Origin of the sequence: Acinetobacter sp. YH12140, from assembly GCF_013418475.1 — a bacterium.
Taxonomy (GTDB): Bacteria; Pseudomonadota; Gammaproteobacteria; order Pseudomonadales; family Moraxellaceae; genus Acinetobacter; species Acinetobacter amyesii.
On sequence record NZ_VPBZ01000010.1, the window covers coordinates 1 to 115,343 of the forward strand.

106 protein-coding genes and 3 tRNA genes (1 of these 109 running past the window's edge) are annotated in these 115,343 nt (G+C 41.1%); 61 read left to right on the forward strand and 48 right to left on the reverse strand.

Annotated elements, in window-relative coordinates:
- Positions 1–703 precede the first annotated feature (703 nt).
- The 5 genes from FTU75_RS14735 to FTU75_RS14755 all read left to right on the forward strand — a co-directional run bounded on the left by FTU75_RS14735 (position 704) and on the right by FTU75_RS14755 (position 6,494).
- Positions 704–2,077: an MFS transporter gene (locus FTU75_RS14735; RefSeq protein WP_180116217.1), complete on the forward strand. Its 1,374-nt coding sequence runs from the start codon at positions 704–706 to the stop codon at positions 2,075–2,077.
- A gap of 362 nt (positions 2,078–2,439) precedes the next feature.
- On the forward strand, positions 2,440–3,885 hold the full coding sequence (locus FTU75_RS14740; RefSeq protein WP_180116219.1) for an aldehyde dehydrogenase family protein: 1,446 nt from the start codon (positions 2,440–2,442) through the stop codon (positions 3,883–3,885).
- 87 nt (positions 3,886–3,972) lie between these two features.
- Positions 3,973–4,533, forward strand: coding sequence for a DUF1287 domain-containing protein (locus FTU75_RS14745; protein ID WP_180116221.1), 561 nt, complete (start codon positions 3,973–3,975; stop codon positions 4,531–4,533).
- Positions 4,534–4,900: 367 nt separating this feature from the next.
- Entirely contained in the window at positions 4,901–6,385 is a 1,485-nt protein-coding gene (locus tag FTU75_RS14750) for a sodium-dependent transporter (RefSeq protein ID WP_180079292.1), read from the forward strand.
- A 1-nt stretch (position 6,386) separates the two neighbouring features.
- Positions 6,387–6,494 carry a methionine/alanine import family NSS transporter small subunit gene (locus FTU75_RS14755; protein WP_078191653.1) on the forward strand — a complete coding sequence of 36 codons (108 nt, stop codon included), beginning with the start codon at positions 6,387–6,389 and terminating at the stop codon, positions 6,492–6,494.
- Between the two features lie 74 nt (positions 6,495–6,568).
- Here the strand turns inward: FTU75_RS14755 and rsmB are convergent, their stop codons facing one another.
- Together rsmB and fmt are read right to left on the reverse strand one after the other, a co-directional pair.
- Complete coding sequence (gene rsmB, locus FTU75_RS14760) at positions 6,569–7,876, reverse strand: 16S rRNA (cytosine(967)-C(5))-methyltransferase RsmB (RefSeq protein WP_180116223.1); 1,308 nt, start codon at positions 7,874–7,876, stop codon at positions 6,569–6,571.
- Positions 7,876–8,835, reverse strand: a complete 960-nt coding sequence (gene fmt, locus FTU75_RS14765) for a methionyl-tRNA formyltransferase (protein ID WP_111885186.1) — start codon at positions 8,833–8,835, stop codon at positions 7,876–7,878. The genes rsmB and fmt overlap by 1 nt, the downstream gene beginning before the upstream one ends.
- 437 nt (positions 8,836–9,272) lie before the next feature.
- On the opposite strand from fmt, the gene ilvD (FTU75_RS14770) reads away from it, so the two are divergent.
- The 9 genes from ilvD (FTU75_RS14770) to FTU75_RS14815 all read left to right on the forward strand — a co-directional run bounded on the left by ilvD (FTU75_RS14770) (position 9,273) and on the right by FTU75_RS14815 (position 18,528).
- On the forward strand, positions 9,273–11,102 hold the full coding sequence (ilvD, locus tag FTU75_RS14770; protein WP_111885144.1) for a dihydroxy-acid dehydratase: 1,830 nt from the start codon (positions 9,273–9,275) through the stop codon (positions 11,100–11,102).
- A gap of 717 nt (positions 11,103–11,819) precedes the next feature.
- A complete protein-coding gene (gene ilvD / locus FTU75_RS14775) occupies positions 11,820–13,505 on the forward strand; it encodes a dihydroxy-acid dehydratase (protein WP_180116225.1) in 1,686 nt (561 codons plus the stop codon).
- A 151-nt stretch (positions 13,506–13,656) separates the two neighbouring features.
- Positions 13,657–14,979 (forward strand): hypothetical protein, encoded by a 1,323-nt coding sequence (locus FTU75_RS14780; protein WP_180116227.1) that lies wholly within the window; start codon positions 13,657–13,659, stop codon positions 14,977–14,979.
- A complete protein-coding gene (locus tag FTU75_RS14785; RefSeq protein WP_078191648.1) occupies positions 14,960–15,247 on the forward strand; it encodes a chorismate mutase in 288 nt (95 codons plus the stop codon). Before FTU75_RS14780 ends, FTU75_RS14785 begins: the two co-directional genes overlap by 20 nt.
- A 275-nt stretch (positions 15,248–15,522) precedes the next feature.
- Positions 15,523–15,753 carry a PAAR domain-containing protein gene (locus FTU75_RS18525; protein WP_257223800.1) on the forward strand — a complete coding sequence of 77 codons (231 nt, stop codon included), beginning with the start codon at positions 15,523–15,525 and terminating at the stop codon, positions 15,751–15,753.
- Positions 15,754–16,029: 276 nt separating this feature from the next.
- Entirely contained in the window at positions 16,030–16,452 is a 423-nt protein-coding gene (locus tag FTU75_RS14795; protein WP_180116229.1) for a hypothetical protein, read from the forward strand.
- Positions 16,453–16,547: 95 nt separating this feature from the next.
- Positions 16,548–16,904 carry an IS3 family transposase gene (locus FTU75_RS18530; RefSeq protein ID WP_257223811.1) on the forward strand — a complete coding sequence of 119 codons (357 nt, stop codon included), beginning with the start codon at positions 16,548–16,550 and terminating at the stop codon, positions 16,902–16,904.
- A 61-nt stretch (positions 16,905–16,965) separates the two neighbouring features.
- Positions 16,966–17,631 carry a hypothetical protein gene (locus tag FTU75_RS14810; RefSeq protein WP_180116234.1) on the forward strand — a complete coding sequence of 222 codons (666 nt, stop codon included), beginning with the start codon at positions 16,966–16,968 and terminating at the stop codon, positions 17,629–17,631.
- Between the two features lie 159 nt (positions 17,632–17,790).
- Positions 17,791–18,528, forward strand: coding sequence for a sulfite exporter TauE/SafE family protein (locus FTU75_RS14815; RefSeq protein ID WP_180116236.1), 738 nt, complete (start codon positions 17,791–17,793; stop codon positions 18,526–18,528).
- A gap of 3 nt (positions 18,529–18,531) precedes the next feature.
- Here FTU75_RS14815 and FTU75_RS14820 read toward each other — a convergent pair whose 3' ends face one another.
- The 4 genes from FTU75_RS14820 to FTU75_RS14835 all read right to left on the reverse strand — a co-directional run bounded on the left by FTU75_RS14820 (position 18,532) and on the right by FTU75_RS14835 (position 24,617).
- On the reverse strand, positions 18,532–19,440 hold the full coding sequence (locus FTU75_RS14820) for a LysR family transcriptional regulator (RefSeq protein ID WP_180116238.1): 909 nt from the start codon (positions 19,438–19,440) through the stop codon (positions 18,532–18,534).
- Between the two features lie 114 nt (positions 19,441–19,554).
- Positions 19,555–20,859: a solute carrier family 23 protein gene (locus tag FTU75_RS14825; RefSeq protein WP_180116240.1), complete on the reverse strand. Its 1,305-nt coding sequence runs from the start codon at positions 20,857–20,859 to the stop codon at positions 19,555–19,557.
- A 297-nt stretch (positions 20,860–21,156) separates the two neighbouring features.
- A complete protein-coding gene (ppc, locus tag FTU75_RS14830) occupies positions 21,157–23,841 on the reverse strand; it encodes a phosphoenolpyruvate carboxylase (RefSeq protein WP_180116242.1) in 2,685 nt (894 codons plus the stop codon).
- 152 nt (positions 23,842–23,993) lie between these two features.
- Positions 23,994–24,617, reverse strand: coding sequence for a TetR/AcrR family transcriptional regulator (locus tag FTU75_RS14835; protein ID WP_180116245.1), 624 nt, complete (start codon positions 24,615–24,617; stop codon positions 23,994–23,996).
- 151 nt (positions 24,618–24,768) lie between these two features.
- On the opposite strand from FTU75_RS14835, the gene FTU75_RS14840 reads away from it, so the two are divergent.
- The 4 genes from FTU75_RS14840 to dnaJ all read left to right on the forward strand — a co-directional run bounded on the left by FTU75_RS14840 (position 24,769) and on the right by dnaJ (position 30,748).
- The gene (locus FTU75_RS14840) at positions 24,769–25,875 is read left to right on the forward strand and encodes an efflux RND transporter periplasmic adaptor subunit (RefSeq protein WP_180116247.1); all 1,107 of its coding nucleotides are present in this window, start codon (positions 24,769–24,771) and stop codon (positions 25,873–25,875) included.
- On the forward strand, positions 25,875–29,012 hold the full coding sequence (locus tag FTU75_RS14845) for an efflux RND transporter permease subunit (RefSeq protein WP_078194106.1): 3,138 nt from the start codon (positions 25,875–25,877) through the stop codon (positions 29,010–29,012). The genes FTU75_RS14840 and FTU75_RS14845 overlap by 1 nt, the downstream gene beginning before the upstream one ends.
- Positions 29,013–29,145: 133 nt before the next feature.
- Positions 29,146–29,523 carry a hypothetical protein gene (locus FTU75_RS14850; RefSeq protein ID WP_180116249.1) on the forward strand — a complete coding sequence of 126 codons (378 nt, stop codon included), beginning with the start codon at positions 29,146–29,148 and terminating at the stop codon, positions 29,521–29,523.
- Positions 29,524–29,629: 106 nt separating this feature from the next.
- Positions 29,630–30,748: a molecular chaperone DnaJ gene (dnaJ, locus tag FTU75_RS14855; RefSeq protein WP_180116250.1), complete on the forward strand. Its 1,119-nt coding sequence runs from the start codon at positions 29,630–29,632 to the stop codon at positions 30,746–30,748.
- A gap of 93 nt (positions 30,749–30,841) precedes the next feature.
- Here the strand turns inward: dnaJ and FTU75_RS14860 are convergent, their stop codons facing one another.
- Positions 30,842–32,485 (reverse strand): PglL family O-oligosaccharyltransferase, encoded by a 1,644-nt coding sequence (locus FTU75_RS14860; protein WP_180116252.1) that lies wholly within the window; start codon positions 32,483–32,485, stop codon positions 30,842–30,844.
- Positions 32,486–32,683: 198 nt separating this feature from the next.
- On the opposite strand from FTU75_RS14860, the gene dapB reads away from it, so the two are divergent.
- Both dapB and FTU75_RS14870 read left to right on the forward strand, forming a co-directional pair.
- On the forward strand, positions 32,684–33,505 hold the full coding sequence (gene dapB / locus FTU75_RS14865; RefSeq protein ID WP_078194102.1) for a 4-hydroxy-tetrahydrodipicolinate reductase: 822 nt from the start codon (positions 32,684–32,686) through the stop codon (positions 33,503–33,505).
- Positions 33,506–33,563: 58 nt separating this feature from the next.
- Complete coding sequence (locus FTU75_RS14870; RefSeq protein ID WP_180116254.1) at positions 33,564–34,208, forward strand: START domain-containing protein; 645 nt, start codon at positions 33,564–33,566, stop codon at positions 34,206–34,208.
- A 44-nt stretch (positions 34,209–34,252) separates the two neighbouring features.
- Here FTU75_RS14870 and FTU75_RS14875 read toward each other — a convergent pair whose 3' ends face one another.
- Positions 34,253–34,669, reverse strand: coding sequence for a hypothetical protein (locus FTU75_RS14875; protein ID WP_257223802.1), 417 nt, complete (start codon positions 34,667–34,669; stop codon positions 34,253–34,255).
- A gap of 107 nt (positions 34,670–34,776) precedes the next feature.
- On the opposite strand from FTU75_RS14875, the gene FTU75_RS14880 reads away from it, so the two are divergent.
- A complete protein-coding gene (locus FTU75_RS14880) occupies positions 34,777–36,213 on the forward strand; it encodes a PLP-dependent aminotransferase family protein (RefSeq protein WP_180116256.1) in 1,437 nt (478 codons plus the stop codon).
- A 71-nt stretch (positions 36,214–36,284) separates the two neighbouring features.
- Here FTU75_RS14880 and FTU75_RS14885 read toward each other — a convergent pair whose 3' ends face one another.
- The 12 genes from FTU75_RS14885 to FTU75_RS14940 all read right to left on the reverse strand — a co-directional run bounded on the left by FTU75_RS14885 (position 36,285) and on the right by FTU75_RS14940 (position 46,738).
- Positions 36,285–37,307 (reverse strand): NAD(P)-dependent alcohol dehydrogenase, encoded by a 1,023-nt coding sequence (locus tag FTU75_RS14885; protein ID WP_180116259.1) that lies wholly within the window; start codon positions 37,305–37,307, stop codon positions 36,285–36,287.
- Between the two features lie 25 nt (positions 37,308–37,332).
- The gene (locus FTU75_RS14890; protein WP_180116261.1) at positions 37,333–37,902 is read right to left on the reverse strand and encodes a DNA-3-methyladenine glycosylase I; all 570 of its coding nucleotides are present in this window, start codon (positions 37,900–37,902) and stop codon (positions 37,333–37,335) included.
- A gap of 20 nt (positions 37,903–37,922) precedes the next feature.
- Positions 37,923–38,168: a hypothetical protein gene (locus FTU75_RS14895; RefSeq protein WP_180003637.1), complete on the reverse strand. Its 246-nt coding sequence runs from the start codon at positions 38,166–38,168 to the stop codon at positions 37,923–37,925.
- Between the two features lie 15 nt (positions 38,169–38,183).
- Positions 38,184–38,726 (reverse strand): M23 family metallopeptidase, encoded by a 543-nt coding sequence (locus FTU75_RS14900; RefSeq protein ID WP_180116365.1) that lies wholly within the window; start codon positions 38,724–38,726, stop codon positions 38,184–38,186.
- A gap of 49 nt (positions 38,727–38,775) precedes the next feature.
- Positions 38,776–39,822: an A/G-specific adenine glycosylase gene (gene mutY, locus FTU75_RS14905; protein ID WP_180116263.1), complete on the reverse strand. Its 1,047-nt coding sequence runs from the start codon at positions 39,820–39,822 to the stop codon at positions 38,776–38,778.
- A 153-nt stretch (positions 39,823–39,975) separates the two neighbouring features.
- Complete coding sequence (locus tag FTU75_RS14910; protein ID WP_078191628.1) at positions 39,976–40,335, reverse strand: HIT family protein; 360 nt, start codon at positions 40,333–40,335, stop codon at positions 39,976–39,978.
- Between the two features lie 51 nt (positions 40,336–40,386).
- A complete protein-coding gene (locus tag FTU75_RS14915) occupies positions 40,387–41,127 on the reverse strand; it encodes a dienelactone hydrolase family protein (protein WP_180116265.1) in 741 nt (246 codons plus the stop codon).
- Between the two features lie 194 nt (positions 41,128–41,321).
- Positions 41,322–42,014, reverse strand: coding sequence for an FKBP-type peptidyl-prolyl cis-trans isomerase (locus tag FTU75_RS14920; protein WP_180116267.1), 693 nt, complete (start codon positions 42,012–42,014; stop codon positions 41,322–41,324).
- A 54-nt stretch (positions 42,015–42,068) separates the two neighbouring features.
- Entirely contained in the window at positions 42,069–42,782 is a 714-nt protein-coding gene (locus FTU75_RS14925; protein ID WP_078191625.1) for an FKBP-type peptidyl-prolyl cis-trans isomerase, read from the reverse strand.
- A gap of 248 nt (positions 42,783–43,030) precedes the next feature.
- Positions 43,031–45,217, reverse strand: a complete 2,187-nt coding sequence (locus FTU75_RS14930) for a polysaccharide biosynthesis tyrosine autokinase (protein WP_218948372.1) — start codon at positions 45,215–45,217, stop codon at positions 43,031–43,033.
- A 16-nt stretch (positions 45,218–45,233) separates the two neighbouring features.
- Entirely contained in the window at positions 45,234–45,662 is a 429-nt protein-coding gene (locus FTU75_RS14935; protein ID WP_180003627.1) for a low molecular weight protein-tyrosine-phosphatase, read from the reverse strand.
- Positions 45,662–46,738 (reverse strand): polysaccharide biosynthesis/export family protein, encoded by a 1,077-nt coding sequence (locus FTU75_RS14940; RefSeq protein ID WP_180116367.1) that lies wholly within the window; start codon positions 46,736–46,738, stop codon positions 45,662–45,664. The genes FTU75_RS14935 and FTU75_RS14940 overlap by 1 nt, the downstream gene beginning before the upstream one ends.
- 399 nt (positions 46,739–47,137) lie before the next feature.
- Between FTU75_RS14940 and tviB the strand changes: the two genes are divergently transcribed.
- From tviB to FTU75_RS15060, 24 genes are all read left to right on the forward strand, one after another.
- Positions 47,138–48,415, forward strand: a complete 1,278-nt coding sequence (gene tviB / locus FTU75_RS14945; protein ID WP_180116269.1) for a Vi polysaccharide biosynthesis UDP-N-acetylglucosamine C-6 dehydrogenase TviB — start codon at positions 47,138–47,140, stop codon at positions 48,413–48,415.
- A gap of 13 nt (positions 48,416–48,428) precedes the next feature.
- Complete coding sequence (locus FTU75_RS14950) at positions 48,429–49,451, forward strand: NAD-dependent epimerase/dehydratase family protein (RefSeq protein ID WP_180116270.1); 1,023 nt, start codon at positions 48,429–48,431, stop codon at positions 49,449–49,451.
- Between the two features lie 10 nt (positions 49,452–49,461).
- Positions 49,462–50,634, forward strand: a complete 1,173-nt coding sequence (locus FTU75_RS14955; RefSeq protein ID WP_180116272.1) for a lipopolysaccharide biosynthesis protein — start codon at positions 49,462–49,464, stop codon at positions 50,632–50,634.
- Positions 50,634–51,227, forward strand: coding sequence for a DapH/DapD/GlmU-related protein (locus FTU75_RS14960; protein ID WP_180116273.1), 594 nt, complete (start codon positions 50,634–50,636; stop codon positions 51,225–51,227). Before FTU75_RS14955 ends, FTU75_RS14960 begins: the two co-directional genes overlap by 1 nt.
- Before the next feature lie 94 nt (positions 51,228–51,321).
- Positions 51,322–51,870 (forward strand): acyltransferase, encoded by a 549-nt coding sequence (locus tag FTU75_RS14965; RefSeq protein ID WP_180116275.1) that lies wholly within the window; start codon positions 51,322–51,324, stop codon positions 51,868–51,870.
- Between the two features lie 33 nt (positions 51,871–51,903).
- Complete coding sequence (locus FTU75_RS14970) at positions 51,904–53,022, forward strand: glycosyltransferase (protein ID WP_180116277.1); 1,119 nt, start codon at positions 51,904–51,906, stop codon at positions 53,020–53,022.
- Positions 53,019–54,113: a glycosyltransferase gene (locus tag FTU75_RS14975; protein WP_180116278.1), complete on the forward strand. Its 1,095-nt coding sequence runs from the start codon at positions 53,019–53,021 to the stop codon at positions 54,111–54,113. Before FTU75_RS14970 ends, FTU75_RS14975 begins: the two co-directional genes overlap by 4 nt.
- The gene (locus tag FTU75_RS14980) at positions 54,110–55,249 is read left to right on the forward strand and encodes a glycosyltransferase family 4 protein (protein ID WP_180116280.1); all 1,140 of its coding nucleotides are present in this window, start codon (positions 54,110–54,112) and stop codon (positions 55,247–55,249) included. The genes FTU75_RS14975 and FTU75_RS14980 overlap by 4 nt, the downstream gene beginning before the upstream one ends.
- Before the next feature lie 32 nt (positions 55,250–55,281).
- On the forward strand, positions 55,282–55,821 hold the full coding sequence (locus FTU75_RS14985; RefSeq protein ID WP_060513820.1) for a serine O-acetyltransferase: 540 nt from the start codon (positions 55,282–55,284) through the stop codon (positions 55,819–55,821).
- A gap of 153 nt (positions 55,822–55,974) precedes the next feature.
- Complete coding sequence (locus FTU75_RS14990; RefSeq protein ID WP_180116281.1) at positions 55,975–56,583, forward strand: sugar transferase; 609 nt, start codon at positions 55,975–55,977, stop codon at positions 56,581–56,583.
- Positions 56,576–57,232: an acetyltransferase gene (locus tag FTU75_RS14995; protein WP_180116283.1), complete on the forward strand. Its 657-nt coding sequence runs from the start codon at positions 56,576–56,578 to the stop codon at positions 57,230–57,232. The genes FTU75_RS14990 and FTU75_RS14995 overlap by 8 nt, the downstream gene beginning before the upstream one ends.
- Before the next feature lie 35 nt (positions 57,233–57,267).
- Positions 57,268–58,437: a DegT/DnrJ/EryC1/StrS aminotransferase family protein gene (locus FTU75_RS15000; protein WP_180116285.1), complete on the forward strand. Its 1,170-nt coding sequence runs from the start codon at positions 57,268–57,270 to the stop codon at positions 58,435–58,437.
- Between the two features lie 60 nt (positions 58,438–58,497).
- On the forward strand, positions 58,498–60,357 hold the full coding sequence (locus tag FTU75_RS15005; RefSeq protein ID WP_180116286.1) for a nucleoside-diphosphate sugar epimerase/dehydratase: 1,860 nt from the start codon (positions 58,498–58,500) through the stop codon (positions 60,355–60,357).
- A 35-nt stretch (positions 60,358–60,392) separates the two neighbouring features.
- Positions 60,393–61,922: a lipopolysaccharide biosynthesis protein gene (locus FTU75_RS15010; RefSeq protein ID WP_180116288.1), complete on the forward strand. Its 1,530-nt coding sequence runs from the start codon at positions 60,393–60,395 to the stop codon at positions 61,920–61,922.
- Positions 61,923–61,937: 15 nt separating this feature from the next.
- Positions 61,938–62,915 (forward strand): polysaccharide pyruvyl transferase family protein, encoded by a 978-nt coding sequence (locus tag FTU75_RS15015; RefSeq protein ID WP_257223803.1) that lies wholly within the window; start codon positions 61,938–61,940, stop codon positions 62,913–62,915.
- 15 nt (positions 62,916–62,930) lie between these two features.
- On the forward strand, positions 62,931–63,944 hold the full coding sequence (locus tag FTU75_RS15020) for an EpsG family protein (protein WP_180116289.1): 1,014 nt from the start codon (positions 62,931–62,933) through the stop codon (positions 63,942–63,944).
- Positions 63,945–63,953: 9 nt separating this feature from the next.
- Positions 63,954–64,970: a glycosyltransferase family 4 protein gene (locus FTU75_RS15025; protein WP_180116291.1), complete on the forward strand. Its 1,017-nt coding sequence runs from the start codon at positions 63,954–63,956 to the stop codon at positions 64,968–64,970.
- 3 nt (positions 64,971–64,973) lie between these two features.
- Positions 64,974–65,804: a glycosyltransferase gene (locus FTU75_RS15030; protein ID WP_180116296.1), complete on the forward strand. Its 831-nt coding sequence runs from the start codon at positions 64,974–64,976 to the stop codon at positions 65,802–65,804.
- Positions 65,805–65,821: 17 nt separating this feature from the next.
- On the forward strand, positions 65,822–66,439 hold the full coding sequence (locus FTU75_RS15035; RefSeq protein WP_180116298.1) for a sugar transferase: 618 nt from the start codon (positions 65,822–65,824) through the stop codon (positions 66,437–66,439).
- 27 nt (positions 66,440–66,466) lie between these two features.
- A complete protein-coding gene (gene galU / locus FTU75_RS15040) occupies positions 66,467–67,342 on the forward strand; it encodes a UTP--glucose-1-phosphate uridylyltransferase GalU (RefSeq protein WP_180116369.1) in 876 nt (291 codons plus the stop codon).
- Between the two features lie 12 nt (positions 67,343–67,354).
- A complete protein-coding gene (locus FTU75_RS15045) occupies positions 67,355–68,608 on the forward strand; it encodes a nucleotide sugar dehydrogenase (protein WP_180116300.1) in 1,254 nt (417 codons plus the stop codon).
- On the forward strand, positions 68,608–70,281 hold the full coding sequence (gene pgi / locus FTU75_RS15050) for a glucose-6-phosphate isomerase (protein WP_180116302.1): 1,674 nt from the start codon (positions 68,608–68,610) through the stop codon (positions 70,279–70,281). The genes FTU75_RS15045 and pgi overlap by 1 nt, the downstream gene beginning before the upstream one ends.
- Positions 70,274–71,290, forward strand: coding sequence for a UDP-glucose 4-epimerase GalE (gene galE / locus FTU75_RS15055; RefSeq protein ID WP_180116304.1), 1,017 nt, complete (start codon positions 70,274–70,276; stop codon positions 71,288–71,290). The genes pgi and galE overlap by 8 nt, the downstream gene beginning before the upstream one ends.
- Positions 71,291–71,473: 183 nt before the next feature.
- Entirely contained in the window at positions 71,474–72,916 is a 1,443-nt protein-coding gene (locus FTU75_RS15060) for a capsule assembly Wzi family protein (RefSeq protein ID WP_180116306.1), read from the forward strand.
- 102 nt (positions 72,917–73,018) lie between these two features.
- Here the strand turns inward: FTU75_RS15060 and FTU75_RS15065 are convergent, their stop codons facing one another.
- The 9 genes from FTU75_RS15065 to FTU75_RS15105 all read right to left on the reverse strand — a co-directional run bounded on the left by FTU75_RS15065 (position 73,019) and on the right by FTU75_RS15105 (position 82,065).
- The gene (locus FTU75_RS15065) at positions 73,019–74,389 is read right to left on the reverse strand and encodes a phosphomannomutase CpsG (RefSeq protein WP_180116308.1); all 1,371 of its coding nucleotides are present in this window, start codon (positions 74,387–74,389) and stop codon (positions 73,019–73,021) included.
- Between the two features lie 56 nt (positions 74,390–74,445).
- A complete protein-coding gene (gene glmS, locus FTU75_RS15070; RefSeq protein ID WP_180116310.1) occupies positions 74,446–76,284 on the reverse strand; it encodes a glutamine--fructose-6-phosphate transaminase (isomerizing) in 1,839 nt (612 codons plus the stop codon).
- A gap of 12 nt (positions 76,285–76,296) precedes the next feature.
- Positions 76,297–77,661: a bifunctional UDP-N-acetylglucosamine diphosphorylase/glucosamine-1-phosphate N-acetyltransferase GlmU gene (gene glmU / locus FTU75_RS15075; RefSeq protein ID WP_180116311.1), complete on the reverse strand. Its 1,365-nt coding sequence runs from the start codon at positions 77,659–77,661 to the stop codon at positions 76,297–76,299.
- Between the two features lie 21 nt (positions 77,662–77,682).
- Positions 77,683–78,159, reverse strand: coding sequence for a phosphatidylglycerophosphatase A (locus FTU75_RS15080; protein WP_180056358.1), 477 nt, complete (start codon positions 78,157–78,159; stop codon positions 77,683–77,685).
- A gap of 22 nt (positions 78,160–78,181) precedes the next feature.
- Positions 78,182–79,099 (reverse strand): thiamine-phosphate kinase, encoded by a 918-nt coding sequence (gene thiL, locus FTU75_RS15085; RefSeq protein ID WP_180079920.1) that lies wholly within the window; start codon positions 79,097–79,099, stop codon positions 78,182–78,184.
- A gap of 20 nt (positions 79,100–79,119) precedes the next feature.
- On the reverse strand, positions 79,120–79,569 hold the full coding sequence (gene nusB, locus FTU75_RS15090; protein WP_067765594.1) for a transcription antitermination factor NusB: 450 nt from the start codon (positions 79,567–79,569) through the stop codon (positions 79,120–79,122).
- 4 nt (positions 79,570–79,573) lie between these two features.
- Complete coding sequence (gene ribE / locus FTU75_RS15095) at positions 79,574–80,044, reverse strand: 6,7-dimethyl-8-ribityllumazine synthase (RefSeq protein ID WP_067765591.1); 471 nt, start codon at positions 80,042–80,044, stop codon at positions 79,574–79,576.
- 11 nt (positions 80,045–80,055) lie between these two features.
- Positions 80,056–81,177 carry a bifunctional 3,4-dihydroxy-2-butanone-4-phosphate synthase/GTP cyclohydrolase II gene (ribBA, locus tag FTU75_RS15100; protein WP_067765588.1) on the reverse strand — a complete coding sequence of 374 codons (1,122 nt, stop codon included), beginning with the start codon at positions 81,175–81,177 and terminating at the stop codon, positions 80,056–80,058.
- A 309-nt stretch (positions 81,178–81,486) separates the two neighbouring features.
- Entirely contained in the window at positions 81,487–82,065 is a 579-nt protein-coding gene (locus FTU75_RS15105; protein ID WP_180116313.1) for a TetR/AcrR family transcriptional regulator, read from the reverse strand.
- A 130-nt stretch (positions 82,066–82,195) separates the two neighbouring features.
- On the opposite strand from FTU75_RS15105, the gene FTU75_RS15110 reads away from it, so the two are divergent.
- Together FTU75_RS15110 and FTU75_RS15115 are read left to right on the forward strand one after the other, a co-directional pair.
- Positions 82,196–82,945 (forward strand): SDR family oxidoreductase, encoded by a 750-nt coding sequence (locus tag FTU75_RS15110; RefSeq protein ID WP_180116315.1) that lies wholly within the window; start codon positions 82,196–82,198, stop codon positions 82,943–82,945.
- A gap of 50 nt (positions 82,946–82,995) precedes the next feature.
- Positions 82,996–83,601 (forward strand): 2-hydroxychromene-2-carboxylate isomerase, encoded by a 606-nt coding sequence (locus tag FTU75_RS15115; RefSeq protein WP_180116317.1) that lies wholly within the window; start codon positions 82,996–82,998, stop codon positions 83,599–83,601.
- Positions 83,602–83,798: 197 nt separating this feature from the next.
- Here the strand turns inward: FTU75_RS15115 and FTU75_RS15120 are convergent, their stop codons facing one another.
- Entirely contained in the window at positions 83,799–84,290 is a 492-nt protein-coding gene (locus FTU75_RS15120; protein WP_180116319.1) for a hypothetical protein, read from the reverse strand.
- Positions 84,291–84,532: 242 nt separating this feature from the next.
- Positions 84,533–86,044, reverse strand: coding sequence for an aldehyde dehydrogenase family protein (locus FTU75_RS15125; RefSeq protein WP_078194071.1), 1,512 nt, complete (start codon positions 86,042–86,044; stop codon positions 84,533–84,535).
- 221 nt (positions 86,045–86,265) lie between these two features.
- On the opposite strand from FTU75_RS15125, the gene FTU75_RS15130 reads away from it, so the two are divergent.
- Positions 86,266–87,447, forward strand: coding sequence for a transcriptional regulator (locus FTU75_RS15130; RefSeq protein ID WP_180116321.1), 1,182 nt, complete (start codon positions 86,266–86,268; stop codon positions 87,445–87,447).
- A 21-nt stretch (positions 87,448–87,468) separates the two neighbouring features.
- On the opposite strand, the gene FTU75_RS15135 is transcribed toward FTU75_RS15130, so the two are convergent.
- Together FTU75_RS15135 and FTU75_RS15140 are read right to left on the reverse strand one after the other, a co-directional pair.
- Positions 87,469–88,431, reverse strand: coding sequence for an alpha/beta hydrolase (locus FTU75_RS15135; RefSeq protein ID WP_180116323.1), 963 nt, complete (start codon positions 88,429–88,431; stop codon positions 87,469–87,471).
- Positions 88,432–88,677: 246 nt separating this feature from the next.
- A complete protein-coding gene (locus FTU75_RS15140) occupies positions 88,678–89,889 on the reverse strand; it encodes an iron-containing alcohol dehydrogenase (RefSeq protein WP_180116324.1) in 1,212 nt (403 codons plus the stop codon).
- 400 nt (positions 89,890–90,289) lie between these two features.
- Between FTU75_RS15140 and FTU75_RS15145 the strand changes: the two genes are divergently transcribed.
- A complete protein-coding gene (locus FTU75_RS15145; protein WP_078194067.1) occupies positions 90,290–91,990 on the forward strand; it encodes an NAD-dependent malic enzyme in 1,701 nt (566 codons plus the stop codon).
- A 138-nt stretch (positions 91,991–92,128) separates the two neighbouring features.
- Here FTU75_RS15145 and FTU75_RS15150 read toward each other — a convergent pair whose 3' ends face one another.
- The 9 genes from FTU75_RS15150 to FTU75_RS15190 all read right to left on the reverse strand — a co-directional run bounded on the left by FTU75_RS15150 (position 92,129) and on the right by FTU75_RS15190 (position 99,346).
- A complete protein-coding gene (locus FTU75_RS15150; protein WP_078191524.1) occupies positions 92,129–92,788 on the reverse strand; it encodes a methionine ABC transporter permease in 660 nt (219 codons plus the stop codon).
- The gene (locus tag FTU75_RS15155; RefSeq protein ID WP_180116325.1) at positions 92,769–93,839 is read right to left on the reverse strand and encodes a methionine ABC transporter ATP-binding protein; all 1,071 of its coding nucleotides are present in this window, start codon (positions 93,837–93,839) and stop codon (positions 92,769–92,771) included. The genes FTU75_RS15150 and FTU75_RS15155 overlap by 20 nt, the downstream gene beginning before the upstream one ends.
- Before the next feature lie 10 nt (positions 93,840–93,849).
- Positions 93,850–94,680, reverse strand: a complete 831-nt coding sequence (locus tag FTU75_RS15160) for a MetQ/NlpA family ABC transporter substrate-binding protein (RefSeq protein ID WP_180116326.1) — start codon at positions 94,678–94,680, stop codon at positions 93,850–93,852.
- 64 nt (positions 94,681–94,744) lie between these two features.
- Positions 94,745–96,181, reverse strand: coding sequence for an LLM class flavin-dependent oxidoreductase (locus tag FTU75_RS15165; RefSeq protein ID WP_180116327.1), 1,437 nt, complete (start codon positions 96,179–96,181; stop codon positions 94,745–94,747).
- Positions 96,181–97,404 carry an SfnB family sulfur acquisition oxidoreductase gene (locus FTU75_RS15170; protein ID WP_180116328.1) on the reverse strand — a complete coding sequence of 408 codons (1,224 nt, stop codon included), beginning with the start codon at positions 97,402–97,404 and terminating at the stop codon, positions 96,181–96,183. The genes FTU75_RS15165 and FTU75_RS15170 overlap by 1 nt, the downstream gene beginning before the upstream one ends.
- Positions 97,405–97,415: 11 nt before the next feature.
- Positions 97,416–98,618 (reverse strand): SfnB family sulfur acquisition oxidoreductase, encoded by a 1,203-nt coding sequence (locus FTU75_RS15175; protein WP_180116329.1) that lies wholly within the window; start codon positions 98,616–98,618, stop codon positions 97,416–97,418.
- Positions 98,619–99,029: 411 nt separating this feature from the next.
- Positions 99,030–99,105: transfer RNA gene (locus tag FTU75_RS15180), tRNA-Gly, on the reverse strand.
- Between the two features lie 46 nt (positions 99,106–99,151).
- Positions 99,152–99,227, reverse strand: a tRNA-Gly gene (locus tag FTU75_RS15185).
- A gap of 46 nt (positions 99,228–99,273) precedes the next feature.
- A tRNA-Gly gene (locus FTU75_RS15190) sits at positions 99,274–99,346 on the reverse strand.
- Between the two features lie 241 nt (positions 99,347–99,587).
- Here FTU75_RS15190 and FTU75_RS15195 point away from each other — a divergent pair.
- From FTU75_RS15195 to FTU75_RS15215, 5 genes are all read left to right on the forward strand, one after another.
- A complete protein-coding gene (locus tag FTU75_RS15195; RefSeq protein ID WP_078191519.1) occupies positions 99,588–99,899 on the forward strand; it encodes a BolA family transcriptional regulator in 312 nt (103 codons plus the stop codon).
- Between the two features lie 8 nt (positions 99,900–99,907).
- Positions 99,908–100,300, forward strand: coding sequence for a SirB2 family protein (locus tag FTU75_RS15200; RefSeq protein WP_180024727.1), 393 nt, complete (start codon positions 99,908–99,910; stop codon positions 100,298–100,300).
- 63 nt (positions 100,301–100,363) lie between these two features.
- Positions 100,364–101,200 (forward strand): ParA family protein, encoded by an 837-nt coding sequence (locus FTU75_RS15205; protein WP_180116330.1) that lies wholly within the window; start codon positions 100,364–100,366, stop codon positions 101,198–101,200.
- 13 nt (positions 101,201–101,213) lie between these two features.
- Positions 101,214–101,618: a hypothetical protein gene (locus FTU75_RS15210; protein ID WP_180026158.1), complete on the forward strand. Its 405-nt coding sequence runs from the start codon at positions 101,214–101,216 to the stop codon at positions 101,616–101,618.
- A 307-nt stretch (positions 101,619–101,925) separates the two neighbouring features.
- Entirely contained in the window at positions 101,926–102,519 is a 594-nt protein-coding gene (locus FTU75_RS15215) for a LysE family translocator (RefSeq protein WP_180116331.1), read from the forward strand.
- Positions 102,520–102,538: 19 nt separating this feature from the next.
- Here FTU75_RS15215 and FTU75_RS15220 read toward each other — a convergent pair whose 3' ends face one another.
- On the reverse strand, positions 102,539–103,165 hold the full coding sequence (locus tag FTU75_RS15220; RefSeq protein ID WP_078191514.1) for a DedA family protein: 627 nt from the start codon (positions 103,163–103,165) through the stop codon (positions 102,539–102,541).
- A gap of 194 nt (positions 103,166–103,359) precedes the next feature.
- On the opposite strand from FTU75_RS15220, the gene FTU75_RS15225 reads away from it, so the two are divergent.
- Together FTU75_RS15225 and guaA are read left to right on the forward strand one after the other, a co-directional pair.
- Positions 103,360–103,782: a DoxX family protein gene (locus FTU75_RS15225; protein ID WP_078191513.1), complete on the forward strand. Its 423-nt coding sequence runs from the start codon at positions 103,360–103,362 to the stop codon at positions 103,780–103,782.
- A 212-nt stretch (positions 103,783–103,994) separates the two neighbouring features.
- Positions 103,995–105,563 (forward strand): glutamine-hydrolyzing GMP synthase, encoded by a 1,569-nt coding sequence (gene guaA / locus FTU75_RS15230; protein ID WP_180085648.1) that lies wholly within the window; start codon positions 103,995–103,997, stop codon positions 105,561–105,563.
- Positions 105,564–105,755: 192 nt separating this feature from the next.
- On the opposite strand, the gene FTU75_RS15235 is transcribed toward guaA, so the two are convergent.
- Both FTU75_RS15235 and FTU75_RS15240 read right to left on the reverse strand, forming a co-directional pair.
- Positions 105,756–107,090, reverse strand: coding sequence for a GGDEF domain-containing protein (locus FTU75_RS15235; protein ID WP_257223813.1), 1,335 nt, complete (start codon positions 107,088–107,090; stop codon positions 105,756–105,758).
- A 143-nt stretch (positions 107,091–107,233) separates the two neighbouring features.
- Complete coding sequence (locus FTU75_RS15240; protein ID WP_180116333.1) at positions 107,234–108,409, reverse strand: GGDEF domain-containing protein; 1,176 nt, start codon at positions 108,407–108,409, stop codon at positions 107,234–107,236.
- Between the two features lie 392 nt (positions 108,410–108,801).
- Between FTU75_RS15240 and FTU75_RS15245 the strand changes: the two genes are divergently transcribed.
- The 3 genes from FTU75_RS15245 to FTU75_RS15255 all read left to right on the forward strand — a co-directional run bounded on the left by FTU75_RS15245 (position 108,802) and on the right by FTU75_RS15255 (position 111,045).
- Positions 108,802–109,749 carry a pirin family protein gene (locus FTU75_RS15245; protein ID WP_078194052.1) on the forward strand — a complete coding sequence of 316 codons (948 nt, stop codon included), beginning with the start codon at positions 108,802–108,804 and terminating at the stop codon, positions 109,747–109,749.
- Positions 109,750–109,817: 68 nt separating this feature from the next.
- Positions 109,818–110,216 (forward strand): OsmC family protein, encoded by a 399-nt coding sequence (locus FTU75_RS15250; RefSeq protein WP_180059666.1) that lies wholly within the window; start codon positions 109,818–109,820, stop codon positions 110,214–110,216.
- Between the two features lie 151 nt (positions 110,217–110,367).
- Positions 110,368–111,045 carry a glutathione S-transferase family protein gene (locus tag FTU75_RS15255; RefSeq protein WP_180116334.1) on the forward strand — a complete coding sequence of 226 codons (678 nt, stop codon included), beginning with the start codon at positions 110,368–110,370 and terminating at the stop codon, positions 111,043–111,045.
- Here FTU75_RS15255 and phoR read toward each other — a convergent pair.
- The 3 genes from phoR to FTU75_RS15270 form a co-directional block, all read right to left on the reverse strand.
- Positions 111,042–112,400: a phosphate regulon sensor histidine kinase PhoR gene (phoR, locus tag FTU75_RS15260; RefSeq protein ID WP_078191505.1), complete on the reverse strand. Its 1,359-nt coding sequence runs from the start codon at positions 112,398–112,400 to the stop codon at positions 111,042–111,044. The genes FTU75_RS15255 and phoR overlap by 4 nt on opposite strands.
- A 23-nt stretch (positions 112,401–112,423) precedes the next feature.
- Entirely contained in the window at positions 112,424–113,134 is a 711-nt protein-coding gene (gene phoB / locus FTU75_RS15265; RefSeq protein ID WP_078194048.1) for a phosphate regulon transcriptional regulator PhoB, read from the reverse strand.
- Positions 113,135–113,363: 229 nt separating this feature from the next.
- Entirely contained in the window at positions 113,364–114,047 is a 684-nt protein-coding gene (locus FTU75_RS15270) for a TetR/AcrR family transcriptional regulator (RefSeq protein ID WP_111885789.1), read from the reverse strand.
- A gap of 224 nt (positions 114,048–114,271) precedes the next feature.
- Between FTU75_RS15270 and FTU75_RS15275 the strand changes: the two genes are divergently transcribed.
- Positions 114,272–115,102, forward strand: a complete 831-nt coding sequence (locus FTU75_RS15275; RefSeq protein WP_180010800.1) for an SDR family oxidoreductase — start codon at positions 114,272–114,274, stop codon at positions 115,100–115,102.
- 194 nt (positions 115,103–115,296) lie between these two features.
- Positions 115,297–115,343, forward strand: the 5' portion of a protein-coding gene (locus FTU75_RS15280; RefSeq protein WP_257223806.1) for a TauD/TfdA family dioxygenase. It continues 577 nt past the right edge of the window; the window shows 47 of its 624 coding nt (coding positions 1–47); it begins with the start codon at positions 115,297–115,299; its stop codon lies off the right edge, out of view.

Here is a 115,343-nt window from a genome sequence, read left to right on the forward strand (position 1 = left end):
CCGAACTCAGAAGTGAAACCTCTTAGCGCTGATGGTAGTGTGGGGTTACCCATGTGAGAGTAAGTCATCGCCAGCTCATTATTCGAAACACCCCCTGATATCTCAGGGGGTGTTTTTTTATGTGGGGAGAAAAGGGAAAAATAAGCAGAAAAGTAGAAGGATAAAACAGGAAAATGAGAAAATTATTGATAGATTGAGACTTGAATTATTTAAACATGGATGATTATTAGACAATAAACGCATTTAAAAATCATCAATTGAGGGAATTCTCAGCCTAAAAATGTCGGAAAACCTGAATGTAAGTCAGCTAAAACAACAGTTTAAATGCCTAATTATCGACTTAAGTGATGGCTGATGACTTATGATTTAGAAATCTACGACTTAGATCGTAGAACTGCGATTTTTTTCTATAAAATTTGAGTTTTATTCTGACAATTTTCATATCAAATAATCTATCGTCTGATTGTGATTTAGCTTCTAATAACACATTGATAATTAATCATTATTAAAACTAGACCCGCAGTCCATCGATTTTTTTATGTATAAATATTTCAAAAATATCTAAGTTTTTATGACATTTTATTCCCAAATGACATAGATATATCTGAAAGGTATGGGTCTATACCTTTGTAATTTTGGACAATTTACATTGAAAAACGGCATTGTAGCGAAAAATAAAACTCACAATTGGAGGTGAGGTTCAATGTCTACAAGCACAATGAATGTGAATAGCGTTGTCGATAACGCTAAGTTCACAAAATCGCATTTCAGCATCATGATGTGGTGTCTAATTCTTATTTTATTTGATGGTTATGACTTAGCGATCAATGGTGTTGCGCTGCCTTTATTGATGAAAGATTGGGGATTAACAGCTGTTCAGGCAGGCATGCTTGCGAGTACAGCACTTGCAGGGATGATGTTTGGTGCCATGATGTTTGGTACTTTGGCTGATAAGATTGGCCGTAAAAAAGTCATCATGATCTGTGTATTTTTATTCAGTACATTCACATTTCTAGGCGGTTTTGCATCAAATCCTACGGAATTTGGTGCTTTACGTTTTATTGCTGGACTTGGCATTGGTGGAGTATTACCGAACCTTGTAGCATTGACGTCTGAATATGCACCTAAGCATCTACGTAGTACTTTAGTGACCACTATGTTCAGTGGTTATGCAATGGGTGGCATCATGGCCGCTCTATTTGGTTCATGGTTTACTGCGGATTATGGCTGGCAAATCATGTTCTTCATTGCGGGTATTCCACTGTTACTGTTGCCGTTTGCTTGGAAATTTTTACCTGAATCGCTCACATTTTTGGTGAAGGTGAATCGTCACGATGAAGCTCGTAGGATGATTCAAACCATTGCACCAGAGCAAACCGTGACTGCAAATACTCAACTGGAACTGACTGAAGTTGCGGTTCCGGGTGGAACGTCTGTTAAAGCGTTGTATAAGCAAGGTCGTGGCATAAGTACGATGTTGTTTTGGCTGTGTTTCTTTATGTGTCTATTAACGCTTTATGCATTAGGCAGTTGGTTACCAAAACTAATGATGGCCGCAGGTTATTCATTAGGTAGCAGTTTGACCTTCCTATTGGCGATGAATATTGGTGCCGTAATTGGTACGATTGGCGGCGGTATTTTAGCGGACAAATTCCACTTAAAACCGGTGATCATTACATTATGTCTTGCAGGTGCTGTGGCACTATCTTTACTCGGCTTTAATTCACCACAGCCTGTGATCTATCTTTTGGTTGCTGTCGCAGGTGCATCGGCAATTGGTTCGCAAATCTTGCTGTATAGCTATGTTGCACAGTACTATCCGTTGTCTGTACGTTCGACAGGTATTGGATGGGCATCTGCAGTCGGTCGTACAGGTGCGATTGTTGGCCCGATTCTGATCGGCTATTTATTATCACAAGAATTGCCACATCAAATTAACTTTATGGCCGTGGGAATTCCAGTAGTCATCGCAGCGATTGCAGTGTTCTTTATTCGCAAAGCGCAAACGGATGAAGAGGTTGCCGCTTTAGAAAATGTGAATAAGGCTTCAGTGAAAACACAGCGTTCGTATAGCTAAAACATAGATTTAAAAAGCCCGTCATTTGATGGGCTTTTTTTATGTTGTACTCATAATTCTTATCATTGAATTTAGGTTGAATAATTTATTAAAAAATTGATAAATAATGAGATTTTTTTATTTTACACACCTTTTCTAATTTAATTTCATTGTTATATAGAGACTCGATCATACGTTTTTCAGTACAAGCCGAGATCTGAAAATAGGGGATGAAGTTCAGGGCGTATAAGTAATCAAGTTTGAGGCTTGTGGTTCATTTTGTTACTTAAATATAGTGAACTCTGTGCTCAGTCAGCGCATGATAGAGGGCATAGATTTATTCACATTTATCAATAATGTCTCAAGATCATGGAAATATCGTCATGTCCAAAGCCGTACAAGATATAAAAGACTATCCGCTCTATGTTGCAGGTAAAGCATTGACTACCGATCAGTGGTTAGAAGTGGATCAAAAATATACCCAAGACGTATATGCACGCGTTGCACTCGCAGATGCTGCAACCATTGAAAAAGCCATTGCTTCAGCGGTTAAATCTAGCGCTGCAATGGCGGCATTGGAACCTTTTCAAAAACAAAAAATCTTACTGCACTGTGTTAAACGTTTTAATGAAATGCGTGCAGAATTGACTGAAATTTTAATTGCGGAAGGTGGAAAACCGTGTAAAGCCGCAGCTGCTGAAGTTGAACGTTTAATTAATACCTTTCAAATTGCTGCCGATGCTGTCACACAGATGGATGATGGTCGCATGATCCCATTGGCGGTTACTGCAGCGGCATCTGGCTATCAAGGCATGGTCAAACATGTGCCGATAGGCCCTGTATCCTTGATCAGCCCGTTTAATTTTCCGATCAATCTGACTGCGCATAAAATTGCACCTGCCATTGCCGCAGGCTGTCCATTTGTTTTGAAGCCTGCAAGTTTGACGCCTATTTCAGCTTTAAAAATTGCGGAAGTTTTGGCAGAAACGGATTTACCTAAAGGTGCTTTTTCAGTTTTACCTTGTCCACGTGAACATGCAGATGTCTTGGTAACAGATGACCGATTTAAACTGCTCAGCTTTACCGGTTCCGATGTTGTCGGCTGGGATATGAAAGCGCGTGCGGGACGTAAAAAAGTGACTTTAGAACTTGGCGGTAATGCTGCGGTATTGGTTGAGCCTGATACTGAAATTTCAGCGGCATTTATTGAACGCTTAGTGGGCGGGGCATATAACCATGCAGGGCAGGTGTGTATTAGTGTTCAACGCATCTTGGTGCATGCCGATATCTATGCCGATGTGAAGAAAAAACTCGTGGCGAGAATGAAGCAGCTTAAAGCCGCTGATCCTCATTTGGAAAGTACCATGGTCGGTCCAATGATTAAGGAAGCTGAAGCAACACGCGTACATAAATGGGTCGATAAAGCAGTAAAAAAAGGTGCCAAAGCATTGGTTCGTGGTGAACATCAGGGGGCTTTGCTCGATCCAATTTTATTAGAAAATGTCGATGAATCGCTAGAAGTGTATAAAGATGAAATCTTTGGCCCTGTAGCGATTTTAGAGAAATACAAAAACTTTGAAAAAGGTATCGCCAAAATTAATAGCAGCCGTTTTGGTTTACAAGCGGGCGTCTATACGCAAAATTTGAATAAAATGTTGTATGCGTGGAATCACTTAGATGTCGGTGGAGTGATTATTAATGACATTCCATCTTTCCGTGTCGATAACATGCCATATGGTGGTGTAAAAGATTCTGGCTTAGGCCGAGAAGGGATTCAGTCTGCCATTCGAGATATGCAAGAAGAACGCGTATTGGCGATAAAACTGTAGCCGTTTAAACATGGGCTTGGTTCAGTATGGAACTGATCGAAGCCCAGTTTTTGAATCATTGCAAAAAACTAAAGTGCATAAGAAAAAATGAAACGAATTTTATTATTGGTCTGTTTGATGACCGTGAATATGGCTGTCTTTGCTTTTAATGCCACTCAAATGGTGACGGATGCACGCAGTCAAATTGGGAAAACCTTATATTATGATCCTGCGTATACTGCACTGCGTTATCCGATGGGAGATGTCCCTTTAATCAAGGGTGTTTGTACCGACGTGGTAATTCGTGCATTACGACAGCAAGGGATTGATTTACAACAAGCCATTCATGAAGATATGAAAGTCAATTTTAAACAGTATCCACAAAAATGGGGCTTAAAAGGAACCGATAAAAATATTGATCATCGGCGTGTTCCCAATATTCAAACCTGGATGCAACGTCAGGGCTATGTAGTCAAAGATAAGCAATATTTGGCAGGTGATATTGTCACTTGGGACTTAGGACGGGGTTTAGTGCATATTGGCGTGGTTTCAGATCGTAAAGTGAAAGCTAGCGATGTTCCGCTCATCATCCATAATATTGGAGAAGGTACACAGGAAGAAGATCTTTTACATGTCTATCAAATTACGGGGCATTATCGAGTGAAATAACTTTAAAAATTTAATTGGAAATAAAATATTCCTAAAAGTTATATTATTGATAACTTAAATTGTATGAAAAATAAGCTGATTAAATGAACATTTAAGCCTAAACACATTATAAAAATGGAATATTTGCCGTAGAAATTACAGAAAAACTTAAAAAAAGTGAGTATTGTTAATTCATACAAAGGGAAAGTTATTTGTGGTGTTTTTAACCAAAATGCGCATGTGATTTTTCTGTTTGCAATTTGGTATAGACGCTCACAAGGTATCTCACCAGATCAAACACCCAGAATTTTATTTTTATGGTTCTTTTTTTGCTCGCGATATAACCATAACAAGCAGCAGTTAAAGATGCCTGAAGTTTAGGTGTTCTATGTCAGATAATCGTGAAAACTGGTCGGCACGATCAGGATTTATCATTGCCGCTATTGGTTCCGCTGTAGGTTTGGGAAACATTTGGCGTTTCCCTTACGTGGCGTATGAAAATGGTGGCGGTGCATTTTTAATTCCCTATTTAATTGCAATTTTTGCAGCGGGTTTGCCTTTATTGTTCTTAGATTATGCAGTGGGGCATAAATTCCGAAAAGCACCGCCTACTGCATATAAAAAACTTATGAACAGTGAGGCATTAGGCTGGTGGCAAGTGATGGTGACACTCATCATCGGAATTTACTATGCCAGCGTATTGTCATGGGCCGGCAGTTATATTTTCTACTCAATTGGTCAAAAATGGGGTGAAGATACGCAAGGCTTCTTCTTTAATACCTACTTGCAAAATGCCGATGGAATTGCCTTTGGCTTTGTACCGACCTTATTCTTTGGATTGGTAATTGTTTGGGCGATTACCATGTTCATCTTATATGGTGGTGTGAAGAAGGGTGTAGAGCTTTCGAATAAAATCTTTATTCCATTGTTGGTGATTTTGTTCTCGATTTTGGTGATTCAAGCGGTACGTTTACCGGGTGCTACAGAAGGTTTAAATGCATTCTTTACGCCAAACTGGGATGCGATGACTGACTATAAAGTATGGTTAGCAGCCTTTGGTCATATCTTCTTCTCGTTATCGATTGGTTTCGGGATTATGTTGACCTATGCGTCTTACTTAAAAGCAAAAACCAACTTGACCGGTTCAGGTGTAGTCGTTGCATTAGCCAACTCATCATTTGAAATTTTAGCGGGTATTGGTATTTTTGCGGCATTGGGCTTTATGGCACATAGTGCGGGCGTACCTGTAAATGAAGTGGTTTCAGGCGGTATTGGTCTTGCGTTTATTGCTTTCCCGAAAATCATTTCTAGCTTAGGTGCTGGCGGCGATTTATTTGGTTTCTTGTTCTTCTCGTCACTGGCTGTAGCAGGGATCACCTCAATGGTGAGTATTTTGGAAGTGCCAATTGCGTCGTTCCAAGATAAATTCGGCTGGTCACGTAAAAAAGCTGTAACGATTGTTGCGGGTGGTTCTGCCATTGTATCGACCTTAATTTTCTCAACCCACAGTGCGATTACTTTCGTTGACATCATTGACTACTTCGCCAATAACATTGGTATCGTAGCGGGTGGTTTGTTCTCGATTATCTTGGTGTCTTGGTTCCGTCGTCCATTGCTTGCGCAATTACGTAATCATGTGAATCAATATTCAAGTATCAAATTGGGCTTTGGTTGGAACTTCTTATTAACGGTTGTTACTCCGCTTTCATTATTAGTAGCTTTAGGCTTAACCATTAAAGACGTTGCATCTAAAGGCTATGGTGGTTATCCAGTTGACGTGTTATTGCCTGTAGCCGGTTTAGTCATTGCGATCTTTGTGCTTGGTGCCATTGTATTTAGTTGCATGAAAGACAAAAACCCTGAGGAGAAATAACATGAATACATCTGCATTAATCATGATGATCATTTCAATTGTTTTGCTTTGGGGCGGTTTGATCTTAGCGTCGATCCATTTAGCAAAACATCCAGATGAAGAAGATTAAGCTTCATCGTTGATAAAAAAGGAACCCGAGGGTTCCTTTTTTATGTGGTACTAAAAAGCAAATTCTATTGTAGATTAAGCTGTTTTTTGAATGAGGCAGTAGAAGAAGCCATCGCCATAACCCACTTTCGGGAACAATTGACGACCATGAATTTGTTCAACACCCCAATCCGCTTCAATTTTAATTTCTTGGGCATCGGCATGATTGGCAAAGAACTCAACCATTTGCTGTTCATTTTCAGCTTTCAAAATCGAGCAGGTGATGTAAAGCAGCGTGCCGCCGACTTTAAGCTGCTTCCACATGTTTTCCAAAATTTGTTTTTGTAACACTACAGTTTTTGCAATGTCGCCCGATTGACGTAGTAAACGTATATCAGGATGACGACGCATTACACCGACAGCAGTACATGGGGCATCGAGCACGATGCAATCAGCAAGTTCAGGAGCAGTATAGGTGACGGCATCGGCAGTTTGGATTTCGACATGTTTACCATCGAGATCCAAACGATCAAGGTTTTCAACCACACGTTTTAGACGCTTTTCATCTTGATCCAGTGCAATGAGTTTCTTCGGTTGGAAAGTCTCTAAAATATGTGCGGTTTTACCACCCGGCGCAGCACAAGCATCAATCACAAATTTACCATCGAGATTTGGTAATAGTGTTGCACACAGTTGAGCATGTTCATCTTGTACCGAAAAACCACCTGCTTCAAAGCCCGGTAAGCTTGGAATATGTAGGCTTTCGTCCATCACAATACCGACATTAGAGAGTTCACAGCGATGTGCATCGATGCCTTCATCTTCCAAAATATCGAGGTATTCGTCACGGCTGACTTGGCGTGTATTGACACGTAAAGTCAGTGGTGCAATTTGCTTAAGCTCATAACTAAGTTCATCAAATTGTTCGCCCCAGTCTTTTTTCAGGCGTTTGGTTAACCAACTTGGTAGATTTGTGGCTTGTTCAAGTACATCGTAGAACTGTTCTGTTTCACGTGTTGCACGGCGCAAAATTGCGTTGATTAAGCCACTTAAACTTCCCATACCCAATTGTTTTGCAGCTTCCACCGTTTCAGAAATTGCAGCATGAGCTGCGACACGGGTACACAACAATTGGTACAAACCAAGGTATAAACAGGTTTCAACCACTTGGTTATCTACCGGTTTAGACAGAAGCGGTAAAGTCAGTTGTTTCAATGCATACCATTGACGTAAACAACCAAGCACCAATTCATGGAATAACGCACGGTCTTTATCTGACACGATATTCATTTGCTGCGCGAGGACAGATTGCAGCGATTGACCATTTTGGACAGCCAATAACGTCTTCACTACCTGAGCACGTAAATTAAGGTCTCGGGTCGAGGCGTTGGGAGATTGCTTCATTATAAAATTTGTCCAATAGTCAATTTTTGGGTTTGTAAAATTTGTACAGGGTTGAGTGGTTTAGCACCTGGCCATTGTAAAGAGGTCAAAATAATCACGCTGCCATTGGCACAGGCAACGTGTATGCCTTTTTTGTCGATGGCAATGATTTCACCTGCTTGAGCGTTCGGTGCAGACACAGCAGAAAGTTCAGAATGCCAAACACGTAAGTTGTTTTGTTCATCCAACTGAATAAATGCTACCGGCCACGGATTAAAGGCGCGAATGTTACGATCAATTTGTACAGCATCGATGGACCAATCAATTTTTGCTTCGGCTTTTGAAAGCTTATGTGCATAAACCGTTAATGCTTCGTCTTGAACTTCACGGCTGTCTAAATATTGCTGCAACGTTTGTTCAGTATCTAAAACAGCAGCAATTGCGGTTGCACCTTGTTCTGCAAGTTTGTCATGCAAAGTTGCAGAGGTATCCGTTGCTTCAATCGGGCAGATGGTTTTATACATCATGTCGCCTGTATCGAGTCCGGCTGCCATTTTCATAATGGTGACACCTGTTTCAATATCACCTGTTGCGATGGCACGTTGAATCGGTGCTGCACCACGCCAACGTGGCAGCAATGAACCATGAATATTCAGGCAGCCATATTTCGGGGTATCTAGCACCACTTGCGGCAAGATCAAACCATAGGCTGCAACCACCATAACATCGGCATTTAAGGCCTTTAATTCCGCTTGTGCGGCTAAACCTTCTTCAGTCGATGATTTGAAATGAAGGGGTTGGTAAACAGGAATATGGTGCTCTAAAGCCAATTGCTTTACGGCAGAAGCTGTGAGTTTTTGTCCACGTCCAGCTTTGCGGTCAGGTTGAGTGTATACCGCAACAATTTCATGTTGTGTGTTGAGCAAAGCAGCTAGTGCTGTTGCGGCAAATTCTGGCGTACCGGCAAAGATGATTTTCAAAATGAATGAACCGAATCTGTGTTGAATATGTGGATTATAGCAAATGATTAATGCGTAATTTAGAACATTAGAAATTGATTTTTGCAACTTTGAAGCTGTCCAAGCTCAATGATTTCATAACCCAAAATCGCAAATTTGCAATTTTAAAATAAATTATATTTATATAAAATTTAAAAATTATTCATGAAAGTTTTGTATTGTGCAGCCATTGATGGCGGTATAGTAGATTTCAGTTAAAAGATTTTTGTCGTCAAATCACTCGTTTTTATTGATAGACCCATCTGCCCAAATCTCAGCTTAAAAAGCCATCTTTAAAAACAATGGCTTGGTGTATGATAGGTTTAAAATTCGACTGATTTTACATCATTGTCAGTATGATTTAGCCAGAGTGAATCTGTAGGATTCATTTCAAGCTCAAACTTTGTTGGAAATATAAAATGCCTGACTATCGTTCAAAAACATCGACACACGGAAGAAATATGGCGGGTGCGCGCGGCTTATGGCGCGCAACTGGTATGAAAGATGAAGACTTCGGTAAACCAATTATTGCCGTCGTGAACTCATTTACTCAATTTGTACCGGGTCACGTTCATCTTAAAGACCTTGGTCAACTCGTGGCGCGTCAAATTGAGCAAGCAGGCGGTGTAGCCAAAGAGTTCAATACTATCGCAGTCGATGACGGTATTGCGATGGGCCATGACGGGATGCTGTATTCATTACCTTCACGTGACTTGATTGCAGACTCAGTAGAATACATGGTGAGCGCGCACTGTGCCGATGCCATGGTATGTATTTCCAACTGTGACAAAATTACCCCAGGGATGTTGATGGCGGCAATGCGCTTGAACATTCCAGTGGTATTTGTCTCGGGCGGTCCAATGGAAGCGGGTAAAGTTAAAATCCGTGGCAACGACAAAGCGATCGACTTAATTGATGCCATGATTGTGGCTGCAGATGACAACTATACCGATGAAGAAGTAGCAGAATACGAACGCTCTGCATGCCCAACTTGCGGTTCATGCTCAGGTATGTTCACCGCAAACTCAATGAACTGCTTAACAGAAGCATTGGGTCTGTCTTTACCGGGTAACGGTTCTACACTGGCAACACATGCAAACCGTAAAAAATTATTCGAACGCGCAGGCTCTTTAATTGTTGAATTGGCTAAACGTCATTATGAACAAGATGATTACAGCGTATTGCCACGTGAAATGGTGACCAAAGCCTCGTATGAAAATGCTATGACTTTAGACATCGCGATGGGTGGTTCAACCAATACCGTTCTACACTTGTTGGCTGCAGCCAATGAAGCTGGCGTTGATTTCACGATGGACGACATTGACCGTTTATCTCGTAAAGTGCCTGTACTCTGTAAAGTTGCACCTGCGAAAAACGACGTACATATGGAAGATGTACACCGTGCTGGCGGTATCATGTCCATTCTCGGTGAATTAGACCGTGCAGGCTTATTGGACACATCTGTGGGTACTGTTCACGAAGCAAGCTTAAAAGATGCTTTAGATAAATGGGACATTATCCGTACTGAAAATGAAGACGTTTACCAATTCTTCCGTTCAGCGCCGGGCGGTGTACCAACGCAAACTGCATTCTCACAAGATCGATATTACCAACGACTAGATGGTGACCGTGAAAATGGCGTGATCCGTAATGCTGAACATGCGTTCTCGAAAGACGGTGGCTTAGCTGTGCTTTACGGCAACATTGCGCTCGATGGTTGTATCGTAAAAACTGCGGGTGTAGATGATTCAATCTTGAAATTCAACGGTACTGCACGTGTGTTTGAAAGCCAAGATTCAGCAGTAGAGGCGATCTTAGGTAATGAAATCAAAGCCGGTGATGTGGTGGTGATTCGCTATGAAGGCCCACGTGGTGGTCCGGGTATGCAAGAAATGTTGTACCCAACCAGCTACTTAAAATCGAAAGGTCTAGGCAAAGAATGTGCATTATTGACTGACGGTCGTTTCTCGGGCGGTTCGTCAGGCCTGTCTATTGGTCACGTTTCACCTGAAGCAGCAGAAGGTGGTGCAATTGGTTTGGTGGAAGATGGCGATTTAATCGAAATCGATATTCCAAACCGTACCATCAACTTAGCTGTTGATGAAGCAACCATGGCCGCTCGCCGTGCAGCGCAAGAAGCCAAAGGTTGGCATCCAGTTGAAGAGCGTCCACGCAAAATCTCGAAAGCATTGAAAGCGTATGCAATGCATACCACGAGTGCGGCGAAAGGCGCAGTACGTGAAATCTAAGCTTTAGATTTTTAATTAAAAAGCACTCCACATGGGGTGCTTTTTTAATTTACATCTACATAACTTGCATTGGATACGAGGAAATGTCATCCGCAACTGTCTGAGGCAAACGGTAATTTAAAAGTGAATGTTTCTGCGATCATTTTTTTAGTTGCAAACAGTTGTCGAGTTTTGTCGGTGAGGTGCATTGCACCGCAAGATGGTTTCCTTGCGAAGCTTCGCATCTCATTTTGCCGAAACAAAAGTAACATACGAGCTCCGAAAATTAGCTTTTATAGAGGTAAGACTCCGCTGTAATCAGCTTTTAAATGAAATAATGGGACAATAATTCTAAGTTATAGATTTCTTAATCTGATTAAAAATAATGTTTCTTGAAGCAACTAAATAAAATTTAATAATTAGTGGATGTCATTAAAATTCTAAAAAGACAGCCTCGAATAGTAGCTATAATTTATATGGCTTTGTGTAGGCAATCCCTTACTTTTGAAAGATCAAAAGTAACAAAAATCTTTTGTTCTCCTGATATGGCATCCTTGCCATACAGGAAAACAGCGACATCCATGTCGCTTTGTCATGTGATTGAATGGTATTGCATGCGCTAAAAATCTCTTTTGTTGAGATGTAATTTCTTTTACATGCCGAGCGCTTTCTATACAATAAATTTAAAAGAATCCGCCAAAACTGAGGCACTAAATCAGCCATCGTCAAGGAAGAACAATGAGTAAAAATAATATTCGCGAACATTCTGCGCCTGTTTATGAAGGTATCGAAAATGCGCCTGCACGTTCCATGATGCGTGCCACGGGCTTCCATGATGCTGACTTTACTCGCCCATTTATTGGCATTGCTTCGACTTGGGCCAATGTCACACCGTGCAATATGCATATTGATGGTTTGGCCCGTGAAGCTGAAAGTGGGGTCAATGCTGCAGGCGGTAAAGGCATTATTTTTAATACTATTACGATTTCTGACGGCATTTCCAATGGTACTGAAGGTATGAAGTATTCACTGCTGTCGCGGGAAATCATTGCCGACTCTATTGAAGCTGTGGTGGGCTGTCAGGCCTATGATGGCGTGATTGCGATTGGCGGCTGTGACAAGAACATGCCGGGTTGCATCATGGGCTTGGCGCGATTAAACCGTCCGGGCTTGTTTATTTATGGTGGCACCATCAAACCAGGAGCTGGTCATACCGACATGATTTCGGTATTTGAAGCAGTCGGTCAGCATGCCAAAGGCGAAATCAATGAAATTCAAGTGAAGCAGATTGAAGAAGTCGCGCTGCCGGGGCCGGGTTCGTGCGGCGGTATGTACACGGCCAATTCAATGGCTTCAGCGATTGAAGCACTGGGCATGAGCTTGCCGGGGTCTTCAGCACAGGAAGCGGTATCCGCGGATAAAATTGCCGACTGCCAGCGTGCAGGTGAAGCCGTGATGAATCTGCTGCGTCTGGATATTAAACCGCGTGACATTATGACCAAAGCTGCTTTTGAAAACTCGATTAAAGTGCTAATTGCCTTAGGCGGGTCAACCAATGGCGTGCTGCATTTGATTGCCATGGCGCATACCGCAGGCGTGGAACTCTCTTTGGATGATTTTGTGCGCATTGGTAAAGATATTCCTGTGGTGGCCGATGTGCGCCCATCGGGTAAATATTTAATGTCGGAACTGATTGCCATTGGCGGCATTCAACCGCTGATGAAGCGCATGCTGGATGCAGGTATGCTCGATGGTTCTTGCTTAACCGTTACGGGCAAAACTTTGGCGGAAAACTTAGCGGAGGTAGCAGACTATCCTGCAGGTCAACAAATTATTCTGCCGTTTGATGCACCGATCAAAAAGGATTCACACTTGGTGGTACTCAAAGGCAATCTGTCACCGACAGGTGCCGTGGCTAAAATTACCGGTAAAGAAGGGCTGTATTTTGAAGGGCCTGCACGGGTATTTGAGGGTGAACAGGGTGCCATGCGCGGTATTTTAGATGGTGAAGTACAAGAAGGCGAAGTGGTGGTGATCCGCGGTGTTGGGCCGAAAGGCGGGCCGGGTATGCCAGAAATGCTGAAACCGACTTCAGCGATTATTGGTAAAGGTCTAGGCCAATCTGTTGCACTGTTGACTGATGGGCGTTTCTCGGGCGGCAGCCATGGTTTTGTGATCGGGCATGTGACACCAGAAGCCTATGAAGGCGGCCCAATTGGCTTGGTCAAAAACGGCGATAAAATATCAATTAACGCTGAAACGCGTGAAATGACTTGGCATGTGGCAGAGGATGAAATTTCTGCACGTCGTGCGGCCTGGGTCAAACCGAAACCAAACTATACCCACGGCGCATTGGCTAAATTTGCCAAGTTGACCTCTGGTGCGGAAAAAGGTGCGGTGACTGACCTAAATCTAGACGTCTAATCCATTGTTAAATATTGAACATTCAGCCCTGACTTGATATAAGTTTTGCACAAGGCTTATATCTCATTTAAAACAGCTTCATAATAGAAGTTGAATTTTAAGCATGTGCTGGCAGGTTCGGTACAATTCATCATTTTGAGGCAAAAAACGCATGTCACTGTTACGCCGTTGGTTCGATCCAATCCGATCGAGTTGGTTTTATCAGAAACCGACCCGACAAGCGGTGTTACCCACGGAACAAGGTCTGAGTGTTTATCTTCGACTGGATGATGTCTATAGCTATTTGGCTGCGCAGCAACTGCCTCAATTAGAAGAAATTCTCAGTGTTGAAATTAAACCACTAAAAGTGATTATTTGTCGTCAGAGTGCTGAACCTCCTAATCAAATGTCCTCGATAGAATGGCAACAATATTGTCTGAATGATGCCCAAATTTTAGCGCGGCAGCATCGTTTTAGTTTCCATGAAACACCTGAACAACCGACCGCTGAAGCTTTAGAACAAGCCGAAATCATTCTAAAAAATACCCCATTACGCGGCCAAGATTTTCTTTATTTACTTGAAGATGTGTTCCACATGCTGTGGCAAAAGCAGTATGGCAAGCTGAGAACACTGTATGCGATGGCCAGTCGCCATCACAAAGCACAGGATTTTCCAGAACGGATCTTTTCTGACTTACCAATTTTGACGGGGTATTTTGAGTTTGGTGAACGTAAGTACCATGCTGTAGATGATTTACTGCGTTTAACACGCCGTTTAAAACAACAAAAACTCCTGACAGATAACCCGATCTTTATGATCAATCATATTGAATGGCGTGAGCACCTGATCAGTGATGCAGAAGAGTTAAATGAAATTCAGGGACTTGATCCTGAGCTTGATCTCTACATCGCGATGGAAGATCCGATTTCATGGTTATTGCTGGCTTATATTCGTGAAGAATTGGCGGACTATTATAATATTCAGCTGAATGTGTATCCATTGTCGTATCACGGTCGAGATTTGTTTGACTGGAGTTTGGCAACTCGTCTATCTAAACGGACAGAAATTAAGTTCACGCCATTTTGCCGGCCTACAGAAGCTGCGACATTAGCTATGTCACAGCTTTACTACAGTGCGCCCGAAGAGCAGCGTATTGATGTGATGTATCGTATTTTGGAAGCCGTATGGACCAAAGGGCGTGATTTATCCTTCAAAGCACATTTTCAGGCTTTACAGTATGAGTTGGAGATTTCTGAACTGACTACTAATGATATTGCTGAAAAATTAAAAGAAAATGATATGCACTGTGAGATGAAGTCACAGCCTGATTTTCCTGTTTTAGAATTACGTATTGCAGGTCAAAGCTATGTATTTAATAGCTTATACCGCGTATGGATGATTGAAAGTATTTTCAGTAATGTGTTAGAAGAGAAGTATAAAAGTGAAAACACCGCTGAAAGTGAAGCCAGAGAAGATGAAGAAAGAAAAAGTTGAGTCATTAGAGCAAGCCCGCGCACAGATTGATGTGATTGATCAGGGGATTATTGAGCTCATTGCTGCACGTCAGTTTTATGTCGATCAAGCGGTGCGGTTTAAGCGTTCAGTACAGGATGTTCAATCACCAGAACGTGTCGAAGCGGTGATTAGTAAAATTCGTCTACAAGCCACAGAGCACGGTGTAAATGCAGATATTGTGGAACGTTTATACCGCGATATGATTCAGCATTTTATTCAACGTGAGTTGAAAGAGATTCGACCGTAATTTTTAGTTTTTGAGATTAGATCAAATTTATTAATGTTCTTTTTTAATATCACCAACTGAAAAATAATGATTTGATTTACATTTTGAAATTTTATTATTTGTTATTCTTTATCCAATTATAATAATTGGATCTAGTATGATTAGCCCTACTTTTTTACATGAACTCTCAGAAGAACAGCTAAAAAAACTTTCTCAAGACGATATTCAAAAGATTCACCAAGCAGAACAACTCTATTGGAATCATAAACCGCATACCAAATATTATGCGGCTTTTAATGGTTCAAAAAACAAAAAAAGGTGGGTTAGTTCGAGCATCTAATCATGCTTATAAGGTCAACGGAATCTCTTTAGCTTTGGTTGGTGATGAAGCTATATATTTAGATGGTTCGACAGCAAAAATTATCTCCGGCGCAGAATTTCTTCTAAATGTTGATGGCAGGGCCGCAGCACTTATCGGATCATTATTAGAAAATGGCGATGAAATTAACCTTCATTACAAATGTTAATCCTGATGATCTGGTATTTAGAAGTTCAAATCTTGGTCTATCTCGAAAGACGACTTATAGAACAAGCTATTTAAAATTAGATTCAGGATGGACTTTTTATGAAACAGACTTATATATAATAAATTTAAAGAAACATTAGCACTGAAACAGGCCATGCAATTGATTTAATGAAATATGCAGCTGAATCCTTAATAAATATTCCTGATGGATATACTAGGATGGTTGCCAACGAGCAAGATGTTAAAGGGCTCTTAATTCTTTCAGGGATATCAAAAAATGAAAAAATTAATTACGGGCTTCTTATTTATTTTCATTATCTTAACTCAGGCTTCGTGTACTCAAAAAACGGTTTTTTTTACGTCTGAATTCAGTGGTTATGTGTATGATAATAAAACCAAGTTACCTCTAAAAAACAAATTAGGATATATTGGCGTAAATGGTATTCTTTCAGATCCTGATACTAAATTAGATGCGAATGGAAAATTCTTTATTCCTGCTAAAACTGAAAAATACTATTTAAAGAAACCTCCAGTAGATTATGCTAATAGTACAGGAGATTTATTTTTTTCATTCCCTAATTATCAAACAAAAAGAATTGAATATGTTGACCTCTATGTAGATCAAGTTCCCGAAGATAGGGCAGGCTTTGACCATCTTAATAAAATTGATGTGGGAATTATCTACTTAGATCCTGAATAAATAGATAGTCGTTTGATTCTAGACAAAATAATGGGCACATATTCCCTCTAAAGATAAAGTAAGATTAACTTTAGAGATGTAAAAATAGTTAAACTCTGGAGTCTAAAAATATACAACAAGCTAATTATTATGCGCTTTCAAACTCACACGACTCTGTAGTTTCAATCGCCCAGAAATTAGGTGTAGGGTATTCAACCTTAGATAAATGGATTCTCAAAGCTAATCCAGTTGGTTCAAGCAAACGTCAACTTTCACCAGAACAACAGCGTATTCTAGACTTAGAAAAAGACGTCAAGCAGCTCAGGGAAGCTAATGCTTTCTTGTTTGAATATATCGAAATTTACTACAATCGAATCAGAAGGCATTCTGCAATTGGCAAGTTAAATCCTGAAGCCTTTGAACAGAAATATTTTAAGAATTTAGAGGGATCTGTTGTCCACGATACTGTCTAGGATTATTTCTTAGCTTTAAAACTCATGTCTTAACCTTAAACTCTGTATCGAGAAAAGTTTGATGAAGCATTTTTTTATTTTCTTAACCTTATTTTTTATATTTGGTAGTACTGCTTGCTCGTCTGAGAAAATTAGTTTGAATCAGCATGAAGTTAAAGAAGCTCAAAAAAAAGAATCAATTTCAACGCTGTCTAAAGAAGATACAGCTATAATAAATGATTATAAAAATACTATTAATAAACTTAATCTGAGAGATAAAGAAAACGCAGATAAAGTAATGAAAGATAGTTTGTCTGAAATAAAAAAGATCACGAATGATCAAGAACGACAAAAGATTGAAATGCAAATCTACTTAGCAACAGGCATGTATGAAGAGGCTTATAATCTTAATCATAAAATGTTAAAGGACTCTTTCAGTCAGGAACTTTTAGTGACTCAGTGTGAGTTAAGCTATTATGCTAAAAGATCGAAAGATGAATATGAAAAATGTTATTCCGATTTAGCATTGATTTTAAAAGAAGAATTAAGAAAAGTATCAAAAAATGACCCTCAGTATATTTATGGTGAGTGGGGCTATTTGCTATCAATGTATAAATCTGGGAACGTTGAATATAAAAATAAAATAAAAAAATTTATTGATTCGATTCAAGATGAAACGGTGAAATATCAATTCGAAAGTTCTTATGAATTAGCTGAAGAGCAAATGAGTAGTTATGACAGTAATTAAAGTAAATTGTAATTACTTTTTTATTGAATCCAACTACCTTGTCTATAGTTGATTTTAAGCACAGTCTCAACTTTTTATTGAGGCTCTATTCCAAAAACACTGATTTTTCAAAGTGCCTGAATTGCATAGCATAGAACCAATTCTTCAGCGAGTTTCGCCATGATTTGGTTCGTCATCACAGTTTTTGCAATCGCAGGTTTAATTAAAGGCACGATTGGGTTAGGCCTGCCTGCGGTATCGATGGGCTTACTCACCATGGTGATCAGTCCATTTCAGGCAGCCACGTTATTGATCATTCCATCCATGGTCACCAACTTTTGGCAACTATTTGCCGAAGGGCAGGTGCTGCGCCTCATTCAACGCTTTTGGCCCTTGTTACTTGGGATTATCGTCGGTTCAATTTGGAGTATTTTTCCAACTTTAGGACATGCTGAATTTAAAAGTGAAGCATTACTGGGGGGCATGTTGGCACTATATGGATTGTATGGGCTTTGTGCCAAAAGCTTGCCGAACTTTGCACCACATGAAAAATGGCTATCTCCAATGATCGGTTATTTGGGAGGGGCGCTGACTGTTGCGACCGGTGTGGTGGTGATCCCTGTGGTGCCATATTTGCAAGGTTTGCAGCTCAAACGTGATGACCTCGTACAGTCACTCGGTTTAGCCTTTACCACATCAACCATTTGTTTGGCAGTGTTCTTACAGCAAAATCCAGTGGAAGATCTCCCGATTGATTATGCCATGTCAGCCATAGCACTGATTCCAGCGCTCATTGGGATGTGGGCAGGGAAAAAAATTCGTTACCGCATTCCAGAACAAAAATTCCGTAAGGTGTTTTTTATCGGGTTGATTGCCCTCGGTGGCTATATGATGCTGCACCAGTTTGGTGTGATTTAAAGCCTAGACTTGGCCATCTAAAGTAGATTTTTGTGATAGTAGAAACTGACTGAAATGCTGATAATTTAAGGGTAAATCATCAAAATTACGCGCGGTGAGGAGCAGTTTTCGATTGGCCCATTCACCACTGAGCTCAACTTGTGCAAAGGCATACAAACTGAGTAATCGTTGGGCCGCACGTTTTGGCATGATGGCAATGCCCACACCATTCGCCACCACTTGGGCGATCGCGGCAAAGTTCGGCAAACGCAGCCGATACTGAATTTCACAGCCGAATAATTTGGCTTGAGCCTCGATCGATTGTTGCAAGGAATGATATTGCATTAAACCGACAAAGGGATAATTCAAAATCTCTGCGGGTTTGACGCTAGGTGTCGAGGCCAATTCATGAGTTAGAGGACAAATTAGCACCAAAGGATCATTTGCAAACTCAAGTGTTTGTAACTTTTCGGATTTAAAGAAACCCGAAATTAGACCTAGTTGTGCATTGCCTTGCTCTATCGCTGCAATGATGTCTTTAGACTCGGCTTCATGCAGCTCAATTTGTGTGTTGGGATTTTCCAGCAAATAGCGCGGTAGCAAAACTGGTAAATATTCACTTTGTGCAGATGAATTACACCATAAGGTCATATTGGAACTTAGCCCATGGGCAAAGGGCAGCATAGCGTGTTCTAATTGTTGCCCCTCACCTAGGATGCGCTGCGCATGTTCAACCAAGGTTTGACCGGCAAGAGTCAGTTTGACCCCTTTGGCTTGGCGAGTGAACAGGGCTGTGCGGTAATGCTGTTCGAGTTTTTTAATCCGTTCACTGGCTGCTTGTAGCGAGATGGCAGAACGAGCAGCGCCTTTGGTCAGACTGCCGCTGTCTACAATGTGCAGTACCAATTGAAGGTCGAACAAATCCAGTCGCATATGGTGTATTCCTTAGCTAATGCCTTATCTTACCGAAAGAGCAGCTATAAAAAAAAGCGACCTTTCGGCCGCTTTTCAAATGAATGTTGTATTTTTTTTAAATGCTTTGGAGGCTTATTCTGATTTATCGCCCAAGCTAAAGAACCAGTTCAAAATCAGCGCTGCAAATGTAGCAGTACCAATACCGCCTAAGTTGAAGTTACCGAATTGAAGTGCAAAGTCACCTGTACCTAAAATAATCGTGACTGCTGCCACCATCAGGTTTTTATTTTTTGAGAAATCGACTTTGTTTTCAATCCAAATTTTCGCACCTGCAATGGTAATTAGACCAAATACAACAATCGATGCACCTGTCAAAATGGCTTGCGGAATGGTATGAATAATCGCACCAAACTTTGGAGAAAGACCAAGGAAGATGGCGAATACACCTGCAAATACAAACACGATGGTCGAGTAAACACGCGTTACTGCCATCACACCAATATTTTCGCCATAAGTGGTCATACCCGGACCGCCGACACCGCCTGAAAGTGTGGTTGCAACACCATCTGCAACGAAGGCTTTACCAATGTGCGGATCCAGATTTTCACCTGTCATCGCGCCCACAGCTTTAATGTGACCTAAGTTTTCAGCCACCAAAATCAAAGCAATCGGTGCAATGATCAGCATGGCATTGAAATCAAAAACAGGCGAATGGAATTGAGGAACACCAAACCAAGCGGCTTCTTGTACTGGAATGAAGTTGATTGGTGTGCCATGACCCATGACATTGGAAATGATGTAATACACCAAGTAAGCGAGTAGAAGGCCAACTAAGAGTAATAGACGTTGTAATAAACCTTTGGTGAACACAGCAATTGAACCCATACATAGTACGGTTACTAAAGCCATCCACATATTAAAGTTATTACCGGCAACCCCTTTAATGGTCACTGGGGCAAGGTTGAGACCAATGATCATCACCACTGCACCTGTAACGACAGGCGGCATGAGTTTTTCAATCCAACGGGTACCCGTTGCCATCACGATAAAACCAAAAATGGCATATAAAATACCGCAGGCCATAATCCCGCCAGCAGCCAATGCGATATTGGCATTTGCTGCGCCAGTACCTGACGCTGCATAACCTGTTGCGGCAATGACCACACCAATAAAGGCAAAACTAGAGCCTAAATAACTTGGTACACGACCACCTGTCATAAAGAAGAACAGGATGGTACAGATCCCCGACATTAAAATCGCAAGGTTGGCATCAAAGCCCATCAAAAATGGCGCAAGGACAGTTGCACCAAACATTGCAAAGGCATGTTGTATCCCCAATACAACACTTTGCACCGGAGGTAGGTACTCATTTGTACCTACAGGACGTGCATCAATATTGCCTTCGTACGGGCGCCATTTGGGAAACCAATTGGACATAAAATGAGCACTCAATAGATAAATTGTGCACATCATACTCTTGTTTTTTAGAAGATTTAATCTCTTTTAAAAATATTTTGTTCAAACTAATTACATGACTTTACATGTAAATTTACCAAATGGTAAAAGTTTTAAGGGTGTAAAAAAGGCATTAAATCATGCAATTAATCAAATAGGATAAGAGCTAATTCTTCATAAATTTTTCTTATTTTATATATTCCAAAATAAATTAAAACCAATATGACTGGTCAAAAAAAAAGCACACAGTTCTGTGTGCTTTTTGAAAACTTGGAAGATTTAGCCAGTGTTACGCAAACCTGCCGCAATACCCGCGATGCTAACCATCAACGCATGGTCGACTGGGGTATTTTCAGCTTGACGCTCGGCAAGGTATGCACGGCGGCGTTTCATCAGTTCGGCTTGTAGTAAATGTAGCGGCAATAAATAAGGCTTACGCACCTTCATGGATTGGTCGAGCACATCGTTACTGCTGAGTAATTTCGATTCACCTTTGAGTGCTAATAGCGTTTGTACCGCATCACGTAAACGCTGACGTAACTCTTCACCCAACTGTTTGAGGTCTGAGTCATCCGTCAGATGAGACTCATAATACAGCGCCACATGACCATCAGCCTTAGACAAGACCATTTCCAACATATCAATTAACGTTTGGAAATACGGCCATTGCTCTAACATTTCTTCGAGTGTCTGCTTTTGACCTTGATCAATCACTTGATTAATCGCAGCACCAGTACCTAGCCAAGCAGGAAGCATCAAACGGATTTGCGTCCATGCGAACACCCACGGAATCGCACGTAATGACTCAATCCCACCGCTAACTTTACGTTTGGCTGGGCGTGAGCCGAGCGGTAACATTTGTAGTTCCAGTTCTGGCGTTACAGTCCGTAGGTATTTTACAAAATGCGGATTTTCACGCACGGTTTGACGATACACCTGTACCGACAGATCCGTCATGCTGTGCATGAGCTGACGCCATTCCTGTTTCGGTTCAGGCGGTGGCAATAAGGTCGCTTCTAAGGTCGCAGCGGTGTAAATTTCTAAGTTTTGTAAGGCAATACCTTCTAATCCAAACTTGAAGCGAATCATTTCCCCTTGTTCTGTGACACGAATCGCTCCTGAAATCGAACCTGGTGGCTGTGAAAACAGCGCTTGCTGTGTCGGCGCACCACCACGGCTGATTGAACCGCCACGGCCATGGAATAATGTCAGTTGTACATCATGTTTTTTCGCAACCGCGGTTAATTCTTCCTGCGCACGATACTGTGCCCAGTTTGCCGACATAAAGCCCGCATCTTTGGCAGAGTCTGAATAGCCAATCATCACCTCATGTTTACCCTGAATATGCTGCTTATACCAATGCATATTGAATAGGGTATTCATGGTACGGGCTGCACCATCCAAATCTTTTAAGGTTTCAAACAGTGGAACGACACGTAGCGCTTGTTTGATGCCGGCTTCTTTTTGCAGTAACAATACGGCCAAGACATCACTCGGATGTTCTGCCATGGAAATAATATAAGCCCCTAAACTTTCAGGTGGCTGTTCTGCCAAAGTGCGCATGGTCGCAAAGACTTCTTGTACATCTGGATGTTCAATCAGGCTTTGTTTCGGCTCATTTAAAAACTTCGGTAGCAGTGGACGTTTGCTTTGGAGTTCCTGAATCAAGAAGTTTTGACGGGCTTGCTCCGTCCATGTTTCAAAATTGCCTAAACCTAAATATTCGGTAATGGCAGAAATCGCTTGGCGATGACGTGTGGATTCCTGACGAATATCTAATTTGAGTAATTCGATACCGAAACAATTCACCCGATGAATAAAGTCGAGTAACTGACCATTGGCAATTTCAGGTAAACCGCTGTCAATCAGTGAACGGTAGCAAACCAACAGTGGATCGAGCAGCTCATGGCGACTTTTAATGACTTGGCTATCGTCAGCATCTTCACCACGGAGTTTTAGTGCCAACCAGTGACGAGTGGCTTTGAGGCGTTCACGTGCATCACGCAGGTATTCACGATAGGGTTCAGGGTGGAAATGACCCAAGGCGTCACTGAGTTCTTTACTGCATTCTTGAATAGAGAGTTCCCAACGCAGGTCTTCGATATCGCGTAAATACAGGTCGGCAGCTTTCCAACGTGAAAGCCAAAGCACTTCTTGAGTAATGTTATGGGTGACGTTTGGGTTACCATCACGGTCACCGCCCATCCATGACGCAAAGCGCACAGGGGCAACATTTAAAGGTAAAGTCTTGCCACAATGATCTTGGACCATGCCATCCAATTCACGCATGAATTTGGGTACAGCATTCCACAAGGTCTGTTCAATGGTCGTGAAGCCCCATTTGGCTTCGTCGACAGGCGTCGGGCGATGTTGACGAATTTCATCCGTTTGCCATGCCGAGCAAATCAGTTGTTTTAAATCATCCAGTACGGCTTTGCGTTCGCGTGGCGTAAGTTTTTGTTGATCCATTTTAAACAGGCAATCATTAATACCATCATATTTTTGGATCAAGGTACGACGGCTGACTTCGGTTGGATGTGCAGTCAGTACCAATTCAATTTTTAATTCACAAATTTGTTGGAACAGTTGTTCTGCACTGATGTTATTGCTTTTAAATTTTTCAAATAAATGATCGAGTGGATTCGGTGAGGGTGCTTGCTCATCGAACTCACTTTGGCGACGGCTGCGCACCACATTGTATTGTTCGGCAATATTGGCAAAGTTGAGAAAGTGCGTAAATGCACGGGTCAGTGGCAGAATTTCTTCATCTTTTAAATTTAAAAATAATTGTTCTAACTGTTTTTCAGCTTCAACTTGTCCATCGCGCGCGCCTTTAGATAAGGCACGAATTTGCTCTACCTGATTAAACAAATCTTGTCCTGCATGCTGCTTTAGGGTTTCACCCAATAAATTGCCCAGTAAGCGCACATCTTCACGTAATGGAGCATCAATTTGTTGAATCATTTGTTATTTCTCCGCGTATTCCTGCCTCGACTATACCCTGAAAGTGCCGTGGCAAAAGGGGGTACAGACAAAAGTCGGATGACTTTTATGAGTAAATGAGCAATAGCTATGCCATATGTTTCAGTTTAGCGTTGAAATATTTCAGAAAATGCTTAGGTTTGTGTGCTGAGTTGATATTTCAGCATAAAGATGTCGATGGCAGAGTGAATAATGGCCTGCCGTTCTGCTGCTTCAGGTACTGGGCGCATGCCCAATAAGACTTCTTGATGACGTAGGCCCATCAGTAGCGACACAATCAGTTCAGTTTGTCGGGCAGGGTTATCCTGCTGAATGAAATTTAAAGCCGCTGCGTCTTGAAAGAAATTCTCCCAGACTTGGCGCATTTTCAAATGTGAGGCGCGGAAAAACTGTTCGACCAAAGGACTGTGTTCAGCTGCCAATTCCAAAAGTAATAAATCCAGTTTAATGGCTTCTGGCAAATTCATGATGTTCAGCCCCAACTCACAAATTTCAACGAAAGCCTGCATAAAATGACTTTCGCTGTGCAGGTGTCGCGGGCGAGTATTTAAAATATATTCACAGGTATCTTCAATTGCACTGGTAAATAAGGTGGCTTTGTCCTGAAAATGGTTATAGACCGTCAGTTTGGTGACCGCTGCATGTTGGGCAATCTGATTCATGCTGCAACCGTGATAGCCCATTTCTAAAAATAATTGTTTTGCAGACTCTAAAATCCGTTGTCGTTTTTCTAAGTCTTTCGGGCGGCCGACATTCATTTGCTGAAAAAATTCCAAAAAAGGCGAAAAGGTCATTGATTTCGGATAATTAATCTAATTAATGTACCGCATGGTTTATTAATTAAAAAATAACCAAATTAATTGAATAATATTCTGCCCTAAAAAAGACTTTTTATTAAGAGCGAACTTCATGAGTACGATTAAGACCACAGTTGTCAGCATGATTATCGTTTGCAGTGTGACCTTATGGGGATGCAGCAAGGATAAAGCCCAAACGGAACAGGAAGTGCCATTTGTGATGGTGACTCAGCCGGGTGCCACACATTTTGAACAGAAAAGTTATGCGGGTGATGTACAAGCACGCCAGCAAACGGCTTTGGCGTTTCGGGTTGGCGGTCAAATCACTGAGCGCTATGTCGATGTTGGAGACCAAGTCCGAGTCGGGCAAGTCTTGGCAAAATTAGACGTCAAAGATGCACAGTTGCAACTGAATGCAGCACAAGCACAGCTTGAAAGTGCGCGTTCCGCTGCACAAATTGCTGAAGATGAATTAAAACGCTTTAAGCAATTATTGCCAGTCAATGCCGTGAGTCGTTCACAGTACGATGCGGTAGAAAACCAATATAAAGCAGCACAGTCGAACTTAAAGCAAGCCCAATCAAATTATGATGTGAGTCGTAATCAGACCGGTTATAACCAATTAATTGCCAATAAAACTGGGGTCATTACTGAGCGCAATATTGAGATTGGTCAAGTGATTGCAGCAGGACAACCGGCATTTCAATTGGCGATAGCAGGTGAACGTGAAGTGGTCATTGGTGTGCCTGAGCAAGCGGTTGCTGAAATTAAAACAGGGCAGGATGCATGGGTCACCTTGTGGTCGAAACCACAGGAAAAATTTGCAGGCTATGTGCGTGAAATTAGTCCTGCTGCCGATCAGTCTCGCACATATAGTGTTAAAGTGGCATTGCGTGAAGGCAATAGCGCCATTCAACTGGGGCAAAGTGCACGGGTATTTTTAACCAAAGCACAGCAGAATGTTTTGCATGTGCCGTTATCGAGTGTGTCTGCGAGTGGTCAGCAGGCGTATGTGATGGTGGTCAATGCGGACAATACGGTACATAAAGTTCCAGTAAGTTTAGGCGAATATGGACGTGATAGCGTGCCCGTACTCAGTGGTCTGCAAGCAGGGGATTTTGTGGTGGTTGGCGGCGTGCATTTGCTCCGCGAAAAACAAAAAATACAACCTGTTGATCGTGAAAATCGAGCGGTACACATTCAGGCAGGAGTTAAATAATGAATTTTAACTTGTCTGAGTGGGCACTGAAAAATAAAGGCTTAATCCTTTATTTTATGATTCTGCTGGGCATCGTTGGGATATTTTCTTATTCCAAATTGTCGCAGAGTGAAGACCCGCCATTTACCTTTAAAGTCATGGTGATTCAAACCTATTGGCCTGGTGCAACAGCCAAAGAAGTTTCGTTACAAGTCACCGATCGAATTGAAAAAGAACTGATGACCACGGGGCAGTATGAACGCATCATGGCGTATTCACGTCCGGGTGAATCCATGGTGACCTTTGTGGCCAAGGACAGTTTACGTTCGCAGCAAGTCCCCGATGTTTGGTACACCGTGCGTAAAAAGGTCAATGATATTCGCCATCAATTACCATCTGGGGTGCAAGGTCCTTTCTTTAATGATGAGTTTGGTGACACCTTCGGTAATATCTATGTCCTGACCGGCAAAGACTTTGACTATGCCACCATGAAGGAATATGCCGACCGTTTACAGCTCCAGTTACAACGGGTCAAAGACGTTGCGAAAGTGGATTTGATTGGTCTGCAAGATCAAAAAGTTTGGATTGAAATTTCCAACACTAAAGCCACCCAAATGGGCATACCTGTGACCGCGATTCAACAAGCCTTGCAGCAGCAAAACACAGTTGCCAGTGCCGGATTTTTTGAAACCAATTCAGACCGGATTCAAGTGCGTGTCAGCGGCAATTTACAAAACATTGATGAACTGCGTCAGATGCCTTTATTGGTGAATGGTCGAACGATTCAATTGGGTGATGTGGCAGATGTACATCGTGGCTTTAGTGATCCACCACAGCCTCGTATGCGTTTTATGGGTGAAAATGGTTTAGGCATTGCCGTGTCGATGCGTAAAGGTGGCGACATTCTGGCTTTGGGTAAAAACCTTGAAACAGAATTTGCCCGCTTGCAAAAAACCTTGCCCTTGGGCATGGAACTAAAAAAAGTATCGGATCAGCCTGTAGCCGTGAAGCGCAGCGTCAATGAGTTTATGAAAGTCCTCGCTGAGGCGGTGATTATCGTCCTATTGGTGAGCTTCTTCTCCTTGGGTTTCCGTACAGGATTGGTTGTGGCATTTTCCATTCCCTTAGTCTTGGCCATGACTTTTGCTGGCATGCAGATGTTTGATGTCGGTTTGCACAAGATTTCTTTGGGAGCATTGATTCTCGCACTCGGTTTATTGGTGGATGATGCGATTATTGCTGTCGAAATGATGGCGATCAAAATGGAGCAGGGCTATAGCCGGTTACAAGCCGCTGGACATGCATGGCGGACGACTGCATTTCCAATGCTAACAGGCACGCTAATTACGGCTGCAGGATTTTTGCCGATTGCCACAGCCGCATCGAGCACAGGCGAATATACCCGCTCGATTTTCCAAGTGGTCACCATTGCATTGGTGGTGTCATGGTTTGCAGCAGTACTGTTTGTTCCCTATCTGGGGGATAAATTACTACCCGACTTCAACAAAGATTTGGTACAAAAAGCCCCATGGTATCAGCGCCTGTGGGCACGTTTGCGCAAACAACCTGAACCTCAGCCGATGGTGCATCATGCCGGGGAACATCACGATCCTTATCAGTCTCCGTTTTATCAACGTTTCCGTGGTTGGGTCGACACTTGTGTGACCTATCGTAAGACGGTGATTGCAGCGACAGTTGGCATCTTTGTGTTATCGATTTTAATGTTTAAAACTGTACCACAGCAGTTCTTCCCACCGTCAAACCGTGCTGAAATTTTAGTGGATTTAAAGCTCGAGGAAGGTGCATCTCTGAAAGCCACAGAAGCGGCCGTAAAAAAAGTCGAAGCGTTCTTGTCGAAAAAACAAGGCATTGATAATTTTGTGGCTTATGTGGGGACAGGTTCACCGCGGTTTTATTTACCTCTAGATCAGCAGTTACCTCAAGCCAGTTTTGCTCAGTTTGTGGTATTGGCTTCATCTTTAGATGATCGCAATGAAATTCGTCAGTCATTAGCAGAAGAAATCCGTAAGCTTTTACCTGAAGTACGTACACGGGTTTCACTTTTAGAAAATGGGCCACCTGTAGGTTATCCATTGCAGTTCCGCGTGTCGGGTGAAGATCTAAGCTTAGTGCGTGAGTGGGCACAACGTGTGTCTGCAAAAGTCAGTGAAAACCCGAACACCACCAATGTGCATTTGGATTGGGGTGAGCCAAGCAAAGTTATTAAACTGGACATCGACCAAGATCGCGCACGTCAAATGGGAGTTTCCAGCTTAGATCTGTCCAATTTCCTGAATAGTTCAATCAGTGGTGCGGTGATTAATCAGTATCGTGAGAAACGAGAGCTGATTGAAATTCGGATGCGTGGTGATCAAGCGGAGCGATTGGATGTCGGTTCTCTCAGCAGTTTGGCTGTACCGACCAGCAATGGTGGTTCAGTGCCATTGGCGCAGATTGCGAAAATTGAGTATAGCTTTGAAGAAGGTTTGATTTGGCATCGTAACCGTTTACCGACCATTACTGTGCGCGCGGATATTCGCAGTAAATTGCAACCTGCAACGGTGGTGGGTGAGTTAAAAGATTCATTTGATCAGTTACGTGCAGAGATGCCGAATGGATATCTCCTCGAAGTAGGCGGTACTGTGGAAGAGTCAGCACGTGGTCAAACTTCTGTAAATGCGGGCATGCCATTATTCCTCGCAGTTGTCATGACCTTATTGATGATTCAACTACGTAGCATGTCACGGGCGATGATCGTATTTTTAACTGCACCTTTGGGCATTATTGGCGTGGTGTTATTCCTGTTATTGTTCAATAAACCCTTTGGTTTTGTGGCAATGCTCGGCACGATTGCACTGTCAGGAATGATTATGCGCAATTCACTGATTTTGATTGATCAGATTGAACAAGATATTCAGTCTGGGGAGTCGGCTTGGGATGCGATTATCAATGCAACTGTGCGTCGTTGCCGTCCAATTGTGTTGACTGCATTGGCTGCTGTATTGGCGATGATTCCACTTTCTCGCAGTATTTTCTTCGGTCCAATGGCCGTGGCGATTATGGGTGGATTGATCGTGGCGACCCTGCTGACCTTGTTCTTTTTACCTGCGTTATATGCACAGTGGTTTAAAGTGAAAAAAACTCAGCAGAATCCTTAAAAGTGTCATAATATTGGGTGCGAAATATTGAATTTTTCTCTATAGTAGCACCTGATCTACAAAGACATTTTTAAAAAGTAAAACAACCACAAGTGCAGCGCGGCATATTGTGGTGTACGGGGTTGAATCACAGATGACAGCAGAGAGTTTAGCTAAGTATCGCCGTTATATTGCGATTTCTTATGTCTTCATGTTTTTCGCTTTATTTACCCTGATTAGTGGTGTATTTGCCTACGGCTTTGCACGCAAAGTCACTCAAATCGATTCTGCAGAAGTTTGGCTACAAGCCCAAGCGCTTTGGGTCATGCGCACCGTCGTGATTTATTCCATGATGGCCATTTTTGCCGCACTGTGGTTTATTCCTTTATTTTTCTATTATTGGGACACCTATCTTTGGGTGACTGCATGCACGGTAATTGGTGTGGTCTTTGCTGCGATTGCCTTTTTGTATCTATTAAATGCATGGATCCAAGGTCTATCCAAATTCGTTAAAAATAAGGCTGTTTTCTAAGTCGATTTATTTTTTTCCTGCCTACCCCTTGAAAAAATGGTTTGATTCCCCAATTTCAGACCACAGTTAAGTATTAAATTAAATTCCGTGAGGAGCATCGCCAGACATGGCTAAACGTGATTATTATGAGGTTTTAGGTGTATCTAAAACCGCAAGTGATGATGAAATTAAAAAAGCCTACCGTAAGTTGGCGATGAAGTATCACCCTGACCGTAATCCAGATAACCCAGAAGCTGAAGAAAAATTCAAAGAAGCTGCAGAAGCATATGAAGTTTTATCGGACAGCGAAAAACGTAGTATGTATGACCGTATGGGACATCAAGCTTTTGAAGGCGGCATGGGCGGCGGCGGTGGCTTCGGTGGCGGTTTTAGCGCAGAAGATATCTTTAGTCAGTTTGGTGACATATTCGGTGGCGCATTTGGCGGTGGTGGCCGTGGTGGTCAGCAACGTGCACGCCGTGGTTCAGACTTACGCTATGTTATGGAGCTTACCCTTGAGGAAGCTGTGAAGGGCGTGAAAAAAACCATTACCTTTACTGCGCCAGCGCCATGTGATGTCTGTAATGGTAAAGGATCTAAAAATCCAAACGACGTCGAAACGTGTAAAACTTGTCATGGTGCAGGTCAAGTGCGTATGCAACAGGGCTTCTTCTCTGTGCAGCAAACCTGTAGCACCTGTCGTGGTCAAGGTAAAATTATTAAGAACCCATGTAATAAATGTCATGGTTCAGGGGTTTCTGACCGTCAGCAAACTTTAGAAGTGACCATTCCTGCAGGTGTGGACAATGGCGACCGCGTACGTTTAAGTGGCAAAGGTGAGGCGATCCGTGATGGCCAAGCAGGCGACTTATATGTAGAAGTGGTGGTACGTGAACACGAAATCTTCCAACGTGATGGCGCTGACTTATATATGGATGTGCCTGTAAGCATTGCAGATGCTGCATTGGGTAAAGAAATTCAAATTCCGACTCTCGATGGTCGTGTGAGCTTGAAAGTGCCTGAAGGAACTCAAACTGGCAAATTATTCCGCTTACGTGGTAAAGGTGTGAAACCTGTACGTACCAGCATGACTGGTGACTTACTCTGCCGTATCGTGGTGGAAACGCCAGTGAATTTAACGGCTCGTCAACGTGAATTGTTGAAAGAGTTACAAGACACGATGGATGGCGATGACAATAAATCATCTCCGAAGAAAAAATCATTCTTCGACCGTTTATTTGATTAATTGACTTGATTGATTCAATTGGCTTGAGTTCGCTGTGATGTGAACTCAGCTATAAAAAAGCCTGCATAATTGCAGGCTTTTTTATTGAGCATCTTAAGGTTTCGGCTGTGCATTAGGCGGTAATAAACTTTCATAGCTCATGTCGAGCCTATAGATATTTTTAAGACGCTGTAGCTGATGACGTGCTTCAGCCTCACGACCATTAAATGCCAATAAACGTGCATATTTAATGATGTGGTATTTCGCTGGGTAGCTGCGAACCAATTTTTCAGTATCCTGAATGATTTGTTCAGAAACGATGGAATATGGATTTAAACGAATAATCGCTACCCGATGTCTAAATTCCGTGAGTAAATAGATCGGCTCATGATTGGTGATTTTCTCCGGCGTTTTTTCATATTTTGATGCCTGACCCAGCTGAATTGCTGCATTGGCATAATCACGATAAATCACCGTAATCAGCACGGTGCCAATCACGAAAATAATGCGGATAAACCACGGAGACAGACTCAATGTAGCCGTCTGTGGCTTCGCTGCTTGAAGAATCCCGATAATAAAACCCGCAGGTAGTAAGAAATATGCGTAGTTTTGCGGAAACTCCAACATGGCATGAATAACGAAGACACCGACCATCAATAGGCCAATCACAGATAATGCAGACTTGGCTAACTTCTGTAATTGGATGCCCCAATAAGCGAAATAGGCCAAGAACGGCACACCAATAATGGCGCCATTCCACAATAAGAAATCCAAAATAAAATTGTGTGAGCTACGAATCCAAACAGGCCCTTGCACCGTGTCAGAGATCGAGACAAAAGCACTACTGGTTTGATGCCAACCATAGCCAAACCAAGGCTGTGCAGCTACGGCATGCGCCATTTGTTGCCAAATGGCTAAACGAGACATATCTCCACCAGCACGTTCGGCTACGTCACGACTTTCTTGAATATTCATGTCGGATATTTGGCTCATGATTTGACTTAATTTTGGCATCAATACAATCAGTGCCACAAAGCCGATAAACCAGGCCAAGCTGTAAAACCAGCGAAGACGGATATAATCTTTGTACTGTGCATAAGCCAAATAGACTAGGACACAGATACTTGCCACCCAAGAGGTGCGAGATTGGCTGAGCGCGACCCCAATTAAAATAGGAATTGCACAAGCGACCAAATAGCGGGTTTTAACTTTTTGCTGTTCATAAACATATAAGCAGGCTAACAAGGACATGAGCAGAAACGTGGCCATGTTATTTGGCTGAGCAAAGTTTGCAAATGGGCGCGTAGTTCCACTAATTTTCATCACAAAAGGAAGAAACGAGTCGAAATCTAACCACTGACATATTGCGATGAGTCCCGTCATGACCCCAGATGCAACAAAGGTATAGCTTAGGTATAGGAAGGTTTTTTCGCGTTTTTCCGTACCTTGCGAGAGACTAAAACCAAGATTGATACACAGCCAGAAGCTGAACACAAACAGCATACAGAGCAAGGCAATACTAAAATAATACACCTGCCCAAAAGCCAATTGGACGAAGGGAATCAGCGCTAAGAGCAACAGGGGCAAGGAAATTTTTGCCACCATGAGCTTTTCTTTAAAGAACGTTGCCGCTAAGGCAAACAGGGCAAAGAAGGTATAAAGCTCACCGGTATACGTGGCCCAAGGTCGGTAATGAATCGGAATCAGCCATGCCAGTGCAATACAGACTGCCGCACAAAGATACAATAGGGTTTTCATGAATATTCAAGATCAATAGAACGCGCCTATCATACCGTGAAAATGCCCAAACTTGGTGAGGGAATAGTCAGCGTCTGTCGAAGAGCTTGATTTGCAAAAGTCCTTCGGAAAATGCAGGATTTTTTTGTTTGTAACTTAGCCTGCGCATGGAGTTTTGATATAGTAAGACCAATTTCGAATCAACATTAGGAAAATGTTATGTCAGCAGCTCCACGTATTGGTATCTTGGGCGCAGGCGGTCGTATGGGACGCATCTTAATTCAGGCGGTTCAGCAAGCTGGTTATCAATTAGCTGCTGCGGTAGAACGTCCTGAAAGTAGCTTGGTCGGTGCGGATGCCGGTGAACTTGCAGGGATTGGCGCGGTTGGCGTAAAGGTTGTCGGTAACCTAGCTGAGGTTTTAAAAGATTGTGATGTCGTAATCGATTTTACTGCACCTGCAGCAACAGCACAGCATCTTAAACTTTGCCGTGAAGCAGGCGTTGCGATTGTCATTGGTACCACAGGTATGAATGATGAGCAAAAAGCATATCTCGATGAAACAGCAACAGAAACCCCTGTGGTCTATGCAGCGAACTATTCTGTCGGTGTAAACGTTTCAATCAAACTTCTTGAATTGGCATCAAAAGTGTTTGGCGATACTGTAGATATTGAAGTAATTGAAGCCCATCATCGCCATAAAGTTGATGCACCATCAGGTACAGCGCTGATGTGGGGTGAAGCCATTGCCGGTGCTTTAGGACGTGACTTAAAACAAGATGCTGTGTATTGCCGTGAAGGTCATACGGGTCCACGTGAACGTCAAACCATTGGCTTCCAAACGATTCGTGGTGGTGACATTGTCGGTGAACATACTGCGATGTTTATTGCGGATGGTGAACGTGTTGAAATTACCCATAAAGCGACCAATCGTATGAACTTTGCCTCTGGTGCAGTACGTGCAGCTGCATGGGTAGTTGGTCGTGAAGCACGTAAGTACGATATGAAAGATGTACTGGGTTTTAACGATATTGACGTATAAAAGCGCGTTAAAATCCGTTATAACAACAGCATAAAATTAAAATAAGACGATCAATGGAATGAAAAAAGTCATCTTTATGGCCTGTGCTGTCGCATTCACTGCGGCAGTACAAGCGAAAACTATGGATAATGCCAAACTCACGATTAATAAAAATAATATTAAGGTTTGGACCTATCAAAATGCTCAAAATCCTGTCTTTCAATACAAAGCTGAAACCAGTTTTGATGTGTCCATCGAAAAAGCGGTTTCCCTGATTTTAGATGTGGAAAATGCAGTGAATTGGGTCCCTTATATGGGCAGTGTCAAAGTCTTATCCCGTGATGACCAAAAAGGTGAATTCAGTTTATATATGGTGTTGGATTTTCCTTTTCCCTTGAAAGACCGTGATTTAGTGGTACAAGGCAAAATGCGTAAAGATGCACAAGGCATCATTAGCATCCAAAATAAAGCGGTGAAAAAAGGTTATCCGATCAATCCCAATTATGTACGCCTAACCGACTATGAGGGCGATTGGACCTTCCAGCGTTTAGGCAATCAAAAAGTCAAAGTGTCGACCTATGGCTACGCCAATCCGGAAGGTTCTATTCCGCTCAGTTTCGTGAATATGTTTGTGCAGCAACAGCCTTATCAAATGCTACAAAAAATGAAAGTGCAGTTGGGTAAAAGCAAAACTGTTGCAACCTTTCCCGAAATTTTAAAATAAGCCTTAGCAATGATTTAGTTCAATATGAACGATCAATGACTTCGCTACTCAGGCAGGCGAAATGCCGTCAACTGCTGCATGTGTTGTGTTTCTGGAAGTTCGATACTGAGTAAGGTCTGTTCTGGAAATTGATGCGGATGTAACTTGATTTGAAATTGCCGCGCAGTCAATTGTTCACAGGCAAAGCGAAGTTTGGCTTGCTGCGGCATGATATTCATGCCGTTTTCAGATTTGGCTTTATAAATATATAGCTGCTGATGTAACCCGCCGCTAGTGATCGGTTGGATCTGCTCAAGTTCATATTGCGTCAGTTTTTGGGCACTCAAAAAACCTTGAATTAAAGATTTACAGATAAAATTTTGCTGGCTTTGAGCTTGAGTGTGCTGCTCGGGTTGGCACGCCATAAGCGTGAGTGTGCTGAAGATGATTAGACCTGCTCGAAACTGCGTGAAGTCATTCATTTAATTGTCCCCCTATCGTTATTTTTGAGATATCAACCTGATGCATTCAGATTAAATCTGTTAACTTAATGGGTACAGATACAAAAATGATTAAAAAAAGGGTACAGATGGCTTTTCAATATCAGCAGCTTGCGCAGCAGTTGGCACAGAAAATTTATAGTGGTGAATTGGCCGCAGGGCAGCGTCTGTATGCGCTACGTCAATTTTCACAGCAGCATCAGATCAGTTTAAATACCGCGAAACGCTGCTATGAATTACTTGAAGCCAAAGGCCTCATTTATGTCAAAGAAAAGTCTGGTTATTTTGTACAATCCTCACAGAAAGCCCAGCAAATTGCCGTGCCGAATCATCCTGATTTTGATTCCCGACCTCGTGAAATTTCGAATTTAGAATTGCAAATTCAGATCCATGAAGCATCTGCAAATAGTCGCCTGATTCATTTGGGTTCAATTCAGTTGTCCCCCAATTTTGTTCCTGTTGAAGCAATCAGACGTTCAATCCAAAGGGCATTAAAGCATTGTAAACCAGAAGATTTTTTATATAACAATCGGCAAGGTCATCCACAATTGCGTGAAGCTTTGTCGGCACATTGGGCTGAAGATGGTTTTTACATGCCTAAGGATGATATTTACATCAGCAATGGTTGTATGCCTGCTTTGTCAGTGATGTTGCAAAATCTAAGTGCGGAAGGGGAGAGTGTCATTGTTCCGACGCCGAACTATAACGGGCAATTGCAATTATTGGCTTTATTGAAGCGGAAAATTGTTGAAATTCCTGCCAATACGGAAGGTTTTGATTTAGATCGTTTAGAGCAGGCAATGCGGGATTCAGGCGCGAAAGTTTGCTTATTGACTGCAAATTTTCAAAATCCTTTGGGTTTTTGTTTAAGTAATGAAGATAAGGAACGAATTGCACAACTGGCTGAAAAATATCAATGTTATGTGATTGAAGATGATATTTATGCTGAGTGTAGTTTCAATGCAAAGCGACCATTGCCTATCAAATATTGGGACCGGGCGGGCTATGTGATCTATTGTGCGTCGATTTCAAAATCTTTATCGCCTTCTTATCGGGTGGGGTGGTTTTGTCTTCCACCACATTTGCAACATTTGCGTCCCAAATTACTTTTGCAAAATGATTCGGTGAATACGCCTTTGCAGTTAGGGCTTGCAGATTTGATTTTTAGTCGTGCTTATCGCCAACATCTTGCTGAATTGCGTCCTAAATTAATGGTGCAAGTCGAGCAGTATCGTCAGTATATTTACGATGCTTTTCAAGGGGTTGATATCCGTCTAAATCGGCCTCAAGGCAGTTATGCACTGTGGTTGCAGATGCCTGAACAAATAGACAGTTTGGCGCTGTATTACCATGCGCAAAAACATGGCATCAATATTGTGCCAGGTTTAATTTTTGGTGAGGACAATCGTTATAACAACTGTATTCGTCTAAATGCTGGGCATGAGTTGTCTGTAGATATTCAGCAGGCCATTTTATTGCTTGCAGATTGGGTGCGTAAGGAATGCAGAAACACAAATGTCATCTAGATTAATGAGTCCATAAAGCATACAAAAAAAAGCCTGCATGCAGCAGGCTTTTTGGGCTTAGATTTTTGCCGTTAAAAATCAGCTTTCAACACGATACGATAACGCACGTTTCCTGAATGCAAACGTTCAATCGCTTCATTCACCTGAGACATTGGATACATTTCAATTTGTGGTGCAATATTTTGACGTGCGGCGAATCGAAGTAATTCACGCAGTGCTGCAGGAGAGCCTGTTGATGAGCCAGTGACAGATTTAGCACCACTGATCAGCATACCTGCGGGGATTTGCATCGGCTCAAGTGCTAGGCCGAGCATGTGAACGCTTCCATTCGGTGCCAGAGTCGAAAGGTAGGCTTGCCAATCCAACGTCACATTGACCGTGCTTAAAATCAAATTGAACTTACCACGTTGTGCTTTAATCGCGGCAAGATCACGACTATTCACCACATGGTCAGCCCCCATAGCTTTAAGTTCATCAGTTTTATCTAAGTTTGAACTGAATGCGGTAATTTCACAGCCCCAAGCTTTGAGCAATTTAATCGCCATATGACCTAAACCACCAATGCCGATCACGGCAACATGGTGAATGGCCTGAATTTTGTGCTGTAAGATGGGATCAAATACCGTAATCCCGCCGCAGAGCAGAGGGCCAGCACTGGTTGGGTCGAGATCATCTGGAAGCGGAATAACCCATTGCCAGCCAGCACGGACTTTGTCGGCAAAGCCACCTGCATGACCGACGATCGTCGCTGTCTTGGTTCCGGTACATTGCACTTGGCGACCATCGATACACGAGTCACAGTGTTGACAACTTTCTGCTGTCCAGCCAATGCCTACACGCTGTCCGACTTTGAGTCCTTTGGCTTCGCTGCCGAGTTGGGTAATGGTTCCAATCACTTCATGCCCTGGGACCACAGGATATACCGAAGATTTCCAATCATTTTGGATAATAGAAATATCTGAGTGACAAAGACCGCAATACTCGACTTTGACTTCAACCTGATGGGCTTGTAATTCACCTGCATCAAATTGGTAGGGAACAAGGGCTTCACCACTGTTCATTGCTGCATAGGCTTGAATTGTATTGTCACTCATTATTCTATCCTTTCTGTTTTTGAGGTCATTCTGCGTGCGTGTATTTAAAGTCACAGTGATTTTCATGATCATTGACCATACCGATAGCTTGCATCAGAGCATAGCAAGTCGTTGGGCCGACAAATTTAAAACCATGCTGTTTTAATGCTTTGGACATGGCCTGACTTTGAGCGGTTTGTGCAGGGGCGCTGCGATATTCAACAACATCGTTGTTGGCAATGTGACCTTCGACAAAACTCCAAAGTAATTCCACAGGATGAATCCCTTGGGTTTTTAACTGTTGCCATGCTTTGGCATTATCACGAATGGCAGTGAGTTTGCCGATATGGCGAATCAAACCTGAATCTTGTAATTTTTCTTGTAATTGTAGGTCACTCAACGCTGCAATTTCGGCAATGGGATATTGAAAAAAATGCTGCTGATAGCAGGCCCGCTTTTTCAGCACAGTGATCCAAGACAGCCCCGCTTGTTGTCCTTCAAGACACAGCATTTCAAAGAGATGCTGCTCATCAAAACTAGGTTTAGCCCACTCAGTGTCGTGGTAGGCAATATACAAAGGATCTTCGGAGCACCAAGCACAGCGTTGTATCGTCATGTTGAATGCTCCTTTTTGACTTAAATTTTAAAAGCTGTCCATTGGTCGTTTTTATTGTCCCAATACAACAGTTCCGCTTGATCGAGATCGGCAAATTGAATCCATACATCTTTACCAGATTTGTCTGCGTAGCCGGTGCTGATGAGTAATGCTTCTTCAGTGATCTCCATGATCCAGCCCTGATAAGACTGTCCATTGAGGCTGATTTTTTGTTGATTGCCAGATTCTGCAAATTCCACCAGACGATTGATCAACGCTTCTGACATGTATGTTTCCTAAAATTAACGTAAATACGGATAGGGGTTAACGGCATTGCGACCTTTACCACCCAAGTAAATGCCATAATGCAAATGTGGTGCAGTATGTCGAGCATTGCCAGTATTACCTACATAGCCAATGACATCACCTTTTTTGACATAGTCGCCGACGTTTAAGCCACGTTTATGACCATCAAGATGCGCATAATAATGCCAAGAACCTGCGGGCCCCATAATCCATATCACTTTACCACCCAAATTGTTATTACGTAAGTCAGCAACTAAACCTTCTGTAGCACTGAGAACTTTTGTTCCACGTGGAACAATAATATCAATGCCTTCGTGGCTCCGCCCTTGGCTACGCGCTGCGCCCCAAGTATCCTTGAGCGCACTTCGTTTGACTTGATGAACAGGAACAGGCAATTGATTGGGTAAACGCATGTTTTGTAATTTTTTCACTTCATGTGCAGGCAATGTACTACCAGATGGTTTGGGTGGAGTTGACGTACAGGCACTGAGTAAAACCAAAATAAAACCAATACCGCCGAACAACCCTCTGCGAAGCAAAAATCCTTGAGTCACATTTGTCCCTATTCAATTGATGAGCAGTTCAAAACTATGGCATAGAATGGCTTTCGAGTTCTAGCGTAGATATGAGTTTTTTCATGGCGGTTGGAATACCGAGTGCAGTGGCTTGTATCGGGGTATACCACTGTGCGTTGCATTCAATGGCTAAATGCTCTTTTTGATCGGCAGCAACAGTAAATACAGTAGCCTCTAAAAGCCAAGTGAAGTGGGTAAAACTATGAGATATTTGCACTTGAGTAGTGGTAGATTTCAGTCCAAGCTGCTGAGTGTAGGATTGAAACTCATGGGGTTGATCAAAAATAGGTAAACACCACAGACCGCCCCATAGACCGCTATTCGGACGTTGTATCCACAGCCATTCTCCTGCAGATTGAATCAGCATGACTTGAGCCTCTCTCACTGGAACAGGCTTTTTAGGCTTTTTATAAGGTAATTCAGTCTCTAAACCTTGAGCATGTACTTTGCAGTGCTGCTGCATAGGACAATATAAACAGAGCGGCTTTTTCGGCGTGCAAACGGTTGCACCAAGATCCATAATCGCTTGGGTATAATCGTGGTTGCGTTCAATGGGGCAGAGCTCTGTCGCCAGTTGCCACATGGCCCGTTCATGTACAGGTTTCGATAAATCATCTTCAATAGCAAAGAATCGAGACAATACTCGCTTGACGTTGCCGTCCATAATCACGCCATATTGTCTTAAACCTAAAGACATCAGCGCACCCGCGGTAGACGGGCCGATGCCCGGTAGTTCCATCCACTGCTCAAGATTGCTTGGAAAATGTCCCTGACGTGCAACAATACCCGCGGCTTTGTGTAAGTTCCGAGCCCGTGCATAGTAGCCTAAGCCAGCCCAATAGGGTGCCACATCATCCCAAGAAGCATGACCTAAATCTTCAACAGTTGGAAATCGTTGAATAAATCGATCAAAGTATTGTAAGACGGTTTTGACTTGAGTCTGTTGTAGCATAATTTCTGAAACCCACACTTTGTAAGGGTCATCCTTCACTTGCCACGGTAAGTCATGACGACCATGGACATCAAACCAGTCGAGAAGGGCATCAGAAAAGTTAAACATGCAAAACAGTCAAAATTGAAAAAACCTGCCTAGTATACATCTTTCTATAGGTATTCTTTTTGTTCAAAACGAAATCTGTATATCAGGGGAAATGCAAAAATAGTGGCTATCAAAAAAGGAGCCGAGGCTCCTTAGTGAGTGTAAATTTAAAGTTTAGCTTTTAAAGCCCCAGCGGGTATCGAGCGCCAATGTTTGGTTTTCATAACGTGGAATAATGTGAATATGCACATGTTCAGTGGCTTCGCCAAAAACTTGTCCATCATTAAACCCAATATGAAAGCCAGTAGGTTGATAGCGTAAATTTAATTCATTACGCGCTTGTTCAAGTAAGGACATTAAACTTTTACGTTCTTTATCAGTAATTTCAAAAAATGAACCAACATGACGTAGTGGGACAATGACAGCATGCCCTTTAGACAGTGTATGTGGTTCAGGAAGTACAACACCAAAATCATTTTTTGCAATCACGTCATATTCGTCAAAATTGCAATATGGACAATTGAGTTCTGTCATTGTGCTCTCCTCATTTTTATAAATTAAATATTGTTATTGGTTCTTAGCGCTTTAAGAACCAAGCTGGCGTGCTAACAAGGCATACATGGCTGCTAAGCTTTGCTGTTCTGCAGCAGCGTTATAAGCTAAATCTACGCCGTTGGCTTTGGCACGTTCATCCGCCATCGGGTTGCTAAAGCCGTGTTTTGCACCTTCAAAAATATTAATTTGATACTTCACTTGGGCAGCATCCATTTCATTTCTAAAGGTCGCAACATCTTCTAAGCTCACCATCGAGTCGAGCTCACCATGTTGCACTAAAATCTCTGCTTGAACTTGTCCTGTTTGTGCAGGAGTCGCTGTAGCAAGTGTTGCATGGAAGGTCACCACAGCTTTTAATGCAGCACCTGAACGAGCTAAATCCAGCACGACTTTTCCACCATAGCAAAAGCCTATAGCTGCGAGTTTATCTGCATTTACTTCTTTTTGCTGTGCCAAAGTGTTTAATGCAGCAGACGCACGGGTCACAATGGTGTCGGCATGATCAAAAGTCTGCATCATCCATTCATAAGCTTGCTTGGCATCTGTGGTGACTTTTTTGTCACCATACATATCCAAAGCGAAAGCAGCATAGCCTTGTTCTGCCAATTCACGCGCACGTTGTTCGGTATATTCATTGCGTCCCCACCATTCAGGGGCAACTAACACACCTGCGATCGCAGTGTCTAACTCTGGAGCAGCAAAATAGCCAAAAAGTTGAGTTCCATCCGCTGCTGTATATTGAATTTCGCGCGTCTTAATTTTAACGGTCATGGTCAAATCCTTATGTGCGGCTACGCAGTTAATGAAGATTTAAAATAAAAGGGAAATAAGTTTTTGTGAAATAAATATAAGATATCAATGTGAATTTTAAGTCAAATCAATCAAAAAAATTGTAAAAGAAAATAATGGTACGAAGGAATATTGAGGAGCACCGAGATTTGTCGATGCTCCTGAAGGGAATATTGTTATTTCGGGAGAACTTCAATGAGCTCTACATCAAAAATCAGCGTGCTGTTTGGCTCAATGACGTCTGCTGAACCAATTTGACCATAGCCTAAATTGGCAGGAATGAAGAAGCGATATTTTGCACCTTCTTTCATCAACTGTAGACCTTCCGTCCAACCCTGAATGACTTGGCTCACTTGGAACATCGCAGGTTGGTTGCGTGCAATTGAACTATCAAAAACAGTGCCATCAGTTAAGCGACCTTCATAGTGAACTTTCACTGTTGAATTGGCTTTAGGTGACTTACCTTTGCCAGCTTGAATGAGTTGATACTGCAGGCCAGATTTCGTGACCTGAATGCCCGGTTTTTTGGCATTTTCAGCAAGGAAAGCTGAACCAATGGTGGCATTCGCATCCGCTTTTTGCTTCAGTTCAATCAGTTGTTTCGCTTCGGTTTGCTTTTTATATTGAGTTAAGGCACGGGTCATTTCTTCATCTGTTAGTGACGAAGCTTGACCTTTAGATGCTGCCTTTAAACCTGCAACAAATGCATCAATATCTAAGTCCTTAATGGATTCAGCATTACTGCGTCCCATTAAATAACCAAAACTATAACCGACTTGTTCTGCAGCACTACTTTTATTACTGACATCTTTGGCAAATACAGTGCTTGAGCAGAGTGCCAAACACAACATACTGATCTGTAATTTCATGACCGAGTCTCAAAATAAAGCAGGAGAGCGAAAAGCTCTCCTGTACCGGTTTTATTATTTAACTTCAATGAGTTCTACATCAAAAATTAAAGTACTGTTCGGTGGAATCGTTCCTGGAACACCTTGAGCACCATAACCTAGGTTTGAAGGAATATACAAAGTGGCTTTGCCGCCTTCTTTCATTAACTGTAGACCTTCAGTCCAACCTGGAATCACTTGATTCAATGGGAATTCAATTGGCTCGCCGCGCTGTACTGAACTATCAAATACAGTGCCATCCACTAACTTACCTGTGTAGTGAACTTTAACAACTGATGTGGCTTGCGGTTGTTTACCTGTGCCTTCTTTCGTTGTTAGGTACTGTAAACCAGAAGCAGTGGTTTTAACCCCCGCTTTACTTTTGTTTTCAGTTAGGAAATTATCACTGCTACTTTGTGCTTGCTTATTGCTTTCGAGCTGCTTGTTTTGCATTTCTTGCTGGAACTCAGCATATGCTTTTTGTAATTCTTCTTCAGTATATGCAGGTTTTGCACGAGCATGACCCGCACGAACACCAGTGACAAAGCTATCAATATCTAATTCTGGAGGCGTTTGATGGGCAACTTCATAACCAAGTGCATAACTGATTTTAGCGACAGCAGAAGCATTTGCAGCTGGTTGAGTTGATGTTGCTGATTGCGTAGCAGGTGTTTTAGTTGCATAGTAAACAGGAACAAGTGCGGCACCGCCGAGTAATACAGCGACAGCGATAGGTAGGGCCTTACTCATATATTTTCCCACAATTATTTTATATGTAAAAAGTTGCTGAAATTCTAGCAGACTTTTCCTGTTCAGCGCTTACCTATCTCTATGATCAGGTAAGGTGCAGGAAAGATTATCATAGTCATGTTCTTATTTTTATACTATAACGGTATGAATATATAAAACATTTTTTATACAGAAAGATGCATGCAACATAAATATCGAAAATAAAAAAGCCACCGTATTCGGTGGCTTTTTTGTTGAATAGGCTTGAATCAGTCTTGGTCTTTTGAAGCTTTATAACCATAAGAATAGTTATAGCCATAACCATAACCAGCTGAGCTACGTTGAATGTCGTTTAGAATAATACCATTGACCTTCACACCCACTTGTTCAAAGCGGTTCACGGTTAACTCTAATTCTTTCAACTGAGTTTTCGCATAACGAGCAATCACCAGATTCACGCCAGCAAATTGCGAAATAATGATACCGTCTGTCACCGCAAGTACAGGAGGGGTATCAATGATCACATGATCGAACATCGGTGAAATCAAATCTAAGAATTCTTTAAATTTACCAGAACTTAAAAGCTCAGATGGGTTAGAAGGGCTCTTACCGCGAGTAATCACACTTAAATTTGGAATTTCAGTGGTTTTAATGATGCTGTCTAGATCACGCTGACCATTTAAATATTCAGCTAGACCTGGTTGGTTGTCATGATTGAAATATTTGTTTAAATAACCACGACGCAAATCTGCATCAACAATTAAAACACGTTTATCGCTTTGCGCAAGAATCGTAGCCAAGTTGGTTGAAATAAACGATTTACCAACTTCTGGTGCAGGCCCTGAAATCATGATCAGGTTATTTTTTGCCGATGTCAGTGCAAAGTGAATGGCAGTCCGCATACTGCGTAGGCTTTCAATCGCAATATCGTCGCTATTTTTAACCGCAAGTACAGGAATGGTCTTTTTCTTCTTCAGTAACTTGATGCGACTTTCTTGAACAGGGGAACGTGGCACAGTGGCATAAACCGGAAGATCCAGATTATTTTCAATTTCTGAAGAATCTTTAATTCCTGAGTGAAGCATATTGCGAACAAGAGCAATTAATACACCAATAAAACCGCCTACAAATAACGATAAAATTAGAATAATTAATTTTTTTGGCTTGATTGGTTCAATTGGCTCTACAGCAGTATCGACAATACGGACATTACCGATTTCACCAGCTTTGGCAATGCGAAGCTGTTGGTAAGAGTTCAATAATGCAGTATAAAGTTGTTGTTTTACTTCAACTTCACGATAGAGCTGTAAATAACGACGCTGTAAATCTGGTAATTTCTTTAAAGTGGTATTTAGCTCACCAATTTTGCTATTGATTGCACCCAATTGAGCATTCATTTGCTGCATCACAGGATGTTCACTAGTGTACTTTGCAGAAGCTTCAGCAACTTTTTGCTCTAATTCAGCTTTTTGAGTTTCAAGAGTGACACTTTGAGTTAAATAGAGTTCAGATTCTTTAGTGACATCGACAGTATTAAACTCTTGACGGAATTTGTTAAATTCACGTTCTGCGACATCAAGCTGTTGTTTTAATTCAGGGAGTTGTTCGTCTAGGAATTTTAATGTTTGTGCACTTTCAGCCGAACGTCTTTCAATATTTTGATGGCTGTAGGCTGCTAAAACGGCATTTAAAACTTTTGTAATATGTTCTTTATCTTGGCCCTGATAGTTAAGGCCAAGCACGCCCGTCATTTTACCTTTTTCAGCTACAGAATAGTTTGCCAAAATATTCTCTACTGCGGCAGGCAATGACTGCTTTTGAATTAAATAGTCATCTTTGAATTGATCTTTGCTATAAACTGAGATTTCCCAAAGACCTTCTGCTGTTCGCAAAGAACTTTTTTGGTTCAATGGTGCTGTTAATATTTTTTGGTCAGTGTCTAGATCAATTAAAGAAAGTTTATTTTCTTGAAATTGGAGACCAAGGTTCTTGTCACGATATTGTGTAGGGATATCAAATTGGCGAATTTCAAAACTTTTTTCATTATCTTTGAAAACGACTGATTTATTTTTATATTCTGTGACATATTCATGCGGGGAAAATAAGCGATCAGTGAAAGAATTTTCTGTACCGGAAATTTTTAGGTCGAGATGTAAACTCTGAATGACATTACCAAGAACTAAACGTGATTTAAGAATCTCAATTTCTGCTTGGGCAGGCTGCTTTTGATCAATCATGCCTGATAGATCACCTAAGAGTGCAGCAGAAGTCCCTTTACTCTCTTCCACTTGTACTAAAGCATTGACTGAATAAGTATCCGGTGTTGCTCTTAAATAAAGTAAAGCACAAACAAGACTTAAAATTACACATAATGCAATTAACTTCCACTGTGCAATCAGAGAGAAAAATAATTCTTTTAAATCAATTGTATCTTCTGTATTGATATTTTGGCTCATAATCGTACATCAAAAGTTAAATTTGTTTAGTCCAATCTGCAACGCAAGATTGGATCAGTTCTGAGGTTTGGTCAAAAAAAGCTTGATCGTGCTGATAGGGGTCAGGCACATTTTTACCTTGCCAATGACCTAAACGAAAAGTCTTTCCCTTTGCAAATGGCCATGTCTGTTCAATATGCTTTTGTTGATTTGAACTCATGACCAAAATTAAATCTGATTTTTTGATCAGTTCAGCATTTAATTTTTGCGCAATATGTCCACTCATATCGATGCCAATTTTTTGCATACAGTATTGAGCTTTTTCATCTGCTGCATGTCCAATCATACCTGAGATTCCAGCTGAATAAATATTCAGGTCGGGATGATCTTTTTTTAGGAGATACTCCGCCATAGGACTTCGGCAAATATTACCTACACAGACCACCAAAATATTTTTAAATAACATTATTGGCCCAATCTGTCCAAATTATAGATGATATTTGAGAAAGGAATCACTTGATTGATTACACGCTGCCAGCGAGCTAAACCAGATGCATCAACATAGACAATATCATTGCTGCGCATTTTGAACTGGTTAGCGAGCCCAAAGTCACCGATACTGGTTAAATCTAAATGGTAAATTTCAGTCATCGGGCTATTTACATCGCTACGCACTACGTAGATTTTACCTCGACTTGCTGAAAGTGAGTTAATACCTAGACTTTCACCTAGGACATCACTGAGGCTCATGCCTTGTTCACGCATTGGTAGGGATTGGTTTTTACCAGACTCTCCCATCACATAAATTTTTTGGTTCTCACGTGAGTTGACATAAATTGTGTCATTCGGTTTGATGAGTAAGTTGTGTAAAGAATATCCAGCTTTTTCAAGTTCAATACTATTGAGTGCATAACTTTGACCATTTCTAACTAAGGTTAAAGATGCATTGTCACCAAATTGACTATTTACTCCGCCCGCCATACCTAAAGCAGTATAAATACTTATTGGTTGGTCGGTTAGATTAAACTGACCGCCTTTCATCACGTTACCTTGGACAGAAAAACGTTGGCCTTGGTAGGAAAGTATGCGAACAATCACATCTGGGGTTTTTAAGTAACGAGCAAGTTGGCTGCGTAATTCCTGATTGACTTGTGTTAGTGATTTTCCGGCAGCTTTATATCGGCCAATAATAGGGAATTGGATATAGCCACTTTGATCAATTTGGTAACCGTTTGATTTAATCGCCTCTTCATTACTAATGGTATTTGTAGGTGGCGTTATTTCCGGATATGCCCATAAATAAATGGATAAAATATCACCTGAGTTTAGACGATAACTTTTTTGTTGTTGATTGAATAGATGGGCAAAATTTTGCTGATTTACTTGGGCGGGTTGAACGGCTAATAAATTTTCTTGAGTTAGTTTAATAACATTGACTGTCGAGCCTAAATCAGTCTGAAATGTACCTTCTTTAGGAAGGTCATAGGTTTGTAAGCCTGAAGTAATGGCACAACCCGTCATACTTAGACTCAAAGCTAACATACAGCTATAACGATAGTAACTCACTCGAATACAAATCCTATTTATAAAATTTTTGAATCATTGAAATACGGGTTTAAGTACCCAAATTACTCATTTTAGAATGTTAAGTTTATACTATTCACTTTGTAGAATATAGCTTTACATTTGTTTTAAATCGTAAGTTTAATCAAGACTTGCATGGATAAATATCTTTTTAAAGATCTTATTGTTATTTGAATTTTTTTAAATATACAAAGTTGGTTTTATAGGGTGAATTGTTTAATCCTATAAATATTTTTGATTAAAATTACAGGCCTCATAGAACATCATTACACAATCGAAATTTGATTTTCTGATATAATTTAACGCTATTTACAACATAACGATGATTGATAATTCATCGATGACATAGGCTTCAGTATGTTACAACTCTCCGAATTAAAAATTGCCATAATCGGATTAGGTTATGTCGGTTTACCGCTAGCTGTTGAGTTTGGAAAAAAAGTACCCGTTGTGGGTTTTGATATTCATCAAAAGCGTATTGATGAATTACGTAGCGGACGTGATCATACCCTAGAAGTTTCTCCTGAAGAATTAGCACAATCAGCTCAATTAAGTTACAGCGCAAATTTAGAAGACTTAAATGACTGTAATTTCTTTATTGTGACAGTGCCAACCCCGATTGATGAATATAAACAACCAGATTTAACTCCGTTGGTGAAAGCCTCAGAAAGCATTGCGAAAGTGCTGAAAAAAGACGATATCGTGGTGTATGAATCAACGGTTTATCCGGGTGCAACGGAAGAAGTTTGTATTCCTGTTTTAGAGAAAAATTCAGGCTTAATATTCAATCAGGATTTTTATGCAGGCTATAGCCCTGAGCGTATTAACCCGGGTGATAAACTGCACCGTGTGACCAATATTTTAAAAATTACTTCGGGTTCAACACCAGAAGTTGCTGATTATGTTGATGCAGTTTATAACCTGATTATTGAGGCAGGCACACATAAAGCAGCCAGCATTAAGGTTGCAGAAGCAGCCAAGGTGATTGAAAACACCCAGCGTGATGTGAATATTGCCTTAATTAATGAATTGGCATTGATTTTCAATAAAATGGGTATTGATACCGAAGCGGTATTACACGCAGCGGGAACAAAATGGAACTTCCTTCCATTCCGTCCGGGTTTAGTCGGTGGTCACTGCATCGGTGTTGACCCGTACTATTTAACGCATAAAGCCCAAGCGATTGGCTACAACCCTGAAATTATTTTAGCGGGTCGTCGTTTAAATGATGGTATGGGCGCTTACGTTGTGACTCAGCTAGTGAAAGCCATGCTGAAAAAACGCATTCAAGTGGAAGATGCCAAAGTCCTCATTTTAGGCTTAAGCTTTAAAGAAAACTGCCCGGATATCCGTAATACCCGCATCATTGATATTGTGAATGAATTGAAAGAATATCATATTGATGCAGATGTTTATGATCCTTGGGTCGATGGAGCTGAGGCAGAACATGAGTACGGTATTAGCCCTGTGCAGGCGCTGGAAAATGGCAAATATGATGCAGTAATTTTAGCGGTTGCGCATCACCAGTTTAAAGACATGGGTGTAGAGGCGATCCGTGCTTTGGGTAAAGCTGATCATGTGCTGTATGACTTGAAATACGTGTTATCTCAAGCTGAATCTGATCTTCGTTTGTAAGGAGCATACCATCATGAATCAATATCAACAGGTATGTGCAAACCTAAAAACAGCGCCTAAAACATGGCTGGTAACGGGTGTTGCGGGCTTTATTGGCTCGAATCTTCTCGAAACATTGCTCAAGCTCAACCAAACCGTAGTGGGTTTAGATAACTTTGCTACAGGTCATCAGCATAATTTGGATGAAGTGCAAAGTTTAGTGACTGCTGAGCAATGGGCGAAATTCAGTTTTATTGAAGGTGATATTCGCCAATTTTCCGACTGCCAAAAAGCCTGTGCAGGCGTGGATTATGTACTGCATGAAGCTGCTTTAGGTTCTGTACCGCGTTCGATTGCCGATCCGATCACCACCAATGACACCAATATTAGCGGTTTCTTAAATATGCTGACGGCTGCGCGTGATGCAGGTGTTGCCAGCTTTACATACGCAGCCAGCAGTTCGACTTATGGTGATCATCCTGCATTGCCAAAAGTAGAAGAAAATATTGGTAAACCACTTTCACCCTATGCAGTGACGAAGTACGTCAATGAGTTATACGCAGACGTATTTGCGAAAACTTATGGGTTTAAAGCAATTGGCTTACGTTATTTCAACGTGTTTGGTCAGCGCCAAGATCCTAACGGTGCTTATGCTGCGGTGATTCCGAAATGGACGGCATCAATGATCGCGGGTGAAGATGTCTTCATCAATGGTGATGGTGAAACCAGCCGTGATTTCTGTTTCATCGATAACACGGTTCAAGCCAATATTTTGGCGGCAACTGCATCTGATGACGCCAAAAACCAAGTGTATAACGTGGCTGTGGGTGACCGTACTACGTTGAATGAGTTATATCGTGCCATTCAGGTGGCACTTGCTGAAAATGCGGTGAACTTTGAGCGTGATCCTGTGTACCGTGAGTTCCGTGCAGGTGATGTGCGTCATTCACAGGCGAGCATTGCCAAAATTGAGCAGCATTTGGGTTATGCACCTGAGTTTAAAATTGCTGAAGGCATTCAACTCGCAATGCGTTGGTACGTCAATAACTTAAAATGATCTTGAGCAGATGATTGCGAAACTGTTCGCAAAATATCAGTCCATTGGACTGATTACACTCAGTTTACTGGTCGGTGCGATAATGACATTTATCGCACTTCCTGTTTTAACGCGCCTATATTCTGTTGCTGATTTTGGCGCGTATGGTATTGCTTTGGCGATTGTCAGTGTTTTATCGACCGTTGCTAATTTACGTCTCGATCAAGCTTTATTGGTCGCGGACGAGCAAGACAAAAAGAGTCTGATTTTTGAAGGGGCGGTGTTCTCAACAGGCATTGCGATTCTTAGTGGCATCGTCATTAGCTTTATTTTAAATGTTGAAATGGCAAGTGCAGTCGCCACAGGCGTGCTTGCCAACACTCTGATTCAGAGTCTGTATAATTATCAATTTGCTGCGCATAAGGAATATTTTTGTGCAGGCTTAAATATTTTTAGAAGTGCGATTGTCGTTGCGGTGCAACTGAGTTTGCCACTGTTTATACAGATCAGTCTGGTCAATAGCTATAATGTCAGTTCTATCCTGATGATCGTGGCGATGTTGCTCTACATCTTGAAGTATCAGCTCTATCAAGTCAGTTGGCAGGCGTTTAAAAATTATCAAGATTTTATTTATGCCAATACCCCGCATGCCTTGCTGAATAGTTTTTCACATAACTTGCCATACTATGTGGTGTCGCATTTTGTGGGTGTGCAGGCGATGGGTTTCTATGCCATTGTCGAGCGGACTTTACGTGTGCCGATCAATCTGATTTCACAAACCTTACGTCAGTTTTTTATCCGTAAGTTTAAAACTACAGATTCAAATAAAAATGCCTTAAAGGCAAGTGTGCTTTTAAGCTTGTTGTCACTGCCTCTTTTTGCAATTTTCTTTATCTTGCCTGAATCGGTCTATCTTTGGATTTTCGGTTCTGAATGGGTTGGCATCTCAACTTATTTCCAAATTTTAGCGTTGGGCTATTGGGCGATTTTCTGTAATCCGCCAAGTTCGGCCTATTTAATTGCCAAGCGCAATAGCCAAGTATTATTTAAACTGCAAATCGTAGAGCTCATGATTAAGTTTGCTTTATTTGCAGGCTTGTATGTTCTATGTGCCGATAAAATTTATATGCTCTTGGCGGTGCCTGTGGCGCTGATCATTTATAACTTTGCCATTTTATATGTGGTGTGGAGAAACAAAAGCTGATGTTTTTTAAACTGTTAAAACTGATGAATTGGTTCACTGCACAATGCCGTCAGCAATTTTATAACCTGGCTTTTGGTACGAAATTTCGTTATTTCGGTAAAGCCTGTACGGTCGAAATTAGTGGACAAGTGAAGATTGGTCAGAATGTTTATATTGGCGATCATGTCAGTTTAATTGTCGAGCAAGGTGCAAGCTTAGAAATCGCAGATAACAGTTTTATAGGTGAAAGTTGTTATATCAAATGCTTTGGTGGCAAGGTTTCGATTGGCAAAGACGTCAGCATTAATTCTAAGTCCTATATCAATGGTTGTGGCGGTGTGAGCATTGGCGATAACACCCGTATTGGCACGCAAAGCATCATCATTGCCAGTAATCATAAATTTGGTGAACCTGATGTGTTGGTGAAAGATGCGATTACCAAACAAGGGGTGCGTTTGGGGCAAAATATTTGGCTTGGTGCACGGGTGACGGTACTTGATGGTGTGAAAATTCCAAGTGATTCGGTGATTGGCGCCTGTAGTTTGGTATCTAAACCTTTGCCTGAATCAGGGGTGTATGTCGGCATTCCGTCCAAAAAAATCAAATCTGTGTAAAGTGCTATGCGTATCGTAAAACACATTTTCAGCGTAAAATATTCAGCTTAATTTTCTCCCTTTTGATTTTCTGATCCTGACATAGGTCATGCGTATGGCATTTATGGTTTCTGCTTTTCGACAGCTGTTTGATCTTGCTTATTTTATGGCGAAGGGCAGTGTGGCTTATGCACGTAAAAAAGGTGTGAAAGTCGGTGAAAATTGCCGAATCTATATTAAAAATTGGGGCTCAGAACCGTTCTTGGTTAGCATTGGCGACCATGTGACGGTCACTTCAGGGGTGAAATTTATTACCCATGATGGCAGTACCTGTCTAGTCAAAGATGAGCAAGGGAAGCGCTATCAACGCTTTGCCCCAATTCAGGTGGGTTCGCATGTGTTTATTGGTGTCAATACTATTGTAATGCCGGGCGTGACCATTGGCTCAAATGTGGTGATTGGTGCAGGTTCGGTGGTGACCAAAGATATTCCTGATCATAGCGTGGCGATTGGTGTGCCTGCCAAAGTGGTATCCAGTTTTGCTGATTATCAAGCCAAAATTCAAAGCACCTGTGCCAGTGATACTGACTTAGCCGGTATTACGGATTATCGCGAGCGCGTGACACGTGCCATGGCGATTCAAGCCTCAAAAAACCATCGTTAATATTCTCCCATTTCATAAAATTTAGGTCTGCATATGTTGAATAAAGTCATGTTCTTTTTGCCAAGCTTGGGTGGTGGCGGTGCAGAACGTACAGTCATTCAACTCGCCAACAGCTTTGCGGAACAAGGTCTCAATATTCATTTGGGCGTGTGTGATGTCACAGGTGATAAAGCTAAGCTGTTGCCTGAAGTCAGCCCGAAAATTCAATTGGTGAATTTTAATTGCGGTCGGGTGATGAATAGCATCATGCCTTTAAAAATAAAAATGAAAGCTGAGCAATACGACTGCTTAGTCGCAACGCAAACCCACACCAATATTGTGGCAGGTATTGCGAAAAAACTCGCAGGTGTTAAAACGCGATTAATCTTCCGTGAAGTATCTACGCCGTCCAAAAACTTAAAACTGCAAGGTCTTGCCAAATTTTTGCTGAAAACTTTGGTGAATTGGACTTATCCCATGGCACAGCAAGCGGTCTGTGTTTCCAAAGGGGTTGAAGTCGATTTTCGTGAATATTATGGCTATAAAAATAATAATCTGAGCACGATTTATAACCCTGTATTGGACGATGCCTATTTTGAAAAGGTCCAAGCGCCAGTCACACACAAATTTTTAAATGGTGACCATAAAGTGATTTTGGCAGTGGGGCGTCTCACTGAAGCAAAGAACTTTGGTTTTCTGATCCGCTCCTTTAAAGCCTTGCATGATCAGCATCCTGAAACCCGATTATTGATTTTAGGTGAGGGCGAACTGCGTGCAGAGTTTGAGGCTTTAGTTACTGAATTGGGTTTAAAAGACGTGGTGGATTTACCGGGCTTTGATGCCAATCCATACGCCTATTTTAAATATGCATCGCTATTTGTTTTAAGCTCGAATTGGGAAGGCTTGCCGGGTGTACTTATTCAAGCCTTAGCCTCTAAAGCGAAAGTGGTGAGTACCAACTGTCCAAGTGGACCAATGGAAATTCTAGAAAACTCTAAGTTTGGTTTATTGGTTGAATGCAATGATCAGGCAGGGTTAACCCAAGCCATGCAACAGGCGATTTTTGCAGATTATGTACAGTATTCTGAAAATGAGTTTCAGGCGCATATTCAGCAGTTTCATAAGCAAACCGTACTTAAGCAGTATTTGCGTATGATGGAGTCTGCATCATGACTAAACCATTAATGGTGCATGTGATTACTAACTTTGCAGGCGTGGGTGGTGCTGAGATGATGTTGGCACGCTTAATTCAGCAAACTGAGCATGACTATCAGCACGTGATCATTGCACTGATGAAAACTTCCAAGGTGTATCAAAGTACTTTAGAACGTTGTCAGTCGTATTATGCGCTCGGTTGGAATGGTTTAAATACGCTGAGTACGATGAGTCAGCTGCGCGCATTACTCAAAAATCTACAGCCCGCAACGGTGCAATGCTGGATGTACCATGCCAATGCATTGACCAGTCTCAGTGTTATTGGTTTAGCGAAAAAACCAAAGGTCGTATGGGGTATTCATCATTCTCTTGCTTCTCCTAAAGATGAATCAATCAGCACCAAGATTGCCTTGGGCATAAGCAAAATACTGTCACAGCAACCTAGTGCTATTATTTATTGTGCGCATTCGTCTATGCAGCAGCATCAGGCCTTCGGCTTTAAAAATGGCAATAGCCTAGTGATTGCCAATGGCGTGTTTCTTGATAAATTTCAGCCTAATCCCCAATTGCATGAACCAACCGTGATTGGTTTTGCAGGGCGTTATCACACGGCCAAAGGCTACCCCTATTTGTTTGAAACCATGGGTTTACTGAAAGATAAAAACATCATCTTTAAAATTGCAGGTAGCGGCGCGAGTTTAGAGAATCCTGAAGTAAAGGCTTTATTCGATCAATATCAATTGGATAGTCAAAAAGTCCATTTATTGGATCAAATCTCAGATATGCCTGCTTTTTATCAATCGATTGATGCATTCCTCATGACTTCAATTACCGAAGGTTTTCCGAATGTGTTGGTCGAAGCCATGGCATCAGGTTTGCCTTGTATCAGCACCGATGTAGGTGATGCGCAATATATTGTGCAAGAGCTTGGCGAAATTGTACCGCCGCGTAATTCGGCTGCATTGACGCAAGCAATTTTAAATTATGTGCAGCAAAGCAATGATGAAAAATTGCAGTTGAAACAAGCCGTGCGTGAGCGCGTAGAAGCACATTTCAGTATTGAGAAAGTGAGTCAGCAATATATGCAAGTTTGGGAGCAAAGCCGTTGAAATTTCTGATGATCAGCAGTTTTTTGCCTTCTGTTTTAAATTTCCGCGGGAAACTGTTGGAAGCTATTCATGCACAAGGCTACGAAATTCATATTATGGCGCCTGAATTCGCATCATTCCCTGAAGAACAGCAAAAACTGCAAGCCCTTGGCTATCATCTGCATGAAATTCCCATGCAGCGCACAGGCACCAATCCGCTGTCGGATTTAAAACTGTTAAAACATCTCTATCAGAAGATCCGTCAAATTCAGCCTGAGTATGTGCTGTCTTATACTATTAAGCCTGTGATTTATGGCACGCTGGCTGGATGGCTTGCGAAAGTACCGCATCGTTTTGCTTTAATTACTGGTCTGGGTTATGCCTTTCAAAATGTAGAAGCGGGTAAGCGCAGTCTATTTCAAAAACTGGTGCATGGCTTATATGCGCAAGCGCTCAAACGTAGCGACAAAGTTTTTTTCCAAAACCCAGACGATTTAGAGCTGTTCCAAGACATGCATTTGCTTGATGCCAATAAACCAACTGTGGTGGTGAATGGTTCAGGGGTGAATGTGCAAGACTTTGATGTCATGCCTTTACCCAAAAATGAACAAGGGCAGGTCAAAGTCTCATTCTTACTCATTGCACGCCTTTTAGGTGATAAAGGCGTACGTGAATATGCTGAATCGGCGCGCATCATCAAAGCACAATATCCTGAATCGGAATTTCATTTGGTCGGTTGGATTGATGATAATCCATCAGCTATTTCTCAAGCCGAACTCGATGAATGGATTGCCGATGATCGCCTCAAATATTGGGGCAAACTCAGTGATGTCCGTCCTGCAATTGCGGAAAGCTCGGTCTACGTGTTGCCCTCCTACCGTGAAGGCACGCCACGTACGGTATTAGAGGCGATGGCTATGGGGCGGGCGATTATTACCACCGATGCGCCGGGCTGTCGTGAAACCGTTACCAATGGTGTAAATGGCTATTTGGTTGCGGTGAAATCAGTCAATGATTTGGTGCAATGCATGCAATACTTTATTGAAGATCCAAAACTGATTGAGTATATGGGACAGCGTTCGCGAGAAATTGCGCTGAATAAATATGATGTGCATCAAGTGAATAAGCATATGCTGGCTGAAATGGGTATCCATTAAAGGCGATTCACCCAATTTAAGAGGCGATCCAGATGACTTTAAAATATATAAAAAGTGATTTATACCGTTATACGGGCAATCTTGGTTTTAAATCATTTTTGAAAACTTATTTATTCAATCGCGGTTTTAATTTTTCATTTTGGCTGCGTTTGGCCAGTGCAAAATCATTTTGGGCAAAGTTGGCTTATCCCATTTATTATTATAAAAAAAAGCAGTACGGCATAGATATTCATACCACAACTCAAATTGGATATGGTCTGTTTATTGGTCATGGCGGGCCGCTAGTTGTTAACCCTACGACTGTGCTTGGCAATAATGTAAATTTATCGCAATTTACAACGATTGGTGCCAATGGCGGCCGTCAAGCAGCAGAAATTGGTGACAATGTTTATATTGGGCCAAATGTTTGCATCATTGAGCATGTCAAAATTGGCAATAATGCCACTATCGGTGCGGGCAGCGTCGTGACCAAAGACATTCCTGAAAATGCAACTGCGGTAGGAAACTACGCGAAGGTTATCAGCATGAATAACCCGGGTCATGCAGTCAATCGTCGTTGGACCGATCTCTAAACGACTATATTTTCGGGATCTTTTGGAATGGGCACTACTTGAGTCCCTTTGACGGTTGAAATATTTTACAAATCTGATGGTCTCGAACAGGGTATAATCATTGCTAGAAATGGATACCATTTCCCCATCTTCATCTAATCTTAAGAGTGAACCATGTTAAAGCGCTTATTGGATATTGTGATCGCATCATCTGCGCTGGTGCTGCTGTCTCCTGTTTATGCTTTGGTGGCTTATAAGGTTAAAAAGAATTTAGGTTCTCCTGTCTTATTCCGCCAGCTACGTCCGGGTCTGCATGGTAAGCCTTTTGAAATGGTGAAGTTCCGCACCATGAAAGATGCACTCGATCTCGATGGCAATCCATTGCCAGACAGTGAGCGTCTGACCGCATTTGGTAAAATGCTTCGTTCCAGCAGTTTGGATGAAATGCCTGAACTGTGGAATGTCATTAAAGGCGATATGAGTATTGTCGGACCAAGACCATTATTGATGGAATATTTACCGCTCTATAATGAGCAACAAGCCAAACGTCATAACGTGCGTCCGGGCATCACAGGGTATGCGCAAGTGAATGGTCGTAATGCCATTTCATGGGAAAAGAAATTTGAGCTAGACACATGGTATGTCGAAAACCGTTCATTATGGCTCGATTTTAAAATCATGCTGAAAACGGTGCAAAAAGTATTGTCTAAAGATGATATTAGTGCCGAAGGTGAAGCGACCATGAGTAAATTTACGGGTACTTCGGAGCCTAAAGATGACTAAGCGCTATGCAATTTATGGCGCTTCAGGCTGCGGGCGCAGTTTAATGCCTGTAGCACGCCAGCAATTAGCACGTGAAAGGGATGCTTCAGAAATCGTATTTATTGATGATGCCTTAGAATCGGTTGCAGACGTAAATGGTCATCGTGCCATGAATTACCTCGCATTTTTAAATGAAACGGCTTCAGAAAAATACGTACAAATTGCTATTGCCAATAGTCATGTACGAGAAAAGATCGCTCAGCGTTTAAAGATGGATGGCATTCAGCTTTGGTCGATCATCGCGGACAATGTGGTTTTAATGGATCAAATTGAGCTTGCTAAAGGCTCTGCTTTAAGTCCATTTGTCACTATTGGCTCCAATGTCAGAATCGGTAAGTGTTTTCAAGCCAATTTATACAGTTATGTCGAGCATGATTGCGTGATTGGGGATTTCGTTACCTTTGCGCCAGGCGTAAAATGCAATGGCAGTATTCATATTCATGATCATGCCTATATTGGCGCGGGTGCGATGATTAAGCAGGGCACATCTGATCAGCCTTTAGTGATTGGTGCAGGTGCTATTGTTGGTATGGGTGCTGTCGTGACTAAAAGTGTGCCTGCCGGCGCAACAGTGGTGGGAAATCCCGCCCGTATTGTGACGAAAAAATAGATTTTTAAACACGATTTTGAGACTAGGAAAACTCCATGTTAAACAGTGCATTTGAACCTTGGCCAAGCTTTACTCAAGCAGAAGCCGATGCGGTATCAAAAGTCCTTTTATCCAATAAAGTGAATTATTGGACCGGTCAAGAATGCCGTGAATTTGAAAAGGAATTTGCACAGTTTGCAGGAACCAAGCATGCAGTTGCCGTGGCCAATGGTACAGTTGCACTGGATGTAGCACTCAAAGCCTTAGGTATTGGCGCAGGCGATGATGTGATTGTTACCTCACGCACGTTTTTAGCTTCGGCAAGCTCGATTGTCACTGCCGGAGCTAATCCAGTTTTTGCCGATGTAGAGCTAGATTCACAGAATATCTCACGCCGTACCATTGAAGCAGTGATTACGCCGAATACCAAAGCGATTATTTGTGTACATTTGGCAGGCTGGATGTGTGATATGGATCCGATCATGCAGTTGGCTGAGGAAAAAGGCATTTTTGTGATTGAGGATTGTGCCCAAGCGCATGGTGCAATGTACAAAGGAAAATCAGCTGGTTCCATCGGTCATATAGGCGCATGGTCATTTTGCCAAGACAAAATTATGACCACGGGCGGTGAAGGCGGCATAGTCACTACCAATGACGAAAGTCTGTGGAAAAAAATGTGGTCGTATAAAGATCACGGCAAAAACTTTGATAGCGTCTATAACAAACAACATCCACCGGGTTTCCGTTGGTTGCATGATTCATTTGGTACCAACTGGCGCATGATGGAAATGCAGGCGGTCATTGGTCGTCTGCAACTCAAACAAATGCCAGAATGGACTACAAAACGTAATGCCAATATGGCGCGTATCCAAGCGGCGTTTGAAAATAGTCCGTATTTTACTGTAGCAAAACCATCTGTTGAATATGTGCATGCAGCCTATAAATGCTATGTGCAAGTCAATGTCGATGCTTTACCCGACGGCTGGTCGCGTGATCGAATCATGGCAGAAATCAATGCATTGAATGTGCCTTGTTTTAGCGGTTCGTGTTCAGAAGTGTATTTAGAAAAAGCATTTGATGGTACGCCTTGGCGTCCTGCGCAGTCTTTACCGCAAGCTAAACAGCTCGGTACAACAAGCTTAATGTTCCTTGTACACCCAACATTATCTGAGCACAGCTTGCAGAAAACCGTGGATGCGATCCAAGCGGTGATCACAAAAATCTAAACCAGAAAAGCGCGTATAATATACGCGCGATTATTCCTCTTTACCTGATTCGAGCACGTTGTGAAAGACTTTATCCGTTCTATAGCATCATTACCGCGTCGCCAAAAACAAATCGTTTTGGTGCTGATGGATATCTGTATTTTACCGTTAATGATGTGGTTGGCTTATGCTATCCGTTTGGCACGTCCCAATGTTCAGATCATGCAAGGACTGGATGCTTGGTATATTTATGTCGGTATTTGTGGCATTGCTATTTTTGCATTGCTCGGTATTTACCGTGCAATTGTGCGTTCATTTAATGAAGATTATTTGCTGCGAATTTTAGTCGGAACATTTATTCAAATCGTGGCGCTGTACACGATTAAAAAATTTAATGTCGCATTTATTCCGATGAGTATTCCACTGATGTATGGCTTTATGCTGTTTTCATACATGTGGTGGAGCCGTGCAGTCATTCGCTATGCAACGCTTAAAACTTTTGCCAAAAAGCAAAGCCGTAAACGTGTGGCAATTTATGGCGCAGGGCTGGCAGGACAACAAATTGCAGCAGCTTTAAACCGCTCAGATGATTATTTACCGGTGTGTTTTATTGACGATAAGCGCTCCTTACAAGGTCAGTCACTGAGTGGTTTAAAAATTTATTCACCCAAAAAAGCGCAAGCAAAACTTGGAAAATTTGGCATTGAAGAAGTATTACTTGCAATGCCTTCCGTTGGTCGTGCACGGAAAAAAGAGATTATTGAGTCTTTTGATACGGCAGATGTCAAAATTATGGAACTGCCAGGGGTAACCCAACTGGTCGATGGTCAAGTTCAAGTTTCAGATATTCGTGAAGTGGATATTATCGACCTATTGGGCCGTGATCCTGTACCGCCGAAACCTGAATTATTAGAAAAAAATATTAAAAATAAAGTGGTCATGGTGACAGGGGCGGGTGGTTCGATCGGTTCTGAACTTTGTCGTCAGATCGTGAAGCATCAGCCGAAAATTCTGGTGCTGTTTGAAATGTCTGAATTTGCTTTGTACTCGATTGATCGTGAATTGCAGGCATCTGATATACAAATTATTCCAGTGCTAGGTTCTGTCACCAATCAGCAAAAATTAGAACGTATATTGCAACAGTATGCGGTACAAACGGTGTATCACGCGGCTGCTTATAAGCATGTGCCGCTTGTGGAGGCAAACCCATTTGAAGGTATTTATAATACCTCAATTGGTACACAGCGCAGTGTCGATGCCGCTGTGACACAAGGTGTTGAAACTTTTGTACTGATTTCAACCGACAAAGCAGTACGTCCAACTAATGTCATGGGTGCATCTAAGAGAATGGCAGAGTTATATTGCCAAGGTTTAGCATCAACGAATCCGAAAACTCAAATCAGTATTGTACGTTTTGGTAATGTACTCGGTTCGTCAGGTTCTGTCGTCCCTTTGTTTAAAAAGCAGATTGCTCAAGGCGGGCCTGTTACAGTAACGCACCCAGAAGTCACGCGTTATTTTATGACCATTCCTGAGGCAGCTCAGCTTGTGATTCAGGCAGGTGCGATGGGGACAGGGGGCGATGTGTTTTTATTGGATATGGGTGAGCCAGTTAAAATAGTAGACTTAGCTAGACAAATGATTCGTTTGAGTGGTTTTCGAGCTATAGATGAAAATGGTATAGGTGATATTGCGATACAATTTACAGGTTTACGTCCGGGTGAAAAGCTCTATGAAGAATTGTTGATTGATGCGGATAATGTGGAAAAAACGGAGCATGAGCGAATCATAAAATCCTACGAATTTTATTGTGAATTAAATACAATAAAAAATGTTTTTAAAGCAATGGATGAATTATATTTATCAAATTCTCAATTTAGAAAAAAAGAAATCTATAAGATCTTAGAGGAATATGTTTTTGGATATAAATTCATTATTTAGTAAGTTTAATATAAGGGTCGTGTGAGAAATTTTTAATGAATGAAAACAAAAGAATTTTTACTAATACGATTTTTTTATATATTAGGATGGTGTTTGTAATCATTTTATCCTTAATTTCGATTAAGTTAGTATATAAATCGTTAGGCATTGAGAATTTTGGTATATTAAATTTAGTTACTGGTTTTGTTTTACTGTTTTCATTTTTGAATAATGCAATGAGAAATGGAACACAAAGATTTTTGAATGTAGCATATGCGACAGGAGATTTAAAAGAAGTAAAAAATACATTTTCAATATCATTTAATGTACATGTCGTTATATCGGTAGTATTATTTGTTCTTGCAGAGACTATAGGACTGTGGTTTTTAGGTAATCATTTAAATATTCCTAAGGAAAAGTTTTTTGAAGCACAAGTAATTTATCATCTAGCTATTTTTTCTTTAATATTTACAATAATTTCGGTTCCATATCAAGCGATGTTAATTGCAAAAGAAAAAATGACATTGTATGCCTATTTGAGTATATTGGATGCTATTTTAAAATTTTTATCCGCTTTGATTCTTGTTTTTTTAACAAGTAATTTATTAATATATTATGGTCTAGCTTTACTTTTTTCTTCAATTATAATGTTTTTTTGTTATATTTTTCTTGTTGGTAAAAGGTATAAGATTAATTACAGCATGAAAAATAATATGAGTCTAACTAAAAAAATAGTAAGTTTTTCTGGATGGAATATTTTAGGGCAAATATCTTCTGTAACTTCAAATCAAGGTGTTACTATTCTTTTTAATATTTTTTTTGGTGTAGTTGCTAATGCTTCTTTTGCGATATCTCAACAAATTAATGCATTACTTAATAATTTTGTATCAAATTTACAAATGGCCTTTAATCCTCAAATTGTCGAGTCTTATGTAAAAGGAGATGTGAAAAGGCATGTTGGATTAGTTTTATTAGCTTCTAGATATTCACTTTATTTGATTAGCTTAATGTCAATACCATTTTTAGTTTCATGTGAGTATATTTTAAGTAATTGGTTAGATAAAGAATTACCTGAATATACTTTAGTTTTTTCAAAAATAGTAATTTTTGTAGCAATAATAGATGGTATATCAGGACCATTCTGGATGTCAGCCCATGCGAGAGGTGATATTAAAAAATATCAAATTGTAATAAGTTTTATATTGTTACTAAATTTACCTCTGAGTTATTTTTTAATTAAAACTTATGGAATGGCTGAGAAGGCAATACTAAGTACGATTACTGTTAGCTTTTTTAGTTTTTTATTTAGGTTTTATTATTTTAAGAAAGGTTTATTACAGGAGTTGAAGTCACCTCAATTAAACCTTTATGTGAAAAACTTAATAATGATATTTATTTTTTTGTTTATATTGAATATTCTGCAATTTAATTTGAATTTTGATGTGTCGAGTTTGTCTGATTTTATATTTATTAACGTGACTTTAGAGTTGGTATTTTTAATATATCTATTAATTTTATGTATTCCAAAAAGTGAGATAAAGAAATGTTGTGATATAGTAAGAAATAAGTTGAATTTTAATAGTTGATTTAGGTTTAGAATGATGAAAAAATTTAAGAAAGCTGTAATGGTTTATGATGATGTAGGTGGTCATTATAATGTGGGTGATTATGTGCAAAGTTTGGCAGCACAAGGTTTTGTTGGGAAACCAGACTATTATATAAATAGAGAACGCGCTTCAAAATTTAGTGAAGAGAATGCTAAGCTAATTATGAATGGTTGGTTTACTCATACAAAAAATAATAGCTGGATTCCGTCAGAAAAAATTGATCCATTATTTGTTGCTTTTCATATAAATAGTAATGCTGTAGATTCTATTCTTTCTAAGGAAGGGATTAGTTATCTTAAAAAGCATCAGCCTATCGGTTGTAGAGATATCAATACATTAAAATTATTGGAAAGTGTTGGTATTAAAGCTTATTTTTCAGGCTGTTTAACTTTAACCTTAGATCGTTATAAGAAAGAAAATATTGAAAGGAAAGGTATATATATAGTAGATCCACTTTATAATTACCCGCAAAGTAAATATATGTTTTCATCTATGAAGCAAGCTATTAAAGGGGTAATTAAGGGTGATATTTTAAAATTGAATAAATTAAATAATCATCTGTCTAAAATATTCACAAAAGAATTACTCTGTAATGCTCATTATGAGTGCCAAGTTTTACCAAGTCAAGGCGTTAGTCATGATAGACGTTTTGAACATGCTAACAATTTATTAGAAAAGTATTCAACTGCAGAGCTAGTGATTACTTCACGTATACATTGTGCTTTACCATGTTTAGCTATGGGTACACCAGTAATATATGTAAATGGATTTGATAATTTTGTAGATACATGTAGGTTTGAAGGGATTTTAGATTTATTTAATAGAATTGATGTTGATCCTAAGAGTGGAAAATTTAAAACGAATTTTGATTTTTCAGGTTCTAAAATTGATAAGGATGTAAAAATAGTTAATAAAAATGACTATCTGAGATTAGCAGATGATATGAAAGAAATTTGCTTGAAATTTATTTAAAAGGATTTGTATTTTATGAAAAGTATCACTATTCGCTTAACTTCATTAATTTACTTGCCTATAGTGATATTTTTTTCCTTAATCGCAAGTTTACGTGGGGATACCCCTGATACTTATAATTATAAAATAGTGTATGAAAATATTTTTTCATACTCATTAGCTCCTAGTGTTTTTTATGGCCAAACTTATATGGAGGTTGGTTTTGCATATTTAGCCTATCCTTTTAAATATTTTGATTTGGATTTCAGATATTTTTTATTTTTCTATTCTATTTTGATATTTTATTTTATAAAAAAAACATCAAATAATTTTAATGTTAATCCTGTATATGTTGTTTTATGCTACTCATCAACTTTTTATTTTTATCATCAGTGGATGCAAATTAGGCAAGGTTTGGCTGTAGTTTTAGGATTTTATTTTTTGTCATTAATTTATACAAACAGAAGAAAAATTCTGGCTTCGTTAGCCATGACTTCTGCACTTTTTACACATACGGTTGTTTCACCTTTTTTATTTTTTTTAATTTTACGTCAAAAAAAAATAAAGAGGTTTATAGATCAGGATAATTATAAATTTATTTTTATGATAATAACTTTAATGTTCGTTTCATTTGCTATGTGTCGTTTTTTAATGGTGTATGGTATATCTTATATTGATAGAATTCAAACATACTCTACTTTGGAAGAGACTAGAGATTTATTTCATCCTGCAAATTTAAGAGGATTGCTTTTGTTGGTTGTTTTTTTAATCTTTAGGGTTAGGAATTCTATTCTAAGTGTTCTAATAATGGTTTACGCTATTGGGATATCCTTCCGATTTGGTTTTTATGATTTTTTAATTTTAAGTGGTAGGTTGTCAAATATTTTTTGTTTTGCAGAAATTTTTATTATCCCGTTAATCTTAAAATTAAGATTTGATCGTTTTTTTGTAACTTTATTAGTTATAATTTATTCTCTATTTAGTTTGTATTTTACATTGGAGTTGCAATTGCCTAATTTGATAGAAAACTACTTTTCACCATTGCCATAGGGGTGTATAATGAAAGTTGCTTTTATATTGCCTATGATTACAAACTGTGGTCCTGTTAATGTCGTTTTAAATCTTTGTAAAGAATATGAGGCTGTTGGGGTTAAGACAAAAATTATTTATTTAAGAGAAAGTTGTGATAATAATTATCTAGAAGTTTTTTTGTCCTTAAATAGTTTAGGTGTATATAAATATGAAAATGAAAATATTGAATATTTACTTGAAGAGATTGATGTTTTACATTCCCATGGATATTATCCTGATAAAATATCTAGAAAATTAAAAACCAAAGCAAAAAAAATCTCTACTATACATTGTATGTTCTTTAAAGATTATATTAAAGAATACGGTGTTGTTAAGGGATTTTTGGGTTCTATTTCACATTTTATGACTTTAAAGTATGGTGGTTTCCATAAAATTGTTGGTTGTTCAAAGTCAGTCAGTGATTACATTTTATCATGGATTCCCACTCTAATTAATGTCAGATTTATTAATAATGGGGTTGATCAAAATATATTTTATCCTTTGAAGATTGAAGATAAAATTAATAGGATAAATGAAATGTCCTTACATAAATTTAACAAAATATTCATTTACTCTGGCCGTGTTATTAGAAGAAAAAGAGTTCCTGAGTTGATATCAATTTTCAATCAACATTATTCAGGAGATAATGCTCTAATCATATTAGGTGATGGTGAAGAGTTAGAAATATGTAAAAAACTTAGTAACAAAAATGTATTATTTATGGGTGCTGTTTCAAACCCTAGCTATTATTATCAAATTGCAGATTATGTTATTTCAAATTCTTCTGCGGAAGGTTATCCAATGAGTATAATTGAAGCTGTTTCATGCGGATGTAAAGGATTATTATCAGATATTCCACCTCATAGTGAATTTATTAATAGTAATCCTGATTTAGCTGATTATATCTATAATGCAGATAAATTCAAAATCAAAAATATTTATGAGGTTGATAGTCTTTCTTCAAAACAAATGGCATTGAAATACTTGAAAATATATGAGTCTTAATAAATGAAATTTTCTGTATTATTATCTTTATACCATAAAGAAAACCCTTTAGCTTTAAAGCAGTGTTTCCAAAGCATTTGGAAAGACCAAACGATTCAACCCAATGAGATAATTTTAGTTTTAGATGGTCCAATTGGTGATGAGCTTACACAATGTGTAGAAAAATGGCAGCAGATCATTGGTCAGCCTTTGCAAGTCATTCCATTAAGCCAAAATATTGGTTTGGGTAAAGCTTTGAATGAAGGCTTAAAGTACTGTTCAAATGAATGGGTCTTTCGCATGGATACAGATGATATTTGTACACCTGATCGATTTGCAAAGCAGATTCAATTTATACAACAGAATTCGGATGTAGTCTTGTTTGGTGGTCAGATTTTAGAGTTTGATCAAAATATTTCAGATGTGGATGTACTCAAAGCTGTACCTACAACTTATGAGCAAATAAAGAAATTTGCACAAAATCGCTGTCCATTTAACCATATGACAGTGGCTTACAAAAAAAGTGTGATTACAGAATTGGGTGGTTATGAGCATCATCTGTTTATGGAAGATTATAATCTTTGGCTTCGAGTAATTGGGGCGGGATATATAGTAGCAAATTTACCTGATGTGATCTTATATGCAAGAGTGGGGAATGGTATGCATGCTCGTCGTAAAGGTTACGAATATATTAAAAGTGAAAAACAATTACTAAAATTAAAAAAAGAACTTAAATTGCAAAGCCCAATACATGCTAACATTCTTTTCTTATTAAGATCTTCATTTAGACTTTTGCCTAGTTCATTGTTAGGTAAAATTTATAATACTTTTCTTCGAAAAAAAGTTCATAAATAAGAGTGGTAATTTTAGTAATGAAACGTTTAGTTGATGTTGTCATCTCACTAATAGCCTTAATCCTTTTGTCACCAATTTTTTGCTTGGTTGCTTTTAAGGTCCGTAAAAATCTAGGTTCTCCAATCTTTTTTCTGCAAGAACGCCCAGGAAAAGACGGCAAGCTTTTTAAAATGATTAAGTTCCGGTCGATGAAAGATGCAGTGGATAAAGACGGCAATCCATTACCAGATGAAAAGCGTATTACGCCTTTTGGACAAAAACTTCGTTCCACTAGTTTAGACGAAATGCCACAACTCATAAATGTTTTAAAGGGGGATATGAGTATTGTGGGACCTAGACCAATGCTTAAAGACTTTGTAGCATTATATTCACCAGAACAAGCCCGTCGTTTGGAAGTTAAACCCGGTATGACTGGCCTAGCTCAGGTAAGTGGTCGAAATGAACTTGATTATGAAGAACGCTTTAAATGCGACGTTTGGTATGTAGATAACCATAATACTTTGGTTGACTTCAAGATCATGTTTAAAACAGTCGGTGTGATGACCAAACGAGAAGGTATTAATGCACCAGGTCATGTCGGACCTTCATTGTTTGAAGGTAACGAACCTAAGAAAGTTAAAGATAAAGTAAATTAATAAAATTTAGATAGTGAATAATGTGTGATGATTAAAAAAGCCATTCTCCCAGTCGCAGGCCTTGGTACACGGTTTCTACCTGCCAGTAAATCTATTCCCAAAGAAATGGTCACAGTGGTAGACCGCCCAGCCATCGAATATGTGGTGAAAGAAGCAGTTGCTGCTGGCATTGAGCAAATTATTTTAGTGACACATTCTTCCAAAGCATCGATTGAAAATTACTTTGACCGCAGTTTTGAGCTAGAAACCACCCTAGAAAATAAAAAGAAATTTGATTTACTCAAAGAAATTACCGAAATTTTACCGCCACATGTGAGTGTAATCAGTGTGCGCCAACCTCAGCCACTTGGTTTAGGTCATGCTGTACTGTGTGCCAAATCTGTTGTGGGAGATGCTAATTTTGCTGTGCTATTACCAGATGTTCTTGTAAAAGACTCATCGGAAACCAATGATTTGAGTTTAATGATCCAACGTTTTGATGAAACCCATGCATCACAAATTATGGTGGAAGCTGTACCAGATCATTTGGTAGATCAGTACGGTATTGTCGATGTTGCATCTATACCTGCCGAAGGGCATAGCATTCAAATGCAAGGTATCGTGGAAAAACCTGCTGTCGGTACTGCGCCATCAAATTTATCTGTAGTGGGTCGCTATATTTTACCTGCCAAAATTATGCAATTACTTGAAAATACGCCTAAAGGGGCAGGTAATGAGATTCAGTTGACCGATGCAATTGCAGCTTTGCAAGCGACCGATACAGTGGAAGCCTATCGCATGAAAGGGCAAACCTTTGATTGCGGCAGTAAATTGGGTTATCTGAAAGCAGTTTTACATTATGGCGTAGACCATCCAAAATTAGGTGAGGAATTTAAAGCGCTGATCAAAGAACTAAAATTATAAAAAGAGACTGATATGAAGGTTGCAGTATTTGGACAAACACTTTTTTCAGGTGTATTTGCTGCTTTGCTAGCAGAATGCGGTCATCACGTTTTTTGGTATGAACCACTGAAAACGTATGAAAGCGAACTAATGTATCTGCAAGATGAAGCTGTAAAAAATCTACTCAACAAACAACAAAGTAGTTTTTTAAAATACTGTGATTTTAATGATATTCCACTAGATGCAGATGCCTATTTCTTCAGTTTTAACCCAGCTGAAGAAAAGCAATGTATTGAGATTCTTCAAAACATCAAACAACGTCCCATTATTCACCCTAAACTGATGATCAATGCGTCTACTTTAGGACTGCATGGGACAGAAAAGTTTGTAAAAATTTTGCATGAAGATGAGTGGGTCTATTTACCCGACATGATTCAGGAAGGAAACGCTTTACAAAGCTTTGCACAAGCCAAGCAGTTGATTGTTGGAGCTGCATCGGATGTTGCTCAAATTAAAATTAAGGAACTCTTACGCCCTTTATTCCCACGTCAGCAGCAATATTTATTTATGCCCATTTTAGATGCTGAATTTACCAAACTGAGTATCTCTGGCATGTTGGCGACACGAATTAGTTATATCAATGACTTAGCAATGGTTGCTGAGAAATTAGGCATTGATATTGAGTCAGTTCGTCAGGGGATGGCTGCGGATAATCGTATTGGAGGATCTTATCTCTATCCGGGGGCAGGCTTTGGTGGAGAAAACTTTTCACATGATATTCAGACCCTAACGCATACGGTGTCAGGTGTGGGTGCAAATAGCCAACTCCTTGCTCAAGTTTGGGACATTAATGAGCAGCAAAAAGAAGTTTTATTCCGTAAATTGTGGAATTATTATCATGGTGATTTAAAAGGGAAAACTGTTGCGATATGGGGCGCTGCATTTAAAGAAAAAACGTCTAGTACGAAACAATCTCCTATTCATGCCATGTTGGCAGCACTATGGGCTCAAGGTGTAAAAGTTAAATTACACGACCCTCAAGCCTTGGATGAAATGAAAAAAATATATGGTGAGCGACCTGATCTTATGTATTGCACAGAGCAATATGAGGTAGTGCAAGATGCACATGCTTTGTGCTTACTGACGGCATGGAAACAATATTGGAGTCCTGATTATACCGAATTGCTTAAAACCATGCAGCACCCACTTATTTTGGATGGTCGCAATATTTATGATCCAGCGTATGTGAAGTCTCAAGGTTTTGCATATATGGGAGTAGGACGTTAATGGCTGTTAAAACTCAACCTTATGCTGTACAAAATTTAGATTCAGTTTTAGGCAGTCTTCATGGTTTAAAAACTAAATTTGAAAATAAGCATTTAACACAACTCTTTGCTGAGGACACTCAGCGATTCGAAAAATTCTCTGTGACTTTAGAACCGGTGGTTTTTGATTTTAGTAAGCATAGAATCAATCAGCCCGTTGTCAAAAATCTAGTCCAGTGGGCACAGACACAAGATTTAACCTCGTGGATAAAGCGTTTATTTTCTACTGAAGAAATTAATTATACCGAACAGCGTGCAGCCATGCATTGGGCGCTGCGGTTACCTAAAGATGATCAGTCTCATACTGAATTAGCAAAACAAGTGCATACACAACTTGAGCGTATGTATGCTTTGGTAGAAAAAATTCATGCTGGCCAGTGCCGCGGCGCAACTGGTGAAGTCATTCAAGATGTGGTCAATATTGGTGTCGGAGGGTCAGATTTAGGACCACTGATGGTGAGCCATGCCTTATCTGATTTCAAAAAATCCACATATAAGCCACTCGATGTACATTTTGTTTCGACCATTGATGGTAGTCAGCTTTCAGATTTATTGCATCAACTTCGGCCCGAAACCACGCTGTTTATTATATCTTCAAAATCGTTCGGGACAATTGATACCTTATCTAATGCGCAAACAGTACGTTTATGGCTTGAAAAAGCACTTGGACAAGAATCACAAATTTTAAAGCATCATTTTATTGGTGTATCTACCAAAGCAGATAAAATGACCGAATGGGGCATTGCAGCCGAAAACCAATTTTTGCTCTGGGATTGGGTCGGCGGTCGCTATTCACTTTGGTCAAGTATTGGTTTACCGATTGCACTGACGATCGGAGTTGATGGCTTTGAACAACTGTTAGCTGGCGCATATGCGGTAGACCAGCATTTTCAGACGGCACCTTTCGAACAAAATATTCCTGTATTAATGGGCTTATTGGGTGCATGGAATAATAATTTCCTTGATATTCAGACTCATGCAGTGCTGCCCTATGATGGGCGTTTGAAATATTTCGCCTCTTATTTGCAGCAGTTGGAAATGGAGTCGAATGGTAAATCGATTCAGCGTAATGGTCAAAAAGTGGATTGGGATACTTGCCCGATTATATGGGGGGAAGTGGGACCGAATGCTCAGCATGCTTTTTACCAATTACTGCATCAAGGCAGTCAAGCAGTGAGTTGTGATTTCATTGCGCCAGTGCAGCGCTATCAGGCCCAACAATTTACCTATGTCGATAATGCAGAGGCGCTGGTGGAACAGCATCATTTGGCCTTATCCAATTGTTTGGCTCAATCGCGCTTACTGGCATTTGGTAATCAAGCTTTAAATCAACATGAAGTACAAGATTTGCCGGAATATAAACAATATGAAGGCAATCAACCAAGTTCAACCATTTTATTACAAGAGCTAAATCCATATAGTTTGGGCATGTTGATCGCAATGTATGAACATAAAGTTTTTGTACAGTCGGTGCTTTGGAACATTAACCCATTTGATCAATGGGGTGTAGAAAAAGGCAAAGAAATTGCCAATCAGCTACTTCCAATATTAAATGGTGATCGAAAGGATATTTCGGATTTAGATGGTTCAACGCAAGGCTTACTACAAATATTATTAGGAAAAACCAATGGCTAAAATTTTAGTAACAGGTGGTGCAGGTTATATTGGTTCACATACTTGTATTCAACTTTTGAGCGCAGGGCATGACGTTGTTGTACTGGATAATTTGTCCAACAGTTCTGTCGAATCTTTAGCACGTGTTCAAGCGTTGACAGCTAAAAAATTAGATTTTGTTGAAGGTGATATTCTCGATCAGCAAATTTTAGATCAAATTTTTCAGCATCATTCTATTGATGCAGTGATTCACTTTGCAGGCTTAAAAGCTGTGGGTGAAAGCCAAAAAGAGCCACTAAAATATTTTGAAAATAATATCTCGGGTTCAATTAGCTTGGTTAAAGCGATGGAGCGTGCTCAAGTTTTTAAGTTGGTCTTTAGTTCATCGGCAACAGTTTATGATGAAGCCAATATTTCACCTTTGAATGAGACCATGCCTACAGGTATGCCAAGCAATAACTATGGCTATACCAAACTGATTGTTGAGCAATTGCTAGAAAAATTAGCAGCTGCAGATGAGCGTTGGTCAATCGCTTTGCTGCGTTATTTTAACCCGGTAGGCGCACATCAAAGTGGTCAAATTGGTGAAGATCCACAAGGGATACCCAATAATTTGATGCCTTATGTCACACAGGTGGCAGTCGGCCGTCGTGATAAGTTGTCAATTTTTGGCAATGATTATGACACTGTAGATGGTACAGGTGTTCGTGATTATATTCATGTGGTCGATTTGGCGAATGCACATTTATGCGCTTTGAATCATCGTTTAAAAACGCAAGGATGCCGCGCTTGGAATATTGGTACAGGCAATGGGATTTCAGTAAAACAGATTCGAGATACTTTTGAGAAGGTAAATGGTATTGAGATACCTTTTGAATACGTACCTCGTCGAGAAGGTGATGTTGCAACCTCATTTGCTGAAAATGCCCGTGCTGTCGCAGAGTTAGATTGGCAGCCTCAATATGGTTTAGAAGATATGTTGAAGGATAGCTGGAACTGGCAAAAGCAAAATCCGAATGGTTATAACTAATATTAAAATTTAGTATGTAAATTCATTAAAGACAGTATGGCGAATTTTGTATTTGCCATACTTCTAACTATTTAACTTAAATATTGAGTCGTGTATTGATTGTGCAAAAATAATAATAGATCTTATCTTTTATTTGAAAAAAATCGTTATCATATGTGAAAGATAAATTGATTGAAATAATATATGAAATATCAAACACTTAGAGTTCTATCACTTGCGATTTTTTCTTCTCTAGCTCTGCCGGTTTACGCTCAAGGGATCATTTTGAATAATAATGATCTACGTACAGATCTAAATTGGCTAAACCAACAAGGTGTGATCCAAATTAGCACTTCGACTTGGCCATTGAGCGGTGAAGAAATTCAGCGTGCGTTATCTATTGCGAAAATTGAAAATAATGCTCAGCAGAAAGTTCTCAATTCGGTTATGGCAAATTTAGAAGCAGAAAATACCTCTATTAAGCTCGCTTTATTTGCTGAAACAGATCCACAAAACATCCCGCAAAAATTTGCAGATGAGCAAAAATCGCAATATCAAGCGGCGCTTGAATTGAATGCAGGTGGAAAGCAGTGGGATGCAAGACTGCGAGTAAATGCTGAAAAAGATCCAATCATTGATCATGGGCAAGATGTAAATGTAGAAGGTTCGTATATTGCGGGTAAATTATGGAATCAATGGTTGATTGCTGGTCAAATCCCTACCTATTGGGGTCCTGGACATGAAGGAAGCCTAATCCGTGGTGATGCAAGCCGTCCAGTGTATGGATTGACCATGCAGCGTGCTGAACAACAAGCATTTGAAACAAAGTGGCTGTCATGGATTGGTCCTTGGCAATATCAAGCCTTTGCAGGTCAATTAGATGATTACGATGCAATTCCAGATGCCAAACTATTGGGATTTCGTTTAACTGCACAGCCATTGCCGTACTTGGAGCTTGGTGCTTCTCGAATTCTTCAATGGGGAGGTGAAGGGCGCTCAGAAAGTTTTGACTCATTATGGAATGCAATTAAAGGTAATGACAACTTTTATGATGGCGATCTAGATAAGTCTAATCAAATTGCGGGTTTTGATGCACGCCTTAATTTAAACCACTGGAGTGGTGTGCCGATTAGCCTTTATGGGCAATATGTCGGTGAAGATGAAGCTGGGCTTCTTCCTTCAAAAAAAATGTATTTAGCAGGTATCGATTATTCTTCACAATTGAATAATTTACCTTTGCAGGTGTATGCAGAATGGGCTGATACTCGAACCAATAGCGACGTACAAGGTATTTCCTATAATCACTATATTTATCAAGATGGTTATTACCAACACGGCTTCCCGCTAGGGCATGCCATGGGCGGGGATGGTCAAATGCTAAGTCTGGGTGGAGACATTCGCTTTGATGTTATGAATCGCTTAAATGGGCGAGTAATGGTGGCAAAAGTTAATCAATCAAATTCGATAAATAATCATGCATTTACTCAAAAAGATGAAATTAAAGCTTTAGATCTTACTTGGACACATTACTTAAAACCGAATGCGCCATTGAAAATGAATGGATGGGTGAGTGATTCTGATGTCTATGGTCAAGATGCGGGAGTATCTATTGGAGTCGAAATTCCATTAGATCGTTCACTATTTTAATCAGTCGTCAGCTTAGATAGAATTTCTTTCTAGTTAAGCTAAAAAAATAAACCATTCAACTTATTGAATGAGTTGAATGGTTTATTAATATTAAAAAAATAATTAAGCTTGAATCAGCTGTGTTAATTCATCCACATAGTCTTGCATTGGTTTTGGATTTTGATCTTTTCGACTCTCAATATTTAAGCGCAATAATGGCTCTGTATTTGATGCTCGAACATTGAAGCGCCATGCACCAAAATTTAGGCTGACACCATCCGTTTCATCAATCGCAGGATTTTGATCGGCAAAGTGATCAAAAATCTTTTGAATCGTGGCTTGAGTATCTGCAACTTTAAAATTGATCTCACCCGAGCAAGGGAACTTTTCAATCATGCCTTCAACCAGTGAAGACAGTATTTGCTGGGTTTCTGAGAGTACAGAAATTGCCAATAACCATGGAATCATACCACTGTCACAGTAAGCAAAATCACGGAAATAATGATGTGCACTCATCTCGCCTCCATACACGGCATTATGCTCACGCATTTTTTCTTTGATGTATGAATGTCCTGATTTTGATTGAATGGCTTCACCTTGGTATTGTTCAATGACATCAAAGGTGTTCCAAACCAGACGCGGGTCATGCACAATTTTCTCACCAGACTGTTTCAGTAAGAATGCTTGCGCCAATAGACCGACGATGTAATAACCTTCAATAAATTGGCCTTTTTCATCAAATAAGAAGCAGCGGTCAAAGTCACCATCCCAAGCGATACCCATATCTGCATGATGTTCAATCACAGCATTACGGGTACTGTCACGGTTTTCAACTAAAATCGGGTTGGGAATACCATTCGGGAAAGTACCATCAGCATCATTATGAATTTTAATCAATTCTACTGGAAGGTTAAGTTGTTTAAATTTTGCTTCAATGGCATCAACCACATGACCAGCCGCACCATTGCCTGCATTCATAACCAATTTGAGTGGGCGAATTTTGGCAGGATCAATATACGACATTAAATGATCAATATATTCAGGCAGAATATTGTATTTTTCAGTTTTGCCTTTAGTGATAACTTCATTAAAGTTGCCTGATTCAGCCAATAAACGAATTTCTTTTAAGCCTGAATCCGCTCCAATCGGACGTGCATTTTCGCGGACCAATTTCATGCCGTTATAGTCCATCGGGTTGTGGCTTGCCGTGATTTCGATCCCACCTTGAACATCTAGATGAAAGGCACCGAAATAGACTTCTTCAGTTCCCGTCATACCTAAATCTAATACATCAACACCCGCATCATTCAGACCTTTGATGGTGGCTTGTTTTAAATCTTCACTGCTGAGACGGATGTCGCAGCCCACCACAATTTTTTTTGGTTGATAAATTTGCCCATAAGCACGACCGATTTTATAAGCAATTTCTTCGTTCAGTTCTGTACCGAGTTTACCGCGGATGTCATAGGCTTTAAAACAAGTAAGCTTTGTCATGTTATTTCCAACTATAGAAAAAAGGGCTGGAAATTCCAGCCCTTGATCAAAAATTATTATTCCACCGTCACAGACTTCGCCAAGTTACGTGGCTGATCGACATCAGTTCCACGTAATACAGCAACATGGTATGAAAGTAATTGCACAGGAACGCTGTATACGATAGGAGCGAGTAATGCGCTCACACTCGGTACAAAGACCACATGTTGACGCTCTTTGGCTTTAATCCCACTATTTTCATCAGCGAAAACAAATAACTCACCGCCACGTGCTTGGACTTCTTCCATATTTGATTTGAGTTTATCCAGCATGTCATCTTTCGGTGCTAGAATCACAACAGGCATGTCGTTATCCACTAAAGCCAATGGACCATGTTTAAGTTCACCGGCAGCATAACCTTCTGCATGAATATATGAAATTTCTTTGAGTTTTAAAGCACCTTCAAGTGCGATAGGGAACTCAGTACCACGGCCTAAGAATAAGCAGTGATTCTTTTCAACAAAAAGCTCAGATAAACGCAAAATTTCTGCATTGTTTTGCAGCGTATCTAAAATCACCTTAGGCGTATGCCACAAGTCTGCAATAATTTCAGCAATTTGAGTTTCAGAAATGGTCTGCTTAATTTGCCCCATTTTTAGAACTAAAAGCATGAGTGCTGCAAGCTGCGTAGTAAATGCTTTGGTTGAAGCCACACCAATTTCAGGGCCTGCAAGAGTCAACAAGCTGTAGTTGGTTTCACGGACCATTGAAGACGTCGCAACGTTACAAATAGTCATGGTGGTAATGTCTAAGCCTTTAGCAGCAGCACGCTTTTGTGTATCACGCAGTGCAGCTAAAGTATCGGCTGTTTCACCTGATTGAGAAATACACACATAGAGGGTGTTATTCACAATCACAGGCGAGCGGTAACGGAACTCACTGGCAATTTCAACTTGGCAAGGTACATCAATCAGTTGTTCAAACCAATATTTGGCAATCATACCAGCGTGGTAACTGGTACCGCAGGCAATGATTTGCACTTGTTGAATTTTAGTAAAAGCATCAGTCGCATTGATTAAGAAATCATCACGTAGTGCATTGCCATTTAATGCCTGAGAGATCGTTTGCTTAATCGCTTCAGGTTGCTCATAAATTTCTTTGAGCATGTAATGCTTGTATTCACCTTTCGATGCGTTACTTACCGTTGCATCTAGCTCTTTAATTGGGCGGTTCACGAGTTGACCATCAACAAATACTTCAATGGTATTACGGGTTAAACGCGCAATATCACCTTCTTCAAGGTAAATGAAGCGATTGGTAATTGGAAGTAGTGCCAATTGGTCAGAGCTAATAAAGTTTTCACCAATACCTACACCAATCACAAGTGGTGAACCTTCACGTACTGTGATTAATTCATCAGGATGATCTGTGTGTACGATACCCAGTGCATAAGCGCCTTTGAGTTGAGGAACAACTTGCTTTACCGCTTCCAATAAACTTGGTGTTGATTTCAATGCATCATTGACCAAATGCGCAACAACTTCAGTATCTGTTTGTGAGGTAAATACATAGCCTAAAGCTTCAAGATCGTCTTTAAGCTCTTGATAGTTTTCAATAATACCGTTATGAACAACAGCAACTGTGCCAGAAATATGTGGATGGGCATTATTCTCTGTTGGCTTACCATGCGTTGCCCAGCGTGTATGTGCAATCCCTACAGAACCTGTAATGTCAGCTTCTTCTACAGCTTGCTCTAAATTTGCAACTTTACCAACACGACGTTCGCGAAGGACGTGACCTTTATTGATCAGTGCTAATCCTGCTGAATCATAACCACGGTATTCAAGGCGTTTTAAACCTTCTACTAAAATATTGGTAATACTACGTTCTGCAACGCCACCGACGATACCACACATAATTTTATCCTCTTATTTCTTCAATTTTTGGGGACGTTGATAGTTTTCTTTGGCAAATTGCTTAGAACGTTCTACCGCAAGACTATTTTCTGCTACGTCACGGGTAATGGTTGAGCCAGCACCGACGGTCGCACCATTGGCAATGTGTACAGGGGCAATCAATGAGCTGTTTGAGCCAATAAAGGCATTGTCACCAATGATGGTTTTAAATTTATTGGCGCCATCATAGTTACAGGTAATGGTTCCCGCACCAATATTTGATCCAGCACCCACTTCAGCATCACCTAAGTAGGTGAAGTGATTGGCTTTAGAGCCTAAGCCAATGCTTGAATTTTTTACTTCAACAAAATTGCCGATATGTACGTCATTGGCAAGTTTGGCACCTGGGCGTAAACGTGAGAATGGGCCAATTTGCGTATTTTCACCCACAATAGCACTGTCAAATACACTATACGGTTGAACTTTAGTGCCTGCGGCAATTTGCGTGTTTTTTATTACACAACCAGCGCCGATTTCGACATTGTCACCGAGCTCACAATTACCTTCAATGATCACATTAATGTCAATGCGAACATCTTGACCTGCTTTTAATGTGCCACGTAAGTCAAAACGAGCAGGGTCGATGAGGTGAACGCCTTGTTGCATCAGTTGTGTGGCTTGGAAATTTTGAAATTCACGCTCTAATGCTGCTAATTGTACGCGGTCATTCACACCTTCGACTTCGAATGCACGCTCTGGTTCTACAGATGCAACTTCGAGACCATCAGCAATCGCCATGGCAACGATATCGGTCAGGTAATATTCACCTTGCGCATTATTATTGCTCAATTTTGGCAGCCATTCATGCAATTTGGCATTGCTCACTGCATAAATACCGGTATTAAACTCTTTGATTTTACGTTGTTCTTCAGAAGCATCTTTATGTTCAACAATGGCTTGAATCTTACCATTTTCACGCACAATGCGCCCGTAACCTGTCGCATCAGCAACCGTTAAGGTCACTAAGCCAATACCTGTTTGAGTAGATGCATTGAGTAGTTTTTGTAAAGTATCTTCACTAATGCATGGAACATCACCAGATAAAATCAGTGATACACCTGTTTTAGCCAAAACGGGCAGGGTTACTTTCACTGCGTGACCTGTTCCCAATTGTTCAGCTTGTTCAACCCATTTTATATTTTCATGGGCAAATGCTTTTTGTACTTGATCACCGCCATGCCCATAGATGGTAATTATTTCTGCTGCTTGTAGTTTTTTTGCAGTGTGAATGACATGGCCGAGTAAAGGTTGTCCTGCAAGTGGTTGTAATACTTTGGGTAAATTTGAACGCATACGTGTTCCTTTACCTGCAGCAAGAATAATAACGCTCGTAGACATTTTAAATCCTAGGTGTTTCTATTACATAGACAAAATATAAAAATAAATACAGATGCAAAGCGCAGCCCAAAGGCCCGCAATAATATCGTCAAACATGATGCCAAAACCGCCACCCACTTGACGATCAATGACACGAATAGGCCAAGGCTTCCATACATCGAATAAACGGAATAGGGCAAAACCAATCAGTGCCCAAGTCCAGTTCATTTGTCCGAGGTATAAAACGGGAAGGAAAGTAATAGACTGTCCTGCAAACTCGTCCCAGACAATGCGCCCATCGTCATGCACGCCCATGACTTTCGCGGTTTGACCACAAATAAATATGCCGACAATTGACATGATGATCATGACAATAATGGAGTTGATAAATCCAATTGCAAGCCAACCAGGAATAAACAATAAAGCAAACGCAGAGCCAAATGTTCCCGGTGCTTTGGGAGCAAGACCAGAACCAAAGCCCACACCACAGAATGCGATTATTCTGTTGGCCCAAGACATTTGTTTGAAGTTAATGGCTGGTTTATGCAAAATGCTGATATCCCTGAAATTTTAGTATATGGTCAGTGCCGTAGTTTTTGTAACGCAGCCCGAGTGGCTCAGTAATTTGACCAATTTTATGAATGTTTACATCTAATTCTAGTTGCAGAAGTTTTTGATAATTCTGCGGGCTTATTGTAAAGCATAACTCATAGTCATCACCACCCGCGAGTGCATACTGCCATTGGGATTCTTGTTGTAATTGTTTTACATGGTCGTCGATAGGAAGTTGATCTAACTCGATTTCTGCACCCACTTTAGAGGCATGCAAAATATGCCCTAAGTCCTGAGCCAAGCCGTCAGAGACATCGATCATGCTATGAGCTAAGCCTTTGAGCTGTTGACCAAGTTGGCAACGTGGTGTTGGATAATCTAAACGCTTTTGCAGTGGGTGTCCTAAATGCTGTAATCCATATGCAGCATCGCCAACTTGACCGCTGACACAAATGAAATCACCAACTTGAGCGCCTGAGCGGGTTACTGCTTTGCCTATATCGACCCAGCCTAATGCTGTGACAGAAATCGTCAGATGAGGACTTTGAGTGGTATCCCCACCGATTAAACTCACACCAAATTGATCGCAACAATCATATAAACCCTGACTAAAGCCTTTGAGCCATTCATGATCAATTTGGGGTAGGCTTAATGCCAGTAAAATACTATGCGGTTTGGCGCCCATTGCAGCAATGTCAGATAAATTGACGGCAACAGATTTCCAACCAATGGCATGTGGGTTGGTGTCGAGAGGAAAATGACGTCCAGCAACGAGAGTATCGGCACAGATGACCAATTGTTGCTGTGGAGGAGGGGTGAGCAAGGCTGAGTCATCACCGACTCCTAAATCGACAGCACTGCTGCTGTGACGATTAAAATAGGTATCAATGATAGAGAACTCAGCCATACAACGTACTACTTAATAAATTAATTAGCTTGTTGCTTTTCTGCTGCACGCAATGTAGTCGCTAAACGATCCAATACACCATTGATGTACTTATGGCTGTCTGCACCGCCAAAATGTTTAGCTAACTCGATCGCTTCATCGAGTACGACACGGTAAGGAATCTCAAGGTGTTCTTTGAGTTCATACGCGCCTAAACGAAGGGTTGCAAGTTCAACGCCATCTAAGGCTTCAACTTCGCGATCGAGTACAGGGATTAAAAGCGCATCCAATGCTTCATGATTGGCAACAACCTCGGTCAATAACTCGTGGTAATAGCCGAGATCTACCTTGTGCATGGCATTTTCCACACGCGTACGTGCTTCAATCTCATGCACAGGATTGCGGCTCATTTGCCATTCATAAATTCCTTGTACAGCAAAGCGACGTGCTTTACGTTTTGCTGCATAAGTTGCTTGAAGTGTTTGCGACATAGCGTTAAATAGCCTTTAACAAGTTAACCATTTCAATAGCAGTCAAGGCAGCTTCACTACCTTTATTACCTGCTTTTGTACCCGAGCGTTCAATCGCTTGTTCAATACTATCCGTAGTCAATACACCATTAATTACTGGTAAGCCAGTGTCTAGACCAACAACGCCTAAACCTTTGGCACATTCGCCAGCAACAAAATCGAAGTGAGGCGTGCTACCACGAATCACTGCGCCAAGCGCGATGATGGCATCGAAACGATCTGAAGCTGCAAGTTTCTTTGCAACCACTGGAAGTTCCCAAGCACCTGGTGCATGAACAACAGTGATATTATCCTCTGATACGCCATGACGTTTCAATGTATCAACGGCACCTTCTAGCAAATGTTCAACAACAAAGCTATTAAAACGACCAACTAAAATCGCATAACGGTCTTCGTTCGCGAGATGTAACATACCTTCAATACGGCGAACTGCCATAGCAACCTCGATTATTTCTCTGATGTTTGATTTGCGGTGATGTATTCCACCACTTCTAAGTTAAAACCTGATAATGCATTAAAGCGTAATGGCGAGCTAAGAAGCTTCATTTTTTCCACGCCTAAATCACGTAAAATTTGTGCGCCGACACCAATGGTTTGATACTGCTGAGACAGTGCCGCATTGGATTTAACATTTTTCGGTGCAGTTAAATTTTCTAAAGCAGGGCCTAAGTCCTGTAAATGACGCTGACCAATCCACACTAAAACACCACGATCGCTGGATGCGATTTCTTTGAGTGCTTTATCGAGATTCCACGCCGGAGCGCCATCTTGTTTATTCAGTTTTAATAAGTCACGAACTGGGCTGAAACCATGCACACGAACTGTGGTTACCCCTTGTTTCGGTTCGCCTTTAACCAGTGCTAAATGAATATCTGGATTACCAATTTCACGGTAACGGAACAATTCAAATGTACCGTATTCTGTATCTAGTGTTTGCTGGTCTAGACGTTCAACCGTTTGTTCATTGGTCATGCGGTAGTGAATCAGATCTGCAATGGTCCCCATTTTTAAGCCATGCTTTTCAGCAAACACTTCAAGGTCTGGGCGACGCGCCATAGTGCCGTCTTCATTGATGATTTCACAAATCACAGATGCGGGTTCTAGGCCGGCTAAACGCGATAAATCACAGCCTGCTTCAGTATGACCTGCACGGTGTAGTACACCACCTGGCTGCGCCATAAGCGGGAAAATATGGCCTGGCTGAACAATATCAGCAGGTTTTGCATGTGCTGCAACAGCAGTTTGAATGGTATGTGCACGTTCAGCAGGAGAAATACCAGTTGAAATGCCATTTGCTGCTTCAATCGACAATGTGAAGTTTGTACCGTGCTGTGCACCGTTTGCATCGACCATTAAAGGTAAATTTAACTGCTGGCAACGCTCTTTACTTAAGGTTAAGCATACAAGACCACGCGCATGCGTAATCATGAAGTTGATATCTTCAGGGCGTACGTGGGTCGCAGCGATGACAAGGTCGCCTTCATTTTCACGATCTTCATCATCCATCAGGATGACCATTTTACCTGCACGAATATCAGCTACGAGCTCTTCAACAGTATTGAGCGGCATCAATCTTCACCTTTTTGTTTGTCTCGAATGACATTTACTTGCATTGATTGTTGCATAGTCTAACGTTTTTTTGCGTCCTTTGCCTATGCTTATGAGTTTCCTTTACTGGCTCATTGTTATACACAGTCGTCAGAACCTTGAAAAGAGGATTTTATTTGAATTGTGCCATTTATGCTGAATCTTTAAACACTTGAAAAGCATAAAAATGGGTAAGCTTATACAGATTTTAAATAATTCAAATGAAAGAGATGAGCAGTCTGTCGGAAAACTGTCGGTCTTTAACTCCATGAACTGTCACATAAAAATGAATCACGTTGATACGGCGGGATGACTGTCTAAATATTGCCGAATAATCATCTTATTGGCGTCTAAAATAGTTTTTTGCAAATGTGGATCTGCAGCTGCTCGCGCAATTAAAATTGCACCAGCAAGTTGGCAAATTATGGCCCAAGCGAGTTCTTCGCTACCGAGATGCTGACTAAATAAAGCGTGACCACGCAGTAATTCAGTTTCATATATCAACTTAGTGTCCTGATCTGCACGCGCTACTTCACTCGCAAGCGTGGGGAGTGAACAACCTTGCTCGGGATGCTGAACATGTACAGGGGTTAAATAGCGGTCAAGCTCAAATTCAATCCAATCCTGCGCATTATCATGTGGATTGTTTTGCCACATATCAAAACTGTGTTGTAACTCATGTTCAATTAAGGCTTTAAGTAGCTCTTGTTTAGACGAAAAATGTGAGTAAAAGGCACCACTGGTGACGCCGGCGGCTTTCATGAATCCATCCACACCTGTTGCGGCAAAGCCGTCTTTTTTCGCAATTTGTCCGCTGATGGTTAAAAGTTCTTGGCGTTTTTTTTGTTTGTATTCGGGTTTGTAGCGCATCTGCAACACCCTTGAAAATAAGATTGACGATAAATTAACCATAACATAGTATTCGTTATAGTAACGATCGTTATTCAATAAAATTGATCGCCCATGGAATATAAAAACTATCCAGCACGAGGAGATCGTCATGGGAAATAATCATATATCTAAGCCTGCCAAAGGTGTGGCATTGATCATTGGTGCAGGAGATGCCACCGGTGGTGAAATTGCCAAACGCTTTGCTTGTGGTGGTTATACCGCATGTATGACGCGGCGTAATGTCGACAAATTACAGCCCTTAATTGCTGAAATTCAAGCACAGGGAGGGACTGCTTTTGGCTTTGGTTCGGATGCTCGAAAAGAAGAGCAAGTGATTGAACTCATCGAGCACATTGAATCAAACATTGGCCCGATTGAGGTTATGGTCTTTAATATTGGTGCCAACGTCCCTTGTAGTATTTTGGAAGAAACCGCACGTAAATATTTCAAAATATGGGAGATGGCATGTTTCTCGGCTTTTTTAACTGGTCGGGAAGTGGCAAAACGCATGGTGACTCGTGAATCTGGCACGATCATTTTTACTGGTGCGACGGCAGGGGTTCGTGGTGCCGCAGGCTTTGCCGCTTTTGCTGGCGCAAAACATGCGCTTCGTGCCTTGGCACAAAGTATGGCGCGTGAACTTGGGCCTAGAAATATTCATGTGGCGCATGTGGTGGTTGATGGGGCGATTGATACCGACTTTATTAAAGATACTTTTCCCGATTTGTACGCAAAAAAAGAGCAAGATGGTATTTTAAATCCAGTACATATTGCGGAAAATTATTGGCATCTCTCACAGCAACCACGAGATGCATGGACGCATGAATTAGATCTGCGACCGTGGATGGAACGCTGGTAAGCACTGATTTAAAAATATTAGGAAAAACAAGCAAAAAAAGGACGAAAAAAATGAAAGTCATTGAATTTTATTTTGATGTCGGCAGCCCATATAGCTACATTGGATTTCACCGTATTCAGCACATTGCTAAGCAATATCAGGCAGAGATTATCTGGAAACCGATGTTATTGGGTGGGGTGTTTAAAGCCACAGGCAATAGTAGCCCGATGGCTGTGCCTGCCAAGGCACGCTATTCCATGCGGGATCTTAAGCGCTGGTCAGATCTATGGCAGATTCCCGTGCAAATGAATCCGTATTTTCCGATCAATACTTTGAAGTTGATGCGTTTGATTACCGCAGTCCAATTATTTGAGCCTGAAGTATTTCTCAATGTACTGACGGGTATTTTTAACGCAATGTTTGGTCAGCCACGCAATTTAAATGATCTCAATGAATTAATTCAATTGATGCAGGATCTTGGATTGGATGTGGTGCAAGTTAAATCATGGCTTGAAGATGAAAAAGTCAAATCTGAGCTGAAAGTGGTGACCGAAGAAGCCATTGAACGAGGTGTTTTTGGCGCACCGAGTTGGTTTGTGAATGATGAATTGTATTGGGGTGTTGATCATTTACATTTTGTTGAGGCGGCTTTACAGGCTTCATCACGATCAGCCTAATTGGACGAATACTTGAGTGAATGCTACTGAATATGAGCACCAGTTTTAGGGCGGGAATGGGAATGCAGAAGTCATTGTAGATGTAAGTGGAATTATAGAATGGATCATGGCTGATTGTCTTACTTACATCTACTTTTACTCAGCTTTCATTTGTATTGAGTCTTATTTTTGGGGTACTAACTTAAAAAACTTAAGCTTTATTCCGTATATAAATAATGCTGACATTTGGTGCAATTTACGGTGCATGAATCGCTTGCATAAATACCTTTACGAAAGAATCGTTTATTGCCGCAAAAGATACAGATAAATTCATCTTTATGATTTTTAGCGCTTGGTAGCTCTTGGTAAACGAGTCTTAATCCATTGTCTTTATAACGATAATTTCGACCATAAATTTGTTTAGCAAGCCAATAGTCCAAACTTGTAAATTTTATGGCAATACAACTGATGATACAAAAAGGAAATAGCCATATAGATCCAAATGCTTTGGAAACAGACGCCCAACCTGAAAATACACTTGTGAAAGTAAAAAACATGACCGCGAAAGCACCAAAGAAGAAAAGATAGAATACTTTGCTTTGGAAAGAGCTTAATTTGTTTAAGTATTTGAGATGATGTTCATAGGTCGAAATATCATCTTGGTTGGGCACAAATGCGGGATAACGTGCTTGCTTAGGTTTGTCTGACACTTGATCACCAAATGAATGACCACAGGCACTACAAAAGTGATGTTGTACTAATGCTTTTTCTCCACAGGAGACACAATATTTCATAGCTATTTAAATATTTTTAATTAATAAAGTTATTTGTTTAGCAAGCATAAGAAAATTTGCAGCTTTTTAAAAGAAATTTTAATGAATTCTTTGAAGAGGCTTCTAACAAAAAAGCGAACCGAAGTTCGCTTTTTATCTCATGTATTGTTCAACCCTGCTTAGAAGAAGCCCATTGGTTTGGTGTCATAGCTCACCAACAAGTTTTTGGTTTGTTGATAATGATCAAGCATCATTTTGTGGTTTTCCCGGCCGATCCCTGATTTTTTGTAGCCACCGAATGCTGCGTGTGCAGGGTAGATATGATAACAGTTGGTCCATACACGACCTGCCTGAATAGCACGACCCGCACGATATGAAGTATGCGCTGAACGCGACCAAACCCCTGCACCTAGACCATAAATCGTGTCATTGGCAATTTTAATGGCATCATCAAAGTCTTTAAAGGTTGCTACTGAAAGCACAGGGCCGAAGATTTCCTCTTGGAAAATCTTCATGTCATTGGTGCCTTTGAAAATGGTTGGTTCAATATAGAAACCTGTACCGACTTCATTGCGTGGATCACCACCAGTAATGAGCTGTGCACCTTCATTTTTACCTGTAGCGATACAACCTAAAATTTTGTCTTGCTGCTCTTGCGATGCCTGTGCACCAATCATGGTATCGGTATCGAGTGGATGACCCGTCTTAATACGTTTCACACGTTCTACTGCCATTTCCAAGAATCGATCAGCAATGCTTTCCTGTACCAAAGCACGTGAAGGACAGGTACAGATTTCACCTTGGTTGAGCGCAAACATGGCAAAACCTTCGAGTGTTTTATCTAAGAACTCATCGTCTTTGTCCATGATGTCTTCAAAGAAGATATTTGGTGATTTTCCACCAAGTTCTAAAGTCACAGGAATGATATTTTCAGTCGCATATTGCATGATCATTTGACCGACAGCGGTTGAACCTGTGAAGGCGATTTTTGAGATGCGTGGATTGGTCGCCAATGGACGACCGACTTCAACACCATAACCATTCACAATATTCAGCACGCCCGGTGGGAGTAGGTCTTGAATGAGTTCAGCCAAGACCAAGATGCTGACAGGCGTTTGCTCCGCAGGTTTCAACACGATGCAGTTTCCCGCAGCCAATGCTGGAGCAAGTTTCCATGCAGCCATCAAGATTGGGAAATTCCACGGAATAATTTGACCGACCACACCAAGTGGTTCATGGAAATGGTAAGCAATAGTATTTTCATCAATTTCAGAAATGCCGCCTTCTTGGGCACGGATACAGCCGGCAAAATAACGGAAGTGATCGATACAAAGTGGAATATCAGCGGCTAAGGTTTCACGAATCGGTTTACCGTTGTCCCAGGTTTCTGCGACCGCAAGGAGCTCTAGGTTTTCTTCAAGTCGATCGGCAATTTTTAATAAAATATTTGAGCGTGTGGTTGGGGAAGAGGCGTTCCATTGGGCTTTGGCTTTATGCGCTGCATCCAAAGCCAATTCAATATCTTCAGCAGAAGAACGTGGCACTTTGGTAAAAACTTTACCGTCTACAGGGGAGATATTTTCAAAGTATTCACCTTTCACTGGCGCGACCCATTGGCCACCAATCAGGTTTTCATACTGAGCTTTAAACTGAACTTTTGAACCGGGTTGATTAGGATCGACATAACGCATATGAATTTTCCTTTGCTTGTTTATTATGATCTTGTTGGGCTGCCTATCTGTGGCAATCTACAGCTTTGGTATAAGGTACTTTTGTACATTATTTGATTAGCATAGCCTGTATAAGGTTAGAAAAAGGTTGGAGACAAGAAGGTTTACAATATTTTTTTTCAGTCTTAAAAACAAAAGCCGGGAAACGGATTTTTAGTCATGAATTGTTGTGAGAATAATGAATGATGATACAGAAGGATTTATCTGAAAAACGACAGAATGTCGAACGGTTAAGGCAGGGCATGAGTCTGTCAAAGCAGCAAACTTCGCAATTGAATGAGAGCATTGCAAGCTCTTGGCAGCGATCGGCGCAGGCTGAAATTCCGGAAAACCGGAGTGCTGCGCCTTTGGTGAATTTAAGTCCTCAGAGTCAACAGCAGTCGGCATTGCATCACGCGTTGCAACATTGTGCCGAAGATTTAAAACACATTGCCGAACAGTCGTCGATGGTACTTGCCGTGGGCGATGTAGGTAGCACGATTATTTGGAGTGCGTCGAGTCGGCAAATGCAAAGTGCTGCGGAAAGTGTACATTTTATTGCAGGTGGGCAATGGCGCGAAGAATTGGTCGGCACCAATGCATTAGCGTTGTCTTTAAAAACCCAACAGTCGAGTTGTGTGTTTTCAAATGAACATTACATGCCATCAGTACATGAATGGGTCTGCTATGCAGCACCGATTATCGATCCACATACGCAGCAAATTTTGGGCGTGGTTGATTTATCCACCGTGTGGAAAAACCACAATAGTTTAGGGCTACTTGCGGCTGAACGCTGCGCTTCGATTATTCAATCGGCTTTACTCGATTTTCAAAAACAGCATTTGTATATTCGGGCCTTTGCTGTGCCGAAAGTGTTATTTAATGGCAAAGTGATGGTGCTGACCCCGCGGCAAATAGAAATTTTGACCATCTTGGCGCTATGTCCGCAAGGCATGACCCTAGATACTTTGCATCAAGCCTTATATGGTGAACGCAAGGTAAGTGTTGGGACTTTAAAAGCGGAAATGTCGCAGCTTCGTGATATTTTGGGCGGTATGTTAGGCTCACGTCCCTATCGTTTATTGGCACAAGTCGAAGCCGATTTTTTGCAAGTTGAGCAAGCTTTAGATGCAGGTTATATCGATTCGGCCTTAAAACTGTGTTCAGGGGTTTTCTTGGCTAAAACTGAAAGCCCATTTTTAGGGGCATGGCGTGATTGTCTTGAGTCACGATTGAGCCAAGCGATTTTTAATGCCAAAGAAACGGATGTTCTACTCAAACATGTCGCGCGTTTCCCTGAAGCTATCGATGCGGTTGAACGCCTGATTGAGCTGATGCCGAGATCACATCCCGTACATCAGACTTTGTTGAAACTAAAACAGTAATTTGCAATGTGATTCAGGCTATTAAAGACCTTTATTGGCCAGCCATTGAAAGAGCTGGGTATAGACTTGTTCTCGCGCGGTTTTTTCCGAAAGTACTAAATCATGCAAGCCATTTTGGATACTTTGAATGGTGACATCGCCTTGAATTTTTTTGGCATATTTTTGGATATCTTTTACACCCAAAATCACATCACTGGTCTGCGCTGCTTTACCCCATTTTTTGGGATTTTTAGTTTGATGTGAATGCATCACTAATACCGGTACATCAATCGTCACACCTTGATGAATTTCCTTTTGAGCCTCATAAATTGTCCGTACAAAACTTAAATACACCATTGGATAGCGGGTCTTTTTCCAGTCTAAATTGAAGTTCCATTCACCCTTGAGTTCATGGTGTAAGCTGGCGGTGTACCATTTATTTAGTTCACTTGGGAATTTTAAATTGGGAAAAGTCTTTGCCAATTTACTCAGCTGTGGAATAGCCAGTGCGCGTTTCACTGGATTCATGTTGAAATCATAAAATGGGCTGTTAACCCAAAGGGCTTGAATTAAAGGATGATTTGGATGATGGGCTGCATACAAAGTGGTGGTTAAGCCACCGGTAGAATGACCACAGAGCAGCAAGGCATCATGACCTTCATCAGCAATGATCGTTAGGGCTTGATCTATTTCGGCATCGTATTCAGACAGTGCATGCACATTATAGTATTTTTGATGCGGGCGGATTGAGCGACCATATTTTCTTAAATCTAAGGCATAAAAGTCGAAACCGTGCTGATTGAAGCGTTCCGCCATTTCGGTTTGGAAAAAATAATCGATAAAACCATGGATATAGAGCACCGCTTTGGAGGTAGGAGCCGTGGCTTTTTTGCGAACCAGTGTGGCAACCACAGGGCCTTCATAATCATCAGGGAAGGTCAGCGTGGCTTGTTCATAGCCTGCGCCCAAAATGTCAGGCTGATACTGAATATGTGAATGGCTCATTATTATACTCATTAATATTATTGGACATTATGCTTTATCCTTGATGAGCCATGAGCTTTTGTCAAATGAATAATCGATGCTGATTTACGAACTAAAAAAAGAGTGACCTCAGTATGAAAGCGACCAATCTATAGTCGCTTTCCTGAAATAAAAGGTGAAATGGATTCAGTTGAGCCTACATTACCAGACTCAAAGGATAATGTAGGCACTTGGGTCACTTAAACATGAAGACCTATTGGGCTTAACTTAAACGGCTGCTTTGAAGTCGACCACAGAGGCATTGGCCTTAAGCGCTGCCTTGAAAATATCAACCACTTGAGCATGAGTCGCTTTACGTGGGTTGGTGAGCATACAGGCATCTTTTTGCGCATTTTCAGACATGATGCTGAGGTCTTGTTCTTTCACACCAAGTTCAGAAAGGCTCGATGGAATACCAATGGATGCTGAAAGTTCACGAATTGCGGCAATTGCTGCATAAGCTGCTTCAGTTACAGTAAGACCGTCAGTTGGTACACCCATGAGCTGCGCGATACGTGCATAGCGGTCAGGGCAGGCAATCAGGTTAAATTCGCAAACGTGTGGTAACAGCACGGCATTACATACGCCATGCGGCAAATTGTAGAAGCCGCCGAGTTGGTGCGCCATCGCGTGGACATAACCTAAAGATGCATTGTTAAATGCCATCCCTGCTAAGTACTGTGCATAGCTCATCGCATCACGCGCTTCTAAGTTTTCGCCATTGGCGACGGCAGGGCTGAGCCATTCACTGATCATGCTGATGGCTTTTTCTGCACAAGCATCGGTAATAGGATTGGCTGCTGTAGAAACATAAGCTTCGACCGCATGCGTTAACGCATCCATACCGGTTGCTGCAGTGAGCGCCGCAGGTTTCGCAATCATCAGTTTCGGGTCATCAATGGCGATAAGAGGGGTACAACGCCAATCGACAATCGCCATTTTAACGTGGGTGTCGGTATTGGTAATAATACAGAAACGGGTCATTTCTGATGCCGTACCTGCGGTGGTATTAATCGCAATGAGTGGAGTCATTGGAACTGTACTTTTATCGATGCCTTCATAGTCACGAATATGACCACCACCGGCAGTGACTAAGCCAATGCCTTTGGCACAGTCATGAGAAGAGCCGCCACCGAGAGAGACAATAAAATCACAGCCATTGTCATTATAGGCATCTACACCGCTATGCACGTTGATGTCAGTTGGGTTGGGTTCTGCGCCCGGGAAGATGTGACTTTCTACGCCAGCTTCAGTTAAATATGAGGCAATGGTGTCTGCCACACCAAATTTGTATAGACCGGCATCGGTCACGATGAGCGCTTTCTTTGCGCCAAGATTTTGCGCCTTTGCACCAATTTCTTTAGCGCAGCCGGGACCAAAAAGTGAAACACAAGGGATGTAAAAACCGTTTGTTTGATCTGCAATATTTTTAAAAGCCATGGTGCGATTCCTTCTACCATTCATTGTCATTTGTTATGGGTGATACTCACCTAAACTGAGTATTGCGAGGGATGTTTTAAATTCACACCTACCAAAGACCTACCAAATTTAGGGCTTTGTATTGAAATTATTTAATTGATTGAAATTTAATCATTAATTATTTTTGCTATTTTCTGAGATTCGCTAAAAGTCGTATACGTTTAAGCCAAAATAGGCGTTGCGATGATTGGATGCATGATCGAGTTATCAGATTATAAAATCTAACTAAAACTACTATCAATTTACTAAATGCCCCAAAGCGCTCGAATCAGGATAGGCTATAACAAATAACGAGATAGTCACTTTTGTGCATTTCGCTTTTTGCAGTGCGAAACAAAAGATTAATTAAACGAGTTAAGTAATGCCCAGTGAAAATTTGAAAACGAAACGACCTTTATATATTCCTTATGCCGGAAATACACTTTTAGAACTCCCACTTTTAAATAAGGGTTCTGCGTTTAATGAAGATGAACGTAAGAGCTTTAATTTGCACGGTTTAATTCCACACGTCACGGAAAGCATTGAAGAGCAAAGTCAGCGTTCTTATCAGCAATATTGTGCATTTAATAGTGATATCAATAAGCATATTTACCTGCGCAATATCCAAGACACCAACGAGACGCTGTTCTATCACTTAATTGAAAATCACCTTAGTGAGATGATGCCGATCATCTATACACCAACAGTGGGTGAAGCTTGTCAGCGCTTCTCGGATATTTATCGTCGTCATCGTGGGATTTTTATTTCATATCCTGACCGTGATCATATCGACCAAATTATTCATAACGTGAATAAAAAGAACGTGAAAGTGATCGTGATTACGGACGGTGAACGTATTCTTGGACTTGGTGACCAAGGCATTGGGGGGATGGGGATTCCAATTGGTAAGTTGTCACTGTACACCGCATGTGGTGGGATCAGTCCAGCTTATACATTGCCGATTACTTTAGATGTCGGAACCAATAACCAACAGCTGTTGAATGACCCGATTTATATGGGATGGAGTCAGCCTCGTATCAGCGGTGAAGAATATTATCAATTTGTTGATGACGTGATTAAAGCCATTCAACAACGTTGGCCAAAAGCGCTGATTCAATTTGAAGACTTTGCACAAAAAAATGCGATGCCTTTATTGGAAAAATATCGCGATAAAATTTGCTGCTTTAATGATGATATTCAAGGAACAGCAGCGGTGTCTGTCGGAAGTTTAATTGCGGCATCACGTGCAGCAGGCAAGCAGCTCAAAGATCAAATCGTCACATTCTTAGGGGCAGGTTCAGCAGGCTGTGGGATTGCAGAACAGATCATCAAGCAAATGGTGGCGGAAGGTTTAACCGATGCTCAAGCGCGTGCGCGGGTGTTTATGGTCGATCGCTTTGGTTTAATTACTGAAAATCAGCCGAATCTTTTAGATTTCCAACGCAAACTTGCGCAAGCACCGGATAACGTTGCTCATTGGGCAAATGCAGATTCAGTCATTTCGCTATTGGATGTAGTTACACATGCTAAACCGACTGTATTGATTGGCGTTTCGGGACAACCGGGACTGTTTAGCCAAGAGGTCATTGAAACGATGGCTGCGAATTGTGAACAGCCTATTGTGTTGCCACTGTCTAATCCAACATCGCGTGTCGAAGCGGTGCCTGCAGATATTATCGAGTGGACCAAAGGTAAGGCCCTGATTGCGACTGGCAGTCCATTTGCACCAGTGAATTATCATGGCAAGATTCATCAGATTTCACAGTGTAATAACTCCTATATTTTCCCGGGGATTGGTCTCGGTGTGATTGCATCTGGGGCGAAACGTGTGACTGAAAATATGCTGATGGCATCGAGCACGGCGTTGGCAGACTGTTCACCAAAATTGGCAGATCCAAATGCCGATTTATTGCCAAGTTTGGATTATTTACAGGATATTTCGAAGAAAATCGCATTGAAAGTGGCATTAGCTGCGATTGCTGATGGTGTTGCGCCAAATGTCAGCATTGAAGTACTAGAACAGGCCATTGAAGAGAATTTCTGGAAACCTGAATATCGTGATTATGTCCGTGTGACCTATTAATTTGGTCTAAAGATGCTGATTGAACAGAATCAATTTTGCAACTGATCGAAAAAATACCCTAATCCAGATTAGGGTATTTTTTTATGTATAGAGGCATATTTTTTTTAAGAAATACGAAAAATAATCGTGAGGGTCGTTTTAAATTTTGCGTTTATCGAGCTGGTTGGAAATGTGATCACCACAAGCTTGAACCAGCATTACGATCGCGACCAAGACCACAATCACTGCCAACATGATTTGCATATCAAAGCGTTGATAACCGTACCGATAAGCAATATCCCCCAAACCACCTGCACCGATAGCGCCTGCAATGGCAGAAGAATTAATCATGGTCACCAAGGTCACAGTAAAGCCCGCGACGATGCCGGGAAGCGCTTCAGGGAGCAGCACATGCCAAATGATTTGTTTGCGGTTACAGCCGATGGCTTGAGCGGCCTCAATCAGACCTTGATCGACTTCACGTAAACTCACTTCTGCAATGCGTGCAAAAAAAGGCGTGGCCGCAAGGGTTAAAGGCACGACGGCAGCCCAAACGCCATAACTGGTGCCCACGATAAAGCGCGTGAGCGGAATGAGCGCCACCATTAAAATCAGAAAAGGCACCGAACGGGTAATATTGACCAACCAACCTAGGGTGTGGTTTAGGCTTTTTGAAGGATAAATCCCGTGTTCAGCACTACACACCAATACGACCGCTAAAGGCAGGCCGATCAGAAAGGCCACAAAAGCTGAAACGCCGACCATCAGTAAAGTATCAATGGTTCCACTAATCAGTAAATCAATGAGTTGGTCGTGCATAGCCAAGTACCTCAATCTGTGCGATATGGTGTTTAAGTTGTTCAGATAAGGCGTTGATCTCTAAATGGCTGTGGTCCACAGCAACAATCAACGAGCCAATTAAATGCCCTTGAATACTATCGATATGACTTTGATACAGATGTACTGACGCGTGAAATTGATCAAAAATAAACTTTAAGTCAGGCGACTGTTGTAGTGTCGATTCATATCGTAATTTTAAAATGATTTGATCATTTGAATCTGACGGTTGTGGCTGAATGTCGCTTGGTAAATCAAGTTGTTCAAGGTTGAGTAACTCTTGTGTGATCTGCTGTTGAGGCGTAGAAAACACTTTCCAAACCTGTCCTGCTTCTACAATTTCGCCTTGATCGATCACTACAACCTGATCGCAAATCTCGCGAATGACCTGCATTTCATGGGTAATCAACACAATGGTAATACCGAGCTTTTGATTAATTTCTTTAAGCAAAGACAGCACAACAGAAGTACTTTCAGGATCGAGTGCAGAAGTCGCTTCATCACAGAGTAAAATTTCTGGATGATGAACTAACGCTCGTGCAATCCCAACACGTTGTTTTTGCCCGCCCGAAAGTTGAGAAGGGTAGTGCGCTGCTTTATTTTCAAGACCTACCAACTTCAGCACTTCATTCACTCGCTGAGCGATATCGGCTTGACTGAAATTGGCGATTTTAAGTGGCAGCGCGATATTGTCATACACGGTTTTGGCAGACATCAAATTAAAATGCTGAAAAATCATCCCAATACGCTGACGCAGAGCAATCAACTCTGCGTGAGTTAAGCTTGATAATTCCTGTTGATGGATGTGAATACTGCCATCACTGATTTGTTCTAAGCCATTCAGCGTTCGAATCAGCGAAGATTTACCCGCGCCGCTTTTCCCAATAATGCCGAATATTTTGCCTTGTGGAATATTCAGATTGATATCTTTTAAGGCATGAACCTGCTGTCCTTGCACATCATAAAATTTATTTAAATTTTTGATTTGGATATGGGGGACGGCAAATTCAACCGATGAACCGAAACTCACCATGAGTGACTCCTTATTTCCAACCAGGGAACCACAGTTTTGCACCAAAATCTGCGTCCAATGCTTGTTTAACTTTAGGTGAGTTTTGATAAATATCGACAAATTCACGCAGTTTATCATCATGATCTACATAGTCATCACGTACGGCAAATAAGATGGCAAAACGCTTGTCAGTATTGGAGTCAAATAACAATGCATTTTCAGGATCGGCAGTTTTTGCTAAACGTAAATAATGTGGGTAGCCAAAAGCCAGATCGACATCATCAATTGCACGTGCCGTTTGAGGGCCTTCCACCTCAATAAATTGAAGCTGTTTAGGATTCGCTGCAATGTCATTTAAAGTCGATAAAAAGTTATCTGGCTGTTTCAGTTCAATGAGCTTGGCTTGCTGTAACAGTTGTAAGGCACGGCCCTGATTGACCGGATCATTCGGAATCACCACTTTGGCTTTATGGGGTAAATCAGCAAAGTTTTTATACTTTTTTGAATACAGTCCGACATGGGTAGCAGCACCGACATCAAAGGCTTTGATTTTAAAATCCGTTTCTTTTTTTGCATTGTCTAGAAACGGCTGATGTTGGAAAAAGTTCGCGTCAATATCGCCGTGGTTTAGGGTGATATTCGGGGTATTCCAGTCCGAAAATTCCACCAATTTCACGTTCAGTCCTTGCTGCTTGGCTTCATCTGCGGCGACTTGTAAGGGTTTAGCAAAAGATGGGCTAATCCCAATCACCAATTCACTTTGATGACTTTTCTTTTGTTGATTCCAAATAACTAAGCCAATCACCAAGATGGCTACGATCACACCAATCAGTGTGAATTTAGATTTTGCTGTTTGTGCCATGGCACACCTCTATATTTCGAAATAATTAAATTTTTTGTCTAAAATATTGTTTTTTAATTGCAGCTTATGCTGTCTCAACGTTTTTAAGTGCTGCCTGAGATGACGTGTCTGAAGTGCGACATCGGTAGCGATGAGCAGGATGTGTCGTCGCTAAATGGTCACCTTGTTGAAACAGTTTTTGCCTTAAACTGCCAGTGTCATACGCAGTTTTATAGCGACCACGTTGCTGTAATTCAGGAATGACCAAACGGATAAAATCTTGGTGTGACTCAGGTGCAACGGTGCGAGTCAGATTAAATCCATCGATGCCAGTTTCATCCAAATAATCAATCAACTGTTCTGCAACGTTGGCGCCACTTCCGACAAAGAGCGGATATCGCCCACCTAGAACGTGCTGAGCACGCAAATCTTGGCGAGTGATTTTTTGCTCTTTAAATTTTTGATTGACCGATGCGATGCTATTGGTCTGCTGATATGGAATGGCTTCATCTTCTGCAAAGTTGGCGAGATTCATCCCAATCGAACTGGAAAAGTGTGCCAGTCCCGCTTCAGGGTTGGCATAGCGAATGTATTCAGCCAATTTCTCTTGGGCGAGCTCATCGGTCTCTGCAGTCACCACCGTAATGCCTACAAAGAATTTGATGGCTTGTGGGTCACGACCTTGCGCTGCGGTTTGGCTGCGAATTTTTTGTACCTGATTTTTAACTTTTTCTGCGCTGTCTGCACCGATAAACATGCCTTCTGCATGTTGCGTAGCAAAAGCTAAACCACGTGGTGAAGCACCGGCCTGATACAACACAGGGGTGCGCTGAATCGATGGAGAAACTTGAAATACCCCTTGGCTTTGATAGAACTTCCCTTGGTGTTGAATGGCATGTACTTTTTTGGGGTCGCTAAAGATGCGATTTGCTTTATCTTTTTGAACCGCATCATTTTCCCAAGAGCCTTCCCAAAACTTATAGCAAAGCTGCAAAAATTCTTCGGCTTGTTCATAGCGTAGGTCATGATCTTTCAAGCCTTTTTGCCCAATGAGGCGTTCTGCACTATCTAAATATCCAGTCACGATATTCCAGCCGATTCGACCTTGGGTCAGGTGGTCTAGGCTGGCAAATCGACGTGCAAATTGATAAGGCGTTTCATAGCTCAAATTGACTGTTACACCAAAACCTAAGTTTTCAGTGACCGCAGCCATTGCAGAAATCAGGGTGCTGGGGTCATGGCTCGGCAGTTGGATCGACTCTTTAAGTGTGAGATCGATATTGTCTTCATAAACATCATAGACCCCGGTGATATCCGCAATAAATAGCCCGTCAAACAGCCCTTGCTCCAAGGTTTTGGCAAGATCGGTCCAATAGCTCAGTTCATTAAAGCGGTGTGACTCATCGCGTGGATGGGTCCATAAGCCATGATTGATATGGCCGACACAGTTCATGTCGAAGGCATTCAGTAAAATTTTCTTGGCTGTATGTGATTGGGTATCTGCTGTGGTGATTTCGCTCATTACAAGGTCCCTCGACGTGGGGGCAATACGCCATTTAGGAGGTAATTGGCAATGAAGAAATATTTCCAACGCCCTGCATCATGCAAGGTGTGGACACGTGCATTACGCCAAAATCGATCTAGGCCATCTTCACGCTGACTGCCACGGCTGCCTGCAAGCTCAATCAATTTTGAAGCCGCTTTCAGTGCAGTTTCAGTACTATGCGCACGCACTTTCGCTACATCTAATGAGGCTTTTGCGATGTTTTCAGCATTGGGCTGTGGGCGAGCAGCATCGATGGCACGAGCGGCTTGTTTCAGCAAGACCTCACTGGCGCGAACATCTGCGGCAATGCGACCGAGTTCGTATTTGGTTAAAGGATCTTCGCTTGCAAGATCAAGACCTGAATCAATCCATGGTCGAGCTTGGTGTACGCGGCTCAAACTTTCTTCAAAGGCTGCGCGGGCTATACCGACTTCAATCGCAGCATGCATAATTTGCGCAAATGGCCCAACCAATGTCGGCTCCGTAAATGCACGATCAAAGGGAATGACATCTATGGCAGGAACTGCAACTTGGTGAAATTTTACAGAGCCGCTACCCGTGGTGCGCTGTCCAAACCCTGTCCAATCATCGATCAGCTCTAAACCTGTACTTTCACGTGCAATAAAGGCTAAATATTCACGACCATCGGGGTCTTTGACCAATGTGGGAATACGATGTGCAAATAAACTGCCGGTGCAATAAAACTTTTCACCATTCACCACAAAACCATCGTCATGAGGGCGAATCGACGTTTGTTTTTGCGCAGCGGTTTTGGTTTTAAACTCGGCTAAGGCATTGCCAAAACGTGCGCCAGCAAGCACTTCGGCATAAAGCTTTTGCTTTTGTTCAGCTGTACCAGTGTTTCGTAATACTTCCAATGCATAAAAATGGTTTTGTGGAATTTGTCCAATTGAACCATCAACACCACTCATAAGCGCAATCACTTGCGCCACGGTATAACTTGAAACTTCGGCACCGCCAAAAGCTTTGGGAACCGTGATTGCCCAGAGACCAGATTGGCTATAGGCCTCAATTTCATCAAAAGGGAGTATGCGTTCGGCATCACGTTGCACGGCATTTTTTCTAAATTGTTCGGCTAATTGTTTTGCAATTTCAAGTGCTTCTGCATCGGACTGAATAATATGCGCAGGTGTTGTTGATATGGCCTGTAGCGAATTAATATTTGGAAATGAGGTCATCAGAATTCTCCTTAAATCCACGCATGGCGTGCAGGTAATTTATGATTTAAGTAATAGTCGCCTAAGGTATGCAGCTTCCAGCGCACAGGATCATGTAAGGTGTGTACTCTGGCATTGCGCCAGTGTTGATCAAGGTTATGGGCACTCAAACTTGCACGGCTGCCGCCTAATTCAAGGAGTTTTTCAGAGATCTGTAAGGCTGCATCATTGGCATAGATTTTAGCTTCAGCGACACGAATCGAAGCTAGAGCGGCTTGTTGTTCACTCACCTGATCAAGCTGATCTAATTCATCGAGGTAATCTGCGGCTTCATCTAAAAGTAAAATCGCAGCATCCAATAAAACTGCAGATTTACCCACCTCTTGTAGGGTGTAGGGCTCAAAACTGGCTTTCTCAACTTGTGCATCCACAATCGGACGGGCTTTTTGTACCGCAGAAAGGGTGTCTGCAAAGGCAGCTTCCGCAATCCCGACATCGATCGCGACTTGCATCAATTGTGAAAAGGCGCCTCGATACGTTGGCCCTGCAGAAAGCTTACGTTCATCAAAAATTAATAGGGGGTCTACTGCTACATGGTTGAGTTTGACGGTGCCACTTGAGGTTGTGCGCTGACCAAAACCATTCCAATTATCAATCACTTCTACGCCTGTAGCATGTCGATCAATAATGGTCAGGACAACATGACCTTCAGGGTGAACGGCTTTAATCGCCAACCAATCTGCAAAACTACTGCCGGTTGAATAGAACTTTTCACCATCAACAACATACGTTCCATTTTCAATGCGCAGCGTAGTATTTAAGGTTTTGGTGTCTTTGGTATTGCGCTCTGGGCCACCATTGGCTAAACGTTTTCCCTGTAAAATTTCATTAAAAATAAAGGCTTTTTGTTCATCCGTTCCCATGAGGTCAATCATATACAGCAAGGCAATTTGGTTTTGTGGAATTTGGCCCACGCTAGAATCTGCTTTGTTGATAATGCGAAAAACCTGCGCCAGTGTCTTGTTCGACACGTAGGCACCGCCAAATTGCTTGGGTATACGAATGCCACCTAAACCTTTTTGACTGAATAAGTCGATTTCTGCAAAAGGCAGCAGGCGGTTCTGATCACGTTCATTTCGACCTTCCAAAGCAAAATCTGCAACATGATACGCTGCATGGATTGCTTCTAAGTCATTTTCAATAACATGAATATTTTCAGAGATTAAATGAGACATAATGACACCTTTAATAGATATCAAAACGCTACTCGTAAATGCGTGATTCTTTAAATGATGGATTATTCTTAACTTAGCAAAATGTCTGTTTAGCATTTAATCTGCATAAAAAATATGCAAATTTGATAAAATAAGTGTTTGATTTAGAACAATAGATGTAGGAAAAACAACAAGAGGATTGATGATGAAAATCTGGTGTTAGCAACTTTGTAGATATTCAACTTTAAAAATAATATATCTAAGACAGGGGCTTAGCCGTTTTTATTTTTTGAGTTGCAGCCATTTTGAACTCCAATTGATACTTAACATCATAGAGCTATGCACAGATTAAAAAAGGGCTGAAAATTGATTCAGATGTTTTTCATTCTGCAATAAAAAAGCCCCCATCTTTCGATGAGGGCTTTTTGAATTTGGAGCGGGAAAGGAGACTCGAACTCCCGACCCCAACCTTGGCAAGGTTATGCTCTACCAACTGAGCTATTCCCGCGGAGTCTATCCTGTTTTTTTACTAAAAAACTGAATCGAAAAAAATTTGGAGCGGGAAAGGAGACTCGAACTCCCGACCCCAACCTTGGCAAGGTTATGCTCTACCAACTGAGCTATTCCCGCGGAGTCTATCCAATTTTTTAAATAAAAACCGAATGAAAAAATTTTGAGCGGGAAAGGAGACTCGAACTCCCGACCCCAACCTTGGCAAGGTTATGCTCTACCAACTGAGCTATTCCCGCATAGCCACGTATAATACATTAAGGATTTTTCAGGTCAATAACTTTATGAAAATCTGTGCATCGTTTGCATAAAATAAAAACAATTTGTTTGAAAATTGGAATATTTTTGCAGGTCAAAGGATTCCATTTTGATGAAATCATGCAATTCAGGCGGTTTCAGCAACTTTGCGATACAAGAACTTCAACAAATACAGGCTATACTAAGACCAGTTGAACTTTTTTTGAATTTGGGAGAGCCGTTTTGAGTTTAGAACAGCAATTAATTGAGCGTCTACAGACATTAGCGCCTACACATCTTGAAGTGGTGAATGAGTCCGCAGGTCATGGTGGTTATTTCCCTGGTAAAGAGTCGCATTTTAAAGCGGTGATTGTGAGTGAGGCTTTTGCAGGCTTACGTTTGGTGCAACGTCATCAAAAAGTCTATGCCGCAGCAGGTGATTTACTTAGTCCGGGGCAAATTCATGCCTTGGCCATTCATGCTTTTTTACCCGAAGAATGGAAAGGTCAAGACACCACTAGCCCTGAATGTGCGCATGCACCTAAGTCATCTTAAGGTAAACCATGGAAACGCAATTAATCATTAAAATCATTCATATGTGTGGCGTGGCTTTAGGCTGTGCTGCCATTTTCATTCGTGCTTTTACGCTGTTTAAAGGGACGCAGGGCAATTTACCGAATCCATCAGGTCGTAAGTTTTTTGTTGCATTGCAACATGGCTCAATGGCTTTAATTGCCGTGACGGGAATTATCTTATTGTTTATGAAGAACTTTGATGTGCAGCCATGGTTCTATGCCAAAGTTGTACTATTTCTAGCGTTGCTGTCTTCTTTATCTAAAGCGTATAAAAAAGATGACAGTGTTTTATTGGTTCAGCGCCGTGCGGGCTTATTTATTGCAGCTGTTGCACTTATTTTCATCATTACATTGGTTATAATTAAACCAGTTTTTGGATAAATGGCTTATCCACATGGCCGATTTCAAGGCTTGAGTAAAAAAACAAAGATTAGAGGGTTTTGAATGCATACGCGTGTGGTATTTAACCAAAAAGGTGGTGTGGGGAAATCGAGTATTACGGTCAATTTAGCTGCGATAAGCGCGCACCAAGGTTTAAAAACTTTGGTGATTGACCTCGACCCTCAAGCCAATTCAAGTCAATATTTGTTGGGGGATGATGCGACCTACTCAGCAGATAAACCTGCCTTAGAGCCAAATATTGAAAATTATTTTGATGAAGTATTGGGTTCGCAGCAAAGCAAAGGTTTGTTGGGAAATGCCATTGGTTCGATTTTAAAAAATCGTACTAAAGGTCTAGAAAGCTATGTACATCAATCACCGTTTAAAAATTTAGATGTAATTCCTGCAAGCCCAAATTTGGGTGCGTTGGCACATGCCTTAGAATCTAAGCATAAAATTTACAAACTGCGTGATGCTTTGCAGCAGATGAGCGGTCAATATGATCGAGTGTTTATTGATACACCGCCGGCCTTTAACTTTTTTACTTTATCTGCGTTGATTGCGGCAGATCGCGTGCTGATTCCATTTGACTGTGACGTGTTTTCAAAACGAGCTTTACAGACTCTGATCGAAAATGTGTTGGAAACGCAGGATGATCATAATGATCGTTTGGAAATTGAAGGCATTGTGGTCAATCAATTTCAAGCACAGGCGAAGTTACCGCGTGAAGTTGTACAACAACTCAAAGATGAAGGTCTTCCTGTATTGGACAGCATGTTACCGCCTTCAGTGCTGATGAAAGAATCTCATCATAAAAATCAACCTTTAATCCATTTGGCTGCAGATCATAAATTGACGCAAGCCTATCAATCATTGTTCAATGAAATTGAGCAAAAGTAGTATCGAGAAAAGTATGAATGCACTTAAATGTGGTCTAGTTGCTTTCACTGCTGTTGTATTGGGTGCATGTGCAAGTACGCCTAAACCTAGCTATGTTTCACCTACACAGTATCAGTCTTTGAGTTGCCAGCAATTGCAAAGCGAATACAACCGAATCCACGACTATATTCAAAATGGTGTAGAAACGCCGAAGCGCACAGGCGTTGGTGTCGGTGTTGGCCTTGGTGGTGGCTGGGGCAGCCGTGGAGGTTGGGGCATTGGTCCGAGTATTTCGGTCAATATGGGACAATCTTCGAATACCAAACGTACCGAACTTTCACGTGTTTTAGGTGAGCAAGAAGCGATCGTACAGGCAGCAAAATTTAAAGGTTGTCCGATTATCGTTCGCACAAATTCGGCTACCGCAGCAAAATCATAAGCGGATCATGAGCAGGGGCTTAGGCCTGTGCTATGAGAAAAGTGTAATAAAATTTGTCAGTAGGCGAGGCGTCTACTGGCATTTTTTTTGAGTCAAATAAACTTCACTATTTAGAGCCAATAAAATATTTAAATCTATGAAAAAATTAAATTAAATATCATTCGTAAATTTTAATGCCTCCTTCTGATCTTGAATATTCAGCGTGATCACTTTGACTTGTACAAGGATAAAACTGACCTAGCGCGTACTTGTTTTTTTAAAATCATTTCGGCTAAGGTGTGCGCTTTGAAAAATTGTCTGGGTATTTATGATTGAGAGTTGGCTTTTTGTATTGGCAATGATTGCGGTGATGATGACGCCGGGACCTAGCAATGCACTAATGGCAAGCTCTGCACATCAACAAGGCATTGCAAAGACGTGCATGCTGATTCCTGCAGAATTATTGGGCTATTTCTATGCCATTAATTTGTGGGCGTTGATTATTCATTTAAGCGCTCCAGTGTGGCCGAATTTAATTCACTTGCTACATTTTCTCAGTATTGCCTATGTTTTATGGTTGGCTTTTCATTTGTGGAAATCGACGCATTTACATCGGTACAATCAAAAACATCCTTCAATTCAACCACGTGAATTATTCATTTCCTCATTAAAAAATCCGAAAGCCTTGCTTTTTGCTGCAGGTATTTTCCCGATTGAAACTTGGGCAAGCCCATTAAATTTTATTTTGGTTTTCGCTGTATTTAGTGTGGTTTTGCTGCCTGTTGCGTTGTTTTGGATGTCATTTGGACGGACGATTTTGGCCGGTAAGACCCAAAAAATTAAGGCCGATCTTCTGTATAAAGGATCGGCCCTGATGCTGATTTTATGTATGTTCCCTGTGGTTTTGCGCTTTTTTGCTTAAAGGTGTTCACCACATCGGTTTATTTCTTTAATTTTGCTCGAATAAAACCAATTACACCCGGTAAAACACTAATAATAATGATGCCAAAGATCAGATGGGTGAAGTTATCTTTCACGATGGGCATATTGCCAAATAAATAGCCTAAAGTGATAAATGAGCCGACCCAACAAATCGCACCAATCATGTTAAAAGTCAGGAAGTACTTGTAGTTCATGCTGCCTGCACCTGCGACAAAAGGCGCGAAGGTTCGTGCAAAAGGAATAAAGCGGGCAAAAATAATGGTTTTACCACCATGTTTTTCAAAGAATTTTTGCGTATTCACCAAATGTTGACGGTTAATGAAGCGTGATTCAATTTCAAAGACACGTGGGCCAATATATTTACCAATATGGTAGTTCAGCGTGTCGCCCAAGACTGCCGCGATAAACAGCAAAATCACCAAAACCCACGGATCCATGGCACCTGTTGACGCAGCGAGAGCACCTGCTGCAAACAGAAGACTGTCACCCGGTAAAAAGGGCATGACGACTAAACCGGTTTCAACAAAAATAATCAGGAACAGAATTGCATAAATCCATACGCCATAATTGGTAATGAACTCGAGTAAATGGTCATCAACATGTAGTATAAAATCAATCAGTTCCATGGGGCGTATATGCGTAAAATAGTGGTCTGATGCTATCAGTCTGGGGCAGCAAAGTCAGTATTAAAACGTAATTAATTATCAATAAAATCGTTCTATAAATAGAATGATGGGTATTAAAAAACTATATTTAAAGCGAATAGTAAACGACCTAATCTAAGCACATCTTTTGAACAGTATTAAAAATAGGTTTCAGTATGTTTAATCCAAATCTAGTGGTGAAAAATCTGAGTCAACAGCCGCAAATCAATGCAGTGATCAGTCTCGTTGCACGTATATTAATGGCTTATATTTTTATTGTGGCAGGTTGGGGGAAAATTACGGCTTACACTGCAACAGCAGGTTATATGGAGTCAATGGGTGTGCCAGCTGGACTTCTTCCGATTACTATCTTAGTCGAGCTAGGTGGCGGCTTAGCTTTATTGTTTGGTTTTCAAGCACGTTTTGCGGCATTGGGTCTAACCGTATTTAGTTTAATCACTGCATTTTTATTCCATGGTGGTGCTGAAGATGGCATTAACTTTATGAAAAACTTGGCGATGTCTGGCGGCTTATTATTTCTCATGCTGCATGGTGCTGGTAAATTCAGTTTTGATCATTGGATTGAAAAATCAAAATAAAGTTGTCATGAGTCCGAGCATCCATCAAAGCGGCGTTCTGCCGCTTTTTTCATGTCTACCGCTGATTGAAAGCGGATGGGTAAAGTCCTGAAATGTGTTGTAAAAAACACCGTTTGGCTTGGGATTTTTGCCCCTGTCCGAATAGTGTGCGAAAGTCCAAGAAAAATGTTAGAATACGGCGCTTATATTCGTTGCCTGCATAGTTGTTTGCCATGACTACCAATACCCAAATTACTGAAGACCGTATCCTGATTTTGGATTTCGGTTCTCAATATAGTCAGCTTATTGCACGTCGTGTACGTGAAGCTGGTGTTTATTCAGAAATGTACGCATTTGATATGTCTGAAGAAGACATTCGTGCATTTAACCCAAACGGGATCATTCTTTCAGGTGGTCCAGAAAGTGTTCATGAAGAAGGTAGTCCGCGCGCACCACAAGTTGTATTTGAACTTGGTGTACCTGTTTTAGGTATTTGCTATGGTCTACAAACCATGTCAGAACAGCTTGGCGGTAAAGTTGAGCCAGGTACTGTGCATGAATTTGGTTATGCAGAAGTTGATATTAAAGTCCGTGATGCTTTAATTGGTGATCTTGAAGATACCAAAGACCAATTAAAAGTATGGATGAGTCATGGCGATAAAGTGACTCAAATTCCTGAAGGTTTCCAAGTCACTGCAAGCACACCAAGCTGCCCAGTGGCGATGGTTTCTGATGAAAAACGTCGTTTCTACGGTATCCAATTCCACCCAGAAGTAACTCATACTGCGAAAGGTGCTGAGTTATTGTCTAACTTCGTACATGGCGTATGTGGTTGCCGTAACTTGTGGAACTCAGAAAACATCATCGATCTTCGCGTAGAACAACTTCGTGAGCAAATTGGTGATCAAAAAGTTCTATTGGGTCTTTCAGGCGGCGTCGATTCATCTGTTGTAGCTGCACTTTTACACCGTGCGATTGGCGACCAATTGACTTGTGTATTCGTAGATAACGGTTTACTTCGTTTGAACGAAGGCGAACAAGTGATGGACATGTTTGCGAAAAACATGGGTATCCGCGTGATTCGTGCCGACGCTGAAAATCGCTTCTTAACAGCTCTTGCTGGTGAAGTTGATCCAGAGAAAAAACGTAAAATCATCGGTCGTGAATTCATTGAAGTGTTTGCTGAAGAAGCACGTAAGCTTGACGGTGTGAACTTCCTTGCTCAAGGTACTATTTACCCAGACGTAATTGAATCTGCGGCAAGCAAACAAGGTAAAGCACATGTGATTAAATCACATCACAACGTGGGTGGTTTACCAGAAGATTTAGCATTCGAATTGGTTGAGCCAATCCGTGATTTGTTCAAAGACGAAGTACGCCGTTTAGGTACAACACTTGGTCTTCCATTTGAAATGCTTTACCGCCATCCATTCCCTGGTCCGGGTCTAGGTGTACGTATCCTTGGTGAAGTGAAAAAAGAATATGCTGACATCCTTCGTCTAGCAGATGACATCTTCATGCAAGAACTTCGCGCAAGCGGCTGGTATGACAAAACTGCACAAGCATTTGCCGTATTCCAACCTGTGAAATCTGTGGGTGTCGTAGGTGATGGCCGTCGTTATGCATGGGTAATCGCGCTTCGTGCTGTAGAAACGGTTGACTTTATGACTGCACGTTTTGCACACCTTCCTTATGATCTTGTAGACAAGATTTCTACACGTATCATGAACGAGATTGCTGAAGTTTCTCGTGTTGTTTATGACGTATCGTCTAAACCACCAGCAACGATTGAATGGGAGTAAAACTGGGGTTTCACGAAGCACTGCTTCGTGCCAGTTTTACGCCAAGAGCTACGCTCGCGGCAGTGAGGGATTTCAAGAAGCGAAGCTTCTTGCCTAAATTACACCGAGAGCTATGCTCGCGGCGATCTAGGGAAATCTAGATATTTCTAATAAAAAAGGACGCCTCGGCGTCCTTTTTTCTATTTCAACATTCTATTTATAAACAATTGACCAACTACTATCGCTTTCATTATTCGGTTCAGCTTTAGGCTTCGCTTTATGGGTAAAGCTCTGCCAAGATTTCGTCGATTTACGTTCGGGTTTCATGCTTGAATCATAGCGCTCTACACGGTTACGGCCATTTTCTTTTGCCTGATACAGCGCAATATCCGCTTGCTTAATCAGTTCAGTTAAATTTTGCTTATGTGATTTAAGCTGTGAAACACCAATGGAGACGGTAAATTGGATCGGGTGATTTGCGACATTCAGCAATGATTGATTTTGAAGCGTTAGACGAATACGTTCCGCGATCAACATTGCATCCTGTATTTGCGTTTCAGACAGAAGCACAATAAATTCTTCACCACCAAAGCGGGCCAAGACATCTTTTTGGCGCATTTCTTTGCGGGCGGTTTCAGCGATACATTGCAGCACCTGATCACCAACATCATGCCCATAATTATCATTAATATGTTTAAAATGATCGACATCAAACATCAGTAAGCAAGTACTTGCAGGCGTTGGCCATTCATGGATACGGTGCTCAGCCAACTGAACAAACTGACGACGGTTGTATAACTGGGTGAGCTCATCTGTATGCGCAAGATTTTTCAGCGTATGCATATTCCAGTCGTCAAGCAAGGTACGTAAAAAATGACGACGTGCATTGAGTGTATTGTTCCAACTCATATGCAGGCTGATCATCCAAACAGGAATAGACACCACCACAAAAATCAGTGCTTCTTGCCATAATAAAAGCTGACTCACCGCAAAATACACCAATAGCGAAATGAGGCCCGAACAATACAAGGCGGGCTTAAATTGTGTTTGTACGCAGACATTGGCAATCAAGATAAAGATCGCTGCACCATAGATATAGGACGAGACCATTGGGCTATTTGAAGCCAGTAATAAGCCAATCCAAATCGCGGTGCTACAGACCGTACCAATCGGTAAGATCATATCGAGCACACGAATATCTTTTTTGTATTTAAACAGATAGAAGCTGACCAATAGGGCAGCAATAATCATGGCCACTCGAGAAAGACCTGACCAAAAGAACATGTCAGGGATAATAAAAATGTCAGCAAAGAAATAAAGAAGAAATGTAATCTGCGCCATGTAATTCACTTGACGTAAATAAGGTAACTGATGGGCATACTGATGTTGTAGAAAATAGTTTCTAAACTGCTTAGGAATACGTGCAAAAGGATCTGCAATGGCTTGTTCAATCTCGGCACGATTGGCAAGATCACACTCAGAAAGTTTCAAAGTATGATTATGATTTTTACGAACTTCCTGAGCAGACGAATTAGTCCGAGAACTCATTCGTACATCAACAGACATGTCCCTTCTCCATAAATGGCTTAAGAAAATTATGAATAAAAAATATACAAAAATATCTACCTGAAACTAGGGATTTTTCGAATGAATGATAAAAAATCGTCTGATGAATGTTACAAAATATATTATTAACTTGCTGTTTTATAAGTTGAAATTTGATTGCGTCCTGCAGATTTTGCTTGGTAAAGTGCCTGATCGGCCATGCGAATTACACTTTGTAAATCTCGGTTTTTTTGACCAAATTCGGCAACACCAATTGAAACGGTAAATTTAAGTTTTTGTAGTGTATCAAGTTCTAAATAATCATCGGCTATTGCCCGTCGTAGACGTTCGGCAATATCTTGAGCCTGACGCAGGTGTGTCTGCGGTAAAAGAATTATAAATTCTTCCCCGCCGAAGCGGGCAATGATGTCTTGGCTACGTAAAGTATGTCGGCACGTTTCGGCAATTTGTTGTAAAACATGATCACCAATATAGTGCCCAAACTGATCATTAATATTTTTAAATTTGTCGACATCAAAAATCAGTAATGAAAGTGGCTGTAACGGTTTGGACTGATGATGAATATGATAATTGGCAAGTTGAATAAATTGACGGCGATTGTTTAAGCCGGTCAGCACGTCGGTATGCGCCATAATATTGAGCGCTTCACGGTTCAACTGATCGAGTTTACTGTGTAAAAATACAATTCTGGATTTTTGCGTTGAATTCCAACTGATATACAAACTAAATAACAACACGGGCGAATAGATCAAGATAAACAGTTGCAGTTGATGGATATTGCCAGAAATGGCGAAATATACCCCAATCAGTAAAATTAGACTGATACATAGAGAAATGAGCACAGCAGCCTTAAAGCGGATTTGCACACATAAATTGGCTAACACAATAAAAACCAAAGATGCATATAAATAGATCGGCACATCGGGGCTATTGGATAAATTGAGTAGGCTAAACCACAGCGCAGAAGCACCAACGATCGATAGAGGAAGCATCAAGTCAAAGAGTAAAATGCTCTTACTATATGTATAAATGCCCCATGTGATGCCCATCATCAGTAAGGTATAGGCCGTTTTTAAGCCTATCGCGAGCAAACCCACATCGGGCAACATAAACCAATCCGCTATGGCATAAGAGAGATAGGCCAATTGTGCAACGATGTTGACTTGCAAAAAGAATTTAAAAAGTTGATGACGATGATAGTGGAAAAATTCTTGACGAAATTGAGCAGGAACACGAACAACGGTTCCTTTCAAGGCTTTTTGGATCAGTGCACGTGATTCTTTCTTATACTCATTAATCATGCAAGATTACCGATGGGTGAGCATGGTTTGTATGTAAGTTTATGTAACTAAAATAATCTATATCATTTTTATTTAAAATTAAACACGTTATTTCAATGATTTGTGAATTATTTGGTATTGTTTGGTCTAAAGTGAGTGTTAATTTGTGTTACTTAAATTTACATTTCACGTGATTTGAACAAGTAATTTCGCATTGGATATTGTCTAAATAAGCATCGAAAATTGTTATGCTGTATGTCATATTAGGCAACAAAAAAACGATTGTCCTATCTCTGTGATTCAGCGTATTAATGACAGCTGAAGAAGATGGAGTTAATGCAGATATAATGGAAAAAATGCATAGCTCTAGCCGGTAGTCCTTGCTTCGGCTTAGCCAAATTTAGGGTAAGAATATGACCAATACCAATTACACAGAAATATCTCATTCCGACGATTGTGAAAAATACGTCAATCAGTTCATTCAAGAATTTCCACTGCGCCGTGCTGAAATTGGTCAAGGCACAGTGATTAAACGTGCTTTACCAAGTCGGCATAAACGGATGATTGGTGCATGGTGTTTCCTTGATCATGCCGGTCCAGTGCATTTTCCGCAAGGTGATGGCTTAGATGTCGGTCCACATCCACATATTGGTTTGCAAACGTTTACCTGGATGATTGATGGTACCATGATGCATACCGACAGTTTGGGCACACATCAGTTAATTCAGCCCAAACAAGTCAATCTCATGACAGCGGGTTATGGTATTTCGCATACTGAGGTTGCTCCAGAGTCTGAAACACAAATGCATGCTGCGCAGCTTTGGATTGCATTGCCAGATGACAAAATCAATATGGCGCCTCAGTTTGACCATTACCCAGAGTTGCCTGTGGTGACACAAGACGGGATTGAATTGACGGTCTTGGTGGGTGAATTTTTACAGACTAAATCGCCGGTAAAAGTACATAGTGAATTATTGGGTGTCGATCTGCGTAGTTCGGAAAGTCAAAGTACCGTCCTGCCGCTCAATCCAAAATTTGAATATGGCTTTATGGCCCTCGAAGGGACTGCCAGTATCAATGGTCACGAGCTAAATGAAGACAATATGGTGGTACTTGAGCCGGGCTTAACCCAAGTCAAAATTGACCTACATGCAGGTGGCCGTGTTTTATTATTAGGAGGTGAACCTTTTGAATCACCGATTCTGCTGTGGTGGAATTTTGTGGGGCGCACACAAGAAGAATTGAATATTGCCCGTGAGCAGTGGATTAATCAGGACGAACGTTTTGGCTCTATTCCAGACTATGATGGTCCACGACTAGAAGCACCGGCTTTCCCTGATAAAATGCGTCCATCACGTTAACTTAAAAATAAAAATGAACAGCCGTACCTGTGGTGAAAATGGTGCGGCATAACCATGAGGGAGTCATTATGGGTATCGTCGCAACGGCAACAGTAAACACCTTACAAGCACCGTGGTCAGGTGAAATTCAGAGTGGAAAACATCAACTTATTACCGATAAGCCCGAATCATTTGGCGGTGGGGACTTAGGTTTAGCACCGTATGACCTACTGTGCGCATCCTTAATTTCATGCACCATGATTACCTTGCGCATGTATGCAGCACATAAACAAATCCAATTGGGGGAGTTTAGTGTCGAGGCAGACTTTTGTGCGAACCGTGAAGGTGCTGAATGGGTTGAGCGACGCCTGCATTTTCAAACATCCTTGGATGCAGAATTAGAGCAAAAGATCTTGTCCATTTGTGAAAAAACTCCAGTGACAAAAACTTTATTGCGCAGTGTAGACATTAAAACCACTCTAGTTTAATTTAAATGCAGGTCGCTACTGTAATGTGCAAAATTTAGTTTTGATACAGATCCAAGCAGTGATCTGACACTTTTTATGATTTAACTACTTCAAAATAATAATGGCATGCCAGAAATAAGAAAATTTTAGACTTCATATAGGAGATGAACCCATGCGGGTGCTACATCATCTAGAAAAATCTCGTTCATTTCGTATTTTATGGGCAATGCAGGAATTAGGACTGGATTATCAGGTTCAGTTTTATCTGCGCCAGCCAAATTTGTCTGCTCCCCCTGAGCTTAAAGCCATCCATCCTTTAGGGAAGTCGCCCATATTGCAGGATGATGGACTGGTCTTGGTAGAATCTGCAGCGATCTTGGAGTATTTACAAGAGAAGTATGATCGGCATGATTTTTTTGCAGCCAAGGCGGAACATTCAAAACAACAATATCGCTTTTGGATGCATTATGCCGAAGGTTCTCTAATGCCGTTGTTGGTGATGCAGTTGGTCATGAGCAATGTGCCACGCCATGTACCTTGGGTCATCAAACCCGTCGCTAATCGTATTTGTGATGGGGTCAAAAAAGGTTTTGTACGACCTCGCTTAAAAGAACATATCGAGTTTTTAGAAAAACATTTAGCGGAAAATGAATATTTTGCGGGACCGTTTAGCTTTGCGGATATTCAGATGACGTTTCCATTAGAAGCCGTCATGACCAGAACTCAAGGGCGATATCCACAAATTCAGGCTTTCTTACAACGGATGCAACAGCGTCCTGCATATCGCCGTGCCAAACAACAAGAACAACAGTTGGAAGCACAGCAAGACCGGCAGGATGATTCTGCTTAGCTCACATGATACAAGCGTTCTTTAGGGAAGACGACTTTAAACAGCGAACCACGGTTTTCTTTGGACTCAATTTCAAGGTGTGCCTGATGTTGCATCAAAACGTGTTTCACGATGGCAAGACCTAAACCTGTTCCTCCCGTTTGGCGACTACGTGCGCTGTCCACACGGTAAAACCGTTCCGTTAAACGGGGTAAGTGTTTCGGGTCAATCCCGATACCCGTATCTTCAACGGTAAAATAACCATGCGTACCATCATCATGCCAACCAATGGTCACAGTACCGCCTTTGGGGGTGTATTTAATTGCATTGGTGATGAGGTTACTAAAGGCACTCGCCAATTCCATATCTGATCCGATCAGGTCACAGTGACTATCAATCTCGAGATTCAGTGTATGTCCATAATCTACATTGTAAGCATGTGCATCGTCATATAGTTGGTTCATTAGGCTGGGCATTTCAATGATTTGATTTTTAGCAACTTTTTTATCATTTTCCAGACGAGATAATAATAACAAGTCATTAACCAAAGCATTCATACGGCGGGTTTGAGACTGCATTTGATCGAATGCGCGTTTCCAGCGTGGATTTAAATCTTCCTGATCGGTAAAGGTTTCGATATAGCCACTTAAAACCGTAAGTGGTGTGCGTAGCTCATGTGAAATATTATCGACAAAGTCTTTACGCATTTGCTCAAGGTTATGCATGCGCGTGACGTCATAAGCCACCAATAAACGACTTTCGCGACCAAAACGGGTTAATTTGACTTGTACATAATGGTCTTCAAGTACCGATGATTTCATTTTTAAACCATCGGGGGCTAAATCGATATTGGTAAAGTATTCGATAAAACTAGGCTGTCTTAAAATACTTAAAATATTGCGCCCTTGATCGAGCTGTTGAATCCCCAAAAGCTTTTCTGCGGCAGGGTTCCACCATTCGATTTGGTGTAATTCATCAATCAATACCACAGCTTCAGCAAGTGCCACCAAGGAAGATTGAGCGCGGTCGATCAGACCAACCATTTCAGCTTGTACAATGCGTTCTTGACGCTGCGCACGGTATACATTAAAGAGCAAAGCCCCCCAAATACCGTCTAAATTTGGCGGGACATCATAGGGACGATTTGAAATCCATTCGTTGACCAAGTACAGCGAACGCATTTGCAATGCAAAGAACACTGCAAAGGCGATTAAGATGCAGATCCATAAGTACCCGATACCAAAGCCGATGAGTGCAGCAATGAGTAGGAAAAATGCCAGAAGTCTCAAATCCTGCTTGGCAAAAGTCCATAAACTGCTGTAACGGAATTTTTTATGTTCACTGGCAAGTTCAGGGACGGGATACGGTTCGTACATAGAAAATTAAAGACCTAAAATGACTAACCCATCACAGCGTCTGCACGGGTAGAGAAACGGTAACCTGTACCACGAACAGTTTGGACATAACGATCGGCTTGGAAAGGTTCAAGAACTTTACGCAAACGACGAATATGCACGTCAATGGTACGGTCCTCAATATACACGTTTCCACCCCAAACCTGATCTAATAATTGAGCACGGGTATAGGCACGTTCAGGATGAGTCATGAAGAAGGCCAGTAGACGATATTCAGTCGGTCCCATATCTAAAATGGTGTTACCAAAGCTGACACGTTGGCTGACTGGATCGAGGATTAAACCATTGGCATCAATGGTTTTTTCACCCCCCAATGCATTTGAGCGACGTAGCACCGCTTTAATGCGTGACACCAACTCACGGGTGGAAAATGGTTTGGTCATGTAGTCATCTGCGCCCGCGTCTAGACCTTGGACTTTATGGTCTTCTTCGCCGCGCGCAGTGAGCATGATGACTGGAATCTCTGACAAATTTTCATCGCGTTTTAAACGACGACATAGGTCTACACCACTCACGCCGCCAGGCATCATCCAATCTAATAAAATCAGTGCAGGACGCTGATCCACAATCATTTGGTGCGCTTGTTTGGCATCTTCAGCTTGCTGACATTGAAAACCAGCCATATCCAGTGAAGTATGGATCATTTCCCGAATCGGGAGTTCGTCGTCGACGATTAAAATATAGTCATCTTTCACAGCGCAATACCCTATTTTATGTAAACGGTAGACCGTTTTATATTTATGACAGGCTTATTACAAAGATTAATTATGACAGTATCATTGCAAAAATGATCTTTCATTGGGGTTTAGAAAGAAATTGTGACAATTTAAATCCTGAAATATTCAACAACATGGGCTTTGCATCATGTTGTTGTCACAAAAAAATCATTCAAAAAATTGTAAAGATCAGTGTTGAGCTCAGAATTTATTTCCTGGGTTTTTCAGAAAAAGCATCCAACAAGGCCAAAAAGACCACGCTACATGACGATAAAACTTCATCAATCGGCTGTTTATAACCACTCATGACCCAGCGAATCGCGATTTGGGTGACATAACCATTGAGACCTGTTGCGACCATTGAAATTTCGCGTTCTGAACGATCAATATTCGGCATCATGAGCATGACAAAGGCATGAATCATACGGTCAAAGCGCATCATGGTTTCATGAATTGTGGCTTGGTTATGTAGCTCTTGTACCAACATGGCATCGATGTAAATGATGCGCGCCATACGGGGATTATTTTTTAAAGTTAACAATAGGGCGGTTAAACCCGCTTCAATCATTTTTTTAGAATCGGTAGATGCTTGCATGATGGCTTGCATCACATTTTGTTGCAGTTCATCGATTAATTTTAAAAAGATGGTCTGGAACAGTTGCTCACTTTTCTTAAATGATTCGTAAAAATAGCGTTCGGTCAGCTTGGCTTCCAAACAAATATCTTTCACAGTCACTGAAAAAAAGCCATGTGTACCATAGGCTTCTATACCGGCTTCAATCAGTTTTTCACGTCGCGCTTGCTTACGTTCACTGAGAGAAAGCCCTTTAAATTGACGTTCCTTCACATTTTTTGCCTGTTGTTGTTCTGTGTGATTTGTTGCATCTGTCATGAAAATATACGCTGAACTAAAGCAGAATTTTGTCTTATTTTAGCAATAATTTCAGTTTAAACCTATGTTTAAGCATTGGCGATTTCAACAGCTTAGCACGTCCTAAGATGACATTGACAATATGTATTGTCAAAACTATATTAAGTTGACGAACTGCACACATTGGCAAATGAGATCACGCTGTGATAAAGCCAAGCGGCAGCATAAAGGAATAAGGAATCACAATGAAAAACTTCAAAAATAAAGTGGCTGCCATTACAGGTGCAGGTTCAGGTATTGGTCAGCAATTGGCAGTGCTTTTGGCTAAACAAGGCTGTCATCTGTCTTTAAGCGATGTGAATGAACAGGGTCTAGCGGCAACCGTTGAATTGGTTAAAGCCAGCAATGTACGTGTAACCACGCAAAAACTCGATGTGTCAGACCTTGCGGCAATGAAAGCATGGGCAGCACAGACCGTTAAAGATCATGGTTCGGTGAATATGATTTTTAACAATGCGGGAGTGGCATTGGGCACGACCGTTGAAGGCGCAAGCTATGAAGAGCTGGAGTGGATTGTCAATATTAACTTCTGGGGTGTGGTTTATGGCACCAAAGAATTTTTACCGTATATCAAGCAAAGTGGTGAAGGTCATATCATCAATATTTCCAGCTTGTTTGGCTTAACAGCACAGCCAACACAGTCGGCATATAATGCCACTAAATTTGCAGTACGTGGCTTTACCGAATCTTTACGCCAAGAATTGGATATTGAAAACTGTGGCGTGAGTGCGCTATGTGTACATCCGGGAGGGATTCGTACCAATATTGCCAATGCCGCAAAAATGAATGACAGCTTGAAAAGTTTAGGCATGAACCCACAAAAATCGGCACAGTCGTTTAATAAATTCTTGCGTTGTCCACCTGAAGAAGCGGCTCGTCAAATCATTGCAGCAGTACAAAAAGATAAGCGCCGTTTATTGATTGGTAATGATGCAAAAGCGATTGATTTAATTCAACGTTTGCTACCGACGGGTTATCAAAAATTAACAGCGATGGCGACTAAATTTGGTCAATAAGCAGTAATTATAATCGATTGAAAAGAGCCCACGTCAGTGGGTTTTTTTTATGCTCTAAAGCAGCGAAAATTTTTTATAAATCGGAAATGGTGCATAAGAGTGTCAATTATTTGACAGATTTAGATAAGTCGAATCGGCATGATGATTTCACAGACATATGGTCTAACAAATAATTATAGATTGAGGAATACATCATGACATTCGAATACAAACACATCCAAGTCAACCCAATTGGTGGTCG

Bases quoted from the DNA above. Each gene is read 5' to 3' on its own strand.
- FTU75_RS14735 (WP_180116217.1), top strand. From the start codon at position 704: ATGTCTACAAGCACAATGAATGTGAATAGCGTTGTCGATAACGCTAAG.
- FTU75_RS14740 (WP_180116219.1), top strand. From the start codon at position 2,440: ATGTCCAAAGCCGTACAAGATATAAAAGACTATCCGCTCTATGTTGCA.
- FTU75_RS14745 (WP_180116221.1), top strand. From the start codon at position 3,973: ATGAAACGAATTTTATTATTGGTCTGTTTGATGACCGTGAATATGGCT.
- FTU75_RS14750 (WP_180079292.1), top strand. From the start codon at position 4,901: ATGTCAGATAATCGTGAAAACTGGTCGGCACGATCAGGATTTATCATT.
- FTU75_RS14755 (WP_078191653.1), top strand. From the start codon at position 6,387: ATGAATACATCTGCATTAATCATGATGATCATTTCAATTGTTTTGCTT.
- rsmB (WP_180116223.1), bottom strand. From the start codon at position 7,876: ATGAAGCAATCTCCCAACGCCTCGACCCGAGACCTTAATTTACGTGCT.
- ilvD (WP_111885144.1), top strand. From the start codon at position 9,273: ATGCCTGACTATCGTTCAAAAACATCGACACACGGAAGAAATATGGCG.
- ilvD (WP_180116225.1), top strand. From the start codon at position 11,820: ATGAGTAAAAATAATATTCGCGAACATTCTGCGCCTGTTTATGAAGGT.
- FTU75_RS14780 (WP_180116227.1), top strand. From the start codon at position 13,657: ATGTCACTGTTACGCCGTTGGTTCGATCCAATCCGATCGAGTTGGTTT.
- FTU75_RS14785 (WP_078191648.1), top strand. From the start codon at position 14,960: ATGAAGAAAGAAAAAGTTGAGTCATTAGAGCAAGCCCGCGCACAGATT.
- FTU75_RS18525 (WP_257223800.1), top strand. From the start codon at position 15,523: ATGGTTCAAAAAACAAAAAAAGGTGGGTTAGTTCGAGCATCTAATCAT.
- FTU75_RS14795 (WP_180116229.1), top strand. From the start codon at position 16,030: ATGAAAAAATTAATTACGGGCTTCTTATTTATTTTCATTATCTTAACT.
- FTU75_RS14810 (WP_180116234.1), top strand. From the start codon at position 16,966: ATGAAGCATTTTTTTATTTTCTTAACCTTATTTTTTATATTTGGTAGT.
- FTU75_RS14815 (WP_180116236.1), top strand. From the start codon at position 17,791: ATGATTTGGTTCGTCATCACAGTTTTTGCAATCGCAGGTTTAATTAAA.
- FTU75_RS14820 (WP_180116238.1), bottom strand. From the start codon at position 19,440: ATGCGACTGGATTTGTTCGACCTTCAATTGGTACTGCACATTGTAGAC.
- FTU75_RS14825 (WP_180116240.1), bottom strand. From the start codon at position 20,859: ATGTCCAATTGGTTTCCCAAATGGCGCCCGTACGAAGGCAATATTGAT.
- ppc (WP_180116242.1), bottom strand. From the start codon at position 23,841: ATGATTCAACAAATTGATGCTCCATTACGTGAAGATGTGCGCTTACTG.
- FTU75_RS14835 (WP_180116245.1), bottom strand. From the start codon at position 24,617: ATGAATGTCGGCCGCCCGAAAGACTTAGAAAAACGACAACGGATTTTA.
- FTU75_RS14840 (WP_180116247.1), top strand. From the start codon at position 24,769: ATGAGTACGATTAAGACCACAGTTGTCAGCATGATTATCGTTTGCAGT.
- FTU75_RS14845 (WP_078194106.1), top strand. From the start codon at position 25,875: ATGAATTTTAACTTGTCTGAGTGGGCACTGAAAAATAAAGGCTTAATC.
- FTU75_RS14850 (WP_180116249.1), top strand. From the start codon at position 29,146: ATGACAGCAGAGAGTTTAGCTAAGTATCGCCGTTATATTGCGATTTCT.
- dnaJ (WP_180116250.1), top strand. From the start codon at position 29,630: ATGGCTAAACGTGATTATTATGAGGTTTTAGGTGTATCTAAAACCGCA.
- FTU75_RS14860 (WP_180116252.1), bottom strand. From the start codon at position 32,485: ATGAAAACCCTATTGTATCTTTGTGCGGCAGTCTGTATTGCACTGGCA.
- dapB (WP_078194102.1), top strand. From the start codon at position 32,684: ATGTCAGCAGCTCCACGTATTGGTATCTTGGGCGCAGGCGGTCGTATG.
- FTU75_RS14870 (WP_180116254.1), top strand. From the start codon at position 33,564: ATGAAAAAAGTCATCTTTATGGCCTGTGCTGTCGCATTCACTGCGGCA.
- FTU75_RS14875 (WP_257223802.1), bottom strand. From the start codon at position 34,669: ATGAATGACTTCACGCAGTTTCGAGCAGGTCTAATCATCTTCAGCACA.
- FTU75_RS14880 (WP_180116256.1), top strand. From the start codon at position 34,777: ATGGCTTTTCAATATCAGCAGCTTGCGCAGCAGTTGGCACAGAAAATT.
- FTU75_RS14885 (WP_180116259.1), bottom strand. From the start codon at position 37,307: ATGAGTGACAATACAATTCAAGCCTATGCAGCAATGAACAGTGGTGAA.
- FTU75_RS14890 (WP_180116261.1), bottom strand. From the start codon at position 37,902: ATGACGATACAACGCTGTGCTTGGTGCTCCGAAGATCCTTTGTATATT.
- FTU75_RS14895 (WP_180003637.1), bottom strand. From the start codon at position 38,168: ATGTCAGAAGCGTTGATCAATCGTCTGGTGGAATTTGCAGAATCTGGC.
- mutY (WP_180116263.1), bottom strand. From the start codon at position 39,822: ATGTTTAACTTTTCTGATGCCCTTCTCGACTGGTTTGATGTCCATGGT.
- FTU75_RS14910 (WP_078191628.1), bottom strand. From the start codon at position 40,335: ATGACAGAACTCAATTGTCCATATTGCAATTTTGACGAATATGACGTG.
- FTU75_RS14915 (WP_180116265.1), bottom strand. From the start codon at position 41,127: ATGACCGTTAAAATTAAGACGCGCGAAATTCAATATACAGCAGCGGAT.
- FTU75_RS14920 (WP_180116267.1), bottom strand. From the start codon at position 42,014: ATGAAATTACAGATCAGTATGTTGTGTTTGGCACTCTGCTCAAGCACT.
- FTU75_RS14925 (WP_078191625.1), bottom strand. From the start codon at position 42,782: ATGAGTAAGGCCCTACCTATCGCTGTCGCTGTATTACTCGGCGGTGCC.
- FTU75_RS14930 (WP_218948372.1), bottom strand. From the start codon at position 45,217: ATGAGCCAAAATATCAATACAGAAGATACAATTGATTTAAAAGAATTA.
- FTU75_RS14935 (WP_180003627.1), bottom strand. From the start codon at position 45,662: ATGTTATTTAAAAATATTTTGGTGGTCTGTGTAGGTAATATTTGCCGA.
- FTU75_RS14940 (WP_180116367.1), bottom strand. From the start codon at position 46,738: ATGTTAGCTTTGAGTCTAAGTATGACGGGTTGTGCCATTACTTCAGGC.
- tviB (WP_180116269.1), top strand. From the start codon at position 47,138: ATGTTACAACTCTCCGAATTAAAAATTGCCATAATCGGATTAGGTTAT.
- FTU75_RS14950 (WP_180116270.1), top strand. From the start codon at position 48,429: ATGAATCAATATCAACAGGTATGTGCAAACCTAAAAACAGCGCCTAAA.
- FTU75_RS14955 (WP_180116272.1), top strand. From the start codon at position 49,462: ATGATTGCGAAACTGTTCGCAAAATATCAGTCCATTGGACTGATTACA.
- FTU75_RS14960 (WP_180116273.1), top strand. From the start codon at position 50,634: ATGTTTTTTAAACTGTTAAAACTGATGAATTGGTTCACTGCACAATGC.
- FTU75_RS14965 (WP_180116275.1), top strand. From the start codon at position 51,322: ATGGCATTTATGGTTTCTGCTTTTCGACAGCTGTTTGATCTTGCTTAT.
- FTU75_RS14970 (WP_180116277.1), top strand. From the start codon at position 51,904: ATGTTGAATAAAGTCATGTTCTTTTTGCCAAGCTTGGGTGGTGGCGGT.
- FTU75_RS14975 (WP_180116278.1), top strand. From the start codon at position 53,019: ATGACTAAACCATTAATGGTGCATGTGATTACTAACTTTGCAGGCGTG.
- FTU75_RS14985 (WP_060513820.1), top strand. From the start codon at position 55,282: ATGACTTTAAAATATATAAAAAGTGATTTATACCGTTATACGGGCAAT.
- FTU75_RS14990 (WP_180116281.1), top strand. From the start codon at position 55,975: ATGTTAAAGCGCTTATTGGATATTGTGATCGCATCATCTGCGCTGGTG.
- FTU75_RS14995 (WP_180116283.1), top strand. From the start codon at position 56,576: ATGACTAAGCGCTATGCAATTTATGGCGCTTCAGGCTGCGGGCGCAGT.
- FTU75_RS15000 (WP_180116285.1), top strand. From the start codon at position 57,268: ATGTTAAACAGTGCATTTGAACCTTGGCCAAGCTTTACTCAAGCAGAA.
- FTU75_RS15010 (WP_180116288.1), top strand. From the start codon at position 60,393: ATGAATGAAAACAAAAGAATTTTTACTAATACGATTTTTTTATATATT.
- FTU75_RS15015 (WP_257223803.1), top strand. From the start codon at position 61,938: ATGAAAAAATTTAAGAAAGCTGTAATGGTTTATGATGATGTAGGTGGT.
- FTU75_RS15020 (WP_180116289.1), top strand. From the start codon at position 62,931: ATGAAAAGTATCACTATTCGCTTAACTTCATTAATTTACTTGCCTATA.
- FTU75_RS15025 (WP_180116291.1), top strand. From the start codon at position 63,954: ATGAAAGTTGCTTTTATATTGCCTATGATTACAAACTGTGGTCCTGTT.
- FTU75_RS15030 (WP_180116296.1), top strand. From the start codon at position 64,974: ATGAAATTTTCTGTATTATTATCTTTATACCATAAAGAAAACCCTTTA.
- FTU75_RS15035 (WP_180116298.1), top strand. From the start codon at position 65,822: ATGAAACGTTTAGTTGATGTTGTCATCTCACTAATAGCCTTAATCCTT.
- galU (WP_180116369.1), top strand. From the start codon at position 66,467: ATGATTAAAAAAGCCATTCTCCCAGTCGCAGGCCTTGGTACACGGTTT.
- FTU75_RS15045 (WP_180116300.1), top strand. From the start codon at position 67,355: ATGAAGGTTGCAGTATTTGGACAAACACTTTTTTCAGGTGTATTTGCT.
- pgi (WP_180116302.1), top strand. From the start codon at position 68,608: ATGGCTGTTAAAACTCAACCTTATGCTGTACAAAATTTAGATTCAGTT.
- galE (WP_180116304.1), top strand. From the start codon at position 70,274: ATGGCTAAAATTTTAGTAACAGGTGGTGCAGGTTATATTGGTTCACAT.
- FTU75_RS15060 (WP_180116306.1), top strand. From the start codon at position 71,474: ATGAAATATCAAACACTTAGAGTTCTATCACTTGCGATTTTTTCTTCT.
- FTU75_RS15065 (WP_180116308.1), bottom strand. From the start codon at position 74,389: ATGACAAAGCTTACTTGTTTTAAAGCCTATGACATCCGCGGTAAACTC.
- glmS (WP_180116310.1), bottom strand. From the start codon at position 76,284: ATGTGTGGTATCGTCGGTGGCGTTGCAGAACGTAGTATTACCAATATT.
- glmU (WP_180116311.1), bottom strand. From the start codon at position 77,661: ATGTCTACGAGCGTTATTATTCTTGCTGCAGGTAAAGGAACACGTATG.
- FTU75_RS15080 (WP_180056358.1), bottom strand. From the start codon at position 78,159: ATGTCTTGGGCCAACAGAATAATCGCATTCTGTGGTGTGGGCTTTGGT.
- thiL (WP_180079920.1), bottom strand. From the start codon at position 79,099: ATGGCTGAGTTCTCTATCATTGATACCTATTTTAATCGTCACAGCAGC.
- nusB (WP_067765594.1), bottom strand. From the start codon at position 79,569: ATGTCGCAAACACTTCAAGCAACTTATGCAGCAAAACGTAAAGCACGT.
- ribE (WP_067765591.1), bottom strand. From the start codon at position 80,044: ATGGCAGTTCGCCGTATTGAAGGTATGTTACATCTCGCGAACGAAGAC.
- ribBA (WP_067765588.1), bottom strand. From the start codon at position 81,177: ATGCCGCTCAATACTGTTGAAGAGCTCGTAGCTGATATTCGTGCAGGT.
- FTU75_RS15105 (WP_180116313.1), bottom strand. From the start codon at position 82,065: ATGCGCTACAAACCCGAATACAAACAAAAAAAACGCCAAGAACTTTTA.
- FTU75_RS15110 (WP_180116315.1), top strand. From the start codon at position 82,196: ATGGGAAATAATCATATATCTAAGCCTGCCAAAGGTGTGGCATTGATC.
- FTU75_RS15115 (WP_180116317.1), top strand. From the start codon at position 82,996: ATGAAAGTCATTGAATTTTATTTTGATGTCGGCAGCCCATATAGCTAC.
- FTU75_RS15125 (WP_078194071.1), bottom strand. From the start codon at position 86,044: ATGCGTTATGTCGATCCTAATCAACCCGGTTCAAAAGTTCAGTTTAAA.
- FTU75_RS15130 (WP_180116321.1), top strand. From the start codon at position 86,266: ATGATGATACAGAAGGATTTATCTGAAAAACGACAGAATGTCGAACGG.
- FTU75_RS15135 (WP_180116323.1), bottom strand. From the start codon at position 88,431: ATGAGCCATTCACATATTCAGTATCAGCCTGACATTTTGGGCGCAGGC.
- FTU75_RS15140 (WP_180116324.1), bottom strand. From the start codon at position 89,889: ATGGCTTTTAAAAATATTGCAGATCAAACAAACGGTTTTTACATCCCT.
- FTU75_RS15145 (WP_078194067.1), top strand. From the start codon at position 90,290: ATGCCCAGTGAAAATTTGAAAACGAAACGACCTTTATATATTCCTTAT.
- FTU75_RS15150 (WP_078191524.1), bottom strand. From the start codon at position 92,788: ATGCACGACCAACTCATTGATTTACTGATTAGTGGAACCATTGATACT.
- FTU75_RS15155 (WP_180116325.1), bottom strand. From the start codon at position 93,839: ATGGTGAGTTTCGGTTCATCGGTTGAATTTGCCGTCCCCCATATCCAA.
- FTU75_RS15160 (WP_180116326.1), bottom strand. From the start codon at position 94,680: ATGGCACAAACAGCAAAATCTAAATTCACACTGATTGGTGTGATCGTA.
- FTU75_RS15165 (WP_180116327.1), bottom strand. From the start codon at position 96,181: ATGAGCGAAATCACCACAGCAGATACCCAATCACATACAGCCAAGAAA.
- FTU75_RS15170 (WP_180116328.1), bottom strand. From the start codon at position 97,404: ATGACCTCATTTCCAAATATTAATTCGCTACAGGCCATATCAACAACA.
- FTU75_RS15175 (WP_180116329.1), bottom strand. From the start codon at position 98,618: ATGTCTCATTTAATCTCTGAAAATATTCATGTTATTGAAAATGACTTA.
- FTU75_RS15200 (WP_180024727.1), top strand. From the start codon at position 99,908: ATGGAAACGCAATTAATCATTAAAATCATTCATATGTGTGGCGTGGCT.
- FTU75_RS15205 (WP_180116330.1), top strand. From the start codon at position 100,364: ATGCATACGCGTGTGGTATTTAACCAAAAAGGTGGTGTGGGGAAATCG.
- FTU75_RS15210 (WP_180026158.1), top strand. From the start codon at position 101,214: ATGAATGCACTTAAATGTGGTCTAGTTGCTTTCACTGCTGTTGTATTG.
- FTU75_RS15215 (WP_180116331.1), top strand. From the start codon at position 101,926: ATGATTGAGAGTTGGCTTTTTGTATTGGCAATGATTGCGGTGATGATG.
- FTU75_RS15220 (WP_078191514.1), bottom strand. From the start codon at position 103,165: ATGGAACTGATTGATTTTATACTACATGTTGATGACCATTTACTCGAG.
- FTU75_RS15225 (WP_078191513.1), top strand. From the start codon at position 103,360: ATGTTTAATCCAAATCTAGTGGTGAAAAATCTGAGTCAACAGCCGCAA.
- guaA (WP_180085648.1), top strand. From the start codon at position 103,995: ATGACTACCAATACCCAAATTACTGAAGACCGTATCCTGATTTTGGAT.
- FTU75_RS15235 (WP_257223813.1), bottom strand. From the start codon at position 107,090: ATGAGTTCTCGGACTAATTCGTCTGCTCAGGAAGTTCGTAAAAATCAT.
- FTU75_RS15240 (WP_180116333.1), bottom strand. From the start codon at position 108,409: ATGATTAATGAGTATAAGAAAGAATCACGTGCACTGATCCAAAAAGCC.
- FTU75_RS15245 (WP_078194052.1), top strand. From the start codon at position 108,802: ATGACCAATACCAATTACACAGAAATATCTCATTCCGACGATTGTGAA.
- FTU75_RS15250 (WP_180059666.1), top strand. From the start codon at position 109,818: ATGGGTATCGTCGCAACGGCAACAGTAAACACCTTACAAGCACCGTGG.
- FTU75_RS15255 (WP_180116334.1), top strand. From the start codon at position 110,368: ATGCGGGTGCTACATCATCTAGAAAAATCTCGTTCATTTCGTATTTTA.
- phoR (WP_078191505.1), bottom strand. From the start codon at position 112,400: ATGTACGAACCGTATCCCGTCCCTGAACTTGCCAGTGAACATAAAAAA.
- FTU75_RS15270 (WP_111885789.1), bottom strand. From the start codon at position 114,047: ATGACAGATGCAACAAATCACACAGAACAACAACAGGCAAAAAATGTG.
- FTU75_RS15275 (WP_180010800.1), top strand. From the start codon at position 114,272: ATGAAAAACTTCAAAAATAAAGTGGCTGCCATTACAGGTGCAGGTTCA.